General features: G+C 56.6%; 110 protein-coding genes and 3 pseudogenes (2 of these 113 cut by a window edge). 58 read left to right on the top strand and 55 right to left on the bottom strand.

Annotation, left to right across the window (positions count from 1 at the left end):
* Positions 1–470, bottom strand: the 5' portion of a protein-coding gene (locus ACMWLG_RS08235; protein WP_045399024.1) for a glutathione peroxidase. 13 nt of this gene lie to the left of the window's left edge; 470 of the gene's 483 nt are visible here — the first part of the coding sequence; the start codon lies at positions 468–470; its stop codon lies off the left edge, out of view.
* A 136-nt stretch (positions 471–606) separates the two neighbouring features.
* Between ACMWLG_RS08235 and ACMWLG_RS08240 the strand changes: the two genes are divergently transcribed.
* Positions 607–1839: a serine hydrolase domain-containing protein gene (locus ACMWLG_RS08240; protein WP_045399021.1), complete on the top strand. Its 1233-nt coding sequence runs from the start codon at positions 607–609 to the stop codon at positions 1837–1839.
* Between the two features lie 22 nt (positions 1840–1861).
* Here the strand turns inward: ACMWLG_RS08240 and ACMWLG_RS08245 are convergent, their stop codons facing one another.
* From ACMWLG_RS08245 to paaA, 14 genes are all read right to left on the bottom strand, one after another.
* A complete protein-coding gene (locus tag ACMWLG_RS08245; RefSeq protein WP_045399017.1) occupies positions 1862–2605 on the bottom strand; it encodes an SDR family oxidoreductase in 744 nt (247 codons plus the stop codon).
* 100 nt (positions 2606–2705) lie between these two features.
* Positions 2706–3302, bottom strand: coding sequence for a phenylacetic acid degradation protein PaaY (gene paaY / locus ACMWLG_RS08250; RefSeq protein WP_023335575.1), 597 nt, complete (start codon positions 3300–3302; stop codon positions 2706–2708).
* Between the two features lie 9 nt (positions 3303–3311).
* The gene (gene paaX, locus ACMWLG_RS08255; protein ID WP_045399014.1) at positions 3312–4247 is read right to left on the bottom strand and encodes a phenylacetic acid degradation operon negative regulatory protein PaaX; all 936 of its coding nucleotides are present in this window, start codon (positions 4245–4247) and stop codon (positions 3312–3314) included.
* A 133-nt stretch (positions 4248–4380) separates the two neighbouring features.
* Entirely contained in the window at positions 4381–5697 is a 1317-nt protein-coding gene (gene paaK / locus ACMWLG_RS08260) for a phenylacetate--CoA ligase PaaK (RefSeq protein WP_045399011.1), read from the bottom strand.
* A 27-nt stretch (positions 5698–5724) separates the two neighbouring features.
* Positions 5725–6930 (bottom strand): 3-oxoadipyl-CoA thiolase, encoded by a 1206-nt coding sequence (gene pcaF / locus ACMWLG_RS08265; protein WP_045399007.1) that lies wholly within the window; start codon positions 6928–6930, stop codon positions 5725–5727.
* Positions 6923–7351, bottom strand: a complete 429-nt coding sequence (gene paaI / locus ACMWLG_RS08270; protein WP_045399003.1) for a hydroxyphenylacetyl-CoA thioesterase PaaI — start codon at positions 7349–7351, stop codon at positions 6923–6925. Before paaI ends, pcaF begins: the two co-directional genes overlap by 8 nt.
* Positions 7341–8765: a 3-hydroxyacyl-CoA dehydrogenase PaaH gene (gene paaH, locus ACMWLG_RS08275; protein WP_045620223.1), complete on the bottom strand. Its 1425-nt coding sequence runs from the start codon at positions 8763–8765 to the stop codon at positions 7341–7343. The genes paaI and paaH overlap by 11 nt, the downstream gene beginning before the upstream one ends.
* 1 nt (position 8766) lies before the next feature.
* Positions 8767–9555: a 2-(1,2-epoxy-1,2-dihydrophenyl)acetyl-CoA isomerase PaaG gene (gene paaG, locus ACMWLG_RS08280; RefSeq protein ID WP_100245660.1), complete on the bottom strand. Its 789-nt coding sequence runs from the start codon at positions 9553–9555 to the stop codon at positions 8767–8769.
* The gene (paaF, locus tag ACMWLG_RS08285) at positions 9555–10322 is read right to left on the bottom strand and encodes a 2,3-dehydroadipyl-CoA hydratase PaaF (RefSeq protein WP_045398994.1); all 768 of its coding nucleotides are present in this window, start codon (positions 10320–10322) and stop codon (positions 9555–9557) included. Before paaF ends, paaG begins: the two co-directional genes overlap by 1 nt.
* The gene (gene paaE, locus ACMWLG_RS08290) at positions 10319–11389 is read right to left on the bottom strand and encodes a 1,2-phenylacetyl-CoA epoxidase subunit PaaE (protein ID WP_045398991.1); all 1071 of its coding nucleotides are present in this window, start codon (positions 11387–11389) and stop codon (positions 10319–10321) included. The genes paaF and paaE overlap by 4 nt, the downstream gene beginning before the upstream one ends.
* Before the next feature lie 7 nt (positions 11390–11396).
* A complete protein-coding gene (paaD, locus tag ACMWLG_RS08295; protein WP_045398988.1) occupies positions 11397–11894 on the bottom strand; it encodes a 1,2-phenylacetyl-CoA epoxidase subunit PaaD in 498 nt (165 codons plus the stop codon).
* 11 nt (positions 11895–11905) lie between these two features.
* Complete coding sequence (paaC, locus tag ACMWLG_RS08300; protein WP_045398985.1) at positions 11906–12652, bottom strand: 1,2-phenylacetyl-CoA epoxidase subunit PaaC; 747 nt, start codon at positions 12650–12652, stop codon at positions 11906–11908.
* Positions 12653–12660: 8 nt separating this feature from the next.
* Positions 12661–12948, bottom strand: coding sequence for a 1,2-phenylacetyl-CoA epoxidase subunit PaaB (paaB, locus tag ACMWLG_RS08305; protein ID WP_045398982.1), 288 nt, complete (start codon positions 12946–12948; stop codon positions 12661–12663).
* An 11-nt stretch (positions 12949–12959) separates the two neighbouring features.
* Positions 12960–13889 (bottom strand): 1,2-phenylacetyl-CoA epoxidase subunit PaaA, encoded by a 930-nt coding sequence (gene paaA, locus ACMWLG_RS08310; protein WP_045398979.1) that lies wholly within the window; start codon positions 13887–13889, stop codon positions 12960–12962.
* 284 nt (positions 13890–14173) lie between these two features.
* On the opposite strand from paaA, the gene paaZ reads away from it, so the two are divergent.
* The 6 genes from paaZ to ACMWLG_RS08340 all read left to right on the top strand — a co-directional run bounded on the left by paaZ (position 14174) and on the right by ACMWLG_RS08340 (position 21347).
* On the top strand, positions 14174–16219 hold the full coding sequence (paaZ, locus tag ACMWLG_RS08315) for a phenylacetic acid degradation bifunctional protein PaaZ (protein WP_045398976.1): 2046 nt from the start codon (positions 14174–14176) through the stop codon (positions 16217–16219).
* 200 nt (positions 16220–16419) lie between these two features.
* Entirely contained in the window at positions 16420–16902 is a 483-nt protein-coding gene (locus tag ACMWLG_RS08320) for an Hcp family type VI secretion system effector (RefSeq protein ID WP_045398973.1), read from the top strand.
* A 110-nt stretch (positions 16903–17012) separates the two neighbouring features.
* Complete coding sequence (locus tag ACMWLG_RS08325; RefSeq protein ID WP_223604042.1) at positions 17013–17309, top strand: polymorphic toxin type 44 domain-containing protein; 297 nt, start codon at positions 17013–17015, stop codon at positions 17307–17309.
* Positions 17287–17682 carry a hypothetical protein gene (locus tag ACMWLG_RS08330; protein ID WP_045398970.1) on the top strand — a complete coding sequence of 132 codons (396 nt, stop codon included), beginning with the start codon at positions 17287–17289 and terminating at the stop codon, positions 17680–17682. Before ACMWLG_RS08325 ends, ACMWLG_RS08330 begins: the two co-directional genes overlap by 23 nt.
* A gap of 161 nt (positions 17683–17843) precedes the next feature.
* Positions 17844–20120 (top strand): primary-amine oxidase, encoded by a 2277-nt coding sequence (gene tynA / locus ACMWLG_RS08335; protein WP_045398968.1) that lies wholly within the window; start codon positions 17844–17846, stop codon positions 20118–20120.
* A 120-nt stretch (positions 20121–20240) separates the two neighbouring features.
* A complete protein-coding gene (locus ACMWLG_RS08340; protein ID WP_414762973.1) occupies positions 20241–21347 on the top strand; it encodes a membrane-associated sensor domain-containing protein in 1107 nt (368 codons plus the stop codon).
* Between the two features lie 138 nt (positions 21348–21485).
* Here the strand turns inward: ACMWLG_RS08340 and ACMWLG_RS08345 are convergent, their stop codons facing one another.
* A complete protein-coding gene (locus ACMWLG_RS08345) occupies positions 21486–22985 on the bottom strand; it encodes an aldehyde dehydrogenase family protein (RefSeq protein WP_045401150.1) in 1500 nt (499 codons plus the stop codon).
* A 241-nt stretch (positions 22986–23226) separates the two neighbouring features.
* Here ACMWLG_RS08345 and feaR point away from each other — a divergent pair, with 241 nt between their 5' ends.
* Positions 23227–24135 carry a transcriptional regulator FeaR gene (gene feaR / locus ACMWLG_RS08350; protein WP_033145415.1) on the top strand — a complete coding sequence of 303 codons (909 nt, stop codon included), beginning with the start codon at positions 23227–23229 and terminating at the stop codon, positions 24133–24135.
* On the opposite strand, the gene ACMWLG_RS08355 is transcribed toward feaR, so the two are convergent.
* The 4 genes from ACMWLG_RS08355 to ACMWLG_RS08370 form a co-directional block, all read right to left on the bottom strand.
* Entirely contained in the window at positions 24136–24453 is a 318-nt protein-coding gene (locus tag ACMWLG_RS08355) for a YdbL family protein (RefSeq protein ID WP_045401153.1), read from the bottom strand. It lies immediately after the preceding gene.
* Between the two features lie 7 nt (positions 24454–24460).
* Complete coding sequence (locus ACMWLG_RS08360; protein ID WP_014169918.1) at positions 24461–24652, bottom strand: YnbE family lipoprotein; 192 nt, start codon at positions 24650–24652, stop codon at positions 24461–24463.
* Entirely contained in the window at positions 24649–27288 is a 2640-nt protein-coding gene (locus tag ACMWLG_RS08365) for a YdbH family protein (RefSeq protein WP_045401156.1), read from the bottom strand. The genes ACMWLG_RS08360 and ACMWLG_RS08365 overlap by 4 nt, the downstream gene beginning before the upstream one ends.
* 215 nt (positions 27289–27503) lie before the next feature.
* Entirely contained in the window at positions 27504–27827 is a 324-nt protein-coding gene (locus ACMWLG_RS08370) for a hypothetical protein (RefSeq protein WP_023311564.1), read from the bottom strand.
* A 326-nt stretch (positions 27828–28153) separates the two neighbouring features.
* Here ACMWLG_RS08370 and ACMWLG_RS08375 point away from each other — a divergent pair, with 326 nt between their 5' ends.
* On the top strand, positions 28154–29143 hold the full coding sequence (locus ACMWLG_RS08375) for a 2-hydroxyacid dehydrogenase (RefSeq protein WP_023311563.1): 990 nt from the start codon (positions 28154–28156) through the stop codon (positions 29141–29143).
* A gap of 19 nt (positions 29144–29162) precedes the next feature.
* Here the strand turns inward: ACMWLG_RS08375 and ACMWLG_RS08380 are convergent, their stop codons facing one another.
* Positions 29163–30371 carry an MFS transporter gene (locus ACMWLG_RS08380; protein ID WP_045401159.1) on the bottom strand — a complete coding sequence of 403 codons (1209 nt, stop codon included), beginning with the start codon at positions 30369–30371 and terminating at the stop codon, positions 29163–29165.
* A 458-nt stretch (positions 30372–30829) separates the two neighbouring features.
* Here ACMWLG_RS08380 and ACMWLG_RS08385 point away from each other — a divergent pair, with 458 nt between their 5' ends.
* Entirely contained in the window at positions 30830–31501 is a 672-nt protein-coding gene (locus ACMWLG_RS08385) for an MgtC family protein (protein ID WP_045401161.1), read from the top strand.
* A gap of 244 nt (positions 31502–31745) precedes the next feature.
* Positions 31746–32180 (top strand): universal stress protein UspF, encoded by a 435-nt coding sequence (uspF, locus tag ACMWLG_RS08390; protein ID WP_023311561.1) that lies wholly within the window; start codon positions 31746–31748, stop codon positions 32178–32180.
* A gap of 101 nt (positions 32181–32281) precedes the next feature.
* On the opposite strand, the gene ACMWLG_RS08395 is transcribed toward uspF, so the two are convergent.
* On the bottom strand, positions 32282–34864 hold the full coding sequence (locus tag ACMWLG_RS08395; protein ID WP_045619780.1) for an EAL domain-containing protein: 2583 nt from the start codon (positions 34862–34864) through the stop codon (positions 32282–32284).
* Positions 34865–35185: 321 nt separating this feature from the next.
* Positions 35186–37219: a peptidyl-dipeptidase Dcp gene (dcp, locus tag ACMWLG_RS08400; RefSeq protein ID WP_045401165.1), complete on the bottom strand. Its 2034-nt coding sequence runs from the start codon at positions 37217–37219 to the stop codon at positions 35186–35188.
* 142 nt (positions 37220–37361) lie between these two features.
* Between dcp and ydfG the strand changes: the two genes are divergently transcribed.
* Complete coding sequence (ydfG, locus tag ACMWLG_RS08405; RefSeq protein ID WP_414762974.1) at positions 37362–38108, top strand: bifunctional NADP-dependent 3-hydroxy acid dehydrogenase/3-hydroxypropionate dehydrogenase YdfG; 747 nt, start codon at positions 37362–37364, stop codon at positions 38106–38108.
* 91 nt (positions 38109–38199) lie between these two features.
* The gene (locus tag ACMWLG_RS08410; protein ID WP_045401168.1) at positions 38200–38886 is read left to right on the top strand and encodes a GntR family transcriptional regulator; all 687 of its coding nucleotides are present in this window, start codon (positions 38200–38202) and stop codon (positions 38884–38886) included.
* A 33-nt stretch (positions 38887–38919) separates the two neighbouring features.
* On the opposite strand, the gene ACMWLG_RS08415 is transcribed toward ACMWLG_RS08410, so the two are convergent.
* Positions 38920–39351 carry a universal stress protein gene (locus ACMWLG_RS08415; RefSeq protein ID WP_045401170.1) on the bottom strand — a complete coding sequence of 144 codons (432 nt, stop codon included), beginning with the start codon at positions 39349–39351 and terminating at the stop codon, positions 38920–38922.
* 287 nt (positions 39352–39638) lie between these two features.
* Here ACMWLG_RS08415 and ydfZ point away from each other — a divergent pair, with 287 nt between their 5' ends.
* On the top strand, positions 39639–39842 hold the full coding sequence (ydfZ, locus tag ACMWLG_RS08420) for a putative selenium delivery protein YdfZ (RefSeq protein ID WP_014883679.1): 204 nt from the start codon (positions 39639–39641) through the stop codon (positions 39840–39842).
* A 43-nt stretch (positions 39843–39885) separates the two neighbouring features.
* Here ydfZ and ACMWLG_RS08425 read toward each other — a convergent pair whose 3' ends face one another.
* The 5 genes from ACMWLG_RS08425 to ACMWLG_RS08445 form a co-directional block, all read right to left on the bottom strand.
* Positions 39886–41349 (bottom strand): mannitol dehydrogenase family protein, encoded by a 1464-nt coding sequence (locus ACMWLG_RS08425; RefSeq protein WP_045401174.1) that lies wholly within the window; start codon positions 41347–41349, stop codon positions 39886–39888.
* Between the two features lie 220 nt (positions 41350–41569).
* Entirely contained in the window at positions 41570–42937 is a 1368-nt protein-coding gene (locus ACMWLG_RS08430; RefSeq protein ID WP_045401182.1) for an MFS transporter, read from the bottom strand.
* Positions 42938–43010: 73 nt separating this feature from the next.
* Positions 43011–44030 (bottom strand): Zn-dependent oxidoreductase, encoded by a 1020-nt coding sequence (locus ACMWLG_RS08435; RefSeq protein ID WP_045401184.1) that lies wholly within the window; start codon positions 44028–44030, stop codon positions 43011–43013.
* A gap of 14 nt (positions 44031–44044) precedes the next feature.
* Entirely contained in the window at positions 44045–45259 is a 1215-nt protein-coding gene (gene manD / locus ACMWLG_RS08440; protein WP_045401187.1) for a D-mannonate dehydratase ManD, read from the bottom strand.
* Positions 45260–45369: 110 nt separating this feature from the next.
* On the bottom strand, positions 45370–45696 hold the full coding sequence (locus ACMWLG_RS08445) for a YnfA family protein (RefSeq protein ID WP_045401189.1): 327 nt from the start codon (positions 45694–45696) through the stop codon (positions 45370–45372).
* A 152-nt stretch (positions 45697–45848) separates the two neighbouring features.
* On the opposite strand from ACMWLG_RS08445, the gene ACMWLG_RS08450 reads away from it, so the two are divergent.
* Positions 45849–46187, top strand: coding sequence for a DUF1283 family protein (locus ACMWLG_RS08450; RefSeq protein WP_023311550.1), 339 nt, complete (start codon positions 45849–45851; stop codon positions 46185–46187).
* Positions 46187–46747 (top strand): spermidine N1-acetyltransferase, encoded by a 561-nt coding sequence (gene speG, locus ACMWLG_RS08455; protein WP_023311549.1) that lies wholly within the window; start codon positions 46187–46189, stop codon positions 46745–46747. Before ACMWLG_RS08450 ends, speG begins: the two co-directional genes overlap by 1 nt.
* Positions 46748–46764: 17 nt before the next feature.
* On the opposite strand, the gene ACMWLG_RS08460 is transcribed toward speG, so the two are convergent.
* The gene (locus ACMWLG_RS08460; RefSeq protein WP_045401195.1) at positions 46765–47475 is read right to left on the bottom strand and encodes a YnfC family lipoprotein; all 711 of its coding nucleotides are present in this window, start codon (positions 47473–47475) and stop codon (positions 46765–46767) included.
* Positions 47476–47579: 104 nt separating this feature from the next.
* On the opposite strand from ACMWLG_RS08460, the gene ACMWLG_RS08465 reads away from it, so the two are divergent.
* The 3 genes from ACMWLG_RS08465 (at position 47580) to dmsD (ending at position 51124) form a co-directional block, all read left to right on the top strand.
* Complete coding sequence (locus ACMWLG_RS08465) at positions 47580–47846, top strand: DUF1161 domain-containing protein (protein WP_023311546.1); 267 nt, start codon at positions 47580–47582, stop codon at positions 47844–47846.
* Between the two features lie 131 nt (positions 47847–47977).
* Positions 47978–50416: a selenate/tellurate reductase subunit YnfE gene (ynfE, locus tag ACMWLG_RS08470; protein ID WP_414762975.1), complete on the top strand. Its 2439-nt coding sequence runs from the start codon at positions 47978–47980 to the stop codon at positions 50414–50416.
* 93 nt (positions 50417–50509) lie between these two features.
* Positions 50510–51124, top strand: a complete 615-nt coding sequence (gene dmsD, locus ACMWLG_RS08475) for a Tat proofreading chaperone DmsD (RefSeq protein ID WP_045354790.1) — start codon at positions 50510–50512, stop codon at positions 51122–51124.
* Between the two features lie 40 nt (positions 51125–51164).
* On the opposite strand, the gene ACMWLG_RS08480 is transcribed toward dmsD, so the two are convergent.
* The gene (locus ACMWLG_RS08480; protein ID WP_045401201.1) at positions 51165–52880 is read right to left on the bottom strand and encodes a SulP family inorganic anion transporter; all 1716 of its coding nucleotides are present in this window, start codon (positions 52878–52880) and stop codon (positions 51165–51167) included.
* A 170-nt stretch (positions 52881–53050) separates the two neighbouring features.
* Entirely contained in the window at positions 53051–53476 is a 426-nt protein-coding gene (locus ACMWLG_RS08485) for a VOC family protein (protein ID WP_045401204.1), read from the bottom strand.
* A 254-nt stretch (positions 53477–53730) separates the two neighbouring features.
* On the opposite strand from ACMWLG_RS08485, the gene ACMWLG_RS08490 reads away from it, so the two are divergent.
* Positions 53731–54279, top strand: a complete 549-nt coding sequence (locus ACMWLG_RS08490) for a hypothetical protein (RefSeq protein WP_223604024.1) — start codon at positions 53731–53733, stop codon at positions 54277–54279.
* A gap of 122 nt (positions 54280–54401) precedes the next feature.
* Here ACMWLG_RS08490 and ACMWLG_RS08495 read toward each other — a convergent pair whose 3' ends face one another.
* On the bottom strand, positions 54402–55238 hold the full coding sequence (locus ACMWLG_RS08495) for a MipA/OmpV family protein (RefSeq protein ID WP_045401208.1): 837 nt from the start codon (positions 55236–55238) through the stop codon (positions 54402–54404).
* Between the two features lie 202 nt (positions 55239–55440).
* Here ACMWLG_RS08495 and ACMWLG_RS08500 point away from each other — a divergent pair, with 202 nt between their 5' ends.
* From ACMWLG_RS08500 to ACMWLG_RS08510, 3 genes and pseudogenes are all read left to right on the top strand, one after another.
* The gene (locus ACMWLG_RS08500) at positions 55441–56118 is read left to right on the top strand and encodes a response regulator transcription factor (RefSeq protein WP_045354785.1); all 678 of its coding nucleotides are present in this window, start codon (positions 55441–55443) and stop codon (positions 56116–56118) included.
* Positions 56118–56958 (top strand): annotated as a pseudogene (locus ACMWLG_RS08505) (sensor histidine kinase). The gene ACMWLG_RS08500 and the pseudogene ACMWLG_RS08505 overlap by 1 nt, the downstream one beginning before the upstream one ends.
* Before the next feature lie 137 nt (positions 56959–57095).
* Positions 57096–57575, top strand: coding sequence for an RrF2 family transcriptional regulator (locus ACMWLG_RS08510; protein ID WP_029739386.1), 480 nt, complete (start codon positions 57096–57098; stop codon positions 57573–57575).
* Positions 57576–57673: 98 nt separating this feature from the next.
* Here the strand turns inward: ACMWLG_RS08510 and oqxB are convergent, their stop codons facing one another.
* Entirely contained in the window at positions 57674–60829 is a 3156-nt protein-coding gene (oqxB, locus tag ACMWLG_RS08515; protein WP_023311530.1) for a multidrug efflux RND transporter permease subunit OqxB, read from the bottom strand.
* A gap of 24 nt (positions 60830–60853) precedes the next feature.
* Positions 60854–62029 carry an efflux RND transporter periplasmic adaptor subunit gene (locus ACMWLG_RS08520; RefSeq protein ID WP_023311529.1) on the bottom strand — a complete coding sequence of 392 codons (1176 nt, stop codon included), beginning with the start codon at positions 62027–62029 and terminating at the stop codon, positions 60854–60856.
* Between the two features lie 336 nt (positions 62030–62365).
* On the opposite strand from ACMWLG_RS08520, the gene ACMWLG_RS08525 reads away from it, so the two are divergent.
* On the top strand, positions 62366–62719 hold the full coding sequence (locus ACMWLG_RS08525) for a helix-turn-helix domain-containing protein (protein WP_023311528.1): 354 nt from the start codon (positions 62366–62368) through the stop codon (positions 62717–62719).
* Between the two features lie 70 nt (positions 62720–62789).
* A complete protein-coding gene (locus ACMWLG_RS08530) occupies positions 62790–63107 on the top strand; it encodes a YebG family protein (protein WP_045401210.1) in 318 nt (105 codons plus the stop codon).
* Positions 63108–63168: 61 nt separating this feature from the next.
* Here the strand turns inward: ACMWLG_RS08530 and ACMWLG_RS08535 are convergent, their stop codons facing one another.
* Entirely contained in the window at positions 63169–63690 is a 522-nt protein-coding gene (locus ACMWLG_RS08535) for a hypothetical protein (RefSeq protein WP_045401214.1), read from the bottom strand.
* A 395-nt stretch (positions 63691–64085) separates the two neighbouring features.
* On the opposite strand from ACMWLG_RS08535, the gene ACMWLG_RS08540 reads away from it, so the two are divergent.
* The gene (locus ACMWLG_RS08540; protein ID WP_045401217.1) at positions 64086–64496 is read left to right on the top strand and encodes a YybH family protein; all 411 of its coding nucleotides are present in this window, start codon (positions 64086–64088) and stop codon (positions 64494–64496) included.
* Between the two features lie 44 nt (positions 64497–64540).
* Here ACMWLG_RS08540 and ACMWLG_RS08545 read toward each other — a convergent pair whose 3' ends face one another.
* Positions 64541–64996: a hypothetical protein gene (locus tag ACMWLG_RS08545; protein WP_045619785.1), complete on the bottom strand. Its 456-nt coding sequence runs from the start codon at positions 64994–64996 to the stop codon at positions 64541–64543.
* A gap of 401 nt (positions 64997–65397) precedes the next feature.
* Positions 65398–65901, bottom strand: a complete 504-nt coding sequence (locus ACMWLG_RS08550) for a winged helix-turn-helix transcriptional regulator (RefSeq protein WP_023311523.1) — start codon at positions 65899–65901, stop codon at positions 65398–65400.
* A gap of 61 nt (positions 65902–65962) precedes the next feature.
* Here ACMWLG_RS08550 and ACMWLG_RS08555 point away from each other — a divergent pair, with 61 nt between their 5' ends.
* Entirely contained in the window at positions 65963–66199 is a 237-nt protein-coding gene (locus tag ACMWLG_RS08555) for a tautomerase family protein (RefSeq protein WP_045401224.1), read from the top strand.
* A 65-nt stretch (positions 66200–66264) separates the two neighbouring features.
* On the opposite strand, the gene ACMWLG_RS08560 is transcribed toward ACMWLG_RS08555, so the two are convergent.
* Positions 66265–67149 carry a LysR family transcriptional regulator gene (locus tag ACMWLG_RS08560; protein WP_045401592.1) on the bottom strand — a complete coding sequence of 295 codons (885 nt, stop codon included), beginning with the start codon at positions 67147–67149 and terminating at the stop codon, positions 66265–66267.
* A gap of 114 nt (positions 67150–67263) precedes the next feature.
* Between ACMWLG_RS08560 and ACMWLG_RS08565 the strand changes: the two genes are divergently transcribed.
* From ACMWLG_RS08565 to clcB, 9 genes are all read left to right on the top strand, one after another.
* On the top strand, positions 67264–68391 hold the full coding sequence (locus ACMWLG_RS08565; RefSeq protein WP_047064298.1) for an alpha/beta hydrolase: 1128 nt from the start codon (positions 67264–67266) through the stop codon (positions 68389–68391).
* Positions 68392–68440: 49 nt separating this feature from the next.
* Positions 68441–69625 (top strand): MFS transporter, encoded by a 1185-nt coding sequence (locus tag ACMWLG_RS08570; protein WP_045401229.1) that lies wholly within the window; start codon positions 68441–68443, stop codon positions 69623–69625.
* A gap of 83 nt (positions 69626–69708) precedes the next feature.
* Positions 69709–70332: a glutathione S-transferase family protein gene (locus ACMWLG_RS08575; protein WP_045401231.1), complete on the top strand. Its 624-nt coding sequence runs from the start codon at positions 69709–69711 to the stop codon at positions 70330–70332.
* Between the two features lie 153 nt (positions 70333–70485).
* Positions 70486–71223, top strand: coding sequence for a YoaK family protein (locus ACMWLG_RS08580; RefSeq protein WP_045401233.1), 738 nt, complete (start codon positions 70486–70488; stop codon positions 71221–71223).
* A gap of 276 nt (positions 71224–71499) precedes the next feature.
* Positions 71500–72210, top strand: coding sequence for an osmoprotectant ABC transporter permease OsmY (gene osmY / locus ACMWLG_RS08585; protein ID WP_045356906.1), 711 nt, complete (start codon positions 71500–71502; stop codon positions 72208–72210).
* Positions 72211–72228: 18 nt separating this feature from the next.
* On the top strand, positions 72229–73128 hold the full coding sequence (osmX, locus tag ACMWLG_RS08590; protein WP_023327329.1) for an osmoprotectant ABC transporter substrate-binding protein OsmX: 900 nt from the start codon (positions 72229–72231) through the stop codon (positions 73126–73128).
* A gap of 8 nt (positions 73129–73136) precedes the next feature.
* Entirely contained in the window at positions 73137–73784 is a 648-nt protein-coding gene (osmW, locus tag ACMWLG_RS08595) for an osmoprotectant ABC transporter permease OsmW (RefSeq protein ID WP_023311514.1), read from the top strand.
* Positions 73784–74932 carry an osmoprotectant ABC transporter ATP-binding protein OsmV gene (gene osmV, locus ACMWLG_RS08600; RefSeq protein WP_045401236.1) on the top strand — a complete coding sequence of 383 codons (1149 nt, stop codon included), beginning with the start codon at positions 73784–73786 and terminating at the stop codon, positions 74930–74932. Before osmW ends, osmV begins: the two co-directional genes overlap by 1 nt.
* A 102-nt stretch (positions 74933–75034) precedes the next feature.
* The gene (clcB, locus tag ACMWLG_RS08605; protein WP_045401238.1) at positions 75035–76345 is read left to right on the top strand and encodes a voltage-gated ClC-type chloride channel ClcB; all 1311 of its coding nucleotides are present in this window, start codon (positions 75035–75037) and stop codon (positions 76343–76345) included.
* On the opposite strand, the gene bioD is transcribed toward clcB, so the two are convergent.
* The 3 genes from bioD to ACMWLG_RS08620 form a co-directional block, all read right to left on the bottom strand.
* Positions 76280–76975 carry a dethiobiotin synthase gene (gene bioD, locus ACMWLG_RS08610; RefSeq protein ID WP_045401241.1) on the bottom strand — a complete coding sequence of 232 codons (696 nt, stop codon included), beginning with the start codon at positions 76973–76975 and terminating at the stop codon, positions 76280–76282. The genes clcB and bioD overlap by 66 nt on opposite strands.
* Positions 76976–77105: 130 nt before the next feature.
* Entirely contained in the window at positions 77106–78326 is a 1221-nt protein-coding gene (gene mlc / locus ACMWLG_RS08615; RefSeq protein WP_045401244.1) for a sugar metabolism global transcriptional regulator Mlc, read from the bottom strand.
* Positions 78327–78444: 118 nt separating this feature from the next.
* The gene (locus tag ACMWLG_RS08620; RefSeq protein ID WP_045401247.1) at positions 78445–79353 is read right to left on the bottom strand and encodes a LysR family transcriptional regulator; all 909 of its coding nucleotides are present in this window, start codon (positions 79351–79353) and stop codon (positions 78445–78447) included.
* Between the two features lie 121 nt (positions 79354–79474).
* Here ACMWLG_RS08620 and ACMWLG_RS08625 point away from each other — a divergent pair, with 121 nt between their 5' ends.
* The 5 genes from ACMWLG_RS08625 to ACMWLG_RS08645 all read left to right on the top strand — a co-directional run bounded on the left by ACMWLG_RS08625 (position 79475) and on the right by ACMWLG_RS08645 (position 84724).
* Complete coding sequence (locus ACMWLG_RS08625; RefSeq protein WP_045401250.1) at positions 79475–80728, top strand: MFS transporter; 1254 nt, start codon at positions 79475–79477, stop codon at positions 80726–80728.
* 74 nt (positions 80729–80802) lie between these two features.
* Entirely contained in the window at positions 80803–82287 is a 1485-nt protein-coding gene (locus tag ACMWLG_RS08630; protein WP_045401253.1) for a carboxypeptidase M32, read from the top strand.
* A 171-nt stretch (positions 82288–82458) separates the two neighbouring features.
* Complete coding sequence (locus tag ACMWLG_RS08635) at positions 82459–82983, top strand: thioredoxin fold domain-containing protein (protein ID WP_226855153.1); 525 nt, start codon at positions 82459–82461, stop codon at positions 82981–82983.
* Positions 82984–83157: 174 nt separating this feature from the next.
* Complete coding sequence (gene asr, locus ACMWLG_RS08640) at positions 83158–83622, top strand: acid resistance repetitive basic protein Asr (RefSeq protein WP_032657610.1); 465 nt, start codon at positions 83158–83160, stop codon at positions 83620–83622.
* A 280-nt stretch (positions 83623–83902) separates the two neighbouring features.
* Positions 83903–84724 (top strand): trypsin-like serine peptidase, encoded by an 822-nt coding sequence (locus ACMWLG_RS08645; RefSeq protein ID WP_045401259.1) that lies wholly within the window; start codon positions 83903–83905, stop codon positions 84722–84724.
* A gap of 38 nt (positions 84725–84762) precedes the next feature.
* Here ACMWLG_RS08645 and mdtI read toward each other — a convergent pair whose 3' ends face one another.
* Positions 84763–85092, bottom strand: coding sequence for a multidrug/spermidine efflux SMR transporter subunit MdtI (mdtI, locus tag ACMWLG_RS08650; RefSeq protein WP_024909144.1), 330 nt, complete (start codon positions 85090–85092; stop codon positions 84763–84765).
* On the bottom strand, positions 85079–85441 hold the full coding sequence (gene mdtJ / locus ACMWLG_RS08655) for a multidrug/spermidine efflux SMR transporter subunit MdtJ (protein WP_023311502.1): 363 nt from the start codon (positions 85439–85441) through the stop codon (positions 85079–85081). The genes mdtI and mdtJ overlap by 14 nt, the downstream gene beginning before the upstream one ends.
* 421 nt (positions 85442–85862) lie before the next feature.
* On the opposite strand from mdtJ, the gene ACMWLG_RS08660 reads away from it, so the two are divergent.
* Positions 85863–86897, top strand: a complete 1035-nt coding sequence (locus ACMWLG_RS08660; protein ID WP_023311501.1) for an AI-2E family transporter — start codon at positions 85863–85865, stop codon at positions 86895–86897.
* Positions 86898–86900: 3 nt separating this feature from the next.
* Here the strand turns inward: ACMWLG_RS08660 and ACMWLG_RS08665 are convergent, their stop codons facing one another.
* Positions 86901–87848, bottom strand: coding sequence for a zinc-dependent alcohol dehydrogenase family protein (locus ACMWLG_RS08665; RefSeq protein WP_045401262.1), 948 nt, complete (start codon positions 87846–87848; stop codon positions 86901–86903).
* A 28-nt stretch (positions 87849–87876) separates the two neighbouring features.
* Positions 87877–88902 carry an LLM class flavin-dependent oxidoreductase gene (locus ACMWLG_RS08670; RefSeq protein WP_023311499.1) on the bottom strand — a complete coding sequence of 342 codons (1026 nt, stop codon included), beginning with the start codon at positions 88900–88902 and terminating at the stop codon, positions 87877–87879.
* A gap of 178 nt (positions 88903–89080) precedes the next feature.
* Here ACMWLG_RS08670 and yajD point away from each other — a divergent pair, with 178 nt between their 5' ends.
* A complete protein-coding gene (gene yajD, locus ACMWLG_RS08675) occupies positions 89081–89428 on the top strand; it encodes an HNH nuclease YajD (protein ID WP_003857471.1) in 348 nt (115 codons plus the stop codon).
* 28 nt (positions 89429–89456) lie between these two features.
* Here the strand turns inward: yajD and ACMWLG_RS08680 are convergent, their stop codons facing one another.
* Complete coding sequence (locus ACMWLG_RS08680; RefSeq protein WP_045401265.1) at positions 89457–90242, bottom strand: MipA/OmpV family protein; 786 nt, start codon at positions 90240–90242, stop codon at positions 89457–89459.
* A 124-nt stretch (positions 90243–90366) separates the two neighbouring features.
* Here ACMWLG_RS08680 and ACMWLG_RS08685 point away from each other — a divergent pair, with 124 nt between their 5' ends.
* The 4 genes and pseudogenes from ACMWLG_RS08685 to ACMWLG_RS08700 form a co-directional block, all read left to right on the top strand.
* The gene (locus ACMWLG_RS08685; RefSeq protein ID WP_045401269.1) at positions 90367–91062 is read left to right on the top strand and encodes a response regulator; all 696 of its coding nucleotides are present in this window, start codon (positions 90367–90369) and stop codon (positions 91060–91062) included.
* Positions 91059–92255, top strand: coding sequence for a sensor histidine kinase (locus tag ACMWLG_RS08690; protein WP_045619788.1), 1197 nt, complete (start codon positions 91059–91061; stop codon positions 92253–92255). The genes ACMWLG_RS08685 and ACMWLG_RS08690 overlap by 4 nt, the downstream gene beginning before the upstream one ends.
* A 78-nt stretch (positions 92256–92333) precedes the next feature.
* On the top strand, positions 92334–93482 hold the full coding sequence (locus ACMWLG_RS08695) for an efflux RND transporter periplasmic adaptor subunit (RefSeq protein ID WP_045401275.1): 1149 nt from the start codon (positions 92334–92336) through the stop codon (positions 93480–93482).
* Positions 93479–94504: pseudogene (locus ACMWLG_RS08700) on the top strand (efflux RND transporter permease subunit); the annotation flags it as partial. The gene ACMWLG_RS08695 and the pseudogene ACMWLG_RS08700, both read left to right, overlap by 4 nt.
* Here the strand turns inward: ACMWLG_RS08700 and ACMWLG_RS08705 are convergent.
* Positions 94496–94936 (bottom strand): annotated as a pseudogene (locus ACMWLG_RS08705) (NAD-dependent epimerase/dehydratase family protein); the annotation flags it as partial. The pseudogenes ACMWLG_RS08700 and ACMWLG_RS08705 overlap by 9 nt on opposite strands.
* A gap of 97 nt (positions 94937–95033) precedes the next feature.
* Between ACMWLG_RS08705 and ACMWLG_RS08710 the strand changes: the two are divergent.
* Entirely contained in the window at positions 95034–95921 is an 888-nt protein-coding gene (locus ACMWLG_RS08710) for a LysR family transcriptional regulator (protein WP_414762976.1), read from the top strand.
* An 83-nt stretch (positions 95922–96004) separates the two neighbouring features.
* Positions 96005–96274 carry a hypothetical protein gene (locus ACMWLG_RS08715; protein ID WP_045401283.1) on the top strand — a complete coding sequence of 90 codons (270 nt, stop codon included), beginning with the start codon at positions 96005–96007 and terminating at the stop codon, positions 96272–96274.
* A gap of 12 nt (positions 96275–96286) precedes the next feature.
* Here the strand turns inward: ACMWLG_RS08715 and umuC are convergent, their stop codons facing one another.
* Positions 96287–97549 (bottom strand): translesion error-prone DNA polymerase V subunit UmuC, encoded by a 1263-nt coding sequence (gene umuC, locus ACMWLG_RS08720; RefSeq protein ID WP_045356949.1) that lies wholly within the window; start codon positions 97547–97549, stop codon positions 96287–96289.
* Positions 97533–97967 (bottom strand): translesion error-prone DNA polymerase V autoproteolytic subunit, encoded by a 435-nt coding sequence (gene umuD / locus ACMWLG_RS08725; protein WP_045401287.1) that lies wholly within the window; start codon positions 97965–97967, stop codon positions 97533–97535. Before umuD ends, umuC begins: the two co-directional genes overlap by 17 nt.
* A gap of 331 nt (positions 97968–98298) precedes the next feature.
* On the opposite strand from umuD, the gene ACMWLG_RS08730 reads away from it, so the two are divergent.
* On the top strand, positions 98299–98499 hold the full coding sequence (locus ACMWLG_RS08730; protein WP_023311485.1) for a hypothetical protein: 201 nt from the start codon (positions 98299–98301) through the stop codon (positions 98497–98499).
* 45 nt (positions 98500–98544) lie between these two features.
* Here the strand turns inward: ACMWLG_RS08730 and ACMWLG_RS08735 are convergent, their stop codons facing one another.
* Positions 98545–99411, bottom strand: coding sequence for an aldo/keto reductase family oxidoreductase (locus ACMWLG_RS08735; protein ID WP_045401290.1), 867 nt, complete (start codon positions 99409–99411; stop codon positions 98545–98547).
* Between the two features lie 144 nt (positions 99412–99555).
* Between ACMWLG_RS08735 and tcp the strand changes: the two genes are divergently transcribed.
* Positions 99556–101217, top strand: coding sequence for a methyl-accepting chemotaxis citrate transducer (tcp, locus tag ACMWLG_RS08740; protein ID WP_045401293.1), 1662 nt, complete (start codon positions 99556–99558; stop codon positions 101215–101217).
* 27 nt (positions 101218–101244) lie between these two features.
* Here tcp and smrA read toward each other — a convergent pair whose 3' ends face one another.
* Together smrA and ACMWLG_RS08750 are read right to left on the bottom strand one after the other, a co-directional pair.
* A complete protein-coding gene (gene smrA / locus ACMWLG_RS08745; RefSeq protein ID WP_045401296.1) occupies positions 101245–101808 on the bottom strand; it encodes a DNA endonuclease SmrA in 564 nt (187 codons plus the stop codon).
* 354 nt (positions 101809–102162) lie between these two features.
* Positions 102163–103074: a LysR family transcriptional regulator gene (locus tag ACMWLG_RS08750; RefSeq protein WP_045401298.1), complete on the bottom strand. Its 912-nt coding sequence runs from the start codon at positions 103072–103074 to the stop codon at positions 102163–102165.
* A gap of 175 nt (positions 103075–103249) precedes the next feature.
* Here ACMWLG_RS08750 and ACMWLG_RS08755 point away from each other — a divergent pair, with 175 nt between their 5' ends.
* From ACMWLG_RS08755 to uspE, 7 genes are all read left to right on the top strand, one after another.
* Positions 103250–104560, top strand: coding sequence for a M20 family metallo-hydrolase (locus ACMWLG_RS08755; protein WP_045401301.1), 1311 nt, complete (start codon positions 103250–103252; stop codon positions 104558–104560).
* A complete protein-coding gene (locus tag ACMWLG_RS08760; protein WP_045401305.1) occupies positions 104560–106005 on the top strand; it encodes a M20 family metallopeptidase in 1446 nt (481 codons plus the stop codon). The genes ACMWLG_RS08755 and ACMWLG_RS08760 overlap by 1 nt, the downstream gene beginning before the upstream one ends.
* 41 nt (positions 106006–106046) lie before the next feature.
* A complete protein-coding gene (gene abgT / locus ACMWLG_RS08765; RefSeq protein ID WP_045401308.1) occupies positions 106047–107573 on the top strand; it encodes a p-aminobenzoyl-glutamate transporter in 1527 nt (508 codons plus the stop codon).
* A gap of 10 nt (positions 107574–107583) precedes the next feature.
* Positions 107584–108099 (top strand): methylated-DNA--[protein]-cysteine S-methyltransferase, encoded by a 516-nt coding sequence (gene ogt / locus ACMWLG_RS08770; RefSeq protein ID WP_045401311.1) that lies wholly within the window; start codon positions 107584–107586, stop codon positions 108097–108099.
* 183 nt (positions 108100–108282) lie between these two features.
* The gene (gene fnr, locus ACMWLG_RS08775) at positions 108283–109035 is read left to right on the top strand and encodes a fumarate/nitrate reduction transcriptional regulator Fnr (protein WP_006174991.1); all 753 of its coding nucleotides are present in this window, start codon (positions 108283–108285) and stop codon (positions 109033–109035) included.
* A gap of 133 nt (positions 109036–109168) precedes the next feature.
* A complete protein-coding gene (locus tag ACMWLG_RS08780; protein ID WP_045401314.1) occupies positions 109169–109363 on the top strand; it encodes a hypothetical protein in 195 nt (64 codons plus the stop codon).
* Positions 109364–109472: 109 nt separating this feature from the next.
* Complete coding sequence (gene uspE / locus ACMWLG_RS08785) at positions 109473–110423, top strand: universal stress protein UspE (protein ID WP_023311476.1); 951 nt, start codon at positions 109473–109475, stop codon at positions 110421–110423.
* A 120-nt stretch (positions 110424–110543) separates the two neighbouring features.
* Here uspE and pntB read toward each other — a convergent pair whose 3' ends face one another.
* Positions 110544–111932, bottom strand: coding sequence for a Re/Si-specific NAD(P)(+) transhydrogenase subunit beta (gene pntB / locus ACMWLG_RS08790; RefSeq protein ID WP_032668239.1), 1389 nt, complete (start codon positions 111930–111932; stop codon positions 110544–110546).
* 10 nt (positions 111933–111942) lie between these two features.
* Positions 111943–112648, bottom strand: the end of a protein-coding gene (gene pntA / locus ACMWLG_RS08795; protein WP_023311474.1) for a Re/Si-specific NAD(P)(+) transhydrogenase subunit alpha. Its footprint extends 824 nt past the window's final position; the window shows 706 of its 1530 coding nt (coding positions 825–1530); its start codon lies beyond the right edge, outside the window; the stop codon is at positions 111943–111945.

Genomic DNA, 112648 nt, shown 5'->3' on the forward strand with positions numbered 1-112648 from the left:
GCCGCAAGAATTGCAGGATCCATTTTCTCTGGCGTGGTCATCGGAGCAAAACGCTTCAGTGGTTTGCCGTCGCGGCCAATCAGAAACTTAGTAAAGTTCCACTTAATACGCCCTCCCAGCACGCCGGGCAATTCATCTTTCAGATAACGAAACAGCGGGTGCGCTGCGCTACCGTTAACCTCCACCTTCTCAAACATCGGGAAGCTCACGCCGTAGTTGATGTAACATGTTTTCGAGATTTCGTCGGTGCCGCCGGGTTCCTGTTTGCCGAACTGGTTGCAGGGGAAGCCCAGCACCACTAATCCTCGATCGGCGTATTTCTTATATAGCGCTTCAAGGCCAGCATATTGCGGCGTAAAGCCACACTGGCTGGCGGTATTGACGACCAAAACCACCTTTCCCGCATAGTCGGCCATTGAGATAACACGGCCATCCAGGCTGGTGGCGGTAAGTTGATAAAAGCGAGTCATACTGAAATCCTCAAAGCAGGCCGTAAAGTCGCGGTGACCATCAACAGGGCCGCCGCCGTTTAGAAAGTTTACATTCAGGCAGGCTATTTGTGATACATTCCTGGCGCGCTAATGACCACCACACTCGCTATCAGGTATGCAGAACATAACAATAAAAATTCGCTGGCTTCTGCTTACTCTCCCACTCCTCAGCGGTTGTGGCACGCTCTCACAGATGTCCTCCCCGGAAGGTACTCAGGAACTTCTCACCCATGATTCGCTGGATGGCGACGTTGACAGCGTGGTGCGTCACTATATGGTGCAAAAATCCGTTCCCGGGATGACGGTCGCGGTGATCCATAATCACGGCTCGCCGCAGTTTTACACCTGGGGCGTAACCGATGCGGTCAATCGCTATCCGGTCAGGCCTGACACCCTGTTTGCGCTCGGCTCGCTCAGCAAAGGGATCACGGCGGAAGTGGTGGCTTGTCTGGTGAATGAAGGGCAACTGAACTGGAACGATAGCCTGGCAACACTGCTACCGCCGGGCACGCCGCTTAGCGCGGATGCACAAAAAATTACCCTGCTTGAACTGGTAACCCATACCTCCGGCCTGCCGCGTCAGAATATGGATGTTCCGATGCTTGGAAAATTCATCAGCTACTTAAGCACCGGCGATAATTTCTATAGCGAGCTGGACAGCGATAACGTGCTGCGCTACCTCGCCGACTGGCGGGCGCCAGAGAATAAAGTGCCGCAATACTCCAATACCGGCTACGCCCTGATCGGCTATATCCTGAAGCACAAAACCGGCGAAGATATCCAGAGTTTAGCCTCGCGCTATATTTTCCGTCCGCTGCAAATGGCTAACAGCAGCTTTATTCCCCAGCAGCTAAAAGGATACCCGGAGCGTGCGCTCGGCCACGCGGGCGATCAGCCGAAATTTATCCCGCGCGGGCAGCTCACCCCGGACTGGCATTTTTCCAACAACATGGTGGCGGCAGCGAGCTTGTACAGCAACGCCGAAGATCTGGCGACCTATGCCCGCTATCACGTATCGACGACGCATAATCCCTTGCTGGACAGCGTCTTTGCCGAAGTGAGAAATACCGATATTCAACGCCCCGACGGAGTACAGGGTATTGCCTGGACCACCGACTTTATCGGCCTGGAAAAAATCACCTATCAGGTCGGCTATATCGGCGGCTACTCCAGCTTTATCGGCTATGACAAAGAAAAAGGCAATGCGGTGGTGGTGCTGCAAAATACCTTTAACTGGAGTAATTACATTGGCATCGCGCTATTAATGGATATGGCGAAAAAAGACAGCCAGAGCCCTGGCAGCCGCTTTGCGATTAATGGGATCCCAAAACGCGTTTATCAGCAATAGTAGTGAACGCCCGCCGTCAGATTCAGGCCTGATGCGCAAGATCTTCGCGAGTCGGCCCCTGAAAGTAGATAGTACTAATATGGCAACTTCGAGGCTGAGTCAGTACAAAACGAATCGTTTCCCAGATTGACCATCCATTCACCAGACGCTCCCCCATTCTTGATTGATTATCGACATGCGCATCTAAACCGGTCAGTTCAAAATCAGGCGGATATAATCCGGTTACCCGAATGTTTTCTTTAGATAAGTGTTCTGACAGTTTCGTTGTAAAACCGCTGAGCCCGTGTTTGCTGGCAAAAAAAGCGGGATGGGCAATCGAATCTGTAAAGTTCGGAATACCGCACGCAGAGATAACCGCAATGATGTCTGCACTGTCTGAGCGTCTTAAACCCGGAAGCATTGCCTGGGTTAGCAGGATTGAACCTGTCAGGCCTGAACTGACGGTATTGAAGATTTCTGTGCTCGAATGTTCGTCTATTGTCCCTGACAACCACTGAGCAGCATTCAGAATTAAAATATCGATTGGCCTGTCTGAATGTAAGATCTGCGAAGAAAACTGAGAAATGGATTCCGGCAGGGCTAAATCACAGAGATACCCTTTCGCCTCACCACCTTCAGCCGCGATGAGGCTGCAGGTTTTTTGAATATCCACCGCCCGACGGGCGCTAAAATCCACTTCAACGCCCTCTCGGGCAAGCCAGACGCACAGCGCCTGACCAAATCCCCCGCCGCCACCCGTGATAACAGCTCTTTTACCCCTCAGCATAACTCTGCGTCCTCTGTCGTGATGAGTCTTTATTGAGGATTAATAGCATGATGAGGCGGGTAACATCTTCCCGTTAGTGCCGTGGCGCGAACTTCCCGTCCTACACCGCCGACTTCGGCCTTAAATTCTCATCAAACGCCAGCCGTTTCCGGTCAGGCTCAGCCTCGCGCAGCGGCTCCACCTGGTGCATAGTGAGCTTGCAGCGCTCCACCAGCACCTGATACTCCCGCGTGCCCTGCTGCTTCCACGCCAGCTCCTGCTCGCTGAGTTCGCGAATCGCTTTGGCCGGGCTGCCGATAATCAAATGGTTGGCGGGCATCTCCGCTTTCGCCTTCACGAACGCCGCCGCGCCGACGATGCTGTTTTCACCGATGACCGCGCCGTCCATCACCACCGCGTTCATGCCCACCAGCGCATTGCGGCGGATCACGCAGCCGTGGAGAATGGCGCTGTGGCCGATATGCCCGTCCTCTTCCACCACCGTGTCCTGCTCCGGGAAGCCGTGCATCACGCAGTTATCCTGAATGTTGGCACCGTCTTTCACCACGATACGGCCAAAATCACCGCGCAGGCTGGCGTTGGGACCGACGTAAACGCCTTTGCCCAGAATCACGTCCCCGATCAGCACCGCCGTCGGGTGAACATAGCTCTCGTCCGGCACGACCGGCGTCAGACCGTCAATTTGATAAACTGGCATCTTCGCTCCTTATGCGTTTGTAAGACCACCAAAGCGTTGATAGTAAAGCGTGCCGGGCACGGGCAGTTCGCCCACGGAGGTTTCGCCCTTCTCGCTGACAAACGCCAGCGCCCCCGGCGCGACACGCTGATAGATATTAATGCAGAGCTGTCGGGCGCTTTGCCCCGCCCAGTGAGCGGGCAGCAACTCTTCCGGCAGCAGCGGGTCTTTCAGCACCACGCGACGATAAAAGTGAATCAGCAGCAGCTGGATCTGGAAACAGCGTTCCGGCGTCAGCTCCTCGGGCGCGGCCTCTTTCAGCAGCGGCAGCAGCGGACGGAACGAATTGATAAAGGACTCGTACATCGCGTTTTGCTCGGTTAACTGCCAGCACTCTTCCACCCGCGAACGCAGCGCGGCGCGGGAGAGCGCCAGCGGCGAGTGGGCTTCAAAGAAGATCACGTTTTCCGCCACGCCGGCATCGTGAAGCAGGGACTGCACGTCCGCCAGATGCTGCGACGGCGAGGCCATCAGGCTCGGCGCCAGCGTGCCAAACCCCTGCCAGATCAGCTGTTTTTTGACGTCGGCAAGGGTGGCTTTATCGAGACCTTCGGAGAGCAGCAGCAGCCATTTGCCGTCCCAGGCGGGCAGTTCCGCGCGGTAAATCTTATTCTCCGCGCGACGCGTCAGGCGAAGCCCCTTGTCGCTCAGGCGGTAAAAGCTGCGCCGCCCGATGCGGGAAACGTCCAGCCAGCCCTCTTTGTTGAGGCGAAACAGCGCGGTGCGCACGAAGCGCTCGCCAAACCCCATGCCTTCCAGCAGGGCGGCCAGGCTACCGAGCCAAATCTCACCGCCGCGATGGGAAAGCGCGTCACCGTATAACGAGGAGATGAGAGAGGTCCCGCTGACGGGTACGGAGCTGACCGCGTGCTGGATAAAGGCGTCGAGTTTATTCATGTGATTCATTCTGTTGTAATTTTTGTCCTGGATGAATCATAGCACAGGATTCTGGGATAGCCCCTCACCCTAACCCTCTCCCAAAGGGAGAGGGAATGTAGTTCTCCCTCTCCCTGTGGGAGAGGGCTGGGGTGAGGGAAATTCAACCGTTGGCCGCAGCTTTACGCAAGTCAAACACCCGGCAGGCTTTGCCCTCCGAGCGCGGGATGCTGCCGCAGTTAACAATCATTACGTCGGTGGAAATTCCCACCATTGACTTAATGCGGTGGCGCAGCTGGTGGCACACCTGACAGCGCTGCTCGTGCGTCAGCGTGAGGCTACTCTCTTTCAGCTCCACCTTCACGGAAAGTGAATCAAGATGCCCGCGACGGTTCACCTCCAGCTGGTAGTGCGGAGAAAGGTGTTCGAACTTGACGATCTCCTCTTCCAGCTGCGACGGGAAGACGTTGACGCCGCGGATGATCAGCATGTCGTCACTGCGGCCGCTGATCCGGTCCATGCGGCGCATGCTGCGCGCGGTTGCCGGAAGCAGGCGCGTCAGGTCGCGGGTCCGGTAGCGGATCACCGGCAGCGCCTCTTTGGTCAGCGTGGTGAACAGCAGTTCGCCCTGCTGACCGTCATCCAGCGGCGTGCCGTCGTTCGGGTTGACGATCTCCGGGTAGAAGTGATCTTCCCAGATGGTCGGGCCGTCGACGGTTTCGATACACTCCATCGCCACGCCCGGCCCCATCACTTCGGAGAGGCCATAGATATCCAGCGCGGTAATGCCTAAGCGTTTTTCGATTTCGCGACGCATGGCCTGCGTCCACGGCTCGGCGCCGAAGACGCCCACGCGCAGGGAACAGCCGCTGGCATCGCCGCCCATCTGGCGCTCCAGCTCTTCAATCAGGTTGAGGCAGTAGGATGGCGTCACCATGATCATGTCCGGCTGGAAATCACGGATCAGCTGCGCCTGTTTCTCCGTCTGGCCGCCGGACATCGGGATCACCGTCGCGCCTAAACGCTCGGCCCCGTAGTGCGCCCCCAGCCCGCCGGTAAACAGGCCATAGCCATACGCCACGTGAATTTTGTCCTTCGCACTGCCGCCCGCGGCGCGCAGGGAGCGGGCCACCAGATTGGCCCAGTTGTCGATGTCGCCCTGCGTGTAGCCGACAACGGTCGGTTTGCCGGTGGTGCCGGATGACGCGTGAATGCGCACCACCTGCTCCATCGGCACGGCAAAGGTATCGAACGGATAGTTATCCCGCAGGTCCTGCTTGGTGGTGCACGGGAATTTGCGGATATCCGCCAGCTCTTTGAAATCGTCAGGGTGAACGCCCGCGGCGTCAAACTTGCGTTTGTACATCGGCACGTTGCTGTAGGCGTGATGCAGCGTCCATTTCAGACGCTCGGTCTGCAGCGCCTGTAACTCGTCAAGGGAGGCCGTTTCAATCGGATCAAGCTTTGTTGTATTTGTCATTGTAGGGTACTCACATTGTTTTTATGCTCAAACACGCTCAAGGATCATGGCAATGCCCTGACCCACACCGATGCACATCGTACACAGCGCGTAGCGCCCGCCGCGTCGGTGCAGTTCATTGCTCGCGGCCAGCGCCAGTCTGGCACCGCTCATGCCCAGCGGGTGGCCCAGCGCAATCGCGCCACCGTTCGGGTTGACGTGCGCGGCATCATCCGGCAGGCCCAGCTGACGCAGCACGCCCAGCGCCTGCGAGGCGAAAGCTTCGTTAAGCTCGATCACGTCCATATCGTTAATGCTGAGTCCGGCGCGCTCCAGCACCTTGCGAGTGGCCGGGACCGGGCCGAGCCCCATCAGACGTGGCTCCACGCCCGCCGTCGCCATCGCCACGATCCGCGTGCGCGGGACTAGCCCCTGCGCCAGCGCCATCTTCTCGCTGGCGACGATCAGCGCCGCCGCGCCGTCGTTGACGCCGGAGGCATTTCCCGCCGTGACCACCCCGTTCTTACGGAACGGCGTTTTGAGTCCAGCGAGCTGTTCGAGCGTGGTGTCCGCGCGCGGATGTTCATCCACGCAGAACTCCGTGACCGCCCCTTTTTTGCCAGGCACCGGTACTGGCACAATCTCCTGCGCCAGAATGCCGTTCTGCTGCGCCTGCGCGGTACGCTGCTGGCTGCGCAGCGCAAACGCGTCCTGATCGGCACGGCTGATATTTAACAATTCAGCTACATTCTCTGCCGTTTCCGGCATACTGTCAGTTCCGAATTGCTGATGCATGAGCGGATTCACAAATCGCCAGCCGATGGTGGTATCAAAGATTTCCGCCTGACGCTGAAACGCGGCGGTGGCTTTGCCCATCACAAACGGCGCGCGCGACATCGACTCCACGCCGCCCGCAATCAGCAGTTCGCCATCGCCCGCCTTAATGGCGCGGGCAGCAAAACCAATCGCGTCCAGCCCCGACCCGCACAGGCGGTTAATGGTAGTTCCGGACACCGTCTGCGGCAGCCCGGCCAGCAGGGACGACATGCGCGCTACGTTGCGGTTATCTTCCCCCGCCTGGTTGGCGCAGCCGAAGATCACGTCGTCAATCCGCTCGAGGTCGAGCTGGGGATAGCGGGCCAGCAGCGCGCGCAGCGGCACGGCACCGAGATCGTCGGTTCGGACTGCGGCAAGCGCGCCGCCGTAGCGCCCCACCGGGGTTCGAACGCCATCACAAATAAATGCGTCACGCATCTGCCTCTCCTGTCACGCTGCCGCCGATGCGGTGAGATTTCCCGCGAAAAAGGGCGACGGTTTTCTGTTGTTGGTTCTGGATTTCAATGTCGTACACGCCGGTCAGTTTGCCCTGGTGCATCACCCGCGCGGTGGCGGTGAGCGTGTCCCCGGCAAATCCCGGACGCAGAAAATCAATCGAGCAGCCCGAGGCTACCGCCGCCAGCCCCTGGCTGTTGCAGGCGTAGGCAAAGGCGGTGTCTGCCAGCGAAAACAGCTGGCCGCCGTGGCAGGTTTTATGGCCGTTAAGCATCTGCGGGGTGATGGTCATGGTCACCACCGCGTAGCCTTCATCCATGTCGACAATGTCCATCCCCATCGCCTGCGCGCAGGCGTCCCGTTCGTACATCGCGCGGGCGTTATGCCAGGCGTTATGACTCATAGCTACTCTCCAGAAGCGCGCGCTGGCGCAGCAGTGAACAGGGGCGATAGCGCTCCTCGCCGTAATGACGCTGCAGGTTCTCCAGCAGCGTCAGCAGGCGCTGCCAGCCCAGCCGTTCGCCCCAGGCGATCGGTCCGCTAGGGTAGTTCACGCCCAGGCGCATGGCGGTATCGATGTCCTTCTCGCTGGCGACCCCTTTTTGCAGGGCATCCAGCGCTTCGTTGGCAATCATCGCCAGCGTGCGCCAGACCAGCAGGCCGGGATAATCGGCAATTTGCACCACCCGGTTACCCTGCTGCTGCAGGTAGCGGATGGCCTTTTGCGTCGCGGTGTGCGGGTTGCTGGCGGCCGACGCAATCACCGCCACGTCGCGCTCAATGCGGTCCACCACCACCACCGGGCCGTTGAGCCGCAGCGCCAGCGCCTGAGCGGTTTCGCCCTGCGTTTCGATCAGGTACACATCATCAATTTCGGTGACACCGTCACGTCTTCTTTCCACGCGCATCGGGCTATAGCTGTCGTTCACGGCCGTCACCCACCGCACGGCGGGTTTGTCACCCTGCCAGTCGTAGACGCCCTTTCCGCTCTTTTTGCCCAGCCTTCCCGCCAGCACCAGCTCCTGCTGGACCAGCGAAGGCAGAAAACGACGCTCCTGCCAGAAGGCGTTAAATACCGAGCAGGTCACCGCGAAATTTACGTCCTGACCAATCATATCGGTCAGCTCCAGCGGCCCCATCGGGAAACCGCCGCCGTCGCGCAGGGCGGCATCAATCACCTCCGGCGGGGCGACCTGCTCTTCCAGCGCGCGCCAGGCCTCGGAATAAAACGGACGGGCGACGCGGTTGACGATGAATCCCGGCGTTGACTGGCAGCGAACGGGCTGTTTACCCCAGTTCAGCGCCAGCTCGCACAGCGCGTCGGCTACTTCCGGAGAGGTCGCCAGCCCGCTGACCACCTCCACCAGCTTCATCACCGGCGCCGGGTTAAAGAAGTGCAGCCCTGCGACCCGCTCCGGGTGGTGGACGTCCGCCGCAATCGCCGTGACGGAGATGGAAGAGGTATTGCTGGTCAGCACCGTCTGCGGCGGGCAGATCTCAGCCAGCTGAGCAAACAGCGCCTTTTTCACCTCCAGACGCTCGGAGGCCGCTTCTATGACCAGATCGGCCGCGGCGAGCGCCTCGATATCCGTGACCGGAAGCAGCCGGGCGAGGATCTGGCTCCCGGCATCGGCGGAGAGTTTTCCGCGCGTCACCCGGGAGGCCAGACGCTGGCGGATCCCGTCGATGGCCCGCGATATCGCGTCGCTGGAGATGTCGTAGATCAGCACCTGATGCCCATGGCTGGCGGCGACTTCGGCAATCCCTGCGCCCATCGTGCCGCTGCCGATCACGGCGACAGTACGTATGTTCAGCATCTTATTTCCCCGTAAAGTTCGGCGCGCGCTTCGCCAGGAAGGCGCTGACGCCCTCGCGGTAATCGTCGCTTCGCCCGGCCAGGCGCTGATAGTCGCGTTCCAGATCGAGCTGGGCGTCCAGGGTGTTGGTTTCCGCTGCATTGATTGCCTGCTTGATCAGCCCCAGCCCGAAGGTCGGCTGCGACGCAAAGTGCAGCGCCATCTGCTGCGCGGTGGTGGAGAGCTGTTCGTCATCCACCACCTGCCAGATCATCCCCCAGGCCTGCGCCTGTTCGGCGCTGAGCTTGTCGCCGAGCAGCGCCAGCCCCATGGCGCGGGCGCGTCCGGCCACGCGCGGCAGCAGCCAGGTGCCGCCGCAGTCCGGCACCAGGCCGAGCTTGCTGAAGGCCATCACGAAGCTGGCGGAACGAGCGGCAATGACCATGTCGCACCCCAGCGCCAGCGTGGCCCCCGCGCCTGCCGCCACGCCGTTAACGGCACAAATGACCGGTTTCGGCAGCTTTGCCAGGCGGCGCACCAGCGGGTTATAGAAGGTTTCAACGGACATCCCCAGATCCGGCGCCGGGCCGTTGGGGTCGACGTTGCGGTCGTTCAGATCCTGACCGGCGCAAAAGCCGCGTCCCGCTCCGGTGATCAGCAGGCAGCGAACGGTGTCATCACGCTCGGCCTGTTTCAGGCACTCGGCAAGCTGCTGGTGCATCACGTCGTTAAAGCTGTTCAGACGCTCCGGACGGTTCAGCGTAATGGTCATTACGCCCTGCTCAACATGACTGAGAATACATTCCACAATTAGCGTCCTTTAAAGTCGGGGGTGCGTTTTTGTAAGAAGGCGTCGATGCCTTCCCGGCGGTCTTCGGTGGCAGAAAGCAGCGTAAACAGCTGGCGCTCCTGGGCCAGACCGGCCTGGAGCGCCACCTCCTGAGACTGGCGCAGCGCCTGTTTCGCCGCCTGCAGCGCCAGCGGAGAGTGGCGCGCCATCAGCGCCGCCTGCTTCAGGGCATACTCTAGCGTCAGCGCTGGCGGGAAGACGTCGCTCACCAGCCCGGCGCTCAGCGCCTGCTGCGCGGAGATACTCTCTCCGGTCAGCACCATTTTGCTGGCGAGCGATTTACCGACGCTGCGGATAAGACGCTGGGTGCCGCCCGCGCCGGGCATAATGCCAAGCGTAATTTCCGGCAGGCCGAAACGGGCGTTATCGCCAGCAACGATCGCGTCGCACAGCAGCGCCAGCTCGCAGCCTGCGCCCAGCGCGAAGCCGTTCACGGCGGCAATCAGCGGTTTAGGAAAAGCGTTAATCCGCGCCCACAGCTGCGGGCGAATATCGTTCAGCGTGGCGGGCAGGTCTTTCTCAGCCATTTCGTTGAGATCGGCCCCGGCGGCAAAGCAGCGCTCGCTGCCGTAAATCACGCAGACGGAAATCTCGATGTCAGAAGCCGCGGCCTCCAGCTGTTCCGCAAGCTGCGTCAACAGCGCATTGTTGAGGGCGTTGCGCGCCGCCGGACGGTTTAGCGTCAGCTGCAGCACGCGGCCATGACGGGTAACAGTCAGTTCGCTCATGCCATCCCCTTCGCGTCGAAGTCGACAATCACGTCGGCGGTTAACGGCAGCGACTGGCAGCTCAGCACGTATCCGGCGGCCAGCTCGTCCGGCTCCAGGCTGTAGTTGGTCGCCATATCCACCTTCCCGCGCAGCACTTTGCATTTACAGGTGGCGCACACCCCGCCCTTACAGGCATACGGAAGATCCGCCCCCTGACGCAGGGCGGCATCCAGGATGCTTTCGTCGTCCGCCGTCAGGGTGATTTCACGATCGCGCCCGTCCTGGCGCACGGTCACTTTCTGTCCTTCCGCCTGGACGTGCACCGCGCGTTTAGCGGTGGTCCCCGGGGTGTTAAAGCGCTCAAGGTGAATGGATTTGTCCGGCATCCCCAGCGCCTTCAGCGTCGCTTCGGCGTCGTCCATCATCGCCGACGGGCCGCAGATAAACGCCTCGTCGTACTGGCGGAAGTTAATCAGGGTTTTCGCCAGCGCCTGCAGCTTTTCCCCGTCGATGCGGCCAAAGAGCAGATCGCTGTCCAGCCGCTCCTGGCTGAAGATGGAGACCAGCTGCAGCCGCTGCGTATACTTGTCCTTCAGGTCCGCCAGCGCCTGGCGGAACATCATGCTCTGGCTGCTGCGGTTGCCGTAGATCAGGGTGAACTGGCTGTTGGGTTCGGTCGCCAGCGTCGCGGAGATAATCGCCAGCATGGGAGTGATCCCGGAGCCTGCCGCAATCGCCAGATAGTGGCCTTCACGTTCAGCCCGCGGCTGGTAGCCAAACTGCCCCTGAGGAACCATCACCTCCAGGGCCATGCCCGCTTTGATCTCATCCCGCGCATAGCGGGAAAAGCGCCCGCCGTCGATGGCTTTGACCGCCACGCTGATTTCACCCGGGGCGGTACTCCGGCAGATGGAGTAGCAGCGGCGCAGCTCGTCCCCGTCAAGCTTCGTTTTTAACGTCAGGTGCTGGCCGGGACGGAAGCGGTAGGCCTCCTGCAGCGCCTGCGGCACCGCAAAGGTAATGGTCACCGCGTCGCGGGTTTCGGGTTCCACTTTTGCCACTGTTAATGAATGAAACGTTGTCATGGCAGCCTCAAATACATTTGAAATAGTCGAAGGGCTCGCGGCAGGTGTTGCAGCGGTAGAGCGCTTTGCAGGCCGTCGAGCCAAATTCACTGATAAGCGAGGTATCGGTGCTGGCGCAGCGCGGGCAGCTCACCTCCACAGGCGCGTGCGCGTGGCAGCTATGCCCCACGGGCGGGCTGATGCCGTACGCCCGCAGGCGCTCGCGCGCGTCGGTGGTCATCCAGTCGGTTGTCCAGGCGGGTTCAAGCTGGAGCACAATGTGCACCGGGGTGAAGCCGTTCGCGGTCATCGCGTCGCGGATCGCCCCCAGCAGGTGTTCCGTTGCCGGACAGCCCGAGTAGGTTGGCGTGAAGCCAATGACCCAGCCTTCCCCCTGCGCCTTCACGCTGCGCACCATGCCTAAATCGGTGATGGTTAATACCGGCACTTCCGGATCGGGGATCTGGCTTAGCAGCGACCAGATCTGCGGGATTTGCGCGGGCGCGATGTCGACGAGGCGTTGCATAGCGTTCTCCTTTACCACTGCTGACCGGGATACGCGCGCTGGAGATACTGCATTTCCGCCAGCATCGGGCCCAGATGTTCGGTATGCAGCCCCCTCTTGCCCCCGGTGCGGTACGCCACCTCTGCGGGAACCTGCAGGCAGGCTTCATTCAGACCGGCAAACACTTCGCTTTCCCACGGCTGGCGCAGGACGCGCGGGTCAACCGCCACGCCGGAGTCAATCAGCGCCAGCTCGACGTCATCGGCTTCGAACAGCTCCGCCGTAAAACGCCACAGATTGTCGATAGCCTGCTGCATTTTTTGCGCGGACGTTTCGGTCCCGTCGCCCAGACGCACCAGCCAGCCGCGGCAGAAGCGCAGGTGGTAGCGCGCCTCTTTAACCGCTTTGGCGGCGATGGCCGCAAGCTGACCGTCGCTGCTTTGGGTCAGCCGTTCGTACAGCGCCACGTTCCAGGCATCCATCAGATACTGGCGGGCAATGGTGTCGGCGAAGCTGCCGTTCGGCTGCTCCACCAGCAGGACGTTGCGGAACTGGCGCTCGTCGCGGCCAAACGCCAGCGTGTCTTCATCGCCCTGGCCTTCCCGCTCCGCGGCATAGGTCAGGAAATTGCGCGCCTGCCCCAGCAGGTCGAGGCCGATATTGGCGAGCGCGAGGTCAATTTCCAGCTCCGGCGCGTGGCCGCACCAGGCGCCGAGGCGCTGGGAAAGCACCAGACCGTTGTCGCCCAGACGCAGGGCATAGGCAGTCACTGAATTCATTCTTTGCCTCACATATGCTCGATGCCGTCGGGGATGGTGTAGAACGTCGGGTGGCGGTAAACCTTGCTTTCCGCCGGGTCGAAGAACTCACCGATCTCTTCCGGCTGGGAGGCGACAATCTCGCTCGCCTTTACCACCCAGATAGAACACCCTTCGCTGCGGCGGGTGTAGGCATCACGCGCATTTTCCAGCGCCATGCGATCGTCGGCGGCATGCAGACTGCCCACGTGACGGTGGGATAATCCTTGTTTGCTGCGTACGAACACTTCGTACAGCGGCCAGTAGACGTTGCTCATCGTGATTCCTCTTAAGCCACTTTGCGGGCGTGTTGTTTTTCCGCGTGCGCCAGTGCGGCTTCGCGCACCCACGCCCCCTCTTCCCAGGCTTTACGTTTCGCGGCCAGGCGCTCGTGGTTGCAGATGCCGCGCCCGTTAATGACCTCGTCAAACTCCTGCCAGTCAATCTCGCCGAAGCGATAATGACCGCTCTCTTCATCAAATCGCAGGTCGGGATCCGGCACCGTCATGCCCAGCATCTCCACCTGCGGCACCGTGTTGTCGACAAAGCGCTGGCGAAGCTCGTCATTGCCGAAGCGTTTGATTTTCCAGGCCAGGCTGCGGGCGCTGTTCGGCGAGTTGTCGTCGTTCGGCCCGAACATCATCAGCGCCGGCCACCAGAAGCGGTTGATGGCGTCCTGCAGCATCTGACGCTGGGCCTCGCTGCCCTGCGCCAGCGCCATGCAGGCCTCAAAGCCCTGGCGCTGGTGGAAGCTCTCTTCTTTACAGATTTTCACCATCGCGCGTGCATACGGACCGTAGGAGGTGCGGCACAGCGCCACCTGGTTGACGATGGCCGCGCCATCCACCAGCCAGCCAATCACGCCGATATCGGCCCAGCTCAGGGTCGGATAGTTGAAGATGGAGGAGTATTTCATCCTGCCGTCGAGCATCTTCTGGTAGATGTCTTCCCGCGCGCAGCCCAGCGTTTCCGCCGCGCTGTAGAGGTAGAGCCCGTGCCCGGCTTCGTCCTGCACTTTCGCCAGCAGGATCGCTTTTCGGCGTAGCGTCGGCGCGCGGGTAATCCAGTTCCCTTCCGGCAGCATGCCGACAATTTCGGAGTGCGCATGCTGACCAATCTGACGGATCAACGTCTTACGGTAGGCGTCAGGCATCCAGTCCTGAGGCTCAATCGCCGTCTCCTGCGCTATGCGCTGCTCAAACCGTTGTTCTTGCGTCACGTCGTCACCTTTATGATTCTTTAGTTTGCAAATTAAAGCGTAATGTTGAATCACTTTGTTTTTAAAAGTTACACAAAGGTTAAATATAACCCCAAGAATTGTTTCCTGGTTTTGTGATGCTGCTCTCAAGGCTTTTGTCTCAGGCCTTTCATAAAGCGCCTTTAAGCGGTGAGATTCATCCGGCCAGATCACAACGTTAACAATTCATTAAAAACTCAGCTTGATTTTTATGATTCATGATCAAACTATTAATGAGTAAATTACGTAACACTTGGAGATAAGCGATGCAGCAGTTAGCCAGCTTCGTGTCCGGTACCTGGCAGTCTGGCCGGGGCCGCGAACGCACTATTCATCACGCCATCAGTGGCGAAGCCCTGTGGAGCGTGACCAGCGAAGGGCTGGACATGGCGGCCGCCCGTCGCTATGCGATTGAGCGCGGCGGTGAAGCGCTTCACGAGATGAGCTTTATCGAACGTGCGGCCATGCTGAAGGCGGTGGCAAAGCACCTGCTTAGCGAGAAAGAGACGTTCTATGCCCTGTCAGCCCAGACGGGCGCGACGAAGGCGGACAGCTGGGTGGATATTGAAGGCGGCATTGGCACCCTCTTCACATACGCCAGCCTGGGCAGCCGCGAGCTGCCGGATGACACGCTGTGGCCGGAAGACGAGTTAATCCCGCTGTCGAAAGAAGGCGGCTTTGCGGCGCGCCATGTCCTCACCTCCAAAGCCGGCGTGGCGGTGCACATCAACGCCTTTAACTTCCCCTGCTGGGGGATGCTGGAAAAGCTGGCGCCGACCTGGCTTGCCGGCATGCCCGCCATCATCAAACCCGCTACCGCGACCGCGCAGGTGACGCAGGCGATGGTGAAATCCATCGTGGACAGCGGGCTGGTGCCGGACGGCGCCATCAGCCTGATCTGCGGCGGCGCGGGGGATCTGCTCGACCAGCTCGACAGCCAGGACGTGGTGACCTTTACCGGCTCCGCCAGTACAGGGCAAAGCCTGCGCGTGCACCCGAATATCGTGGCGAATTCGATTCCGTTCACCATGGAGGCCGACTCCCTGAACTGCTGCGTACTGGGGGAAGACGTCACGCCGGAACAGCCGGAGTTTGCGCTGTTCGTCCGGGAAGTGGTTCGCGAGATGACCGCTAAAGCCGGGCAAAAATGTACGGCCATTCGCCGCATTATCGTCTCGCAAAGCCAGATTGACGCCGTGACCAAGGCGCTGATTGCACGCCTGGAAAAAGTGGTGGTGGGCGACCCGGCGCAGGAAGGGGTAAAGATGGGGGCGCTGGTCAACGCCGAACAGCGTGCGGACGTGCAGGAGAAAGTGGAGCAACTGATCGCCGCAGGCTGCCAGATCCGTCTGGGTGGCAAAGCGGACCTGCAGGCCCCGGGGGCGTTCTTCCCACCGACCCTGCTGTTCTGCCCGCAGCCGGACGAAACCCCGGCGGTGCACTCAACCGAAGCCTTCGGCCCGGTTGCGACGCTGATGCCGTATAGCAACGCACGCCACGCGATGCAGCTTGCCCGCGCGGGCGGCGGCAGCCTGGCGGGTACGCTGGTCACCGCCGATTCGGCGATTGCCCGCCAGTTTATTGCCGGCGCGGCGCGCGCCCACGGGCGCATTCAGATCCTTAACGAGGAATCATCAAAAGAGTCTACCGGCCACGGCTCCCCGCTGCCTCAGCTGGTGCACGGCGGCCCGGGCCGCGCGGGCGGCGGCGAAGAGCTGGGCGGCCTGCGCGCGGTGAAGCACTACCTGCAGCGCACCGCGATTCAGGGCAGCCCGACGATGCTGGCCGCCATTGGCAAACAGTGGGTGCGTGGCGCAGCGGTGCAGGAAGATCGCGTGCATCCGTTCCGCAAATACTTCGAGGAGCTACAGCCGGGCGATAGCCTGCTGACGCCGCGCCGCACCCTCACGGAAGCGGACATTGTGAACTTTGCCTGCCTGAGCGGGGACCACTTCTACGCCCATATGGACAAGATCGCCGCGGCAGAGTCGATCTTCGGCGAGCGCGTGGTGCACGGCTACTTCCTGATCTCCGCCGCAGCGGGACTGTTTGTTGATGCGGGCGTCGGGCCGGTTATTGCTAACTACGGCATGGAGAACCTGCGCTTTATCGAGCCGGTTAAGCCGGGCGATACCATACAGGTGCGTCTGACCTGCAAACGTAAAACGCTGAAGAAACAGCGTACCGGGGAGGAAAAACCGACCGGCGTGGTGGAATGGGCGGTTGAGATCTTCAATCAGCACCAGCAGGCCGTGGCGCTCTACTCCATCCTGACGCTGGTGGCGCGCCAGCAGGGTGATATTTTATCTTGAGCCTTAACTCTTAATCCGCAGATGTGTTGCGTTAAGAGAAAATATAAACTGGATGGCATTGGGAGACCAAACCATCCAGCCAGCCTGGTCTGGATAAGTTACAACCAGAAACAGTAATCGAATTGACCATATTATTATCAAGGCTATTATTTTCTGACGTGAATATTTTCAAGTGCAATTACATGGAAGGTTAATTGAATATGGCAATACCCGTATATCTTTTCTTAACGGACGACGGCGGCGCAAAAATCACAGGCTCAGTGGATATTCGTGACCGCGAGGGAAGCATTGAAGTCACCGGCTTTACCCATAACCTCCGCCTGCCAACGGATCCTTTGACCGGTAAAATCACCAGCAAACGCAACCATGCGCCAATCGTTTTTCAAAAGGAAATTGATTCATCTTCTCCTTATCTGATGAAAGCCGTTGCTACTGGGCAAACCCTCAAAACAGCGGAATTCAGGTGGTATCGCATAAATGACGCTGGTCAAGAGGTAGAATATTACAATATGCATCTCGATAATGTTCGCGTCGTTTCCGTTACGCCATTGATGCATGACACTAAAGACCCGACGAAAGAAAAACACAATCATCTTGAAGTCGTTGAACTACGGTACGACAAAATAACCTGGACATATTGCGACGGTAATTTGCGATTCGCCGATAGCTGGGCAGAGCGTTAACTATGCGTGTGCCTTCATATTCTACTCCATACGATATTGCTTCATTTTCGCCCCCGGGCGTTGACGTTGTCAGCCATATGGTCATCGCTCGATTTCATGGCGGTCCCTCAATGATGACGTACATCTGGTTTTATCAAATGGTGAGAAATCATGGCCCATGGGACTATAAGCAAGGCCGTTCGCAATATGCTAACTTTGGAAATTTTCATTACGGTGCGGTTGGCGCGGCGGCGGGCATTCCTGATGGAGTGCTGCTACGCGGTGCAGGTACTGCGCAGATCCTTGCTGGCACAAGCGATCCGGTAGAATTTGCTAAATATCATGGTGCCAGTGCTTATGGAGATGACCCTGTTGATCAATTATGGATTAGGGCAGGAATAGATTATGCACGACGTTCGGGATTTTAACTGGCGAATCGTAGTGGCGGTTGTCATTTTTCTGGGGTTTATCTTATACCCTTTCCGCGATCTGTTTACCGTGTATGAAAAATTTCAGGAAAAAATTATCGTTAATGATCGTTTAGCTCTCTACATAACCCAGGTTGAAGCGAGTTCTTTATCCAGAGATACGTTTCACTTTTATCTCTATGATGCGAAAAAAAGCACTGAAGATTTTATGTCTCACGTATCAGATATCAAACCTGTCATGGTTACCAACGATGCTAAAGCCACAGCAACGGTAACAAACGGAGATATTTATCTCCGCGTTCGCGGAAATATTTACTCTTTCACTACAGTTGGGTTCGACGTGCGTATTTATCTGGATAGATCACCTTACTGATCCCATGAAGCCTCTATCTCGGGGATGTGACGTATCCCCGCTCTTTTTTTAACCTGGCAAGACTGGCAAATAACCTGGCAGATGCAGGCAAACGCTTTTCTCATAGGCCTGTCAGGATAAGGCTGTCACAACACAATAAACACAACAAGATGAGGTCTACGATGGGAAGCAATTCTTCTTTTTCTGCCCGTAGAACGGCGCTGGCCATGGCCGTTGCGCTGTGTTGCGCCTGGCAATCCCCTGTTTTCGCCCACGGCAGTGAGGCGCATATGATCCCGATGGACAAAACGCTGCAGGACTTTGGCGCGGACGTTCAGTGGGATGATTACGCACAGATGTTCACCATTGCGAAAGACGGTGCCTTTGTGAAGGTCAAACCGGGCGCTAAAACCGCCATCGTCAACGGTAAAACCCTCAGACTCGAGGTGCCGGTGGTGATGAAAGGCAAGAAAGCCTTTATTTCCGATACCTTCATCAACGATGTGTTCCAGTCCGGCCTTGACCAGACCTTCCAGGTAGAAAAACGCCCTCACCCGTTAAACGCGCTAACGGCGGACGAAATTAAGCAGGCCGTTGAGATTGTGAAAGCCTCGGCGGACTTTAAACCGAATACCCGCTTTACCCAGATCGCCCTGGCAGAGCCCGAGAAAGCCAAAGTGTGGGACTTTGTGCTTAACGGTACGGCAGTGGATGCCCCTCGCCAGGCGAAGATCGTCATGCTCGATGGCAAGCACGTTATCGAAAGCGTGGTGGACCTGAAGGATAAAAAAATCCTGCGCCGGGAGCCGGTAAAAGACGCGCACGGCATGGTGCTGCTGGATGATTTCACCGCGGTTCAGCAGATCATCAACGAAAGCACCGAGTTCGCCGAGGTGCTTAAAAAACACGGCATCACCGACCCGAAAAAAGTGATTACTACGCCGCTGACCGTCGGCTATTTCGACGGTAAAGACGGCCTGAAGCAGGAAGATCGCCTGCTGAAGGTGGTGAGCTATCTGGACGTGGGCGACGGCAACTACTGGGCGCACCCGATTGAGAACCTGGTGGCCGTGGTCGATCTTGAACAGAAAAAGATCCAGAAGATTGAAGAAGGCGCCGTTGTTCCGGTTCCCATGACCCCGCGTCCCTATGATGGCCGCGACCGCGTTGAGACGCCGAAAAAACCGCTCAACATCACTGAGCCGGAAGGTAAGAACTACACCATCACCGGGGATATGGTGCACTGGCAGAACTGGGATTTTCACCTTAGCCTGGACTCCCGCGTCGGTCCGATGATTTCAACCGTCACCTATAACGACAACGGCAAAAAGCGCCAGGTGATGTATCAGGGGTCGCTCGGCGGCATGATCGTCCCTTACGGCGATCCGGACGTGGGCTGGTACTTTAAAGCCTATCTCGACTCCGGCGACTACGGTATGGGCACCCTGACCTCACCGCTGGTGCGCGGTAAAGACGTACCGTCCAACGCCGTGATGCTCAATGAAACCATCCCGGATTACACCGGCGCGCCGATGGAGATCCCGCGCGCGATCGCCATTTTCGAACGCTACGCCGGGCCGGAATACAAACATCAGGAGATGGGTCAGCCAAACGTCAGCACCGAGCGCCGCGAGCTGGTGGTGCGCTGGGTGAGTACCGTGGGCAACTACGATTACATCTTTGACTGGGTGTTCCATGAAAATGGCACTATCGGCATTGACGCCGGCGCAACGGGTATCGAGGCGGTGAAAGGCGTTCAGGCGAAAACCATGCACGACGCCACAGCCAAAGACGACACCAAATACGGCACGCTGATCGACCATAACATCGTGGGCACCACGCACCAGCATATCTACAACTTCCGTCTTGATATGGACGTGGACGGCATCAACAACAAGCTGGTGGCGATGGATCCGGAAGTGAAGCCGAATACCGCCGGGGGCCCGCGCACCAGCACCATGCAGATCAATCAGTACGATATTAATACCGAGCAGCAGGCGGCGCAGAAGTTCGACCCGGGCACCATTCGGCTGCTGAGCAACACCAGTAAAGAGAACCGCATGGGCAACCCGGTCTCGTACCAGATTATCCCTTACGCGGGCGGTACGCACCCGGTGGCGACCGGCGCGAAATTTGCCCCGGACGAGTGGATTTACCATCGCCTGAGCTTTATGGACAAACAGCTGTGGGTGACTCGTTACCACCCGGATGAGCTCTACCCTGAAGGAAAATTCCCGAACCGCTCCGTACACGACACGGGCCTGGGGCAGTACAGCAAGGATAACGAGTCGCTTAACGATCAGGATGACGTGGTCTGGATGACCACCGGCACCACCCATGTCGCCCGCGCGGAGGAGTGGCCGATAATGCCGACGGAATGGGTGCATACCCTGCTTAAGCCGTGGAACTTCTTCGACGAGACGCCAACGCTCGGGAAGAAGAAAGACGAACAGAAATAAATAACGTACCGGGCGCAATGCCCGGTTTTTTTTGCCTCTGGATTTGAGGATCGTCCTGGCTTGCTTATAGTTACTGATATCTCACCTGCATGATTTATCCCCCGGTCGGGAAAGGGCTTTATGGAAAAAAGAAAAAAACCGACACTTGAACGGGCAACCTGGCCAACGCACCATGCTATGGTTATGCACGGGCTGGCGATGAACCTGCCGTGGCTGGCCTTCGTGAATATCAGCTTCGCGGTGATGATTCTGCTGCGACACATTTTGCTTAATACCAGCGATCCCCTTTATCCCCACTCGCCGCAGCTGGCGAGAATGGTCGATGCCTCCATGCTCGGCATTATCATTCTCTCTGCTGCGCTGATCCTCATGGCCTGGCGACGCATCGCCGGCATTAGCGTGGTACTGTTTATCTGCAGCGCCATCTGGTCGGTCTCCTGCTTTTGGTTTATCACCCAGCTGCTGCTCCCGCACGTCTGGCCGCTGTGCGTCAATTTATTACTCGCTGGCTTAACGGCGCTCTATTTTTATCCTGAAGGGCTACTCGCCTTTGTGCTCCCGCTCTGGATCACCTTGCCGGTAGCAAGCTGGATACGGAACGATGGCCTCAACCTTCACTTTTTTGTTATCTGGAGCGTCTTTACGCTGATCCTGATCTGCGGGCGTTTCATCCTGCTGAGCTGGTTTGACGAGGCCTGGCGACGTAACCAGCAAAATCAGCTGCTGATCTCCAGGCTGGATGCGCTGGCGCATCAGGATCCGTTAACCAAAACCGCCAATCGCCGGAAAATGGAAGTGGTGCTGGAGAACGCGGTTGAGCAGAAAAAAACCTTCTCGGTGATCATGCTGGATATCGACTATTTCAAACGCTACAACGACACCTACGGGCACCAGGCGGGTGACGACTGCCTGACGCGCGTGGCGCGGGTGCTTAAGCAGTCGGTGCGCACGCCTGATGATGTGGTGTCACGCTACGGCGGCGAGGAGTTTGTAGTGATCCTGTTTAACTGTCCGGAAAACATCGCAGAAAAGGTGGCCTTACGTATTCAGGACGGCCTGCGCACAGAAGCTATACCGCACAGCGCGTCAACCGTTAGCGATCGTGTCACCGTGAGCATGGGAATTGCAAGCATGGCGGAAGGGTTAGCGGGCACCGAGATCATCGCCCGCGCCGATGCGGCGCTGTACCGGGCGAAAGAGGCCGGTCGGGATCGGTGGTCGCTTTAATTAAAGCCGGGTGGCGGCTACGCCTTACACGGCCTGCAAAATTCGCCCGGTGCGGCTGGATGCCCTCACCCTGACCCTCTCCCATGGGAGAGGGAACAAACACTAAAAAGGCAACCTCCAGGTTGCCTTTTGCTTTTACTAGTAGCGCACGCAAACCGATTTGGTTTCACACCAGCCGTCCAGCCAGTCCGGACCGAAGTCGCGTCCGGTGCCGGACTGCTTCATGCCGCCGAACGGCAGGTTGGCGTCAATCAGCGTATGGCTGTTTACCCAGACGGTGCCCGCCTGCAGCCGGTCGGTGTACTCCAGCGCCTTGCTGATATTCTGCGTCCAGACGCTGGCAGTCAGGCCATATTCGGTGTCGTTTGCCAGCTGGAGCGCCTCTTCCCCGTCGGCGACGCGTACCAGGTTGACCACCGGGCCAAACACCTCTTCACGGGTCAGGCGCAGTGAGGCATCCGGGTTCACCACCAGCGTAGGCGAAACGTAATAGCCTTTGCCTTCCGGCCCCCGGTTACCGACGATCAGCTCCGCGCTGCGCGACTTCGCTTCGTCAAGGAAGGTCTGCACCTTGTCGCAGTGCGCGCGCGATACCAGCGGGTTGATAAACGCTCCCGGCGACATGCCCGGCCCGACGCTCAGGGATTTCACCGCCTGCTCAAACCCGCTGACCAGCGTGTCAAACAGCGGCGCTTCAATATAGATGCGCGAGCTCGCCGCGCACACCTGCCCCTGGTTCAGGAAGCTGCCGGTCATCAGGCCTTCGATTACCCACGCCGGGTCCGCGTCTTTTAGTACAATGGCCGGGTTTTTCCCGCCCAGTTCCAGAGTCACCCCGGTTAGCGTATCCGCCGCCGCGCGGGCGATTTGCTTACCCGTCGCCGTTGAGCCGGTGAAGCTCACCTTCGCGATATGCGGATGCGAGGTCAGCGCCGCGCCACACACCGCGCCGCTCCCGGTCACCACGTTGAACACCCCATCCGGGATGCCCGCTTCACTGGCCAGTTCCGCCACGCGCAGCATGGTCAGCGGCGTGGTTTCAGACGGCTTAATGACGATAGAGCAGCCAGCTGCCAGCGCTGGCATCACTTTCCACATGCCGATCATCAGCGGGAAGTTCCAGGGCACAATCCCGGCCACCACGCCAACCGGCTCTTTACGCGTCCACGCCTGATAGCGGGCGCCCTGCGGCAGCGGGATAGAAAGATCGAGAGTTTTACCCGAAATTTTGGTGGTCAACCCGGCGGTATAGCGCATCCAGTTCAGGGTGCAGCCGACTTCAAACATACGGGAAATGTTGATGGATTTGCCCTGCTCCAGCGTTTCAAGCTGGGCCAGCTCCTCGCTGTGCTGTTCCACCAGATCGGCGAAATGGAGCAGGATCCGCTCACGCTCCGCCGGGAGTTTTCCGGCCCAGGTGCGGGCCACAAAGGCGCGCCAGCCGGACATGACGGCACGATCAACGTCGTCGACGCTGGCATCGGCAGTCGAGGCAATGACCTCGCCCGTGGCCGGGTTGAAGACGTTCAGCCGCTTTTCACTGTCCGACGCGGCCTGACGCCCTTCAATCCACAGGCCATGCTGTCGGTCTAAAAATTGTTGTACGGCAGGCTGAATGGCCACCTGTGATTCAGACATAGGATACTCCTTCGTTATTCTTCGCAGGGTGTCCATCCAGTCTAAGTGGGGTTTTGCGTTCTCGCTTTTGTCTCTGTGACATTCGCTTTGCCACCTGTGACAGGCTCCGCAAATCGCGATAATTGCCGCTTATATCGCTGTTACCGGTGAGTGTTCTTTCCTATAGTCAGCCTCATAGCTCTGACAAAATGCAACACAAATGCAACAATGCGAAAACGTTGACGGTGCAGTGAGAGAAACGATGGCGTGTGCAAGCGAGCAGGAACAGTATCAGCAGTGGCTGGCGCAAATTAACCAGGTTTGCGGGCGTTTTAACGCGCAGCCCACCGGGGGGAAATTCTTCGGCGAGCTGGAGACCAGCTATGCGCGCAGCCTGAAGCTCAGCACCGTGACCGCAGGCGGCGTTAACCTGTTCCGCTCCCGTCAGGAGATCGCTCAGAGTAACGATGCCTGGTTCTATACCGTGTTCCAGCTCGAAGGCAGCGCGGAAATTGAGCAGGATGACCGTCGCGCGCTGCTCAGAACCGGTGATATCACGCTGATTGACGCGTCGCGTCCCTGCTCGATCAACTGGCGGGAAAAATCCCGCCAGATTTCGCTGCTGGTTCCCCGCCAGATTATTGAGCAGCAGTGTCGTTTCCAGGAGATAAGCTGCGCGACCGCGCTTTCCCGCACCTTGCCCACGGTACAGCTGAGCCATCGCCTGCTGATGGAGAGCATGAGCAATGCCGACCTGAGTGACCGTGAAAGCGAAGCGGCGCTCGAGGCGATGATCTGCCTGCTGCGCCCCGCTTTCCAGCAGCGTGAAATCATTCAGCCGCGCAAGGAGCGCCAGTTCCAGCATGTGGTGGCGCTGATTGACGACCATATTCAGTCTGAATCGCTGCGCCCGGAATGGATTGCAGCCGAGAGCGGCATGTCCGTGCGCAGCCTTTACCGCATGTTTGCCGAGAAGGGGCTGGTGGTAGCGCAGTACATCAAAAACCGTCGTCTGGATCTCTGCGCGCAGGCACTGCAATCTACCGGTGATGATGAAAAGCTGGCGGGTATTGGCTACAGCTGGGGGTTCACCGACCATAGCCATTTTTCTACGGCGTTTAAGCAGCGTTTTGGCGTCTCGCCGGGTGAATACCGCAGGCGCTACCGCTAACTACTTTTTGAGCCATTTTCCGTTAATGCCCTTCACGTATTCGCCCGGCTGCGCGCGGGCAACCAGTTTCTGACCGGCCATTTTAGCCACTTCATCGACCGGCAAATTATTGCTGTCAGCCAGCTTCTGGTAGTTTTCCGCGCGCGCCGCATTGATACGACTGACCAGCGCCAGCGTTTCCGCGTCCTGTTGAATCGGGGCAAGATAGCCGCTGAGGGTTTCCCCCACGCGCCCCTGTGCCCGGGCATCGTTTAAGGTCAGCGCAGCCGCCTGCACGTTCATCCCCAGCGCCAGTAAAATCAGAGCTAATCGTTTCATGGTATCCTCAGAACAGATCGCTGCGCGATTTCAGCAGGGTTTCGACGTCTTTATCGACCTTAATATGGATTTCATGTTCGATTTTGACATTCATATTGATGGTAATCGGCTCTTTTGGCGCAGCGACTTCAATGCGCGGCGTACAGCCGGTCAGTAGCGCGGCAACGGCAACGGTGAGCACACCAGCCATCTTTTTCATTGTTGTTCCTCACTTTCCTTGCCAGTCAAACTGCGGGGAGCAGGTATCGCCGCATGTTGCTCAAACCAGGTTTGCAGATTGTCCCCAAAGCGCAGGCTGCGCCAGAGGGTAAAGACATTCTCATCATGGGTATAGTTCAGGTTGACGGAGCTGCTTTTGCCATCCACCCGGCTGGTCCCCTTGAGGGTCGCCTGCATGGTTAATTCACCCAGATTATCTAAATTGATTCTCGTCCACGAACGCGAAATTTCCATATAGCGGAGCCAGTTAATCGCCGCGCCCGCCACCATATTATCTTTCACGATGGCGTCTGCCGTATCTTTGTCGATGCGCAGCGTCATTGGCCCCGGGTTGGTCAGCCAGCCATCTTTAATGATCCATTTTTCATTGTCCAGCCAGAACGGCAGCGCCCCGCTCACCGGCCCTGACATGGTAAACTGTTTCGGATTAACGGCGCTGATCAGCTCGCTGGAGGAGATATTGTCCACGCGCAGCAGGGCCGGATCGTGCTGAGGCATCCGCAGCTGCTGCATGGTGATCTTCCCGCCGAGGGTTTCCACCTTCACGTTGGTGAGGAGCAGCGGATTGTCCTCCGTCCAGGGATAGTCCCCCTGTAGATCGGCGGTAATGTTGCGCGCGGTCACCAGGTTTTCCACTTCGCCAATGCGCAAGGTGACCGGACCGCGCGTGCCGAGAGACCAGGTTCCCTCGCTGAATCGGAACGGCAGCACAAAATCGACGCCGTTAATCTGGTTATCCGGCATCCAGGCGCTGCCGGATTTCAGCACGCCGTGCCCACCGGCCTCAAAGCCCTGATCGGCCGCCGCCGAGAAGGCGACCTGCGCGTAAAGCTCCCCGTCGCGCAGCGTCATTTTCCAGTCCGGCGGGATCAGCGGCTGGAATACGGTGAGCGACTGTTTTGGCCACCAGGCCTGCCCGCGAAGGCGCACGCCATCCCAGCGTCCGTTCACCTGTACCGGGCCGATTTTGTCCGCATGGAGGTCGCCCTTAAACTGGAAAATGGTCGGGTCAGTGCCGTCAACGCTGAAGGTCAGGACCGAGGGCGGCAACGCGCTGCCGCCGGAGAAACGGGTTTGCCCGGCGTTGAGCGACAGCGCGCCGCTGAAGGCCGGTTTATCGGGGTCACGCAGCCAGCGCACCGGTTGATCCAGCACCAGGCGAGGCTTGCTGACCTCCATAGTGCCGTACTGGAGCTTGTCAAAACCGGTGGAGAGCGCCGTCAGCTCAATAAGATTGTCGCGCCACTCGCCTTTCCCGGCGACATCCCAGCGGGCATTCATCGGCGTAAAACCGCCTTTCCCCCAGTAGCGCCACTGCCACAGACCGTTATCAGGTAAGAAGTCGCTGGCCTGACCGTCCAGGTGGAGTTCAAAATCGCCCATCTCGTTTTCATGGGCGCGCAGAATAGCCTGCAGACGGCCGTCCACGCCCTTCTGGGTGAGCTTCACGCCCGCCAGCGGCCAGCGGATTTCATCGATATCAAGTGAGTCAATGATGCGCCCGCGCGAGCGGAGCAGCGCGCCCGGCTCAAAGGCCAGCTTCGGTTCATACAGGCTGCCGGTCAGCGTTGCGGGCAATTTAGCGTAAAGAATGAGATCGTTTTGCTTTGCCTCGCCGCTCAGGTGCAGAGGCATGTCGCTGTTTTCCATGCTGAGCCTGCCTGGCCCGATATTCAGTACCGCGTTCCCTTTCCCCGCATCACCGTGGGTAAGCACATTCAGCCGTCCGGTCAGGGTGGCTTTCTCCAGCCCCTGCTGCCAGTTGTCGGCGCGAAGAGACACCCGGCCGCTCAGCGGCATCCCCGAGAGATCCCAATTCCAGCGCCCGTCGCTGATGTTCAGCTGCTCCGCCGTGACCTGCCACGGCAGGTCGAGCAGCGGATCGGGATTGTCCCGCGCCATCACCACCAGCTGTCCCTGATTGTCTTCCCAGTCCAGTTCGGCATCGACCAGAGACGTTAACTGTGGCACGTTAAAGGTCGCGACCGCGTGGCCTTTCACCGGCACGCCATCCGGCACCAGCGGCAGGGTAAACTCGCCCACCAGCTTAATCGGCTGCGGCTGGTCCGGGAGCTGTACATCGAACTGGCTGACCGAGAGCGTCTGACCGCGCAGCGTGCCTTTAATGCTGACCTGCTCGCCTTTATAGGCAATCTCCTGAATGGACGGCGTCAGCGACGCATGCAGCTCGCCCTGCCACTGCTGCCAGGGCGACAGCGTCAGACGGTGAACCGTGATCCAGGTATTCGGTAATACCGCCTGCCATTGCGCCAGCGTTTTGGGGGCGACCGTTGAGGGTGCAGACTGGGGAATTTTGCTCAGACAGACGGAATTGAGATCCAGCGCGCCGACATCCAGCTTCCAGCGGCTTGGATGTGACAGCGTCACGTTATCGATGCGGGCAATTTCGCAGTCTTCAACCAGATAGCGAAGATCGGGGATCACCAGCGCGTGGCGAGTAAGTTTCGGACTCTCTTCGAAAGCGATGCGCGTCCCGACGGGCAGCCAGATCCCGGCGAGCGTCGGTACCCACTGAGCGAGCGTCATCAGCAGCGTCAGCGGCAACAGTATGAACAGCAGTAAAAGCGCAAGAGCGGCTTTGTATTTACCCTTCATGGGCAGTTAATATCCTGATTTAGCGAAAGAATTAAGCCGGCAGTGCCGATCATTGTCGCATGTTTAGCGGTTGAGTTGAAGTTAACGCCAAGATTAAGGATAGATGCTGTAAATAGTATGAGGTAACTTTTTTGCTATGCGTAACCTAAAGAACACAATTTAGATTCAGTGGGTTACGCATAATTTCAGGCAAAGAAGCCGGAATAACTGCGTAATTAATACCTGTTCCTGGGCACTGCCAGCAGGTAAAGCATTGCGAATATCAATGACCCCCAGTACACCGAGTCGTACCGCCAGGGATCAAAATCGATATGTAAAAAACCGCTAACAAACTCATAGCCGTTGGCAAAAACGTTAATCTGGATGGCTGCAATGGCTATCACAAACAGCATATAGGCAATGAACAGTGGGTGTTTTCTTAGCCGGGTAATCTTCTGTTTCCCGAAATATAAAAAGAAAAAAACTACTATAGATACAATGAAATAGTACAAAGCGGGCAGCATTGGCGGAGATAAGGACAACCCCAGTTGTTGCGACATGCATCATTCTCCCTCTTTATCAGAAACTCACCCGGTTCCTAATATCGTCCCATCACATCCAGAAGGATTGCAGTTTTCACACCCTCTTGCCATTCTTTAACGTAATTCAGACAGGCTTTTTTCGCATCCTCAACCCACTGCATTTTTCTCTACACGCCCTAACCAGATTCACGCCAAAGATTCCTCGTAGCAAGAATATCATGGAGTTAGGGTGCACATATGCTCTAGAATAATTGATAGAACTTATTGAATTCAATAATATTTTATAAATTGTAAGATAATTTTAATCATGCTAACGTGAATGCAAAATCACTGGAGAAAGTCTTATGAAACTCGCGGTATATAGCACAAAGCAGTACGACAAAAAGTATCTGCAACATGTTAACGAGGCTTACGGGTTTGAGCTTGAATTTTTCGACTTTCTGCTGTCCGAAAAAACAGCCAAAACGGCGCACGGCTGTGAAGGCGTCTGCATTTTTGTTAACGACGACGGCAGTCGTCCGGTGCTGGAAGAGTTGAAAAAACAGGGGGTGAAATATATCGCCCTGCGCTGCGCGGGCTTTAATAACGTGGACCTCGACGCGGCGAAAGAGCTGGGTCTGAGGGTGGTGCGCGTCCCGGCGTACTCCCCGGAAGCGGTCGCGGAACATGCGATTGGCATGATGATGTCGCTCAACCGTCGTATTCACCGCGCTTATCAGCGTACCCGTGATGCCAACTTCTCGCTGGAAGGGCTGACCGGCTTTACCATGTACGGCAAAACCGCGGGCGTGATCGGCACCGGTAAAATCGGCATCGCCGCCCTGCGCATTCTGAAAGGCTTCGGCATGCGTCTGCTGGCGTTCGATCCGTACCCGAGCGCCGCTGCGCTGGAGCTGGGCGTGGAATACGTCGACCTGCCGACCCTGTTCTCGCAGTCTGACGTGATCTCCCTGCACTGCCCGCTGACGCCGGAGAACTACCACCTGCTCAACCAGGCGGCGTTTGACCAGATGAAAGATGGCGTGATGATCATCAACACCAGCCGCGGCGGGCTGGTTGACTCTCAGGCCGCTATCGAAGCGCTGAAAACCCAGAAAATTGGCGCGCTGGGGATGGACGTGTACGAGAACGAACGCGATCTGTTCTTTGAAGACAAGTCGAATGATGTGATCCAGGACGACGTGTTCCGCCGCCTGTCTGCCTGTCATAACGTGCTGTTTACCGGACACCAGGCGTTTCTGACTGCCGAAGCGCTGATCAGCATTTCGGAAACCACGCTGGGTAACCTGCAGCAGCTGGAAAAGGGCGAAGCGTGCCCTAACGAACTGGCGTAAGCGTGACGCCGGGTGGCGTCTATGCCCCACCCGGCGTACTGTCTGTTTCCCAGGTCCGGTGCGCAAAGCACCACCATAGCAGTACGGCCACCAGCGCAATCGCGCTCAGGACGCTGAATGCCGTGGCAAATGAGTAATGACCCGCAATCGTGCCGGTTAACGCCGGGCTCATGGATGCCCCAACCCCCTGCATCAGCATCACCACGCTCTGCCCGGCATTGACGTGCCCGCTTCCGCGCAACAGCACCACGATAAACGACGGTACTGCGACGCCCAGAATCCCTGCGGCCAGCCCGTCGAGAATTTGTACCGGGATCATCATGAGCGGCGCGTCCGTAGACGCCGCCAGCGCGGCGCGAACCGGCATCACCAGCAGCGCCAGCATAATTAAGCGCCAGTAGCCGTATCGGTCTATTCGGTTGGCGACCCAGATGGCAACGGGAATCATCACCGCCTGAGAGATGATAACGGTGCCCGCCGCGTACAAACCGGGGTTGATCGAGGCGGGCGCCGCGGCCACCCTCATGCTCAGCATCGGCAGCAGCGCGGCGTTCGCCAGGTGAAACAGCAGCAGCGTCAGTCCGGTCACGAACAGCGCCCGGTTTTTTATCAGCACGGCAAATCCGGGAACCGGCAGGCTCGCTGAAGAAGAGAGTCCTCGTGCGGCGTCGTTGTCGATATCCCCGTTGCGAATGGCAAGCAGCGCGCAGAGCGTTAACAGCGTGGTACAGGTCATCAGCAGGAAAATCCCGCCGACGCCCCAGTACCACGCAATGCCGCCTGCAATCAGTGCGGTAACAAAGTTGCCGCCGTGATTGAACGCCTCATTTTTGCCCATCTGCGCGCTGAACCCGCCCTGACCGGTCAGCCCCAGGGTAATTCCGGCGATCAGCGGACCGACAAACGCCGCACAGATACCGGTGACGATTTGCGAAACGGCGACAATGCCGCTCTGCTGGCTAAACCAGAGCAGGAGCGTGCTAAGGGTGATGAGCAGGCACACCAGCGCCAGCACGGTCCGCTTGCTGCGCGAGGTGTCGGTGATGAATCCCGCCGGCAGCGTAGCGAGTAGTCCCGCCAGCCCACCGGCCGTCATCAGGATGCCGATATCATCGGGGGTCCAGTGGCGTTCGGTCAGAAAAATACCGAGAAAAGGACCGAGGCCATCGCGGACATCCGCAATGAAAAAACTTGTCAGGCACAATGCCCGCAGCGAACGAAGAGACATACTTCCTGCCTTTGTCTGTTATCGCCTGTAAAAAAGAAAATGTAGTATACCGGGTATTTTTGAAAATCAGATGACGTCTTAAAAAAACATGCTTTCCGAACTTAAACAATTCATAACGGAGTCTGTTTTTTCGCTTTACTCATTATCGCCCCTGACTATACTGGCAATAAATTTTCACAGGAGTCCTTCGTTGGAAAGTTATTTTATCGTCGATACGAAGGTAAGCTAGCGCGATTTTCTCGCTGCTTACCTGAAACGGTGGGCAGCAATCCTCTTTAAGCGATTGTATCCCGACACAGTAAGAACCACTCAATTTGTGGGGAATCGCATGTTCATGTTTACTCATTCACTCTTTCCGCCACCGTTGTCCTGACACGCTTAGCATTTAAACGGCGTTATGATGTGCTTAGCAAAGCACTGACGCTTATTATTTAATAACGTTAACAGGCGACAGGCTGATGTTCCCTTATATCTCTCATCTGCTCGCAGCAATGCTGCTGGGCGCAATTATTGGCGCGGAAAGACAGTGGCGCCAGCGTATGGCCGGGCTTCGTACCAATGCACTGGTTGCCACGGGTGCGGCAGTGTTCATTTTAAGTTCGGTATCGACTTCACCTGATAGCCCGGGGCGTATCGCAGCGCAGATCGTCTCCGGAATCGGCTTTCTTGGCGCTGGCGTCATTATGCGTGAAGGAATGAATATTCGTGGTTTGAATACCGCCGCAACGCTGTGGTGCTCGGCCGGAATTGGCGTACTGTGCGGATTAGGCCAGTTCTGGAATGCCGCTATGGCCAGCCTAATTATTCTCTGCGCTAACATATTGCTTCGCGAAGCCGCGCAGCGAATTAATCAACTGCCCGTGCTTCATGAAGGCGAAAAATGCTATGTCCTTAAAATCACCTGTAATGATGAGCATGAAGATGCGGTGCGGCAAAGCGTCGTAAACATGGCGAAAGAGTTGACGTTAAGTCTGAAAGCGATTTATTCCGCTACTGCGCAAGCAGAAGGTAAAACTGAAATTCGCGCGGAGGTGATGACCCGGGAGGAATACCGAAAATTACTCGATATGATTATGGGGAATATGGGCGGGAATAAAATTATCGCGTCCGTTAGCTGTCACGCAATATGAACAAGTTACCGGGCATTGCGCCCGGTTGAGGCTTTGGCGTTTTGCAGAAAACGGACCGTGACGCGGAGAGATTCATCCCCGAATGCCCCTGTTCGTTGTCACGCCACGTTAGCGAGATCAGGGCAGGTTCCACTGTACGCCTATCACATAACCGAAATTTGTACTCGTTATGACAGCTTGCTCTCTGTTTTCCTGAAATTAACGGTCTACCCTGAATTGTGTGAAAAACACTCAGGAGGGACAAATGTATAATTCAATTTTGGTTCCAATTGACATTTCGGAGGATAGCCTGACGCACATGGTTATCCCCTTCGTTCAGGCACATACAGCACTTAACACAGCTAAAGTTCACTTTCTTACCGTCATTCCATCGCTTCCGTATTATTCATCATTAGGCCTGGCCTATTCGGTAGAAATGCCGAAGCTGAAAGAGTTCCAGCACGCGGCCTTAGCGAAGCTGGATGAAATCGTTAAGCAATTCAAAATTCCTCCAGACAAGGTACAGACTCACGCCGTGACGGGATCTCCAAAGGATCAAATCCTTAAGCTCGCTGACACGATCGATGCCGACCTGATTATCATCGCTTCCCACAAACCTGACATATCGACGTATCTGTTGGGTTCGAACGCTGCGGCAGTGGTTCGGCATGCGAAATGCCCTGTCCTGGTCGTGAGATAGAAAGCGGCGTTTACGCTCGTGGATACGAACGGATAGCGGATAACAAAAACCGGGCGCGAAGCCCGGTTTTTCATTTACGCAGCCCTGATTGAAAGCGCGATTTAGAGATTTACTCTGTTAGCGTTTAAATTTAAGTCCGTAATGGCGGCCGGTTTTCCAAGTAAGTAGCCCTGAACTTCATCACATTTATTTTTTTTCAGAAAAGACAGCTGTTCGGCGGTCTCCACCCCTTCTGCGGTTACCGCCATGGAATAGGCTTTCCCCAGGTCGATAATTTTCTCCACGACTGACTGGTTCTGCGGCGAGTCCCCCAGGGTAAAAATAAAGCTCTTGTCGAGCTTAAGCCCGTCAAACTGAAACTTCCGCAGATAGCTCAGAGAGGCATAGCCGGTACCGAAATCGTCAATCAGAATGCGGACGCCCATTTTTTTGAGAGACTTCATGGTCTGCAAGGTTTTTTCAGGATCGGAAAGCGTGACGTTTTCAGTGACTTCAATTTCCAGCCGGTTGGGTTCAAGCCCCGTTTCGTGAAGGATCTCTTTTATCCTTTCGGCAAGATCGCTTGCCTGGAATTCGATAGCAGAAATATTGACGGAGACCGATAATCCCGGCAATTTGTCTTTCGTCTCCGTACTGGCTTTGCGTATGACCCAGTTGCTCAGGCTAATAATCAGCCCGGTTTCTTCTGCCAGCGGAATAAACTGATCGGGCATTATGGTCCCCCGAGCCGGGTGCTGCCAGCGTACCAGCGCTTCGACGGCCTCAATTTTAGAATACCGGAGGTTATAACGCGGCTGGTAAACCAGGTAGAGCTGTTCTTCGCGAATCGCGGTCTTGAGTTCTAATTCCAGTTTCCTGCGTTCAGTCAGCTTTTCCGACATATCAGGGCGATAATAGACCCATCGGTTTCTGCCGGATTGTTTCGCCTGATACAGCGCAATATCCGCGTAGCGGAGAAGATCGTTTGCGCTGCTGCTATCCCGGGGAGCCAGCGCAATGCCCATGCTTACGCCTATCGCCACATCATTGCCCTCAATGGCGAAAGGACGGTTAAGTTCTTGCACGATGCGACGACACACCTCCTCAATCTGCTCTTGCTGGCTGGTGTTGCCGAGGAGCAGCATAAATTCATCCCCTCCCTGCCGTGCGACAAAATCACCTCGACGAACGCAATCTTTAAGACGTGAAGCGACCTCGCCAAGCAGGGCATCGCCGGTGGAGTGCCCGAAAATATCATTGACGGGTTTAAACTTGTCTAAATCAAGGCAAATCATGGCAAAGGGATAGTGGTTAAGGTCTTCTTTCGCTAACTTGCCAGCCAGAAATTCCTTAATATGATACCGGTTTGGCAGACCGGTTAATTCATCATGGCGTGACAGGAACTCCACGCGTTTTGTTGCTTCAACTTCCTGAGAAACGTCGGTTGCCGCGCCTCGCAACACCACCGTTCCATCAGGCTGAGCAGAAAACTTTGCCAGAAGCGTGCAATATGAGGTGGATTGTTGCGCGTGAGTATAAGGACAGTTTTTAAATTCAAAGCGTTCGGTTAAGTCCCGCTGCCTGGCGCAGTCATGTGATAATCCGCTTGTCGACGGAAAGAGTTCATCCAACCTGCGGCCTATCCATTTGCTATTTTCATATCCCGTTATTGTAGAAAAACGACCCGAAAGCCACGTTATCCTTAACGATAAATCTGTTTCCCAGAACCAATCGCTGGTTGTTTCACTGACGTCCCGAAATCGTTTTTCACTCGTAATAAGATTCAACCGCGCCTGCTCGAGGAGAAACGTATTTTCGTCAAGCATTCTCGCCTTGTGCATAATATGGCGCATTAATATCACCGTCATCAATACCGTCAGAACGACTGAAAGAATGAGCAATGGCAAAAAATAAATTATTAACCCCTGGCCGGGATTTTCACCGTCCCAGATAATTTTCACATCCCCATTCTGGGTGCTTAAGGTAAATGCTGTCTGATTATTTATTTGAGAAGTGGCTGTAGCGGGAGAAGTACGAACGTTCTGGATACCGGCATCCTGCCCAATCGTGAGGAGTTTTTTAACCGTTAACTTGTCTATAAACACCATTGTCGACGGTTTTCCGGGCATGGTTTGCACGCTCGTATCATCGCCCGTCGTTATCCATTGCGCAGAAACAATGGCCGGCACGGAATCGATAAGCGCTAGCACAGAAACCGGCACTCCCTTTTTTATACTCAACTCATGGAGTAAACGGTCTTTGGTTGATTTGTCTAACCAGCGCTCCAGCTCCTGAAGCTTCAGCTTCCCGTCAACGACGCTGTATCGCGTGCTCCCTTCCGGCGAGAGAACAAACACCCCTTCGTAGCCAAAGTTGTCATACAGGGATTTGCCCAGGTTCTGCTTATCCCATGCCCAGTGAACGTCATTGTTCAGATGAAGATGTTTGTAGGCATCTCCCCACTCGGCATTATCTTTCAAATGACTTCGCATGCTCTCCTGGCGGGTCTCCAGGGCTTTCCTTAACAAAAATTCATCGTGCTTGTCGCTGATTTCATTCACATTATCTTTTATTATTAGCAGGGAAATTATTGCCGCAATAAAAATACTTATCAACAACGTTACAATATAGGTAAAGGTTTTATTTATCAGGCCTTTAGAAGGCTCGGTGTCGGTGAAGCCCGGATTGTTCAGAGGTAGGGTCATCTTTCGCCTTCTTAACTGCTAGTACGTCGATTTGTATGCCACTTTCATTTATCGGCACAAAATAACAAAAATTTATAGCTAAAAATCTGAGATTAAAGAATATTTGATTTCTCTAACCCAGATCAAATTATTAATCATTAACTCTTTTACTACCTAAACTCGGTAAATTAAATATACTGTTCGAAGTAAGTTTTAATCTCACCTGTTTTATTTATAAAGAACGCATATTAAAACTATTTTTGCAGAAGACGTTACAAGCACGTTGGAGCCTATAAAAAAACCGGGCGTAAAGCCCGGTTCTTTTTTCAGACGAGACTGGCTCTATTCGCTCAACCCGCGATTTTCCAGCATCGGTTCAATCTTCGGATCGTGCCCGCGCCACTGCCGATAAAGTTCAGCCAGATCCGTGCTGTTACCACGGGACAAAATCGCCTCGCGGAATTTTTGCCCGTTTTCACGAGTCAGGCCGCCCTGTTCAACAAACCACTGATAGCCGTCGTCCGCCAGCATTTGCGTCCACAGGTAGGCGTAATATCCCGCCGCGTAGCCGCCGCCGAAAATATGGGCAAAATAGCTGCTGCGATAGCGCGGCGGTACGGCGGGCAGATCCAGCCCCTCTTTTTGCAGTGCTGCCGCTTCAAACGCGTCAACGCTCGAAACGGCTTCGCTGATCCCGTGCCAGTTCATGTCCAGCAGCGCGGCAGCCAGCAGCTCCGTCATGTCATAACCCTTGTTGAAATGGGTCGCGTTGAGCATGCTTTCACGCAGCGCCTCCGGCATCGGCTCACCGGTTTCGTAATGGCGCGCATAATGGGTAAACACCTGTGGATGGCTGGCCCAGTGCTCGTTGATCTGCGACGGGAATTCAACGAAATCACGCGGCGTATTGGTCCCGGAGAGCGTGGCGAAACGCTGGCTGGCAAAGAGACCGTGCAGCGTATGACCAAACTCGTGGAACAGGGTTATCACGTCATCCCAGGAGAGAAGCGCGACGCCGCCGTTAGCCGGTTTTTGGTAGTTACAGACGTTGTAGATCACCGGACGGGCAGCAAGCTCGAAGGATTGCTCGGCGAAATTCCCCATCCAGGCCCCGCCCTGCTTGGAATCGCGGGCAAAGAAGTCGCCGTAAAACAGCGCCATGCCCTCACCGGTGTGGTCGAAAATTTCCCAGACGCGGACGTCCGGGTGATACACCGGAATATCGAAGCGCTCCACAAAGCGGATGCCAAACAGCTGGCTTGCGGCCCAGAATACGCCATCGTGCAATACGGTATTGAGCGCAAAATAGGGTTTGATTTGCGATTCATCGAGGGCATATTTTGCCTGACGCACGCGCTCGGCATAAAAGGCCCAGTCCCAGGCCTGCACGGTGAAACCGCCCTGTTCGTCATCAATCACTTTCTGAATATCGGCCTGCTCGCGCTCAGCACGGGCACGGGCGGCAGGCACAATGCCGCGCATAAAGGTCAGCGCGGCGTCCGGAGTTTTCGCCATCTGGTCGGCGATACTCCAGCTGGCGTAATCCTCAAAGCCCAGCAGGCGGGCCTGCCTCGCACGCAGCGCCGTAAGGCGGAGGATCAGATCGCGAGTGTCGTTTTCATCCCCTTTCTGGGTGCGCGTCCAGCCAGCGTTGAACAGGTTTTCGCGGGTCTGACGATTGCGCAGCGCGGAAAGCGCGGGCTGCTGGGTCGTGTTCAGAAGCGGGATTAGCCAGCGATCGTTTAGCCCTCGCTCCGCGGCAGCCTGCGCCGCGTCGGCAATCTCGCTGGCGATGAGTCCATCAAGCTGGTGCGCGTAATCCACCACCAGCCCGCCCGTCTTATCGGCAGCCAGCAGACGCTGGTTGAACTGGCTGGTCATGGTCGCCGCCTCGGTATTCAGCGCCTTCAGCTCGGCTTTTTCCGTTTCATTGAGACGCGCGCCGGCCAGAATAAACCGCTGATACGTCTCCTCGACCAGCCGGCGGGATTCGGCGGCCAGCGCGGCACGATCCTGCCAGACGCTCTCCACGCGGGCGAAAAGCACGTCATTCAGCCAGATGTCGTTCGCCAGCGCGGCAAGCTCGGTGGAGAACTCTTCCTCAAGCTCCTGCAGGTACGTATTGGTATTCGCGGAGGTCATGGCGAAGAACACGCTGCTGACGCGCGAGAGCATGGCACCGCTTTTCTCCAGCGCCAGCACGGTGTTGGCGAAGTCCGGCGCAGCGGTTTGGGACACAATGGCGTCTACGTCCGCCCGCTTCTGGCGAAGCGCTTCATCGAAGGCCGGGCGATAGTGGCTATCGTTGATTTCATCAAAATGGGGAGCCTGATAGGGCAGCAGGCTGATGTCAAAAAAAGGATTCGTGGCCGTCATCTTTCGCTCCTGAGTACGGGTATCCTCCCAGAGTAGGCCAGGCCGCCATCCCCTGCAACGCCGTCATACAAATGTTGCCTTAACGCACCCTCTGCGGCCGTGCTATGTTAGTACAACACAAAAAGCGTTGAGGAACAGTGAGATGATTATTTTAGTTACCGGGGCAACGGCAGGTTTTGGTGAAAGCATCACGCGTCGCTTCGTCGCCAACGGGCACAAGGTTATTGCCACGGGCCGTCGTCAGGAGCGCCTGCAGGAGCTGAAGGACGAATTAGGCGACAGCATCCTGACCGCGCAGCTGGACGTGCGTAACCGCGCGGCCATTGAAGAGATGATTGCCAACCTGCCCGCCGAGTGGCGCGCCATCGACGTGCTGGTCAACAATGCCGGTCTGGCGCTGGGCATGGAGCCAGCCCACAAAGCCAGCGTTGAAGACTGGGAAAACATGATCGACACCAACAACAAAGGGCTGGTCTATATGACCCGCGCGGTGCTGCCGGGCATGGTCGAGCGCAACCGCGGCCACATTATCAACATTGGCTCCACCGCCGGAAGCTGGCCTTACGTAGGCGGCAACGTCTATGGCGCGACGAAAGCGTTTGTGCGCCAGTTCAGCCTTAACCTGCGTACCGACCTGCACGGCACCGCCATTCGCGTCACAGATATCGAGCCGGGTCTGGTGGGCGGCACCGAGTTTTCCAACGTGCGTTTCAAAGGCGATGACGCGAAAGCGGGCAAAACCTACGAAAATGCTAACGCGCTGACGCCGGAAGATGTGACCGAAACGGTCTGGTGGGTGGCGACGCTGCCAAAACACGTCAACATCAATACCGTGGAAATGATGCCAGTCAGCCAGAGTTTTGCAGGACTTAGCGTCCATCGTGGCTAAATCCGCCCTTCCCGGCCTGCGGGCCGGGTCTGTTTCGGGTTATAAAAGAATGGTAGTATGTTCAGGCTAACTATCTGAGAAATGACAACTCATGGCCGCTGAATCGCAACTCAATCCCACCCAGCCCGTTAACCAGCAAATCTATCGCATTTTGCGACGTGATATTGTCCATTGCCTGATCCCACCGGGAACGCCGCTTTCTGAAAAAGAGGTCTCCGTGCGTTTTGACGTTTCCCGTCAGCCGGTACGTGAAGCGTTTATTAAGCTTGCTGAAAACGGACTGATTCAGATCCGCCCGCAGCGCGGCAGCTACGTGAACAAAATTTCACTCTCTCAGGTACGCAACGGCTGTTTCGTTCGCCAGGCCATTGAATGCGCGGTGGCGCGCCGCGCCGCAACGCTTATCAACGACAAACAGTGTTACCAGCTTGAGCAGAACCTGCACCAGCAGCGTATTGCAATTGACCGCAAGCAGCTCAATGATTTCTTCCAGCTTGATGATGAATTCCACCAGAAGCTGGCGCAGATCGCGGATTGTCAGCTGGCCTGGGACACCATCGAGAACATCAAGGCCACCATCGACCGCGTGCGCTATATGAGCCTCGATCACGTCTCCCCGCCGGAAATGCTGCTCCGACAGCATCATGATATTTTCAGCGCACTGGAAAAACGCGACCCGGACGGTGTGGAAAAAGCGATGACGCTGCATCTGCAGGAAATTAGCGAATCCGTGCAGCTTATTCGTCAGGAAAATAGCGAGTGGTTTAGCGAAGAGTAATATTCGCCGCCCCTTTCGGGTGCGGCGGCGTGATTAGCGAACGACTAACACCGGGATCGTGGCGTAGCGCAGAATAGATTCCGCATTTGAACCCAGCAGATGAGTGGTGATGCTCGGGTTTTTCGACCCGATGACAATCGCATCATATTCCCCCTCCTTGCTCAGCCTGATAATTTCATCCCGGACGTTGCCAAAACGCACCATGCTATGAATATTCTCTGGGGCGATATCGAACAGTCTTTTTAACTCGTTCATTTTCTTACCGGATTCTGCGGTCATATACTCTTCAAACTTTTTAATATCGGCGTTGAACCCGCGCAGCAGAGACCGGCTGCTGGCAGGCAGAATGTTGACCAGGGTAATCGACGCGCCCTCTGCCTTCGCAAGGTTTGCCGCGTGGCGAACCGCTTTGTCGCTCAAATCCATTTCAAACACGTCTACAGGCATCAAAATGCTCTTATACATAAGCCTGACTCCTTATTCCGATGAAGGGTTATTTCCTGCACACAGGATGACATCGGGAATATAAACCAACCCTCAACGCTTCCCTGTCGAAACTATCAATTAATGAAAATAATGGTCCACTTTGTAAATTACCGTCCTGAACCGTCAGCGCCCGACGAAATAAAGAAAAAAGTGTGAGTTTGATCAAAAACAAAAACATGAAGCGCGGACAGGCGTATTTATATGCCCCGTGAACGGCATAACCCGAAATAGCGCCGTATCGAACAGGTTAGAGAGGAGAAAATACCATGATGACATACGACCGTAACCGCAATGCAATCACCACCGGCAGCCGCGTCATGATTAGCGGCACGGGCAAAACCGGCGTGATTAAAGCAATCCACAGCGACGGGCTGGATGCCGCGCAGGTGCGCCGCAGCAAAACGGTTGAAGTGGAAGGATGCGAAGGTAAGTTCGAGCCGATTGAGCTGATTCGCCTTGGGATGCACTAAGCTGTGCGCAGCCATGCCGCCGCGCACGGCGGCATGTGCTGAATTACCGTTGAGACGCGTACTGCGCGACGGTCGCTTTCGCGCCTTTTTGCAGCAGCGCCCGGTACGCGGTCATCACTGCAGCAACGAAGCGCGGCTCCTGCGGTAACTCTTTACCAAAGATGGCCTCAATGCCGAGCAGCGCGTTAACCCGACTTTCCCCTTCCGCACTTCCCTTCACCGCCGCCTGAATCACCGCCAGCTGCGGATCGCTCACGTCGATGGCGTTACCCTGCTCGTCCACGCCGCCAACATAACGCATCCACCCTGCCACGCCCAGCGCCAGCAGTGGGAAAGGCTTCTGATGCACCAGGTGCCAGCGCACGGAGTCCAGCATACGCTGCGGGAGCTTCTGGCTGCCGTCCATCGCGATTTGCCATGTCCGATGGCGCAGGGCCGGGTTGCTGTAGCGGGCAATCAGGAGATCGGCATAGCGACCTAAATCAACGCCCTTCACTTTCAGCGTGGGCGCCTGCTCGTTAAGCATCAGCGTATGTGCGGCGAGGCGGTAGTTCTCATCTTCCATACAGTCGTTGATATGCGGGTAACCGGCCAGATAGCCCAGGTACGCCAGGAAGGAGTGGCTGCCGTTGAGCATGCGCAGCTTCATCTCTTCAAACGGGATCACGTCTGACACCAGCTCGGCACCGGCTTTTTCCCACTCTGGACGTCCTGCCACAAAGTTATCCTCGATCACCCACTGGCGGAACGGTTCACAGGCGACCGCCGCCGGGTCACGCACGCCGGTCAGCTGCTCAATTTTATCCAGCGTATCGGGAGTGACCGCCGGCACGATGCGATCCACCATGGTTGACGGGAAGGTGACGTTAGCCTCGATCCAGTCCGCCAGCTCGCCGTCTACCGCTCGGGCGTAAGCGCAGGTCACATTGCGCATCACGTGGCCGTTCTCCGGCATGTTGTCGCAGGACATCACACTAAACGCGGGCAGACCCGCCGCTTTGCGACGCGCCAGCGCTTCCACCACCACGCCCGGCGCGGATTTCGGCTGGTGCGGGTTTTGCAGGTCGGCGACGATAAACGGGTGATCGAGCATCAGTTGTCCGGTCGCCGGTGAGTGGCAGTACCCTTTCTCGGTGATGGTCAGCGAGACAATTGCCACCTGCGGTTCGCACATCGCCGCCAGCACGCACTCCAGCCCGTCGACCTGTGCATGCAGCGCTTTTTTAACCACGCCAACCACGCGGGATGTCCATGCGTCAGCAGACATCTCCGCCACGGTGTACAGGTTATCCTGCGCGTTCAGATCGGCAATCTGCTGCTCGCCGCCAATCAGGTTAACCTCACAGTAGCCCCAGTCGCTGCCGTGCTCAGCGGCGAGGATGTCGGCGTATACCGCCTGGTGCGCCCGGTGAAAGGCGCCAAAACCCAGATGAACAATGCGTGGTTGAAGGCTGTCGCGATCGTACTGAGGCAGCGTCGCGTTGGCCTGTAATAAGGTGTTTTTCATGATTAAGACTCGTTAATTAGAAAGCCGTGGACCGCTGCCGCGCCTTCAGAAGCGGCAGCGCCTGCTGACTATACCAACTAGAATGGCAGCTGGGGTAAAAAAGTAACTGCCATCAACCATACTGATACTGCCGTTTGAGATTTTGATTTATATTAACTTTTGCTCATGTGGTGTGACATAAAGCTAAAGTTGTGTGACAGGTCACGTAAGTTATAAACCACTAGCGCCGCGAGGAGACCGCGCCGTAACCCACACTCTCTTCTGGTGCGGACTCCGCTGCGTCGTGCGCCGCGCTCAAATCACGGTCGCGCACTTCCGGCATCAGGATCGCCGAGACCAGCCCAATCGCGGAATAGGCCACCAGCATGGCGACAATCGGCCACCAGGAGCCGGTCATATTGCAGAAGATCCCCGCCAGCACCGGACCAAAGCCCACCGCCACCAGACCGCCCGCCTCTTTCGAGATAGCCATACGGGTAAAGCGATTTCGCGAGCCAAACATCTCCGCCATGGTGATATTTTCCAGCGCAAACAGCCCCAGCACGGCGAAGTTATGGATAACGATGATCGAGAGCATGATTGTCCCCGGCGCATAGCTCTTATCGACGATGATCGACAGCATCGGATACGCGAGAAGAATGGCGGAGATATTGAGGATAATGTACGGCAGACGGCGCCCTACTTTATCGGAAAGCCAGCCCAGCAGCGGAATGGAGATAAACCCGAGAATGGAGCTGATCATCAGCGCGTCGGTCGGGATGGCTTTATCGAACAGCAGCGTCTGGACCAGATATCCCGCCAGGAACGTCTGGATCAGACCCGAGTTGCCCGCCTGGCCAAACCGCAGGCCGGTCGCCAGCCAGAAGGATTTACTTTTCACCATTGAACCCAGCGAAGTGTCCGGCTGCACGCTTTGCGCATCGTTCACTTTCTCAAACACCGGGCTCTCTTTCAGGTTCATTCGCAGCCAGATGGCGAAAATCATCACCACGACGCTGGCGAGGAACGGCACGCGCCAGCCCCAGGCAATCAGCTCTTCACGGTCGAGGGCAAAGAACATTACCGCCCAGATCGCCGTTGCGCTCAGCGTCCCGCAGTTTGTGCCCATCGCCACCAGCGAGGAGATAATGCCGCGTTTGCCTTTCGGCGCGTACTCCGCCAGCATGGTCCCGGCCCCGGAAATCTCCGCCCCGGCTCCCAGGCCCTGGATGATACGCAGCGTCACCAGCAGAACGGGAGCAAAAATCCCAATCTGCGCGTAGGTCGGCAGGACGCCAATCAGCGTGGTGCAGATCCCCATCATGGTGATGGTGATAAACAGCACCTTCTTACGACCAATGCTGTCGCCCATTCTGCCGAATATAAAGGCGCCGACAATGCGTGCTATGTAGCCTGCGCCGTATGTCCCCATCGCGAGGATCAGCGCCATCGCGGCTGACTGTTCTGGGAAGAAGATCTCGTGAAAGACCAGGGCAGCCCCCAGCGAGTAAAGCTGAAAGTCCATAAACTCCAGGGCGGTGCCCAGCCAGCCGGAAACGGCGGCTTTCACCAGATCGGAGGTGGTTCTTTGAGGTTGTGCTTGCGTCATAATGGCTATCTCTGAAGGGTAAGATGCGTACCACATAGAGCCTGTCTGCGCAGGCTCTTAACCGCGTAAATAATTATTGCCCGAACGTGAGCAAGACTTTGCAGCACTGCCGCTGGTCTTTCTCAAACAGCTCAATGGCGTCTGTTACATGGTGATAGTCAAAGGCATGAGTGATCAGTTTTTCCGGGTCGATCAGCCCTTTTTTCAGCCAGTCGATGACGACCGGGAATTTATTGGCATTGAGGCGAGAGGAGAAGATCGCCAGCTCTTTGCCGGTGATGCTCTGCTGGATAATCTGGCTCGGCTCGCTGGAGAAGCCCATCAGCACGATGCGCGCCGCCGGAGAGGCCAGGGTAATCGCCTCCTGCAAAATCGCCGGATGACAGGCTGCATCAATGATTAACGTCGGTTTGATGCCCCGTTCGTCCAGCGCGGCCTGCAGCGACTGCTCGCCGTTATTCAACACCCAGTCCGCGCCGCTGCGCTGGGCCATTTTCAGGCGTTCGTCGATGCGATCAACCACGATAACCTGCTTCACCTTATAGACGCCCTTCAGCGCCTGCACGGTGACCAGCCCCATCGGCCCTGCGCCGTAAATCAGCGCGACGTCCTGCCCGGTGGGGCAGGCCTGTCCCGTCACGTTGGCGGCGATGGTGAAGGGCTCCACCATGACGGCGTGTCTATCCGGAATGTCATCGGGGATAGGCCAGGCATTTTTAGCGGGTACCGCCGCGTATTCGCTGAAGCCCCCGTCGCGATGTACGCCCAGCACCACCAGCGAGGTGCAGACGTTCGGCTTTCCGACGGAACACGGATAGCAGTGTCCGCAACTGATCACCGGATCGACCGAGACGCGCTGGCCCAGACGGGCGCTGTCGACACCCTCGCCTACGGCGTCAATCACGCCAAAAAACTCGTGGCCGATCGTGCGTGGATATTTCGCAAACGGGTTATGGCCGCGATAGATGTGGCTGTCCGAACCGCAGATCCCCGCCAGCGTGATTTTGACGCGAACTTCACCCGGGCCTGGCTGCGGAAGTGGCCGCTCTTCAATCACCAGTTCGTTCGGCTGTTGAATCACTACGCTTTTCATCGTTCGCTCCTCGTTTACCAGTTCCACAGCGTGCCGTCTTCAAGACGGGCCACCGGCAGATAGGCCGGATCGTAGGGGTATTTCGCCGCCAGTTTTTCATCAAACTCAATGCCCAGCCCCGGCTTGTCGCCCGGATGCATGTAGCCGTTATCAAAGCGCCAGCTGTGCGGGAAGACTTCCAGCATCTGTTCGGAATAGCCCATATATTCCTGGACGCCAAAGTTTGGCACCCACAGGTCGAAATGCAGCGCGGCGGCGTGGCATACAGGCGAGAGATCCGACGGACCGTGCGAGCCGGTTCGCACCTGGTAGAGCGAGGCGAAGTCCGCGATGCGACGCATTCCGGTGATCCCGCCCGCGTGGGTAATGGTGGTGCGGATATAGTCGATGAGCAGCTCTTCGATGAGCTGCTTGCAGTCCCAGATGCTGTTAAACACTTCGCCCACGGCAATTGGCGTGACGGTGTGCTGGCGAATGAGGCGGAAGCAGGCCTGGTTTTCCGCAGGCGTTGGATCTTCCATCCAGAACATGCGGAATTCTTCAATGCTCTTGCCGAAGCGCGCCGCTTCGATTGGCGTCAGGCGGTGGTGCATGTCATGCAGAAGATGTTCATTGAAGCCGAATTTACTGCGCACCGCGTCGAACAGCTTCGGTGTGAAATCGAGGTATTTTTCGGTGGACCAGAGCTGCTCTTCCGGCCAGTCGCCTTTGGTCGCAGGCTCGTAGGCCAGCCCCTTCCCTTTGGCCATGCCGTAGGTGGTTTTCATGCCCGGCACGCCGCACTGCACGCGGATCGCCTTAAAGCCCATCTCTTTATGGCGGGCGTAATCTTCCAGCACGTCGTCAATGGTGTGACCGGTCGTGTGGCAGTAAACCATCACGCCTTCGCGGGATGCGCCGCCCAGCAGCTGGTAGAGCGGCATGTTGGCCGCTTTGGCTTTGATGTCCCACAGCGCCATGTCCACGGCGGAGATGGCCGACATGGTGACCGGACCGCGACGCCAGTAGGCGCCTTTATAGAAGAACTGCCAGACATCTTCGATGCGGTGCGCATCGCGGCCAATCAGCTGCGGGCAGAGGTGGTCCTTAAGGTAGGAAGCAACGGAGAGTTCACGCCCGTTCAGCGTAGCGTCACCGAGGCCGACAATCCCCTCGTCGGTGGTGATTTTAAGGGTGACAAAGTTCCGCCCCGGGCAAGTAACAAACACGTCAGCCGCGACAATCTTCATAATTCCTTTCCTTACATCATTCGTTGTGATGCTGGAAACTTACTCACCAACCAGACTACCATACAAGTATAATGATCATAAAATCGGCTAACGATCACAAAACCGGGGGATCAGGCCCGTCCCCATCCCGCCACAATAATCAGCATTCCGCACAGGGCAATCAGCGCGCCGGCCCAGTCGTACGCGCTGAGCCTGACGCCGTCCACCACGCGTAGCCACAGCAGCGCGGTACAGACATAGACGCCGCCGTAAGCGGCGTAGACGCGGCCGCTCGCGGCAGGATGCAGCGTTAACAGCCAGACAAACAGAGCCAGCGCGACGCTTGCCGGGATGAGCAGCAATACGGATCCCCCCTTCTTCAGCCAGAGCCAGGGCAGGAAGCAGCCGATGATTTCGCATAGCGCGGTGGCAAAAAAAAGCAGCGTCGTTTTGAGCATATTTCACGTCAGGTGAGGATTTATTTAGACATCATACCTGATGATATCCTTTACTTTTCCATACCTGCTCCGCGGGTATGCCGTCTTTTCGCTTTGGTGTAGAATCTGTTCGGGATAACTTGATTATCTGCACCCGTTTAAAAGGAAACGCTATGACCACATTAAGCAAACGCCTTTGTCTGACAGCCCTGCTGGCGCTGTCATCGTTCGCCTTTGCCGCCTCTGCGACAGCGGAAACCAGCAAGCTCATTATTGAGTCTGGTGACAGCGCGCAAAGCCGCCAGAACGCCGCCATGGACAAAGAACAATGGAATGACACCCGCAGCCTTCGCCACAAGGTCAACAAACGTGCTGAGAAAGAGTGGGATAAAGAAGATGTCGCTTTTGACGCGCGCGATAAGTGCCAGCAAAGTGCAAACGTCAACGCCTACTGGGAGCCAAACACCCTGCGCTGCCTGGATCGCCGCACTGGCCGCACGGTAGCCCCGTAATGTCGGCGCCCTGCGACGTTAAGCTTCGCCCGCTGGAGCGTGAAGACCTGCGCTTCGTCCACCAGCTCGACAATAACGCCAGCGTAATGCGCTACTGGTTCGAAGAGCCGTACGAGGCTTTTGTTGAGCTGTCCGATCTCTACGATAAGCACATTCACGATCAGAGTGAACGTCGTTTTGTGGTGGAGTGTGAAGGCGAAAAAGCCGGACTTGTGGAGCTGGTTGAAATCAACCATGTTCACCGTCGGGCGGAGTTTCAGATCATCATCTCCCCTGAACATCAGGGAAAAGGCCTTGCCTCACGGGCAGCGAAGCTGGCGATGGATTATGGATTCAACGTTCTGAATCTCTACAAGCTTTACCTGATTGTGGATAAAGAGAACGAGAAAGCGATCCATATCTACCGCAAGCTGGGCTTTATGGTGGAAGGCGAGCTGATTCACGAGTTCTTTATCAACGGCGAATACCGCAATACCATTCGCATGTGCATCTTCCAGCATCAGCACCTGGCCGGACACAAGCCGTCAGGCGCCAGCCTGCTGAAACCGACCGCGCAGTAACCTGCGCGGTTTTATTCTCAGTAGTATTCAATCGTGTTTTTGATGGTGTATTTGCGCTCAACGGCAGGTTTGACGCTATCGTCCGTGATCGTCAGGTCGCAGCTCACCGGATTATTGTGTCGATCGTAATCGCAGCTCTGCTTCACGTTGCCCAGCGGCTTATCATTCAACATGCTCACCGCCGAGTAATCCATTCTTTTGCGAACGTCTTTAGACGGCGTCGACTGGACGGACAGGTGCTGATCCCCGGAGACGGTGGTTTTGCCCAGCGGGTAGCCGTCCGCATCGTAGCGATACTTCACTTCCATCTCTTTGCCGTGCGCCGCCACCACAAAACCATTGTCGTCGGTATCCCACGTTATCCCGGCTGACGGCAGTTCGGCCAGCTGGCATTTCCCCTGCAGCATCACTTTGCGCTGCTGGGTTTCTGCATCAAGGTAGTAATTGGCATCCAGCACCAGCGCCACGCCGGTATTGGCCTCCAGGTCGTGCAGCTCAAGGGTATCGAAACACCCTTCCGTAGACACGGTGCCGGTGACCCGTTTGGACACTTCGCCCTTCTCGTTGAACAGCGTCTGGGTAAAGTCTTTCACCGGGCCGCGCAGCGGATCAAAATCAAATTCGTTCGAGAAACTCGCCATTTCGGGCGTAAACGACAGCGGCGCGGAGCTGTTGTCGCACCCCACCAGTGTTGCTGCCAGTAGCGTTATCGCTGCGTATTTCTTCACATTTATTACCGTGCAGGGAGATTATTCCCAATCATATTAGCAAATACAGTTGTTTACACGAAGCCTGCTAAAATTAATCTCTACACAGAGAAAAGGAGCTACAGATGAAACGGTTACCCTGGATTACCGCCCTGCTGTTAATGAGTGCCTCAACGGCCGCGCTGGCGGCACCGGATTCCTGCGAGCGCGTGAAAAGCGACATTCAGCAGAAAATTATCAACAACGGTGTGCCTGAATCAGGTTTTACGCTGAGCATTGTGCCGAACGATCAGGCCGACCAGGCGGGCACGCAGGTGGTAGGCCACTGCGCCAACGACACCTTTAAAATTTTGTACACCCGTTCAGGCAACGGGGCTGCTGAAGCGCAGTAATTTACCCTCAATCCCCTTTGATTTGATAAGGATTAAGATTTAATACCCCCAAATCAGTAACACTCACCCCATCATTAGCCCGGTTATCATTTCGGGAAAAATAATACGTAATTATAATGATGGGGTGAGCCATGTCCGATACTGAACATCACGGCGGGATTAGCCGTCGAACTCTCGTGAAATCTACGGCAATAGGGTCTCTGGCGCTGGCCGCCGGTGGGATCTCGCTTCCTTTTGGTTTAAAAAGCGCCGCCGCGGCGGTGAAGAACGCCGTCCAGCCTGTTGAAGATAAAGTGGTGTGGGGCGCCTGCTCGGTCAACTGCGGCAGCCGCTGCGCGCTGCGTCTGCACGTCCGCGACGACGAAGTGTACTGGGTCGAAACGGATAACACAGGTGAAGATATTTACGGTAACCATCAGGTGCGCGCCTGCCTGCGCGGGCGTTCTATTCGCCGTCGGATCAATCACCCTGACCGTCTCAACTACCCGATGAAACGCGTGGGCAAACGCGGTGAAGGCAAGTTCGAGCGCATCACATGGGATGAAGCGCTGGACGCCATCACCGCCAGCCTTAAAAACGTGGTCAGCAAATACGGCAACGAAGCGGTGTATATTAACTACTCCTCCGGGATTGTCGGCGGCAATATCACCCGCTCCTCCCCTTACGCTTCGCTGGTGGCGCGCCTGATGAACTGCTACGGCGGTTTCCTGAGCCACTACGGCACCTACAGCACGGCGCAAATCGCCTGCGCCATGCCCTACACCTACGGCAGCAACGACGGGAACAGCACCTCGGATATTGAAAACAGCAAACTGGTGGTGATGTTCGGCAATAATCCGGCGGAAACGCGCATGAGCGGCGGCGGGATTACCTATTATCTGGAGCAGGCCCGCGAGCGCTCAAACGCGCGAATGATCGTTATCGACCCGCGCTATACCGATACGGCAGCCGGACGCGAAGATGAATGGATCCCGATCCGTCCGGGTACCGATGCCGCACTGGTGGCGGGGATCGCGTGGGTAATGATCGACGAAAACCTGGTCGACCAGCCTTTTCTCGACAAATACTGTGTTGGCTACGACGAAAAAACGCTGCCGGAAGGCGCGCCCGCTAACGGCCACTACAAAGCGTACATTCTCGGCCAGGGCGATGACCGCACGGCGAAAACGCCGGAGTGGGCCTCACGCATCACCGGCATTCCGGCGGATCGCATCATCAAGCTGGCCCGGGAAATCGGCTCCGCGAAACCGGCCTATATCTGCCAGGGCTGGGGACCACAGCGCCAGGCGAACGGCGAGCTGACGTCGCGCGCCATCGCCATGCTGCCTATTCTGACTGGAAACGTGGGGATTAGCGGCGGCAACAGCGGCGCGCGTGAGTCGACATACACCATTACCATCGAACGTATGCCGATACCGGATAATCCGGTCAAAACGCAAATATCCTGCTTCAGCTGGACGGACGCCATCGCCCGCGGACCGGAGATGACCGCCCTGCGCGACGGCGTGCGTGGGAAAGATAAGCTGGACGTGCCGATTAAGTTCATCTGGAACTACGCGGGCAATACCATCATCAACCAGCACTCCGATATCAATAAAACCCACGATATCCTGCAGGATGAAAGCAAGTGCGAAATGATTGTCGTCATCGACAATTTCATGACCTCGTCAGCGAAGTATGCCGATATCGTGCTGCCGGACCTGATGACCGTCGAGCAGGAAGATATCATTCCTAACGATTATGCGGGAAATATGGGCTACCTGATTTTCCTCCAGCCCGTGACCGCGCCGAAGTTCGAGCGTAAGCCGATCTACTGGATCATGAGCGAAGTGGCGAAACGCCTCGGGCCGGATATCCATCAGAAATTCACCGAAGGACGCACGCAGGAACAGTGGCTGCAGTTTCTGTATGCCAAAATGCTCGCGAAAGATCCTCAGCTTCCGTCATATGACGAGCTGAAAAAAATGGGCATCTATAAGCGCAAAGATCCGAACGGACACTTCGTGGCCTATAAAAAATTCCGCGAGAACCCTGAAGCCAATCCGCTGAAAACGCCATCGGGCAAGATTGAAATTTACTCCAGCAAGCTGGCAGAGATTGCGGCCACCTGGGAGCTGGCAAAAGATGAGACCATCAGCCCTCTGCCCGTCTACGCATCGACCTTTGACGGCTGGGACGCACCCGAGCGCGCGCAGTTCCCGCTGCAGCTTTTCGGGTTCCACTTCAAAGCCCGTACCCACTCGAGCTACGGTAACGTCGACGTGCTGAAAGCGGCCTGCCGCCAGGAGGTGTGGCTTAATCCTGTCTATGCCGAAAAACGCGGCATTAAGAACGGCGATACGGTGCGCGTCTTTAATAGCCGCGGCGAGGTGCGAATTGAAGCGAAAGTGACGCCGCGCATCATGCCCGGCGTGAGCGCCATGGGCCAGGGCGCCTGGCACGATGCCAATATGAGTGGCGATCGTATCGACCACGGCTCCTGCATCAACACGCTGACGACCCATCGTCCTTCTCCGCTGGCAAAAGCCAACCCGCAGCACACCAATCTTGTGCAGATTGAGAAAGTGTAGAGGGTGAAACACGAGACCCTGGTTTATTCTGTGGTCAGTATTATCGTTTAACACAGTCGCGCGGACGTCATCCGCGCGAGCAAGGAAGGTTTAATGAAAGACGTCTCACATAGTGAATCGTTCGCGTTCAGCGCCCGGGTGCTGGGCGCGCTGTTTTATTTCGCTCCGGACAGCGAGCAGGCCGCGCCGCTGGTGAAAGCGCTCACCGCTGGCGAATGGGTTCAGGACTGGCCTCTGCCTGCAGAAACGCTGCAGCCCGTTGCCGATACGTTTGCCTCATCTTCCGATGAGCCGCTGGCGGACGCCTGGCAACGGCTGTTTATTGGTCCGTATGCCCTGCCCGCTCCGCCGTGGGGTTCCGTCTGGCTGGACCGTGAGTCCGTATTGTTTGGCGACTCGACCCTCGCGCTGCGCCAGTGGATGCGTGAGAACAATATCGCGTTTGAGATGCAGCAGAATGAGCCGGAAGATCATTTTGGTACTTTGCTGCTGCTGGCGGCGTGGCTGGCCGAGAATGGCCGCGAAGCAGAGTGCGCTCAGCTTCTGGCGTGGCACCTGCTGCCGTGGAGCACCCGCTTCCTGTCGGTGTTTGTGGAAAACGCCGGGCATCCCTTTTATACCGCGCTGGGCAGGCTTGCTCAGCTGACGCTCGCGGACTGGCGAGCCGGGCTGCTTATTCCGGTTGCGGAAAAAACGCTGTATCGTTAAGGGATGCGGCTTGCTCGCGGTTGGCGGGCAAGCCTTTAGCTTATACCTCGCTACCTGATTCACTCGCACTCTCTTTGCTTTGAATGAACCGAAGTGCCAGATAGAGGTCTGGCGCCAGAATCATGTCATCATCATTCATTGTTGGCCGGCTATCTTTAAACCAGCGCGTTAATTCCGTTTTTCTGCCCGCAAGGATTAACGTAATCTGTCGACCTTTCAGATCGCGCTTTAACTCATTTATGGTTGCCAGAACGCTGATGTCTGAATAGGTGAAGCAAGCAACGGCATCAATGACCACCCATTTAGGCTGTACTGCTGCACCATCAACCAGGTTCAATACCCGACGTTTAAAATAAGCCACGTTAAAATAGGTCAACGGTGAGTTAAATCGATACATCAGCACCCCCGGGACCATTTTAATATCGGTTGTATTACCTAATGAGTGAATCATGCCATCGTCGTCAGTTCCCAGTAAGTGCTCAGAGGGACGAAACACCGTACGCAGGAACTGTAACAGGCCAAGCAACACCGCAAGGCCGATCCCCTGGATAACGCCGATAATTAACACACAGCCAAACGTGAAGAAGGCCAGGCGAAATGCCTGTTTATTTCTACGCCTCAGGTTCCATAACCCGCGCAGATCAATTAATGACCAGGATGCGTACATCAAAACAATACCTAATGCAGATACCGGAATAAATTGTAATGGCTGAGTGAAAAACACCACTACGATACCGATGAGTAAGGCTGCGACGATGGAAACCAGCTGGCTTTTCCCACCCACTGAATCATTAACCGCGGTCCGGGAATCGGCTCCACTGATAGCAAACCCCTGAGATAATCCCGACATGAGGTTCGCAATCCCCAGCGCCCGGAACTCTGCATCAGCATTAATTTCATAGCCATTTTTCGCGGCGAAACTGCGGGCGGTCAGCATCAGGCTGACAAAACTGACCAACGCCAGGTTCAGCGCCGGGATCACTAAATCACGCATCGGACCGGGCTGGAACGCGGCCCAGTTAACGACGGGTAAACCAGGCTGGAAGCCTTCTCCCCCAATAGTGGCAATACCATACTGTTGTGCAGATGTCGCCCATACCAGTAACGTTGTCATCACAATGGCAATCAACGGTGCTGGCCAGTGGCTGCGATACGTTTTGATCGCCATTAAAATAATTAACGTTAAAAGCGATATGCCAACGGTTAATAAATGGCTTTCTGAAAGACGGCCTGGCAAGGCCATTATTTTCTCAATAACCTGCGCTTCGTCGAGTTTTATCCCCAACACCTTGCCTAATTGCCCGACAATAATCGTCACGGCAACGCCATTAAGCAAACCCGTAAGGATGGGATGAGAAAGCAGATCGGCAAGTGCGCCCAGGCGGAATTTACTGGCAAGCAGGCACCACCCACCCATCATCAACGTCATGATAATGGTCAGCTGCCAGTGCAGTTCGGGATTACCTGCAGAAAGAGGAAACACGACGGCCGCAATCACCGCGCAGGTCGTGGCATCAGGGCCCACAATAAGCTGACGTGAAGAACCAAAGAGTGCATACGCTATCATCGGTAAAACGCAGGAATAGAGCCCCACTATTGCCCCAACACCCGCCAACTCAGCATAAGCAATAGCCACCGGAAGCGCGACAGCCGCAACGGATAAGCCAGCTTTAACATCATTTTTTAGCCAGCTTTTATCGTAGGCTAACAAAGTTTGTAAACCTGGCATGTAGTTTAACAATTGTTTTCCGAACACGTTGTTCTCCGGATAGGAATATTAGCCACGTCATGCTGGCACACTTCTCAGTGAGGTTCTGGCTTTCAAATGCTCCGGATTAAGGCCGCCACTATTCAGAATCTAATAACAGTTCAACTATTTATTATCCTGACTGGTGTTAAACATAGTTCAAAAACGACCGCTTGTGACTATTCTTCGCATGGGAACGTATCGGCTTCAGGAGAATAATGCTGACAAACGCATGCCAGCTTATGCCCGTCAGGATCGCGCAGATAGGCAACATAAAAATCGGGGCCGTACGCGGTTCGTGTCCCTGGCATGCCTTCACTCTTTCCTCCCGCAAGAAGGCCTGCTGCATGGAAACGTCTGACAAGCTCCGCGTTAGCTGCACGGAATGCGAACATGGTCCCGTTTCCCGCCGTTGCGGGTTGTCGGTCAAAGGGAGGACAAATACAGAAGCTAAACCCCTCATCTGGATTATTTTCATCTCCCCACATTGCCCAGTCCTTGGTCCAGGCAGGCAAACGTGAATAGCCAAGCACTTTAAAAATCGCGTCATAAAACGCCGCGGCGCGCTGAAGATCATTTGTACCTATAGTGATATAAGTCAGCATCTTGTCACATCCTCTTTGCCTTTTTCTGAACAGCGATTATACCTCAGAGGCTATGATTTTAGCGGCGGCAAAAAGGCTGATTTTCACTCGTGTAAGCGCTTGGGGTAAGGGTTCGCAGAACATGTTCTATCGTAATTTCAGCCCCCAATCCGTGACGTGAATATCTCAAGTTTTGGTATGTATGCTAAAATTTATCCAGCCGAAGACCGAAAATAGTCCTTATAATTTCAGTTCGTTAGCCAAAGTGAGCGAATATGGATAATATTCCACATAAGCAGACAGATCGGAAAAGATGGCCCACATGGCTGTGGTGCGGAAGTTTTTATCTTTTTACGTTGCATTGCTCTGCAGATGAAATAAATCTGTATTCAATAAATACCGGCTCATACGTTTATCATCTGACGCATAATCGAGGACAATACACGGAGAACTTTGAAAATAAGTTCATATCCGTTGAGAGGAAATTCTCGGATACGTCGAAATACAGTCTTGTGCTAGGGACAATGAAAAACAGCTTTAATGACAGATGCCTGGCTGCCGGCGTAAGAAGAGACTGGGCTGGATGGGATAACGGTTGGGTTTTTAAAGGAATCTATGGCTATGTAGGTGAATTTTTCTTTGATACTTTCGATGATTGTGGTGACCATGGTTCATACCATGATTTTAAAAAAGCAACGGGGATAGGATTTTCGCCCTATATATATCATGGGTTCCAGTATAATTTTACGTCTTATTTTGGAATGGATGTGGGTATTATCATACCTTCCGTGTTTGTCATTACGGCACAATGGAGCTTTAGATAAATCCGTCAACCACGTGTGCAGTGCTGTAACTGTCTGCAAAGGGAACCGCCCCGCCATCTCAACCGGAGCGGCATTAATTACCGCAAGTGCGTGCTCAAAACGTTAAGCCACCGCAGCCAACATCAAAAACTGTACGTCACCTTCAAACTCCCCGTGGGCGATGTTTTGCGTTGCACAATGGGGCTATCACCCGCATCCCCCGTCAGCTGCGTAACGCCCGCTGAGGCAAGGACGCTCCAGCGCGAGGTGAGCCTGTGGGTCCAGTCCAGATTCATCGAGTAGCTATAAATCCCGGCCCCGACGTCATGTCGGGCAAAGCCCGATGCGCTCGACTGGGCGGCGCTGACCCCATAGTAGGTCTGCATATACTTGCCTGATCCCCAGTTGCCGGTCAGCGCCAGCGTCACCTCATTTTTTGGTGAGGTGTAGAACGGGCTGGAAATGCCGAAATGAACCGCTTCACCGTTGTCTCTTTCTGAAACCGGTACCTCTACCTGCATCTGCAGGTGAAGCCAGTCGGTCACCCTGTACTCCAGCCCGGGCACAATGATTGCCGAGCCTTTTATCTCGCCCATTCCTCGCAGCTCGTCGCTGCCGGAGCTGATGGAATCGCTGCTCACGTCTTTATCTTTACGCCCAACTCGATAGCTCAGCGCGGCGCTGTAGTCCAGGTTGCCAATGTTGTTGCCGTAACCGATCCCTCTCGTGGTGCCGATAAAAAAGCCGTTTGCCATGGCGTAATCCACCACCTGAGCCGCACTGACGCGGGTTTTATCGGAACCCGAGCAGCGCGGCGCGACGTCCACGCCGCCTCCCAGCGTTAAGACGTTACCCTGACTCTGTTCTGCCGCCAGCGCAGGCATGGTCAGTAACGCCAGAACGAAGCCCGGCACGAGGTTTTTCAGGCTTCGGCCCGGAAGTAAATGAGGGAACGTATGACGAAGTTCGATGTTTCTCATTAAAGAAGCCCCTTGGATTCAAATGATGACGATGCATGCGGTTAACCGCCAGAACGCCCATTTTGAATACCGACCCTAAGGTTCTTATGAGCCGAACATGAAGAAACACTGAAGCGCGAGCAGGCGCTGTAGACCAGGCAGGTTTCCTGATACCGTTTTTTTCTTAAGATGTTCTTCATTCACGGTTGATACAGTTGCCAGTGTGAAAATTTTACTAATCGAAGACGACCTGGATCTCGGCAACGGCGTACGTATCGCCCTCTCGGATCAAGGATTTGACGTCATATGGGTACGCCGCAAAGAGGATGCGCTGCATCAGCTGGACGTCTGCGTGCCGGAACTTATTTTGCTCGACCTGGGGCTGCCCGACGGCGACGGCATGAGCCTGATGGCGCGTTTGCGTCAGCAGCTCAAGGGGATCCCGGTCATCATCCTGACGGCGCGAGGCACGCTGCAGGACCGGCTTTGCGGGCTGGATGCCGGTGCGGACGACTATCTCGTCAAGCCTTTTATTCTCGCCGAACTGCTGGCGCGAGTCAGAGCCCTGGCGCGGCGCAGCTACGGCTTCGAGAATGAAGCGATAGAAATTCGAGGCTTATCGCTTCATGTTCCGACGCGCCGCGTGACGGTGAGCGCGCGCCACGTAGACCTGACGGCGAGTGAATATGCGCTGCTGGAAACGCTGATGCTGCGCGCTGACCGCGTGATTACGCGGCGGTTTCTGGAAGAACGGATATTCGGCAACAAAGAGAACCTCAGCAATGCGCTCGATGTGCATATGGGAAACTTGCGGAGAAAAATCGGCGACGGCTATGTGCGGACGGTGCGGGGCGTCGGGTACGTCATTGATACCGTCTCCATTCAAAAGGTGACCGGTTAATGCAAAACGTCTGGTATCACCTGAGGCGCCCGACGCTGGTGCGCCGAATTATCATCGCCCAGATGCTGCTGACCCTGCTGTGGTGTCTTTTTCTAACCTTCATTCTGTGGGAGGACCTGCGCAGCCCTCCCATCCTCACGGGCAGTAAAACATACGAAACCGTTTAGCGCGGAAAGGGAACGGGTTTTCATTGCAGATGCCGCGCACGAGCTGCGTACCCCCCTCGCGGCGATGCGCATCAACGTGGAAGCGCTGCAGTCCTGGGTCATCAGCGAGAGCCAGCAGGAGCTGCTTGCGGGGGTGATTCGCAGCAACAGCCGGGCAGCGCGTCTCGTCAACCAGCTGCTTCTGATGATGCACAGCGAAGCGCGCATTGATACGGAAATGGAGACCGTGCCGCTGACGACGCTCATCCAGGAGCGAATGGCCGAGCTGGAACCGCTGGCCTCTGCGCGCAGGATAGAACTGGAATTCTTCGCCGAGGATGGCATCTGGATCCCCGGCGTCAGGGAACGCCTGGTGTCGCTTATTGATAACCTCATTGAGAACGCCGTGAAGTACAGTCCCGAGGGCGGGCGGATTCAGGTCGATGTCTGCATAGCAGATGGCTTCGCGCGGCTTCGCGTTTCAGATGCAGGGCCCGGTATTTCGGTTGAACTGCGCGAGCGCGTGTTCGACCGGTTTTTCCGCGACCCCAATCAGGTGCAAAGCGGGAGCGGGCTGGGGCTTGCCATCGTCAAGGCGGTGGCGCAGCAACACAACAGCAGCGTAAACCTGAGTACTTCCGCTGAAGGTGGCCTGATGGTGACGGTTGACTTCCCGAACCGCACGTTTTGCTAAATCAGAACGGGGGGTTCGATCGCAAATGCCGCAGATTGCTTCAAAATAATTACCGTATTTGTTATATTGTTGTTTATTGCTTATTCACCTCTGCGGTGCCAAAAAGAACAAGATTCACCGCAACCCAGGACAGAGAAATGTTAGATTACCGCTTCCCGACAGCTTTGCAGATGGTTCTCAGCGTAGCGATGGCGGAGCAATTGGGTGAACGTTCTACGAGTGCGATTCTGGCCTACGGCCTGGAAGCGAACCCGAGCTTCATCCGCAAATTGATGGTTCCGCTGACGCGTGACGGCATTATCGTCTCAACGCTTGGCCGTAACGGCTCAATTCATCTTGGTCGCCCGCCGGAAGAGATCACCCTGCGCGACATCTACCTTTCGGTAATCGAAGATAAAAAGCTGTGGGCGTCGCGCCCTGACGTGCCGGCCCGCTGCGTGGTCAGCGCTAACGCCTGCTGGTATTTCAAATCGATATCCGAAGAAGCCGAGGAGGCTTCGTTAGCGGTACTGGCCCGCCATACCGTGGCAAGCGCCCTCGAAGCGGTCAAAAACGCCGATAGCAGCGGATGGGATCCGCTCCCCGACCTTATTGCCCAGTATCAAAAAACGTCTTAACGATCTTGCCGGCTGGCGCTGCGCTTACCCGGCCCATATTCAGATGTAAAAAAAACCGCCTTCACAGTGAAGGCGGTTTTTTATTATCTGCAGCATTCCTACGCGGGCAGAACGTCCCTTTCCTCTTTTTTCCCGCGCGTCACGAACTTACGCAGCGTCACGTAAAACACCGGCGTCAGGAACAGACCAAACAGCGTCACGCCCAGCATCCCGGAGAAGACCGTGATCCCGGTGACGCCGCGCACTTCTGCGCCCGCGCCGTGGCCGAGGATCAGCGGAATAGTCCCGGCAATAAAGGCGATGGAGGTCATCACAATCGGACGTAAACGCAGGCGGCACGCCTCCAGCGCGGCTTCCATAATGCCTTTGCCCTGAATTTCCAGCTCGCGGGCAAACTCCACGATAAGAATCGCGTTTTTACACGCCAGCCCCATCAGCACCACCAGCCCCACCTGCACGAAGACGTTGTTATCGCCACCGGTCAGCCAGACGCCAAACAGCGCGGAGAGCATGGTCATCGGCACGATGAGGATCACCGCCAGCGGCAGCGTCCAGCTTTCATACAGCGCCGCCAGGACCAGGAACGCCAGCAGCACCGCGACCGGGAAGACGATCAGCGCCGTGTTGCCCTGCGTCGCCTGCTGGAAGCTCAGGTCCGTCCATTCAATGTTCATCCCGTTTGGCAGGATCTGCTTAGACATGGCGTCCAGCTGCGTCATCGCCTGCGCAGACGAAAGCACGCGCGGGTCGGCATCGCCAATCAGATCTGCCGCCGGGTAGCCGTTGTAGCGGATCACCGGATCCGGGCCGTAGGTGGTCGTGATTTTCACCATGCTGCCAATCGGCACCATTTCGCCCTGGCTATTACGGGTGCGCAGATTCGCAATATCTTCCACGCTGTCGCGGAACTGTCCGTCGGCCTGCGCCATCACGCGCCAGGTACGGCCGAACTGGTTAAAGTCGTTCACGTACGACGAGCCAAGATAGGTTTGCAGCGTACCGAAAAGATCGGTCAGCAATACGCCCTGCGCTTTCGCCTTATCACGGTCTACCTGCACGTCCAGCTGCGGAACGTTAGCCTGGTAGGTTGAGATCGGGAAGTGCATTCCCGGCGTCTGCATAATCGCACCGGACATGGTGTTCACCGCGTTTTGCAGCGCCCCATACCCCAGACCGCCGCGATCCTGAATGTACAGAGAATAGCCCGACCCCTGACCCAGCCCTAAAATCGGCGGTGGCAGAATGGAGAAGCCAAAACCTTCCTGAATTTGCGCGATTTTCGCGTTGATCTCAGCGTTAATTTCCGCCGCAGTATGTTTGCGCTGATCGAACGGCTTCAGGCCAAAGAAGACCGTCCCGGTATTCGGCGTGTTGGTGAACTGCAGCGCGTTCAGCCCCGGGAACGCAACCGCGTAGTCCACGCCTTCGGTATTCATCCCGATTTCGCTCATTTTGCGGATCACCGCGTCGGTGCGCGCCAGCGAAGAACCTTCCGGCATTTTCACGCCGCCAATCAGGTACAGCTTATCCTGCGTCGGAATAAACCCGCCGGGAACCGCTTTAAACATGACGCCAGCGGCACAGAGCAGCAGCAGATACACCACAAATACCGAGCCGCGTCGTCCCAGCGTTTTGCCCACCAGCCCCTGATAGCCGTTCGAGCTGCGGTGGAAAAAGCGGTTAAACGGACGGAAAATCCAGCCGAACAGACGATCGATAAGCCGGGTCGGGAAATCCTTCGGCGCGCCGTGCGGTTTTAACAGCAGTGCCGCCAACGCCGGAGAGAGCGTCAGCGAGTTAATCGCTGAAATCACCGTAGATATCGCGATCGTCACCGCAAACTGCTTGTAGAACTGACCGGTAACGCCCGAGAGAAACGCCATCGGCACAAACACCGCGCACAGCACCAGCGCAATCGCGATAATCGGCCCGGACACTTCGCGCATCGCCTGATGCGCCGCCGCAAGCGGAGCAAGCCCCTCTTCTATGTTTCGCTCGACGTTTTCCACCACCACGATGGCATCGTCCACCACGATACCGATGGCCAGCACCAGCCCGAACAAGCTCAGGGTGTTCAGCGAGAAGCCGAGCAGGTAGAGAATGCTGAAGGTACCCACCACCGAAACCGGCACCGCGATCAGCGGAATGATCGACGCGCGCCAGGTTTGCAGGAACAGGATCACCACCAGCACTACCAGCACCACCGCTTCCAGCAGCGTTTGCACGACCGCACGGATGGAGTCGCGCACGAAAACGGTTGGATCGTAAGGTGCCGCCCATTTCATATCTGCCGGGAAGCGCGTGGACAGTTCGTCCATTTTCGCGCGCACCGCGTTAGACAAATCAATGGCGTTCGCCCCCGGCGACTGGAAGATACCAATCCCGACCGCGTCTTTATTGTTCAACTGGGAGCGCAGCGCATAGCTGCCGGACCCCATTTCGATACGCGCCACGTCGCGCAGGCGGACGACCGTACCGTCCTGCGTCGTTTTCAGGACAATATTGCCGAACTCTTCTTCGGTATGCAGACGCCCTTGGGCGTTAATGGAGATCAGGAAATCGCTCTCTTTCGGCAGCGGCTCGGCGCCAAGCTGCCCGGCGGATACCTGAACGTTCTGCTCCTGCATCGCCGTGACCACGTCCGACGCGGTCAGCCCGCGGGCCGCCACCTTGTTGGGATCCAGCCAGACGCGCATCGCGTACTCGCCCGAGCCGAAAATCTGGATCTGGCCGACGCCGGGCAGACGCGCCAGCTCGTCCTTCACCTTCAGCGTGGCGTAGTTACGCATATACAGGGAGTCGTACTTACCGTTGGGCGAAAACAGATGCACCACCAGCGTCAGCGTCGGGGACTGTTTCTGGGTGGTAATGCCCAGGCGCCGCACGTCTTCCGGCAGACGCGCTTCGGCCTGCGCGACGCGGTTTTGCACCTGCACCTGCGCCTGATCCGGGTCGGTTCCCGGACGGAAGGTGACAGTGGTGACCAGCACGCCGTCGGAGCCCGCGACGGACTTCATGTACATCATGTTCTCAACGCCGTTGATCGCCTCTTCCAACGGCGTCGCCACGGTCTCGGCAATCACTTTCGGGTTGGCGCCCGGGTACTCCGCGCGCACCTGCACGCTTGGCGGCACGACGTCAGGATATTCGCTCACCGGCAGCAGCGGGATGGCGATTAACCCTGTGATAAAAATCAGAATCGACAGCACCGCGGCAAAAATCGGCCTGTCGATGAAAAAGCGGGAAAAGTCCATGGGTAGGATTCTCAGGTCAAGGGATCAGTTGAGGGCGCTGGTGGCGGTCATGGCAACGGTTTTGGCGTTAACCGGCATACCCGGCATAAACACTTTTTGTAAACCCTCGACGATGACTTTATCGCCAGGGTTCAGCCCCTGCCGCACGATGCGTAAACCGTCTGCCAGACGGCCCGGCGTGATGTCGCGGCGCTGCGCTTTCCCCTCTTTATCGACGATATAAACGTACTTACGATCCTGATCGGTCAGCACCGCTTTGTCGTCGATAAGCGTGGCTTTGAACTCCGCGCTGCCCGGCAGGCGTACGCGGGCAAAAAGTCCCGGCGTGAACTGACGCTGCGCGTTATCCAGCAGCGCGCGCATACGGATGGTGCCGGTACTCGGCGTCAGCTGGTTATCCAGGAAGTCCACTTTACCCTGGTGGGGATATCCCTCCTCGCCCGTCAGGCCAATCTCAACCGGAAGCGCCGTATGGTTGCTGGAAGCCCCCTGCCCGCTGCGGGCCAGATTCTGGTAGTGAAGATAGGTCGACTCGTCCACGTCAAAGTAGACGTAAACCGTTTTCTGCGAGACCAGCGTGGTAAGAACGCTGGCGGTGTCACCCGCCGTCACCAGGTTTCCGCTGGTGATCAGCGCCCGGCTGGCGCGACCGTCGATAGGCGCGGTGACTTTGGTGAAGTCCAGGTTGAGCTGCGCGGCGTCAACTGCTGCCTGCGCGGCACGAATATCGGCCTGCGCCTGAGTGGCGGCCGAACGACGCTGCTCCCACTCTTCGCGGGAGACAACGTTGGTATTGACCAGCTTATCGGTACGATTAGCCTCACTTTGCGCCAGGCTGGCCTGCGTTTTAGCTCTCGCCAGGTTCGCCTGCGCCTGTTCCAGCGCCGCGCGATAGGTTCGGTCATCAATCGTGAATAGCACCTCGCCCTTCTTCACTTCCTGGCCGTCGGTGTAATTCACTTTATCAATGTAGCCGGAAACGCGCGGACGGAGCTGAACGCTCTCCACCGCTTCAATCCGGCCGTTAAAGCTATCCCACTGGCTAATGGATTTCACCACCACGTCAGCAGCGCTGACGGCGGGCGCAGGCGGCGCGGCGTTTTGCGCGACGCTGTTGTCGCATCCGACGAGCAGCACGGAGAGCAACATGGCCCCCAGCGCGTTCAGATGAAAGTTACCCCAGGTTTTTTGCAGGCTCATTATTTTTATTCCGGTAATTGTCGCCGCCGGGCAAGACGCAGCAGGAGGCACTGCGCCACTTCCTTTGTCCGGTGGCTATCTCAAGGCCATTTGTGTCGTTCATCGCCACAAAACTGTAACAGTTGCGAATACACTATCGCGGCGATTGTAGGAAGGCGCTTAACTAAGTGCAAGAATAATTGTTGCACTTTATGTGCTATTTGAGCGGATGTGAAAAGACCCGTTTCGGTCAGGGATTTAAATGCAACAATAAAACTTGCAATTAATACAAAAACGCGCCACCTTTTAATGCAACAGACAAAGATACTTTTTGACAGGCAGCGTGGGAGTAACCAGATGAACACTGGCGCATTTATGCATGATTTACTCGACTGGATCGACAACAACCTGGATAGCCGTCTGGACATTGAGTCCGTCGCCAGGCGGTCCGGCTACTCAAAATGGCACCTCCAGCGCCTCTTCAAAGAGCATACGGGCTATCCCCTCGCCGGGTATATTCGCGCGCAAAAGCTGCAAAAATCGGTTGAGCGCTTAACCCGCAGCGATGAGCCTATTCTAAACGTGGCGATCGCGCTGGGCTTCGACTCCCAGCAGTCCTTCAACCGCAGCTTTAAGCGTCAGTATGGTCAGGCGCCTGGGGCATGGCGGCGGAGTATGGGTGGCCCGGAAACACAGCAGCTTCGCCAGTAATGCATATTTTGCTGCAACGTCCATCTGTTGCTGCTACACTGTATATAAATACAGTATAGCGAGGTGCACGATGGCTGTTGAAACAAAATATGTTGTCATAAGAAAAGGTGAAGAGAAAATGACATTTGCCAGTAAGAAAGAGGCTGACGCTCACGACAAGCTGCTCGATATGGCAGATGCGTTCACCGACTGGCTGTTGCAAAGCGGAATGCAGATGGATGAAACGCAGGCTGAAAATCTTGGCCTGTATCTCGCCGAGCAGAAAGAGACCGTGCAGCATATTCTGCGTACTAGCAAGCTTCCCGATCTCAATGCCCCAGCTGCAGCGGATAAAACTGAATCCGATGCGGCTGACACGAAAAAAATCAGGGCGGTGAAAGCGGCCTGATTTATTCTGCCAGAAAGAAAAAAGCCTCCCAACGGAGGCTTGTAGAGTAATACTTCACGGGCTATTTCAGCCTCTCTCTCAATTCGATATAGACTTCATTCAATTTCGTTATATTGGCTTCATCCATCGAGAGCACTGAGAAGTCTACAAACCAGTTACCATTACCGTGCTTCCTTATGATAAATAGTTTTTTGCCGTTCATAAATTGATACTCAACATCGTAGCTTTTATGAGTCCACGAGAGATTATCCGGAATATTGAATTTCGTCGTCTGTGCTGGTTTTGTCGGATCCCATTTTAAAAAGTTAGTGTACAAAGTTATCCAATGTTCGAGGCTGGCCTTGGTGACGTAACCAAAATGACCAGACAAATCCCCACCGTAGTAAACGGTCATTACTGCGTATTCACCTTTATCGTCGAGGCGGAGAATTCCATCAAAACCATCTTTATACTGGGGTTCATTAACCAGCATCACTTCAACACCAGTTTTATATTGTGTCCAGGTATAATAGAACGCCGGCTTCCCTGGCGTTGAACACCCGGCAGTAAGCATTACGAATATAAACCCTAAGATTTTAATCATCACTACCCCTAATTAAATAAATTTTATTTATAGCAACTAAAAAAATATAATTAACTACAAGATGCTACACTTTATTTGACCACAATATCTGTTGACCAAAGTTCTCATTAACTGAACGGCTATTCCGCGAAAAACTTTAGAGAAATTTTCCAGCTTAAACTAAATCCTCCGGTAAACTCTGCCATTAGTGCTGGTCTATTTTTAGGCAACTGAACAATTATCGCCGTGATATCTGCGGAATGTGTTAGCTATGTTTGCGTCCCACTCATTGCAAACGTAACGTTACTTAGCGCCTCCACTTCAAACCCACAGCACCATCCATAAGACCTGGTAGCTATACAAACACGCCAGACTGTTACGTTAATACCTGTTTAGCCCTTAACAAGGAAACTCGCATGACCCCACATCCGCTACGCCAGATCATCGAATCCTGCGATCGCGCCATCACGACCAAAAACTATGACGCCCTGATGGAGTACTACGCCGACGACGCGGCTCTGGTGGTCAAGCCCGGCATGACGGTTAACGGAAAAGAAAATATTCGCAGCGCGTTTATTGCCATTTCTGATTATTTCCAGGACCAATTGATTGTGGAACAAGGAGAGATGCAGGTGATCGAAGGCGGTGACAATGCCCTCGTTATCATGGAAACCGTTCTGCGTTTTCCTGATGGTCAGGGTGGGATAACGGAAATGTCCCGCCGCGCAACCTATGTTTTTCGACAGGAAAGCGACGGTCGCTGGCTTTGTACCATCGACAACTCCCACGGAACGTCGCTTCTGGATACGGGGAACGCATCACGTTAATCACGCTTTCAAAGGGGCGCTACCGCCCCTCCACGTCAGCGTACTTAATGCGCAGTAATGCGCGGCTCCTTCACAAACTCAGCCAGCAGCCACACCATATCGTGCAGCAAGCCCGTAAGCTCTTTCGCTACGTGAGCGGGCAGCGTTCCACCCATAACCGCTTGCGTCAGCGCCAGTGCATAGTCCACCTGAGTAACGGTGTCCTGCCAGCAGTCCGGCACGCAGGAGTTCATTTTCTCCCCCATGATCAACTGCGCGATCAGGTCCGGCGGAAGATCGACATCGCAGAGTTCGCGCAGCTTGCGCAAAGACTGAAGGAGACGCTCGCAAAGCACGGTAAACAGCTTCGCATCCTCGATTTCGACCAGCACGCTCACCAGCGCGGCGCAGCTGTCAGCGACGTCAAAAAGATCGGCATCAGCCGGAAGCGGCCGGGAGATAAGGTGCTGAATAACGCTTTCGTCAGACGGAAAATAAGTGAGGGTTGGGATAGTAGCCATACAAGGCTTCCTTCTATATGCAGTTCATTAAGCCACCCAGTAAGTTCCTACGCTCGGGGGGTAGCGCTGACAGAGGTAGGAATACCGCCCATATAGAAAAACGGCCAGCCTTACGGCTGCTCCGCCAGCGCCACCGCAATTGTAACGGGATCGGTGCTGCCGCGACATACGAAATGTCACTATATGGTAGATACGGGTTCCTACGCCCGATTGCGGATATGCCGCAACGCAGGCACTTTACGACTCCGTAGAAATGAATAAAAGACATAACCCTTGGTTACAGAGGGTTACTTTGCGGTTTGCGAGGCGCCTTCCAGAATGACAACGCTGCCCTAAATTTTAAGGGTATCAATCACCGCTCTCGCTGGGCTTTGACTCCCGGCAGTCCTTCAACCGCAGCTTTAAGCGTCAGTATGGTCAGGCGCCTGGGGCATGGCGGCTAAGTATTGGCTGTCGTGAAACGTTAACCGAACGTTTTTAGGGTCAACGAACTTACCGTCGGCGGTAACATAGGCGCTATTAACCACTTCTCCACTTTCTTTGTCTGTTAACGCAATATGCGGTGCGTCGTGCAGTATGTTTTTATGACCCCACTCCATCAAAGAGAAAAGAATCGGCGCAAGGCTGCGGCTTTTGGCGGTGAGAACATACTCATACCGTTCACGCGCCCCTTCTTCCTGATAAGGGATTTTGCAAAGCAGGCCGAGTTCAGTCATTTTTTTTAACCGGTTCGCCAGCGTCTGCCTGGTGATTTTTGTATGATCCCGTATCGTTTCAAAGCGTGTTACCCCATAAAACGCCTCTCTCAGAATCAACAAAACCCATTGATCGCCAAGAAGCTCAGCGGCCGCCGCTAACCCACAAAGCTCAGGTAATAAGTACGGTAATGATTTATTTTTTGACATCTCTTCGTTTGCCTCGTAACCTGAGTATGATTTAAAGACTCAGTTATTTAAGGAGAATACAATGCCCTTCGTAAATGTGCAAACCATTAATGGAATTATGAATTCGGAGCAAAAAAAAGAACTGCTACGTCGTATGACTGACCTTATTGTTGAAATTGAGGGAAACGGCGACCCTGAATTCCGGCGTTCAGTATTGATCCGTATTGACGAGCATGAACCGGAACAGTGGAGTCTTGGGGGAATACAGCCCACATCTGAAATGATTGCTGCAAAACTTGCTTCACCACAGCGGTCCTGATTTATTTTTAGGCTTAGCTCACCGGCGGGCAATTTGAATGTCCGCTCTCGTGATGTTATGCCGCCCTAAATTTTCAGCGTATCGATCACAGCCCTCAGGGCAGGCGACACGTTGCGGTGCGGATAATAGAGATACAACCCGTCCATGCGCAGGCTATAGCGCTGCAACACCCGGATAAGCGTTCCGCGCTCCAGATCGTCAGCCACCAGCTCCACCGGGACATAGGCCAGCCCAAGCCCCAGCCGGGCGGCCTCGGCTTCCATGTAGCTGTCAGACAGCGCCCATTGCCCCTCTGGCCGATGGGTGATTTTTTTCCCGTCCTGCACCAGTTCCCACTGATAGTCACTACCGTCGGCAAACTGGTAAGCAATGCAGGGATGAGCCACTAAATCGGCTGGTGTCTGCGGAAAACCGTAGCGTCTGAAGTGTTCCGGGGCAGCCACCGCGGCCATTTCCATATCAGGCGTGATACGCACTGCAATCATTCCCTGCCCCACTTCCGGCCCCAGTCTGACACCCACATCGAACCGCTCGGCGATAATGTCGACGAAGCGGCTTTCATTCATCAGTTCCAGCCTGATGTCCGGGTAACGCTGTTTAAAAATGGCGAGCTTTGGCAGCAGACACTTATCGATAGCGTGCTGGCTGGCATTAATACGCACCGTGCCGGACGGCGTCTGACGATAGTGTGCCAGGGTCGCCAGACCCGTATCGAGCGTATCGAATGCAGACTCGGCGGTCTGATAAAGCTGTTCCCCGGCATGGGTGAGCGAGAGCTTGCGCGTGGTGCGGACCAGAAGTTGAACGCCCAATCGCTCTTCCAGCTCGCGAACCGAGCGGCTGATCCCGGATTGCGCCAGCCCAAGCCGAAGCGCGGCCGCCGTGAAGCTCCCCTCCCGTACCACCTGCATGAACAGGTACAGCTCATTATAGTTTTCCCGTTTCGCCATCATCCCCACCCATTTATAACAATATGATATGAATCCTAGCAGCTTTCGCCCTCTAATCAGCACTATTTCTGCTAACTATAATGACCGCAACACAACAACCCAGGGTTCATTTCTATGAAAACATTTACCCAAAAACTGTCCGTTGCGATGCTGCTATGTGCATCATTAAGTGGAGTGACAACAATGAGTTATGCAGAAACCACCAACCCAAACGCGCCTGTTTCGATGGTGAGCACATGGGATAAAACCTTCGCCGAAAGTGACAAAGTCGATCACCGTAAGGTGTCCTTCCAGAACCGATACGGGATCACTTTGGTAGGCGATCTGTATCTTCCCAAAAACCGCGGCGACCGCAAGCTGGCGGCGATTGCGGTCAGCGGGCCATTTGGCGCGGTCAAAGAGCAGTCCAGCGGCCTGTATGCGCAAACCCTGGCAGAAAATGGGTTTGTGACCCTGGCGTTCGATCCGTCCTATACGGGCGAAAGCGGTGGCCAGCCGCGCAACGTAGCGTCTCCGGATATCAACACCGAAGACTTTAGCGCGGCGGTGGACTTCCTTGGGTTGCAGAAAGAGGTTGATCGTAACCGCATTGGTATTCTCGGCATCTGCGGCTGGGGCGGTATGGCGCTCAACGCAGCATCCATGGACACCCGCGTGAAGGCGGTCGCCACCAGCGTGATGTATGACATGAGCCGGGCGATGGGCCACGGCGTGGGCGACGGGAAAGATCGCTATTCAACGTCTGACCGCCGTGCCGTTCTGCAGTATCTGAACGCACAGCGCTGGAAAGATGCTGAGAACGGTACCTTCGCGCACGGCGGCCATGACATTTATGTCGATGAGAACGGTAAGGTGACGGCAGCTGAACGTATTCTGCCGGAGACGTTACCTGACAACCCGAATCTGGTACTCAAAGAGTTCTTTGACTACTACCGTATGCCGCGCGGCTTCCATGCGCGCTCCGTCAACTCCACCGGCGCGTGGACCGCGACCACGCCATTATCATTTATGAATATGCCGCTGCTGAGCTACGCCGGGGAAATTACTATTCCAACGCTTATCGTAACCGGTGAAAAGGCACACTCCCGCTACTTTGCTGAAGATGCGTTTAAAGCGGTCGGCAGCAAGCAGAAGGAACTGGTGATTGTTCCGGGCGCAAACCATGTCGATCTCTACGATAATGCTGCCGGGAAGATCCCCTTCGGCCAGTTTGAGCAGTTCTTCAAAACCAACCTGAAATAAATCTCTACGCCACTCGCCCTATACGGGTGGCTCTTTGTGAAATCTGACTATGTCTACACTGAGCCGCACCACATCACAGAACACAGAGCATGCACACTGGAGTGGCGTTTTTGCCATGACCCTGTGCGTATTTATCTTGATTGCCTCGGAATTTATGCCCGTCAGCCTGCTTACCCCCCTTGCCAGAGATTTGGGCGTTACGGAGGGTCTCGCTGGCCAGGGGATCGCGATTTCCGGCGCGCTGGCGGTGCTGACCAGCCTCTTCCTTTCCCGGCTTGCCGGGAATATAAACCGCAAACACCTTCTTCTGGGCATGACGCTCCTGATGGCGCTCTCGGGGATGATTATCGCTTTCGCCCCAAACTATCTGGTTTACATGACAGGCCGCGCGCTGATCGGTATCGCTATAGGCGGGTTCTGGTCCATGTCTGCCGCAACGGCCATTCGCCTTGTTCCGCCGCATAAGGTTGCGCGCGCGCTGGCCATTTTCAACGGCGGTAACGCGCTGGCAACGGTGGTGGCCGCCCCGCTTGGCAGCTATCTTGGGGGCATTATTGGCTGGCGCGGCGCATTTCTTTGTCTGGTGCCCGTGGCGATAGTCGCGTTCATCTGGCAGTGTTTAAGCCTGCCTGACATGAGCGCGCGTAAAAACGGTAAATCACGAGGAAGTGTTTTTCGGTTATTCCGCCAGCCTGCCGTTTCCGTTGGTCTGCTGGCCTGCGGCCTGTTCTTTATGGGGCAGTTTGCGCTGTTTACCTATCTGCGCCCGTTCCTTGAAACCGTCACCCGGGTGAGCGGAGCCGGGCTGTCGCTGATTTTGCTCACCATAGGCGTTGCGGGTTTTGTGGGCACCCTTTTCGTTGCCCTGGTGCTTAATGCCGCGTTTTACATAACGCTGATCGCGATCCCTCTACTGATGGCGGCCATCGCAGTCGCGTTGATTCTCGCCGGGCATAACGTGTGGATTGTGGCCCTGCTGTCAGGCCTATGGGGGATGCTGGCAACATCAGCACCGACGGGGTGGTGGACGTGGATTGCGCGAACGCTGCCGAAGGATGCTGAAGCCGGCGGTGGACTGATGGTTGCGGTGATCCAGCTCGCCATTGCGCTCGGCTCAACGGCGGGCGGTATAGCGTTCGATCGTTATAGATGGCAGAGCACGTTTGCATTGAGTGGCATAGTGCTCCTCTTTGCGGCAGCGCTAACGTTTCTGCTTTCGCGTCTTCACAAATAACGCGCCGGATGATTTTTGACGCTTTTCTTCACCGTTCGTGTATTGTTTTTAAACAATAACATCCATTAAAGGACACCTGCGCAATGATCACCATCCTCGGCAAAACCACCTCCATCAACGTTCGTAAAGTGCTCTGGACCTGCGAAGAAGCGGGCATAACCTATCAGCAGGAAGATTACGGCAGCGGTTTCGCCTCGACGGAAACGGACGCCTTCCGCGCCCTGAACCCCAACGCCATGGTGCCGGTGCTGATTGATGGCGATTTCGTGCTGTGGGAGTCCAATTCCATCTGCCGCTATCTGGCGCGCAAGCCCGAACGTCACGATCTGCTGCCCGCAGAACCGCAAGCCTGCGCTAACGTTGAGCGCTGGATGGACTGGCAGGCCACTGAATTTAACAACGCCTGGCGCTATGTCTTCCCGGCGCTGGGGCGTAAAAACCCGGACTTTAACGACCCTGAGCGCATTGCGGCGGGAATAAAAGAGTGGAACCACTGCATCACCATTCTGGAAAACCAGCTGCAGCGCACCGGCGCATTTGCGGCGGGCGAGACGTTTACCCTAGCGGACGTGGTGCTTGGGCTGTCGGTGAATCGCTGGAAAATGACGCCGTTTGATAAACCTGACGTGCCGGCGATTGAGGCCTGGTTTGAACGTCTTAACCAGCGACCGGCGTTTTTGCGTCACGGCAATAACGGCATGATTTGAAATTTACGCCCCCATGTTGAGCAAGACTATTTTATTTAATTACGAAACCCTGAAAGTCGTCAGAGGGAATAATAATTAAGCCATATCCTGGACAGCCCGTTGCACTGCTTTGCTAGCCTGAATAGTCAGGCAACGCTCAACCTGGAGGTATTCTTGCTGATTAGACTCAAGAAAGAACGAACGCATAAGGAAGATCGCCGGCTTGCTCTCTGGCTGGCGACCTCGGCAGGTTTACTAAACGCCATCGCCCTCGGGGCATTTGGTTTTTTCCCCTCACACATGACCGGCAACACCTCACAGTTATCCAGCGAAGTCTCCTCCACCGATCTCAGCGATATTATTTTCTTCGGCTCGATTATTCTCTCTTTTGTGGCCGGCGCCATTATTGCGCGCGCGATCGTGATATGGGGGATTATCCATAACGTCAGGCTGGTTTTTTGCCAGATCCTGTTTGTCGAGGGGATATTACTGACCGGCGTCTCTTTCTACGAAATGTATTTTCATGCCCTCACCAGCAACCGCGAGATAATTCTTTTTCTCTGCTTTCTGATGGGCATTCATAATTCTACCTCCACGCAGCTTTCCGGCGGACGGGTAAGATCGACGCACATTACCGGCACGCTGACGGACGCGGGGATCTCCCTGGCCTCGGTACTGGTGGCGATGCTGCGCAGGGATTACTCCAAAGATACGGCGGCGCAAAAAAGCCAGCTGAAAACCCACTTAACCACCCTTTTCTCGTTTATTACGGGCGGTATCACGGGGCTGCTGCTGTTCAGGTGGATCGGGTTTAACGCCATGCTGGCGCTCGGGTTGATGCTCGCCGTGGTCGCTATCGTTTCAATTATCACCGTCTCGACGCGGGTTCGACGGGTTCGTGCCTCTCTGTGAAGTTAATGACCGATATCCGGCGTATGAGCCCTTTAGATGTGACACCGTCACATCTAAAGATTCGCTTTAGGACTATTCTGCCTGACCCTCAATCAGCCCTTATGCCATCAGGCCTAACACAAGGTTGTCACTGTTTTCATAGGGTTACTGATTTTACCCCTTCGCTGGAACCCTTCCCAAACGCTTGCTATAGGTGAAATACCCCTGCCGAAACATGGCATAACAACAGGCAACCGATGGTTGCTATAACGCATGCGCACAGGGAGACACACCGCAATGCATCCATTACTCAAACGTTCGCTGCTGTTTGTCGGCGCCATTATCGTGGTTCTCGCCCTCCTCGTCTGGGGCATTGGGCTGGAAACGATCAGGGCGCGCCAGGTTGACCTGGTTTATCTCGGGCAACAGCACATGATTCTGGTTTTCTCATCGATGTTTTTTGCCCTGCTGGTGGGTATTCCAGCCGGTATTCTGCTGAGCCGCCCGGCCGCGCGGGGTATCGCCGAATATGTGATGCAAATCTTCAACGTCGGCAATACGCTGCCACCGCTGGCCGTTCTGGCGCTGGCGATGGTGGTGATTGGCATTGGCGATACGCCCGCCATCATCGCCCTGTTCCTCGCCTCGCTGCTGCCGATCGTGCGCAATACCTACGCCGGGCTGTGCTCGGTCCCGCCGTCGCTGCTGGAAGCGGCAAACGGCATCGGGATGACCAAATGGCAGCGTCTGCGCCAGGTAGAGCTGCCTGCCGCCTGGCCGGTCATGCTCTCGGGGATCCGCATCGCCACCGCCATTAACGTCGGTACCGCACCGCTGGCGTTCCTGATTGGCGCCAGCAGCTACGGCGAGCTGATTTTCCCCGGCATTTACCTGAACGATTTCCCGACCCTGATCCTCGGCGCGGCGGCTACCGCCCTGTTCGCACTGATCCTCGATACCCTGCTGGCGGCGCTGGGTCGCGCGATGAGTCCCCATCTCGCTCGATAACAATAACAAGGAGCTTTTATGAGACTGTTTTCCGGCCTGACGGCGCTATGTGCCGCGGCGCTGTTCACCAGCCAGGCGATGGCGGCCCCGCTGATTCTGGCGACCAAGAGCTTTACCGAGCAGCACATTCTCTCGGCGATGACCGTGCAGTACCTGCAGAAAAAAGGTTTCCAGGTCCAGCCGCAAACCAATATCGCCACGGTGATTTCCCGCAACGCGATGATCAACAAGCAGATTGACATGACCTGGGAGTACACCGGCACGTCATTAATCATCTTTAACCACATCAACAAGCGCATGTCGCCGCAGGAGTCTTACGAGACGGTGAAACGTCTGGACGCGAAGCACGGTCTGGTCTGGCTCAAGCCCGCCGACATGAACAACACCTATGCGTTCGCCATGCAGCGCAAGCGCGCCGAGGCGGAACATATCAACACCATGTCGGAGATGGTGGCGAAGATTGAGCAGATCCGTAAAACCAACCCGGACAAAAACTGGCTGCTGGGCTTAGACCTGGAGTTTGCCGGGCGCAGCGACGGCATGAAGCCGCTTCAGGCCGCCTATAAGATGGACCTGGACCGCCCGCAGATCCGTCAGATGGACCCCGGTCTGGTCTATAACGCGGTGCGCGACGGCTTCGTCGACGCCGGTCTGATTTACACCACCGACGGGCGCGTGAAAGGCTTCGACCTCAAGGTGCTGGAAGACGATAAAGGCTTCTTCCCGAGCTACGCGGTGACGCCGGTGGTGCGTAAGGACACGCTGGAGGCCAACCCCGGGCTGGAAGAGGCGCTCAACACCCTCTCGGCGCAGCTCAACAACGACGTTATCACCGAGCTGAACAAGAAGGTGGATATCGACCATCAGTCACCGCAGCAGGTCGCCCGCGATTTCCTGCGTAGCAAACAGCTGCTGTAGGAGGCGCTATGGAGACGATTCACTACATTCTGGACAACTGGGATTACCTCTTAACCCTCACCCTTCAGCACCTGTGGCTGGTGGCGCTGGCCGTAGGTTTAGCCATCATCATCGGCGTACCGCTGGGCATTCTGATTGTCCGCCACAGGTGGCTGGCGACGCCGGTGCTGGGGATAGCCACTATCGTGCTGACCATTCCGTCCATCGCCCTGTTTGGGCTGATGATCCCCCTGTTTTCGCTGATCGGTCAGGGAATTGGCGCCCTGCCCGCGATTACGGCGGTGTTTCTCTACTCGCTGCTGCCGATTGTGCGTAACACCCATACGGCGCTCGACAGCCTGCCGCCGGGCCTGCGTGAAGCCGGACGCGGTATCGGCATGACCTTCTGGCAGCGGCTGCGCTGGGTTGAGATCCCGATGGCGCTGCCGGTGATTTTCGGCGGCATCCGCACAGCCGTGGTGATGAATATCGGCGTGATGGCGATTGCCGCCGTGATCGGCGCGGGCGGACTGGGCCTGCTGCTGCTCAACGGCATTGGCGGAAGCGATATTCGCATGTTGATTGCGGGCGCGCTGATGATTTGTCTTTTAGCGATTGTGCTCGACTGGCTGCTGCATCGTCTGCAGGTGGTTCTGACTCCAAAGGGGATTCGATAATGATAAAACTGGAAAACCTCACCAAACAATTTTCACAGAAGCACGGACAGACCTTTAAGGCCGTCGACAACGTTAATCTGACCGTGCCCGAAGGGGAAATGTGCGTCCTGCTCGGCCCGTCCGGCTGCGGAAAGACCACCACCCTGAAGATGATTAACCGCCTCATTACCCCAAGCAGCGGGACGATCCTGATCAACGGTGAAGACACCAGCGGGATGGACACCGTCACCCTGCGCCGCAACATCGGCTACGTGATCCAGCAGATTGGCCTGTTTCCGAATATGACAATCGAAGAGAACATCACCGTCGTGCCGCGCATGCTGGGCTGGGATAAAGCGCGCTGCAAAACCCGCGCCGAAGAGCTGATGGATATGGTGGCGATGGACCCGCATAAGTTTCTCAACCGCTACCCGCGCGAGATGTCGGGCGGCCAGCAGCAGCGTATCGGCGTGATCCGCGCCCTGGCTGCTGATCCTCCGGTGCTGCTGATGGATGAACCCTTCGGCGCGGTGGACCCGATCAACCGCGAGGTGATCCAGAACCAGTTCCTGGAGATGCAGCGCAAGCTGAAAAAAACCGTCATGCTGGTGAGCCACGATATCGACGAAGCCCTGAAGCTCGGCGACCGTATTGCGGTGTTCCGTCAGGGGAAAATCGTGCAGTGCGCCAGCCCGGATGAACTGCTGGCGAAACCGGCGAATGAGTTTGTCGGCTCGTTTGTCGGCCAGGACCGGACGCTGAAGCGTCTGCTGCTGGTATCGGCGGGCGACGTCACCGACCAGCAGCCGACCATTACGGTGCGGGGCTCTACTCCGCTTCCCGAAGCCTTTGCGACCATGGATGATAACGACATTCGTGCCGTGACGGTGGTCGACGAGCACGGCAAACCCCTGGGCTTTGTGAAGCGTCGCGAAGCGCGTAACGCGAGCGGTACCTGCGCCGACATCCTGCATCCGTTCCGCATGACCGGCAAAGCGGAAGACAACCTGCGCGTGGTGCTTTCACGTCTGTATGAGAGTAATACCAGCTGGATGCCGATCGTGGATGAGGACGGTCGTTACAACGGCGAGATTTCGCAGGACTATATTGCCGAGTACCTGAGCTCCGGACGCACGCGCCGGGCGCTGAATATTCATAGCGACACCTAACCCTTCTGGCCGGGCATCGCCCGGCCTTTTCGCACGCAGACCTTTTGCTAACCCTGCGATTTCCCGCCACAATATCGTATCGTCCCCGTAAAAACGCACCCCATGCAACGTCTTCATACCTACCCCGACATCCGCGCGATGTTTCGCCGACTGCTGATTGCCACCGTCACCGGCGTGCTGGCCGCGCTGGCCGTTGCGGTATTCCGCCACAGCATGTACCTGCTGGAGTGGCTGCTTCTCAGCAACGACAGCGGCAGCCTGGTGAATGCCGCCGCGTCGCTCTCGCCCTGGCGGCGCGCATTGACGCCAGCGCTGGGCGGGCTGGCCGCCGGACTGCTGCTATGGGGATGGCAGCGTCTGACCGCGCAGCGGCCTCATGCCCCTACCGATTACATGGAGGCGCTGGAGACCGGAGACGGCCAGTTTGACTACGGCGCCAGCCTTGTGAAATCCCTTGCCTCGCTGCTGGTCGTTGCCAGCGGAAGCGCCATCGGGCGTGAAGGGGCGATGATCCTGCTTGCCGCCCTCGCCGCCTCCCTATTCGCCCGGCGCTTTACGCCCAAATCCGAGTGGAAATTATGGATTGCCTGCGGCGCCGCCGCCGGGATGGCCAGCGCCTATCACGCCCCCCTTGCCGGAAGCCTGTTCATCGCGGAAATTCTGTTTGGCACGCTGATGCTGGCCTCGCTCGGCCCCGTGGTGATTGCGGCGGTGGTGGCGCTGCTTACGACGCAGCTCCTGGCTCCGGGCGCGGGTACGCTCTACGCGGTCCATCTGAGCGGCATCCTTACCGCGGCCGATTATGCTCTTCTCGTCGCGATGGGGCTGGTGGCGGGCCTCTGCGGACCGCTGCTGATGTGGCTGATGGACTTCAGCCACGGGCTTTTCCTGCGCCTCAAGCTTTCGCCGCCGTGGCAGCTGGCGCTGGGCGGTGCGATCGTCGGGCTGCTGTCTCTCCTCACGCCGAAGGTGTGGGGGAATGGCTACAGCGTGGTTCAGGCTTTTCTGCTCGCTCCGCCGCTGCTGACGGTCATTGCCGGGGTGTTCATCTGTAAGCTGCTGGCAGTGCTGGCGAGCAGCGGATCGGGCGCGCCCGGAGGGGTGTTTACACCTACGCTGTTTGTCGGGATGGCAACAGGGATGCTGTTTGCGCAGCTGTTCGCGCTGTGGCTACCGGGTTCTGAGACGGCGATTCTGCTGGGGCTGGCGGGGATGGCAACTCTACTTGCCGCGACCACGCATGCGCCCATTATGTCGGCGCTGATGGTCTGTGAAATGACCGGGCAATATCTTTTACTGCCCGGCCTGCTGGTCGCCTGCGTGGTCGCGTCCGTGCTGTCGCGGACGTTACGCCACGACTCGGTCTACGGTCAACACGCCACCGAGGGCAGAGAGATCGATGTACTGCGCTAGCTCGCGCTGCTCGGCGCGCGGCAGATAAGGCAGTTCACCCACCAGCGGTCCGGGCAGTTTTTTGCTCAGCACGTCGATAATCTCCGCGTAGTGCGCCAGGCCCGGGTTGATGCGGTTTGCCACCCAGCCAATCAGCGGCAGGCCGTCATTGGCAATCGCCTGGGCCGTCAGCAGCGCGTGGTTGATGCACCCTTCCTGGATACCCACCACCATCACCACCGGAAGCTGCTCCTGCACGACCCATTCAGAAAGCGGGCGCAGGTCGTTCATCAGGCTGCGCCAGCCGCCCGTCCCTTCCACCACCACGTGATCAACCTTCTCGCTCAGGTTCGCCAGTCCGTCGGACAACAGGGGATAATTAATCAGACCGCTGTGCGCTACGCTGCTCTCCTCTTCGCTTAAGGCAATGGGATTGACCGCGTGATAAGGCAGTTCCAGCGACGAGACGCTTTGCAGCACCAGGGCGTCTTTATTACGCAATCCCTCTGGCGTCTCTTTACTGCCTTTTGCGACCGGTTTGTACCCTGCCACGCTTTTACCGCTTGCTGCCAGCGCCTGCAGCAATGCGCGGGATACGACGGTCTTGCCGACAGAGGTATCTGTACCAGTAACAAAGAAACGCTTAAGCATGACTCACTCCACCTCTTGGGTATGCTTCGAAAATATAAACCAGGTAAATAATTCAGTGGAGGAAGTCTACGGGATGCATGCGCTACCCGGCTTGAGATAGCGCAATTTTTCTTACATCAGCGGAAAAGAGTTAACCCTGTAACAGGCGGATCAACAGCGAGCCGTTATACATGGCATCTTTGACCAGCGCCGCGCCGGCCATGGTTCCCTGGTTGGAAAACTGGGTACTTTCTACCGCGATATTTTTGCTGTACGCGGGAAGCGACTGCTGCTGAATACAGGCCGTAATCGCCGGAAAAAGGATCTCCGCCGCCTGGCTGAGCGGCGAGCCAATCAGGATTTTTTGCGGGTTGAAGAGGTTCACCATAATGGCCAGAATGCGGCCAACGTTATTCCCCACCCCGGTAATAATGTCCTTCGCCAGCAGATCGCCCTGGCGCGCGGCGGCGCAGAGCGAATCCACCGTTAGGGGTTGTCCGTGCAGCGAGGAGCTCATGGACTGGCTAAGCCGAACCTGCGCCAGCTCCAGCACGCTTTCCACGCTGGCAATGGTCTCCAGACAGCCGTGGTTTCCGCAGTAGCAGCGCTTGCCGTACGGGTCGACCTGGGTATGACCGATTTCCACCAGACTGCTGCTTCCGGCGTGGAGAAGACGACCGTCGGTAATCACGCCCGCCCCGACGTTATGGTCGATAACCACCTGAATCACGTCCCGCGCACCGCGCGACGCGCCAAACAGCGCCTCCGCCATCGTCCAGGCGCTGATGTCATGCTGAATATAGACCGGTACGCCGGTATGATTTTTCAGCACCTCACCCAGCGGCATCTCTTTGACATCGTCGTAAAACGGCATGCGGTGGACGATGCCGTTTTCGGTATCAATAATGCCCGGCATGGTGATGGCAATCGCCGTTAAGCGTTCAAGCCGCTGCTGATGGCGGATAAAGAAGCGATCGATGTGCGAGACAATCGCGTCGAGGAGCGGTTCCTCCGCGTTGAGCGGCAGTTCAAGCCGGTCCTCTACCACCAGCTTGCTGCTGAGGTCGCGCAGCGCAAGGAAGATCTCGCCGCGGCTGATGCGCAGCGACAGGTAGTGCCAGGCTTCCGTCTCCACCACCAGCCCGACTGCCGGGCGGCCACGGCTGCCCGGCTCCTGAATTTCCGTCTCCTGAACCAGGTGCGCTTCCAGCATCTCGCGGACAATCTTGGTGATACTGGCAGGTGCCAGTTGTGCCAGGCGCGAAAGATCGATACGCGAAACCGGACCAAGCTGATCAATCAGGCGATACACCGCGCCAGCGTTGGTCTGCTTAATCTGATCGATATGCCCTGGCTGACTATCAGCAACCACCTCGTACTCCCTTATTTTCGAGCTTCGAAATAAACTGTTGGCTATGGTGAAGCACTTGTATGGCTGCCGTCAAATATTTACTTAGCCATGTGATTTACCGCACATTTTTTCCCTATTTTCACTGAAAATGCCGCCCGGAAGAGGCGCTCATTAGCTGCTGTTTGAAGCGCTGTGCGGCATGGCTCTGTTCACGATGTTTTGACCAGACCAGCCACATTTCGGAAACGGCATCCTCTTCGGCGATGGTCACCCAGCGCATTTCGCGCAGTTGTACCCGTTTAAAGGAGGCCGGAAGAATAGACACGCCCAGCCCGGCCGCGACCAGGCCGATAATGGTCATCGCTTCCCCTACCTCCTGAGTGATGACCGGGGCAAGATCGTAGCGGCGCATCAGCCCCAGGATATCGTCATACAGGCCCGTCCCGACCTGCGGGTCAAAAAAGACAAACGGCTCTTTTGCCAGCTCTGCCAGCGAGACCGCCGGACGCGACGCCAGCGGGTGATCGTGCGGGATCATGGCCATCAGCGGCTCGCGCAGGATCACCTCCCACGCCAGCGTGTCCGGCAGCTGGGTGTTACGCATCAGCCCCAGATCCAGCGAACCCTCATTCAGCGGCGCAATCTGCTCGCGGGTATTGATCTCGCGCGTTTGGATGTGAACATCCGGGAAATGGCGGCGGAATGACGACAGGGTTTCCGAGACGGCGCTGATAAACGGCGCGGACGAGGTAAACCCGATGCGCAACTCTCCGGCTTCCCCGAGATAGAGCCGTTCTGCCCGAGCGGCGGCGTCATCGACCATGCTCAGAATTTGTCGGCTGTCGTTCAGAAACTGCTTACCCGCCGCCGTCAGGCTCACGCTGCGGTTGGTGCGGGCCAGAAGGCGCGCCCCGACCTGCTGCTCCAGGATCTGAATCTGCTGGCTTAACGGTGGCTGAGAGATATTCAGCCGTGCCGCCGCGCGGCCAAAATGCAGCTCCTCGGCAACGGCGACAAAGTAGCGAAGATGACGCAGCTCGATATTCATATTTTTAAAGTATCATTTGAGATTATTAATATATTAGACAGAATATTTACATTTTCCTACCCTGAACAGGTGGTCATACCCGTCACCAGAAATCACGGGGATGTTTAAGCAAGGAAACAGTGTGAGCCGTACAACGACTATTGATATCGATCCGGCAAGAGATATCAATGATTTACCCGTAGCACCGCAGCCGGTCCAGTTCATTAAACGTGGTAGCCCCCAATTTATGCGCGTCACGCTGGCGCTCTTTTCCGCCGGTCTGGCGACCTTCGCCCTGCTCTATTGCGTTCAGCCGATCCTGCCCGTTCTCTCTCATGAGTTTGGCGTATCGCCTGCCAGCAGCAGCGTTTCACTCTCTATTTCTACCGGCATGCTGGCGATTGGGCTGCTCTTTACCGGGCCGCTGTCCGACGCCATTGGCCGTAAACCGGTGATGGTGACCGCGCTGATGCTGGCGTCGGTCTGTACGTTACTCTCGACCATGATGACCAGCTGGCACGGCATTCTGGTAATGCGCGCGCTGATTGGGCTCTCGCTCAGCGGCGTGGCGGCGGTCGGGATGACCTACCTCAGCGAGGAGATCCACCCGAGCTTTGTTGCTTTCTCTATGGGGCTTTACATCAGCGGGAACTCGATTGGCGGAATGAGCGGCCGCCTGCTGAGCGGGGTGTTTACGGACTTCTTTAACTGGCGTATTGCGCTGGCGGTAATCGGATGTTTTGCGCTGGCATCGGCCCTGATGTTCTGGAAAATTCTGCCGGAATCGCGTCATTTCCGGCCGACATCGCTACGCCCGAAAACGCTGTTTATCAACTTCCGCCTGCACTGGCGCGACAAAGGTTTGCCGCGCCTGTTTCTGATGGGATTCCTGCTGATGGGCGCCTTCGTCACGCTGTTTAACTATATTGGCTACCGCCTGATGCTCTCGCCGTGGCATCTGAATCAGGCCGTTGTCGGTTTGCTTTCTGTGGCCTATCTCACCGGCACCTGGAGCTCGCCAAAAGCCGGGGCGATGACCGCACGCTATGGACGCGGGCCGGTACTGCTGGTATTCACGGGCGTGATGTTACTCGGCCTGCTGCTGACGCTATTATCCTCGCTGTGGTTCATCTTTGCCGGGATGCTGCTCTTCTCCGCCGGGTTCTTCGCCGCCCACTCGGTCGCCAGCAGCTGGATTGGCCCGCGCGCGCGTCGCGCCAAAGGACAGGCATCATCGCTGTATCTGTTTAGCTATTACCTGGGTTCCAGCATCGCCGGGACCCTCGGCGGCGTGTTCTGGCATTACTACGGCTGGAACGGCGTGGGCGGGTTTATCGCGCTGATGCTGTGCGCGGCGCTGCTGGTGGGCACCAGTTTGCATAAACGTCTGCATTAACATTCCAGCGCCTTCGTGTTTAAATCAAGCCGATGCTAATTTTTGTCATCGGCTGATTCAGACACGAGGACTTCATGAAAAACAATAACTACCAACAACTCACCCGCACCTTCCAGCGTCTCTCCCGCTTCTCTCACCTCTCCTCCATCGCCAGCTGGGACATGTTCACCATGATGCCGCCGGGCGGCAGCGCCGCGCGCGGCGAGGCGCTGGCGGAGATGAGCGTCCTGCAACATCAGATCCTGACCGATAAAAAAGTCGGCGACCTGTTAGCGGCGGCGGCAGGTGACGATCTGAATGATGTCGAACAGGCCAACCTGCGCGAAATGACGCGCCACTACCAGCAGGCCACTCTGCTGCCGGAATCGCTGGTGGAAGCCAAATCCCTGGCGGGCAGCAAGTGTGAACACGCCTGGCGTACCCAGCGTCCCGCTAACGACTGGCAGGGTTTTTCCGCCAACCTGAAAGAGGTGGTAAAACTCAGCCGCGAAGAGGCTCGCCTGCGGTCTGAAGCCAAAGGCTGTACGCCTTACGACGCGCTGCTGGACATTTTTGAACCCGACATGACCAGCGCGCGTCTGGACGTTCTGTTCGGCGATATGAAGTCCTGGCTACCGGACCTGCTGGCAAACGTGGTGGAAAAACAGGCTCAACGGTCGTTTATTCCCCCGCAGGGCCCCTTCCCGACGGCCACACAGCGTGAGCTGGGCCTGGAAGCCATGAAGATGCTTGGCTTCGATTTTAACGGCGGTCGCCTGGACGTGAGCGCGCACCCGTTCTGCGGTGGCGTCCCGGAAGACGTGCGCATCACCACGCGCTATGACGAAGATGAGCTGCTCAGCGCGCTGTTTGGCGTGATCCACGAAACCGGACACGCCCGCTACGAACAAAACCTGCCGCGCGCGTGGGCAGGACAGCCGATTGCCCTGGCGCGCTCAACCGCGATCCATGAGTCACAGAGCCTGTTCTTTGAAATGCAGCTGGGGCGCAGTGAAGCCTTCCTCAGGCATCTCCTCCCTGCGGTACACGCCCGCTTTGGCAGCCAGGCGGCGTTTAGCGAAGAGAATTTTATTGCCTGGAACCAGCGCGTCAAACCTGGCTATATCCGCGTCGATGCGGACGAAGTGAGCTACCCGGCACACGTGGTGTTGCGCTATGAGATTGAGCGCGCGCTGATCAACGGCGAGATAGAGGTGGACGATATTCCCGCCCTGTGGGATGAGAAAATGCAGGCCTGGCTCGGATTATCCACCAAAGACAACTACCGCAACGGCTGTATGCAGGATATCCACTGGACCGACGGCGGTTTTGGTTACTTCCCGTCATACACGCTTGGCGCTATGTACGCCGCGCAGCTGTTCCATGCCGCCAGAACCGCACTGCCGGGTCTGCAGGCCTCCATCGCCGAAGGTGATTTTTCCGCACTCTTTGAGTGGCTGCGTCAGAACATCTGGCAGCACGGCAGCCGCTTCAGCACGTCGCAATTAATCACCCAGGCGACGGGCGAAGATCTGAATATCCGTTACTTCCGGGAACATCTGACCTCCCGTTATCTTTAATCCCTCTGCCGGAGCCTGCTCCGGCACTCTTCTCACCCTTTTCAATAAGAATATGATTTAGCACATGTTGTCATGATTGCGTTGGGTGTATGAATGCGTGTCCTTCCGACACAATTAGACTGCCATCAGGTCAGGATTAAAAAAATAAAGGGATGAATGATGAAAGGCATAATGAAAACGATGTTAGCCATTCTGTGTGCGACCAGTTTAAGTACTTTCGCAGCCACGGATAATACCCCGCAAGACGCGTTTAACGATATTACCCGCTCTCTTGCAGACCTCCAGCCCATCACGTTTCAGGCTCCTGCTGAAAAATATAAGCTGCTGGTGTTTATTGATAACCAGTGCATTTACTGCAGCAACGTAGTGAAAAACGTTAAGCAATATACGGATGCCGGTTTGACGATGTCGTTTCTGACCGTTGCGCCCAACGCCATTCGCGACTCGGTAATTGAAGATATGGGGCGCGTCTGGTGTTCAACCGATAAGGTCAAAAGCCTGCAACAAGCGATGGCGGGATTTTTACCGGATAACGACACCACCACAGCCTGCTCCGATCTGATCGCGCGGCAATCTGCCCTGGCAGAACGTTTGGGCATTAGCATCACCCCGGTAATGGTGGTGATCGAGCCTGAATCACGGACGATTATAGGCAGTCAGTCTCCGGCGGCTATTCTGGCCACACTGAACAAATAACAGAGGCCCGTACGAGCAGCGGCGTTTGGCCTGTTCGTACACTTTCCTCCCCTCTGTACATTCCGTTACACGCCGATACCAATCACTCACGGAAACCTCGAATTTACAGGGATATAGTTATTTCAACGGCCCCGCAGTGGGGTTAAATGAAAAACCAAATTCGAGGGTATGAGAATGAATAAAGTATTAGCTCTGGTTGTTGCCGCTGCTATGGGTCTGTCTTCTGCTGCATTTGCTGCTGACACTACCGCAACTGCTGCACCGGCTGCCGCGCCTGCTGCAACCACCACCGCTGCGCCAGCAAAAGCGGTTCACCATAAGAAACATCACAAAGCTGCAGCGAAAAAAGAAGCCGCTGCACCAGCAACCGCAGCACCAACCGAGCAGAAAGCTCAGGCTGCCAAAAAGCACCACAAAAAAGCCGCTAAACCGGCTGTAGAGCAGAAAGCTCAGGCTGCTAAAAAGCACCATAAAAAAGCGACCAAACCGGCTGTAGAACAGAAAGCGCAGGCCGCTAAGAAGCACCACAAAAAAGCAACCAAACCAGCTGTAGAACAGAAAGCTCAGGCTGCTAAAAAGCATCACAAAAAAGCAGTAAAACACGAAGCTGCTAAACCAGCTGCACAGCCAGCTGCGTAAGAGTACAAGCTTAACCGTGCCCTTCGGGGCACGTTGGTAAACCGGCGCTGAACCGGAACAGGTTCCGCGCCGTTTTTTTATTTCCGGAGGGCGTATGCTGCGACGCTATCGGTTTGAGCTGATTCTGATCCTGCTTATTTTATGCGCGCTCATCGCCAGCCATTTTTATCTTTCCTGATTGTAGCACGCTGATTTTACTCCCACTTTAGCGCTGTCCCGTCTATAGTATTTTCATAGGGTTCACTTTTAATAATCATAATTACCCCCACCAGAGTGTGATATGCGTAAATCTGTTGTGTTGTTACTGGGAACGTTTGGTCTTTTTTCTGGATTCTCACATGCGGATGATGGCGGTGATGACACCATTAGCGCGAAAGAGCTAAAGACGCTTTTTTTCGGTCATGACGATCGTACGCGCGTCGCCGATCCCACCCAGGCACCCTGGGATGCTATAGGCCAGCTGGAAACCGCCAGCGGTAACTTATGTACTGCGACGCTGATCACCCCGCAGCTTGCCCTGACGGCAGGCCACTGCCTGTTAACGCCGCCAAACGGCAAGCCGGATAAAGCCGTTGCCTTGCGGTTTGTGTCGCAAAAAGGGACCTGGCGCTATGAAATCCACGGCATTGAGGGAAGGGTTGATCCTTCTCTCGGCAAACGCCTGAAGCCAGATGGCGACGGCTGGATAGTGCCACCTGCGGCCGCCTCGTGGGATTATGGCCTGATCGTTTTACGCTACCCACCTTCGGGCATTACGCCGCTGCCGTTATTTGACGGCGACAAGGCCGCCCTCACCGCCGCGCTGAAAGCCGCCGACCGAAAGGTGACGCAGTCAGGCTATCCTGTCGATCACCTGGATACGCTTTATACGCACACCGACTGTATTGTGACGGGCTGGGCGCAAACCAGTGTACTCTCGCATCAGTGCGATACGTTGCCGGGTGACAGTGGTTCACCGCTGATGCTGAAAACCGACAAGGGCTGGCAGTTGATTGGTGTCCAGAGCTCTGCCCCGGCGGCAAAAGACCGGTGGCGCGCCGACAACCGCGCCTTGTCCGTTACCGGTTTCCGCGACCAGCTGGAGGCGCTGGCTACACAGTAAGCCAGCGCGGAGGCCTGAAACTAAGGATCGCAACGTTATCAGGCGAGTTTTATCATGATCATGCCGGCAAGCAGCAAGATGAGCCCCATCCAGCCCTTGTTGTTTAAACGCTGGCCGAAGAGCACCCAGCCTGCGGCCAGCGTGGCGGCGATACCAAAACCGCCCCACAGCGCATAGGCCACCGACAGATCGATCCCTTTTACCGCCTGGGACAGGGCGCTGAATGCCCCCAGAACCGCGGCAATCGACATCAGGCCGTACAGTTTACGGCGAAAACCATCCGAGAATTTCAGCAGAACGTTCGCCAGGATTTCCAGCACGATGGCGAGCCCCAGCCAGGCCGCATGAACCCACTCAAACTGTTGCATGGTTCTGCTCCTTCTGCTGTTTGCCAGGCTTACGGGTACCCGATTTAATCAGCACAATACCCGCGACCAGCGTCGTTAATCCGGCGACCTTCATTGTTGTTAATGTTTCGTCAAATATCAGCACGCTGAACAGCGTAATCAACAAAATACCGATCCCTTCCCACAGTGCATACGCGACGCCCAGCGCAATTTTTTTCACCGCAAACGAGAGGAAAATATAAGAAAGCGAAATCATCACCAGCATCAAAATAAAACCGGTGTTGCCATCGCTGACGCTTGCCCATTTCATAGACAGCGTGCCGGTAATTTCAGCGACGATAGCCAGCGCTAATAGGATCCAGTAAAACATGTTTTTCTCCTGCTTGAGAATATAATCCATTGTGGCCCGCTGCGTGCAGCAAACCAAAAAAAACGAATTGAAATCAGTTAGCTAAGCGCTTAGCGCCAGCTCAGGCAGAAGAAATGACTATAGTGCGGTGCGCCAGTGTTGCTCACCAGAAAGCAGGCAGAAGGAGGTGGAGTAGACAGCGGTATTGTTTGAAGAGTACGTCCTGAACATATTGTCCATAAAATTACAATTATCCGCGTTGTTGCTTCTCGTCTTTGCGGATGAAAATTGTCCTCGGTAGTTAAACACACCAGATTTGTACCATAAGCCAGGATTTTACTCAAAGTCTTTGCAATTCTTTACCCATACCGTTTGATTTTGGTTAGTTTATTGCAACGCCTTTCACCTTTATTATAAATATAAAGAAAAATTCGGAGTCACCATGGCTAAACCCATTATTACCCTGAACGGGTTAAAAATTGTCATCATGCTGGGCATGCTGGTGATCATACTGACAGGCGTTCGTTTTGCCGCCGACATTATTGTGCCCTTTATTCTGGCCCTGTTTATCGCGGTGATCCTTAACCCGCTGGTGCAGCGCATGACGCGCCTGCGCATCCCGCGCGTGCTGGCGATCACGCTGCTTATCAGCATCATCATTGTGGCGATGGTCTTGCTGGTGGCGTATCTGGGGACCTCGCTCAATGAGCTGGCGCGAACGCTGCCGAAGTACCGTTCTTCGCTGGCTATCCCCCTGCTGCAGCTAGAACCCTGGCTGCAGCGGGCGGGTATCGAAGTCTCGGTGGAAGAACTGCTGAAATATATCGACCCCAACGCGGCGATGACGATCGTCACCAGCCTGCTGGCGCAGCTTTCCAATGCCATGACCTCCATTTTCCTGCTGTTTTTAACGGTGGTGTTCATGCTGCTGGAGGTGCCGCAGCTGCCGGCAAAGCTGCAGCAGATGATGGTCCGTCCGGTTGAAGGCATGGGGGCGATTCAACGCGCGCTGGACAGCGTCTCCCGCTATCTGGTGCTGAAAACGGCGATTAGCCTGGTCACGGGCGGTGTCGTCTGGGCGATGCTTCTGGCGCTGGACGTTCGCTTTGCCTTTGTCTGGGGGTTACTGGCGTTTGCGCTTAACTACATTCCCAACATCGGCTCCGTGCTGGCGGCGATCCCCCCTATCCTTCAGGTGCTGGTTTTCAGCGGGTTTTATGACGCGCTGATCCTGCTGGCCGGCTATCTGGTCATCAACCTGGTGTTCGGTAACATTCTTGAGCCACGCATGATGGGGCGAGGGCTGGGACTCTCCACGCTGGTGGTCTTTTTGTCCCTGATTTTCTGGGGCTGGCTGCTCGGGCCCGTTGGAATGCTGCTCTCCGTCCCGCTGACCATTATCGTCAAGATTGGCCTGGAACAGACGGCGGGCGGGCAAACCATCGCCGTGCTGCTGAGCGATATGAGCCATAAATAGCGGTCAGTCCGCCATCGACAGGAGGGGCTTGCGGGTCCTTCCCCCTTCGCGATACGTACCGATCGCCCTCCGCCATTCCGCCAGCGGATACACCGTGACGTCGCTGTACCCGCTGGCGGGCAAATTAAGCCAGATGCGGTCAAACTCCGCGCGCCACGCCTCAGCGCTGAGCGCATCCAGACCGTTTCGGATATGGAACCACGCCACGCGCGGCGCGGGCCGTTGCTGTCTGAACGTTTGCCCGGAGAGCAGCCCGTAGCAGACAAACATGCCCTGCTCGGGCATCGCGCTGAGGATCGCTTCCGCCAGCGGCCCGCCGGTTGCATCGTAGACGACGTCAGCACGCGCGGCGACGGTGCCAATCCGCTGCGCGTCATGCTGCGCGACGGGAATGATACCCATCGCCTCCAGCCGTTCAGCGTGAACGGGGGAACGGTGGATCCCGTACACGGCTTCCGCTCCTGCCTGACGTGCCCACTGCCCCAGCAGAATGGCGCAATCCGACCCGGCAGCCGTCAGCAGCACCCGCTTTCCTTCAGGCGGATAGCGGGTAAGCATCATCTGCGCTGCCAGCGGGTTGATATAGGCCCGTGCGGCCAGATGTGCGTCAACAGCGTCCGGAACGGGGATAGCATACTCTGCCGGGCAATCAACATAGCGCTGCCAGGTGCCTTGACCGCGCAGCGGCAGGACGCGTTTACCCAGCAGATGCGCAAAGGACGCGGGCACGTCGGTGACAATGCTGACACCTTCATACCCCGCTACCGCCGGTAACGGGGTTCTGTGGCGGTAGGCGCCGGTAATGGGAATAAGATCGGACGCGTTCACGGGAGAAAACAGCATTCGCACGCGCAGATGACCCGGCGCAAGCGCCCCCAGCGGCGCGGTTTCAGAGTGCAGAACGGTTTCTGGCTCGCCAAAACGGCGATACCAGAGGGCCAGATTTTCCATTACGATCTCACGGCTGATAGCGGAACGACTACTCGCGCCAGCCCATTGCCGGTGCGACGTGTTTGAGAATAGATTCAATCACGTGCGCATTGTAATCCACACCGAGCTGGTTCGGCACGGTCAGCAATAACGTATCGGCTTCAGCAATCGCGTCGTCCTTTTTCAGCTGTTCAATCAGCTTGTCCGGCTCCGCCGCATAGCTGCGCCCGAAGATCGCGCGCGTTTTCTCATCAAGATAGCCCACGCTATCGCTGTCGTTGCGGCTGGCACCGAAATACATCCGGTCGCGGTCGTCCATCAGCGCAAAAATGCTGCGGCTGACCGACACCCGCGGCTGTCGAGAATGCCCTGCCTCTTTCCAGGCCTGACGGTACGCGCGGATCTGTTTTGCCTGCTGAATATGGAACGGCTCGCCGGTTTCATCGTCCTTCAGGGTTGAACTTTGCAGGTTCATTCCCAGCTTTGCGGCCCATACGGCCGTCGCATTGGAACCGGCGCCCCACCAGATACGCTCGCGCAGCCCTTCAGAATACGGCTCCAGGCGCAGCAGCCCCGGCGGATTCGGAAACATAGGCTGTGGATTGGGTTTGGCAAACCCTTCACCGCGCAGCACCTCAAGCAGCACCTCGGTATGACGGCGCGCCATATCCGATTCGTCTTCCCCTTCCTGCGGGACATAGCCGAAATGGCGCCAGCCATCAATGACCTGCTCCGGCGAGCCGCGGCTGATGCCAAGCTGCAAACGACCGCCGGAAATCAGATCCGCCGCGCCCGCATCTTCAGCCATGTACATCGGATTTTCATAGCGCATATCAATCACGCCGGTACCGATTTCGATGGTTTTCGTTTTTGCGCCTATTGCCGCCAGCAGAGGGAACGGCGAGCTAAGCTGTCGGGCAAAGTGGTGCACGCGGAAATACGCGCCGTCTGCCCCCAGCTCTTCAGCCGCCACGGCTAAATCGATGGACTGCAGCAGCGTGTCTGCCGCCGAGCGCGTGCCGGACTGCGGAGAAGGCGTCCAGTGACCAAAGGATAAAAATCCGATCTTTTTCATAACCATTTTTCCTGATAATACGTTGCGTTCTGTCCACTTTACGCATTACCCGATAAGAATAAATGCCGTTTATTTAACGGAAAGCATCAAATAAATTGACAGAATAGCGTGGTTCTTCATTCCGCCCCATAATGGGATATAATCTTCCCCACTCTTTTCATGGCAGGTAAAACCGGCAATGGCTTTGATCCCCAAAAACTACGCGCGGCTGGAAAGCGGCTATCGCGAAAAAGCATTAAAAATCTATCCCTGGGTCTGCGGACGCTGCTCGCGCGAGTTTGTCTATTCCAATCTGCGTGAACTCACGGTGCACCATATCGATCACGACCATACCAACAACCCGGAAGATGGCAGCAACTGGGAGCTGTTGTGCCTGTTTTGCCACGATCACGAACATTCGAAATACACCGAAGCGGATCAGTACGGCACCACCGTGGTGGCCGGGGAAGACGCGCAAAAAGACGTGGGCGTCGCCACGTTTAACCCGTTTGCCGATTTAAAAGCGATGATGGATAAGAAGAAATAATCCTCTCGCCCCCTCGTGCTCCTCGAATTTAAAATGTCCAGGTGATAGCGGCGGTTGCAGCCCCCTCATTGCGCCGCATCACGATCGGGCTGTTATTCGCACGATCGCCCAGCCAGGTATAGTCCGCACTCAGCACCGTCCCCCAGTGGGCATCGAACTGATGGCTCCAGGTCAGGCTGGTGTCGACGCCATAGAATCCACCCGGCGCAGCATAGCGGCGATATCCGGTGCGGCGGCTCTGCCGCTCGCTGACCCCATACCAGGTATTCAGATAACGGCTGTCGCCAAAAAGGGCCGCTGACTGAAAGGCAACCGTGTCCTGATTATTTTGTAAGGGGATTAGCGTCACGGAGGCCTGATAGCTTGCCCCCTGGCTGTCCGTTAACGGCAGCGTCGCTTTGCCTTCCATACTCAGCCATGGCGCGGCCTGCCAGCCCACGGCAAGGCCGGTATTCAGGGTGGCATCAATGTCCCCCATCCCTTTCAGATTGTTTGCGCCCTCACGCCAGCCAGAATTTTTCTCAGCCCTTCCGAAATCGTAGCCCAGCGTGTGTTCGAAATACCAGCCGCTGTCGTTTTGCAGGTCATATCCCACCCCTTTTTGCGCATCAATAAAGAAAGCGCCTTTGCGTCCCTGCAGCACCGGAACCACCTGCCACACCTGCTTGTCTGAGCCTGAGTAACGCGGGGCATACTGCCCCCCAAGCCCGACGGTTAAGGAATCGGACGCGGCGCCATCCTCCGCCTGCGCGCCGGAAACCACGGCCATCAGAAGCGGGACGGACATATACAGGACTTTTTTTATCGCTATCATACTGCTCTCCATACGGACGCTAGCGCCTCCTGATACGGGGGCGGCCACACAACGTTGGCGCAGTATGATTTGGCTGAATCAATGAATCGTCGGGATAGTGTTAAGAAATGGTCAAGGTGAACGGATGTTGTCCAGAAGAGTGCTGATTATTGAAGATGACGCCGATGCGGCTGGCGTGCTCGAGGCCTATTTACGGCGGGAAAATTACGACGTGACCATTACCGGAGACGGTCATTCCGGGCTGGATATGGCGCAGCGGTGGAAGCCCGACCTCATTCTGCTGGACGTGATGCTGCCGGGGCTTAACGGCACCGAGGTGCTGGCTGGCCTGCGTCGTAAAAGCGATGTGCCGGTGATCATGGTCACGGCCATGGGGGATACCCCTGACCGCATTGGCGCCCTGCGATACGGTGCCGATGATTACGTTGTGAAGCCTTATCATCCGGGCGAAGTGGTGGCTCGGGTGCAGGCGGTGCTGCGGCGCAGCAGTAAAAAAGAGACGGACGGGGCGATCCTTCGCTGGCAAACGCTGGAGGTGGACGTGGCCGCCATTGTGGCGAGCGTGGATAACGGCGGCGACGCGCCCGTGATGCTCGATCTTACGCCAACGGAATTCTCGCTTCTGGCAACGCTGCTGCGTTCTCCGGCGCACCCGTTCTCCCGCCAGTATTTACTGGAGCACTGTTTGCCGGAAAGCGAGGCGCTGGAGCGCGTGGTGGACACCCATATTTATAACCTGCGTAAAAAACTCGAAGCGGCGGGGATCTCCGGCGTGCTGATCAACGTTCGCGGCGTGGGTTACAGGTTCAGACAGCCATGATTAAAAATCAGCACTCCTCTCTGTGGCGCTGGATTTGCGCGCGCATCCTGGCGCTGGCTATCGGCAGCGTGATCGTCATTGCCACCTGCATGTGGCTGCGCTATGCGGTTCAGAACTACTGGATAATGGGCAAAATGCCAGCGGCGGTGCGCCAGGAGTTTCTGACGCTCAGCCAGAACCCGCAGGCCAATCCGGCCCGCTTCCACTCGATTGTGGACACCTGGTGGGGCCTGAGCTATTCCACGCCGTCTATCGCCTCAGCCGACTGGGCCACGGTGGCCCTGCTGGTGCTGGTGATGATCCCGTTTATCGTGGTGATGGGGCTCAAACACGCCCGGCCGCTGGCGCTGCAGTTCAGCCGCCTTCGCGATGCGGCAAAGGATGTCGCCGACGGGCAGTTTGGCCGTCAGGCGGAACTGATCGAGGATGCGCCGGCGGAAATGATCAGCTTTGCGACCGACTTTAACTCCATGACGGGACAGCTCGCCCGCTATGAAAAAGAGCTCCGCGCCTCGCACGTCGCGATGGCGCACGAGCTGCGCTCGCCCCTGACGGCCGCCATCGGGCGTCTGCAGGGCATGTTAGACGGCGTGTTTGATGCCAGCCCGGCACAGCTCGGCATGGTGATGAAACAGCTTCAGCACCTCAACCGCCTCACCGATGAGCTTCACCTTCTGTCGCTCGCCGACGCGGGTAACCTCGTGCTGGAGGACCAGCCGTTTTGCCTCGATGAGCTGATTCAGGAGCGGGCTGCCTGGATCATGCCCGAGGCTGACGCGCATCATTTTCGGATAACGCTTCGCAACCCGCGCACCAGCCCCTTCAGAGGCGATGCGTTCCGTCTTGGACAGGTCGTTACCATCCTCATGGAAAATGCGCTACGTTACGGACGCGAGGGCGGCCACCTCGAGGTGGCGCTGCACTACGCCAGCGGTCATTACATCCTCGAATTTACCGATGACGGGCCGGGCGTGTCGCCCCAGTTCTTACCGGAAATGTTTAAACGCTTTAGCCGCGAGGAGCAGTCCCGCGCGCGGCATTCCGGCGGCAGCGGCCTCGGTTTGTCCATCGCCCGGGCGATTTGCGAGGCGCATGGGGGTGAGATTAGCGCGTCATTGCCGGAAACCGGCGGCCTCGCCGTGCGCATTTTTTTGCCCTGGCACCCGTCCGGTAATGAAAATATCCACTCTTGATAAAGCCTTGACAGAACGTCGAATCTTTCTCGACGTAGCGCACATTTAATAACGCCATTCCCTTTATGGAGCGGCGTTATGTCAGACGAATTTTTTCTCTCCCTCCGCCACTGCCTGCATCATTTGTACGGCGTGGCGCGCACCCTTTCCTGGCTGCATTTTCTTCCCCTGGCCCTGCTTGCGCTGGCGATTTTTCCGCTGACCGGCTGCGGTGATAAACACGAAAATAAGCCCGACCCTGCGCGAGCGGTACGCTACGTCGTCATCGGGGCCGCCCAGACCCTTCCCGCGCTGGAAAGAACCGGTGAGATCCATGCCCACGATGAAACGACCCTGAGCTTTCGGACCGGGGGCCGAATACTGACGCGCAGCGTTGATATTGGCGACCGGGTCACTGCCGGACAGCTGCTGGCCACGCTTGACGATACAACCGGGAAAAACCAGCTCGACGGCGCTGAGGCCGACTATGAAGGTGCCAAAGCCTCGGCGCAGGTCGCCGCGCTTAACGTCAGTCGAATGCAAAAGCTCATACCAACGGGTGCTATCGCCCGCACGCAGCTCGACAGCGCCCGTGCCGACTGGCTTGTCGCCCGCGCGCGCTTAAAAAGCAGCGAGGCCGCGTGGCGAAATGCCCGCGAAAGCCTCGGCTGGACGCGCCTGATCGCGCCGCAGGCGGGCGTCATCACCGCCGTGAACGCCTCTGCCGGACAGGTTGTCAGCGACGGTCAGTCCGTACTGACGCTGGCAACGGGTGAAGCCCGCGACGTGGCGTTTGATATTGCCACTCCGGATGCGATCCCGCCTCTGGATAAGGCGGTTTTGCGGGTTTCACTCCTCAGCGACCCGTCGGTACAGGCGTCTGCCGCGCTGCGGGATATTACCCCGCAGGCCGATCCTCAGACCCGCACCTGGCGCGTCAGAGCCACCCTGCAAAACCCGCCGGCGGCCATGGCGCTGGGCGCCAGCGTTACCGTCACGTTGCCATCGTCTGCCCCGCGCGGCTACACCCTCCCCGCGTCGGCACTGACCCGCGTCGGCGACAAACCGGCCGTATTTGTGATTACCCCGCAGTCGCGGGCGCAGCTGCGCGCGGTGGTGCCCGCGAGCTATACGGCCACCTCCGTCATGATTGCCTCCGGCCTTGAGCCGGGCGACAGGGTGATTACGGCGGGCGTGAGCACATTGCGGTCCGGCGAGCCGGTGGTTGCCGGAGAGGTTCAGCCATGAACACGGGATCGGAAGCGAAATTTAACCTCTCCGCCTGGGCGCTGAAGAACCAGCAGATGGTCAGCTTTTTGATGTTGCTGGTGATTGCGATGGGCGTGTTTTGCTATGAGAAGCTGCCGCGTAATGAAGATCCGGCTTTTACCATTAAAACGGCCGTCGTCTCCGCGCAGTGGCCGGGAGCCTCCGTGGCGGATACCACCCGCCTGCTGACCGATACGCTTGAAAAAAAGCTGCAGGAAACGCCCTGGCTGGACTATCTCGAAAGTGAAACCCGGGCCGGACGCACCGTTATCCACGTCAACCTTCGTGACGATACGCCCCCGCAACGCGTGCAGGATATCTGGTATCAGGTTCGCAAAAAAATGCAGGACATCGCGCCGTCCCTGCCTGAAGGCGTGCAGGACCCTGCCGTGGACGACGAGTTTGACGACACGTTCGGCACAATTTACGCCTTTATTCCCGAGGGCTTCACCCTGCGGGAGGTGCGGGATCGCGCAGAGACAATTCGTCGCGAGCTGATGTCCCTGCCGGATATAGGCAAAACCACCCTGCTGGGCGAACAGCAGGAGCAGTGGGTTCTCGCCTTTTCTCCGGCGCGCCTGGCCGGGATGGGGCTTGATATTCAGGAGGTTGCCGACGCCCTCCGGACGCAAAATGCGGTTGTCCCGGCAGGAACGATGCGTACCGAAAAAGAGAACATGGCGATCAAGGTCAGCGGGGCGCTCATGACCGAAGAGAGCTTACGCGCCGTCACGCTGCACGTGAACAATCGCTATATTCCGCTGACCGACATTGCCACCGTCACCCGGGAAATCGCCGAGCCACCGGCCCCGGCCTACCGGGTAAACGGCAAGCCGGCTATCGGGCTGGCGGTGTCGATGGCACCAACGGGCAACATGCTGCGTTTCGGCGCTGCGCTGAATGCCAGAATGGCGGCCCTCAGCGCCGGGCTGCCGCACGGTATCGAGATGGTGAAAGTTGCCGATCAGTCAGCGGTGGTCAGTGACGCGGTAAGCGGGTTTAAATTCGGCACCCGGCACGCCGGGATCGCTTTCCCGCGCCGGGGTTTTAAACGGCCCCAGATGCGCACCATAGACTTTGTATCCCTGCATCAGGCTTACCGTCTGCAAAGGCGCCGTTTTTTCGAGGGTGCTGACCAGATTACGCAGCATGGTGACGTTCGGCTCAACCATGTCCGTCCAGTTCGCCGCGTTCGCCCAGGCGCTGTAAAAGATGTGGGTGACACCGTTCAGGGCGTGCAGCGCCCGTGCGGTATCCTGCGCATCCAGTAAATCGACGTTCACCATGGGAATGCCGTCCGGATGGGTTACCTCGCGGCGACTGAGGCCAATCACCTCCCACTGATGGTGCAGGAGCGTGTTGACCAGCTGTCTGCCGACAATGCCGCTGGCGCCCGCGACCAGGGCGACGTTGTGTTGCTGCCTCTTACTCATGGTGTTTCTCCGGAAAGGGTGACAGCCACAGTGTGATATATTATTTTTTCTGCAAATACTCCCTGAAATCGATGACACTTATAAGCAGAATCATTAAATGAATAACAAGCTCACCGCCATTTCTACCTTTCTACGCGTCGCTGAAGCGGGCTCGTTCTCAGCGGCCGCCCGTCAGACCGGGATTAAGCAGTCCGCCGTCAGTCAACAGATCGCGGCGCTTGAGGAAGCGCTTGGTGTGGTATTGCTGCATCGAACGACGCGTACGATGAAGCTGACCGAACAGGGTGAACGTTACCGGCGTGATATGCAGCTTGTGCTGGACGCTATGGGGGAAGCGGAGAGGCGTTTGCATCCTGTTGACCATAGCATTCAGGGACGCGTCCATGTCCAGCTACCGAGCGGCCTGGGGCAGATCATTTTGCCGCATCTGCTGGCGCTACAGCGCCTGCATCCCGAACTGCAGCTGATGATTTCCCTGGATGACCGCCTTGCCGATCTGGTGACGGAGGGCGTGGATGTCGCGATACGGCTGAGCAGTGAGCCTCCGCAGGCGCACGCGGCTCGCGTGCTGGGGCGGATTGAAGCCGCGCTGTTTGCCGCTCCCGGTTTTCAGGCGGTACACGCCGTCAGCGAGATGACGTCGCTGCCACACGTACGGTTCAGCGGTATTCCGCTGGATGCCCCCCTGCGCCTGATTTCTGACGAGGAAACGGTCGAGGTCAACGTGAATACCGTTTTCCGTGCCAACACCAGCGACGCGCTGCTGCAGGCGCTGGAGTCAGGCATCGGTATCGGCGGCATGCAGCGACCGCTCGTGGCCAGGGCGCTGCAGGCGGGCACGCTGGTACCGGTGCTGCCCGACTGGCGGTTACCCGATCGCTTCCTCTATGCCGTCTATCCTGACGCCCGCTTTATTCCGCAGCGCGTCAGAAAGGTCGTCAGCGTGATTGAGCAGTTGCTGCCTGAAATACTGAAGAAAAACTGATTGTTTCCGCCGTAAATCACGTGCATTTTTTAACCGCCAGGAATAGAGTGTTTTTACCGTATCCTCCTCTTTCTGGAGCACTTATGCCGGATTACCGTTTTTTCCAAAAAGGCCCGAACCTCATTACGATCGAGAGCGCAAACACCGATGCGGCCGCTCAGCTCATCGCTCAGGGGTTTGAAAAACAGTTTGAGGAGATTGGCGCAGCGGATGAAAAAGAGGCGCTTACCCGCCTTGCCGATATCCGTAAAAATAACGAGATCGATCGCTATAACTTCCTGGCCGGAGCGGGCGAAATGCCGCTGATCGGCGCGCTGGCGGCTGCGGCAACCTGGTTGGTGCAAAAGAAATAACGCAACCATCTTCTACTTCGCCACCGGCAAATCGGCGTACCGCGTCGTATAGGCCGGTGACAGCATCTCACGCTTCATCGCCCAGGATTTCTCAATACCCTGCCCGGCGAACCATATCTTCCCTTTACCGGAATGATTTACGCTGTCCATCATCTCCATCAGCGCCGCGCTGTTGGCGCGCAGACGATTATCGTCAAACAAATTAAGCTGGGCGACGCCGCTGCTGAAAAAGTCCGCCAGCATGACCCCGGCTTTCATATAGCGATAGCCGTCGAGCCATATGCGCCCCAGCGCCTCCGTGGCGGCGCGGATGATATCACGCGAGTCATTGGTGGGCGTCATCAGGGTGACAGAAGCCTGATTGCCGTAATAAATTTCGTTGTCCGCATGCGGGCTGGTGCGAACAAATACGCTGATAAAACGACAGTATTGATGCTCGCCGCGCAGTTTTTCCGCAGCGCGTTCCGCGTAGGCGCAAATGGCCTGGTGCATCTCCTCGTACTGCGTAATACGGTGTCCAAACGAACGGCTACAGATGATTTGCTGCTTCGTGGGGGTGAACTCCTCCAGATCAAGACAGGGCTCACCGCGCAGCTCGCGGGCCGTACGTTCCAGTACCACGTTGAAATGTTTGCGGATGACCCAGGACGACGCTTCCGCCAGCTCCAGCGCCGTGGTGATCCCCATAGCGTTGAGCTTTTTCGTGATGCGCCGCCCTACCCCCCACACCTCCTCTACCGGAACCTTTTCCAGCAGCTTACGCTGCCGCTCTCGGCCTGAGAGATCGACCACGCCGCCAGTGCCGGACCATCGTTTCGCCGCATAGTTGGCCAGCTTCGCCAGCGTTTTGGTCGGGGCAATACCGACGCCAACGGTTAGGCCCGTATTTTTTAAGACCTCTGTGCGCATCTGGTGACCGAACGCTTCCAGCGACAGGCAGTGGCTGACCCCTGAAACGTTCACGAACGCCTCATCGATGGAGTAAATCTCTATTGCCGGGGCGAGATCGGTCAGCGTCTGCATGACCCGACTGCTGAGATCGGCATACAGCGCATAGTTCGAGCTAAAGACGTAAACTTTTGACGGGTATAGCTTTTCTTTGAATTTAAAATACGGCTCCCCCATTTTTATGCCGAACTGCTTTGCCTCCCGCGACAGCGAAATAATGCAGCCGTCGTTATTGGACACCACCACGATGGGTTTCCCCTCCAGATCGGGGCGGAATACCTTCTCGCAGGAGGCGTAAAAGCTATTCACATCAACCAGCGCGAACATGTTTATGCGTTTTGAGAGTGTGGGTGACGACGCCGAAGATCTGCAGCTCCTCTTCGGACTGAAAGGTAATCGGCTGATAGCGGGCATTATGCGGCAGAAGTCTCAGAACCGGGCGGGTCTGTAGCTCTTTCACCGTAAACTCACCGGCGACCGACGCCACGACGATATCCCCGTGTTCGGCATTTAACGAACGATCGACCACCAGCAGATCGCCGTCGCCGATCCCCGCCCCAATCATGGAGTCTCCACTCACCTTGATAAAATAGGTCGCACTGGGGTGTCTGACTGCCAGCCGGTTAAGATCGAGACGATCCTCCACATAATCCTGCGCCGGGCTGGGAAAACCACAGGCCACGCGTTCTAAAAACAAAGGTAATTCAATGTCTTGATTTGAGTGATAAGAAAAGAGAGTGTCCATAATGCCTTTCTCGCCGAATACTGTATATAAATACAGTATTACGAATTATGGACAAGGATCAAGGTCATTTCCAAAGGTGAACCCAAACGCGTTGAAGTTTGAGCGGTTTTAATTTAGCAACGTTGCCCGCCGATACCCCTCCCCATGGTTCTCCCCAGAGTGCGATAAGAGACGCGCCAACAAAAGTCATGAAAAAGTCACAAATCAAAATACTTCATAATGACTTATATAAAAACACAATCACTATTAAATCACTGAATATTGACTTTTAAGTCAGATAAAAGCATATTTTACCGAGCGAATTAATAAGACTTACTGGAGAATATTTTCAATGCCAGCCCGTGACTATCCAGACAAGCGTGTTGCACGCGGTCTGGCAAAGGAGGCCGATCTCAGGATGTTGAGCGCCCGCATCGATCCCGATCTGATGGAGTACATCAGAACCACCGCCTTTGAGACGCGTAAGAGCAAGCAGGAGATTGTGGCGGAAGCGTTGGCGCTGCACAGGCAGAAAAGTCAGACAGGAGCCTAAGCGCGCAAAGCCGGAAGCATCCTTCAGGCTTTGCGCGTGTCACCTTTAATCCCTCAGCGAATTCAGCGTTTCCAGTGCTTCAGGCGGCAAACGCAGCTCCCCCGCCGCGAGGTTTTGCCGTAAATGCGCTACGGAAGAGGTGCCCGGGATCAGCAGAATATTCGGGGAACGTTGCAGCAGCCATGCCAGCGCAACCTGCATTGGCGTGGCGCCCAGTGAATCCGCGACGGTCTTCAGCCCGGAAGATTGCAGTGGCGTAAAGCCTCCCAATGGGAAGAACGGCACATACGCGATCCCCTGCTGCGCCAGCAGATCCACCAGCGCGTCGTCACCCCGGTTTACAATGTTGTACATGTTCTGCACGCACACCACCGGGACCATCTTCTGGGCTTCCGCAACCTGAGTGGCCGTGACGTTGCTCAGGCCAATATGACGCACCAGACCCTGCTGCTGTAATTCGGCCAGGGTGGAGAGCGGTTCCGCAATCGACCCTTCCGCCGGCCCGTGTGCGCTAAACATGATCCGCAGATTCACCACGTCCAGCACGTCCAGCTGTAGATTACGCAGGTTGTCATGCACCGCCTGAGTCAGTTCCTGCGCGGAAAAGGCCGGCAGCCAGGCACCTTTGTCGTTGCGGCGGGCACCAATCTTGGTGACGAGCGTCAGATCGTCCCGGTATGGGTGAAGCGCCTCGCAGATCAGCTGGTTAGTGACATGGGGACCATAAAAATCACTGGTATCAATGTGGTTCACCCCCGCCGCCACCGCTTCGCGCAGCACGTCCAGCGCGGCCTGCTTATCCTTCGGTGGGCCAAAGACGCCCGGCCCGGCGAGCTGCATCGCACCGTAGCCCAGTCGTTTTACCGTCCGCGTCCCGAGCGCGTACGTCCCGCTTTTATCAATGCTGCTCATGTTAACCTTCCTCATAAAAATGATCCGGATTTACAACAGGTTCCTCACCGGAGCCCTTAGTTAAGCGCGAGTTAAATTAAAGTTTAAATTCTATACGACGATAGTATTGGTGTACCTCTGCATCCTTTCTAACGGACGACCGCTATGCTGAAAAATTTGCACGTGATTACCGGTATTATCTTTGCCCTCACCATATTCTGTCTGCTGCAAGTTGTGACGGGAGGGTTGTTCTACTCTGCCGTCAGCAACGATCGCCATAACTTCCAGAATTCCGGCGTGCTCAATGCCCAGCAGGAAAGCCTGAGCGACAGCGTGAACACGCTGGTGAAAACGCGCGTCACCGTCACCCGCGTGGCGATCCGCTACCTGAAAAACCAGCGTGACCCGGCTTCACTTGCGGCGATCAATAAACTGCTTGGCACCGCAGCCGACTCGCTGGCAAAAGCCGAAGCCTATAACAAAGAGTGGCAGAAGCTGCCGCAGGTTAACGGCCAGGAGGCGGTATTAACCGACGAGATGCAGAAGTCCTGGAACCAGATGCACGAAGTGATGCGCTTATCGATTGAGTATCTGCGTGCCGACAACTACCAGGCCTATGGCGATCTGGACGCGCAGCAGGCGCAGGACGAGATGGAAGCGGTCTATAACCGCTGGCGCGCCGAAAACAACACCCTGCTGAAGGCCGCAACCGAAGAGAACCAGAGCAGCTTCACGCAGATGCAGTGGACGCTGGCGGCTATTCTGCTGGCCGTTATCGCGGTTCTGGTGGTCATCTGGCAGGGTTTACAGCACCTGCTGTTAAAACCCCTCCACTCCATTATGAACCATATTCGCGCCATTGCAGGGGGTGACCTGACGCAGGAGATCGCTATCTCCGGTCGCAATGAGATGGGCCAGCTGGCCGCGGGCCTGCATGAGATGCAGCAGTCGCTGGTGACCACCGTCAGCGCCGTACGTGGAAGTACAGATTCCATCTACACCGGCGCAGGCGAAATTGCCGCAGGGAGCAACGATCTTTCCGCCCGCACCGAGCAGCAGGCCGCCTCGCTCGAAGAGACCGCCGCCAGCATGGAAGAGCTGACCGCGACGGTTAAACAGAACTCCGATAACGCCCGTCAGGCCACGCTGCTGGCGAAAAACGCCTCTGAAACGGCCGCGCGCGGCGGTCACGTCGTGGATAACGTGGTTCGCACCATGAACGAAATCGCCGACAGTTCGCAGCAAATTGCGCATATTACCGGCGTGATCGACAGCATCGCGTTCCAGACCAACATTCTGGCGCTTAACGCAGCGGTGGAAGCGGCACGCGCCGGGGAACAGGGCCGTGGTTTTGCGGTTGTTGCAGGTGAAGTCCGTACGCTGGCGAGCCGCAGCGCGCAGGCGGCGAAAGAGATCAAAGGGCTTATTGAGAACTCCGTCAGCCGGGTGAATACCGGTTCTGAGCAGGTCAGCGAGGCTGGCACCACCATGAAGGAAATTGTCGCCGCCGTGACCCGCGTGACCGATATTATGGGTGAGATTTCATCTGCCTCTGACGAGCAGAGCCGCGGTATTGAGCAGGTGAGCCTGGCCGTTTCGCAGATGGACAGCGTGACGCAGCAAAACGCCGCGCTGGTGCAGGAGTCCGCCACGGCGGCTGCGGCACTGGAAGATCAGTCCGAGCAGCTGCGCCAGGCGGTAGCCGCGTTTCGTCTGAACGGCAAAGAAAAAACGGTAGCCCCGCGCCCGGCCAGCGTGAAAACGCCCCAGCTGTTGCACCCGGCAACCGCAAACGCCTCCACCGACAGCAACTGGGAAACCTTTTGAGTTTCGGGCGGGCGAGAATATCGCCCGCTAGCGACTGCGCTTGGCGTGCCGCTCCCAGTTCTCCTGTTTTGCTTCACCGGATTTACGCAGTGAAACGTAACATGCCCCGCTGCCGCCGTGATGCGGCAGCGCCACGCAGAAGGCCTGCACTTCCTCAAATTCGGTTAACCAGCGCGCAAGATAGCTGCGCACCACATTGGGATGCGAGTTCTGCTCGCGCCCTTTCCCGTGAATGATAATCAGATTGCGTAACCCGTCTCGTCCGGCCTGGCGAATAAAAGAATAGAGCATCTGACGGCAGCGTTCGGCGGGCTGACGCAGGAGGTTTAAGCTGGCCTGACGGGCGTATTTACCCGTGCGCAGCTTATCAATAACGCCCTGCTGTACCCCTTCGCGCTGGAACGCCAGCGGTTCTTCCAGGGGAAGCACGTCAAGAAAATCCAGCGTCAGGAAGTTATCCAGCTGTTCGCTATCCACCTCCTCGCGCGTCCGCGTATTGCGGCTGGGCTGCCAGTGAATATCCGCGCAGCGCTTCAGGGGCTGGACATCTTCCATGGCGTCAAGAAAAAAGGATTTGTCGTCAGGGTTCATGGACATCCTCCGGCTACATCTGAGGACTGTACTATACCTGCGCCAGAGACCGGTCTCAATCACCGTTACAGGGCGATGCGTGGCAATAATATTAACCTGATGAATATATATAGTAATTATTAAATAAACTTAAATCAGACTTAACTAAAATTTCAGCAAAGGTAAAATACGTGATTTATGTTAAAATTTCGTGAAATCAATCACTCGCCCGCCTTTCATTTTTCGGGAAAGGTGTTATACCTAAATATACCTGCCCCATGGAAATAATACCCAGGATTGGCGAAAGGACGCACTGCTGTGTGTACTATAGGGTCTGTCTGATGTCGGGCAGATCCTGTTTTTTTAATAGGCATTTCACGCTCCGATTAATTTTCTCGCTTCCCTTCTGAATTGCGTAATTAATGATTCAGCAAGGGGCGTCTGACGTGAATCACGGCGTTGAATTAAATAATATGCTGCTTTGGGAAGCGATTCGACAACCGGTAACATGACCAGACGGTGTGCCAGCAGTGGGTCACAGCCTAACTCCTGCGGCAAAATGCTTAAGAAATCACTTTGCGCGACCAGGCTAATACAGGAAGAAAATGTTTCGCAGACCACACCAATTCGCGGTATTTGCGAGCGATAGCTAAATACCTCCTCTAATTGCTTATAATAACTTCCCCGCGGCGTCGGCATTGTCCAGTTATAATGCAGAAGTTCATTAATCGACGTTGCCCCCGTTGCCGGATGCCCTTCGCGACAAAATACCGCAAACGGCTTCTCGAAGAGTTTTTCAAACGTAAATTCCTGGTCGTAAGGTCCCTGATAATAGGTGTTAATGGTGAAGTCCAGCTCGCCCTGGCGTAATTCATTGATCATCGACACCAGCTGCCCTTCCATTATCCGCACCTTGACCTGCGGATGCTGCGCATGGAAGCGGGTGATAACGGCGGGCATCAGCGTGCGCGAAACGCTGGCCCCCATTCCGATGTTGATCTGCCCGGCCAGCTCACCCTGCCGCTGACGGATGTCATCCTGCGCGGCACGCAGCTCTTCCAGAATCAACCGGGCGCGCTGGTAAAAGCCCTCACCGCATTCGGTCAACGCGACGCCCTTACTCCTGCGCACGAAAAGCTGCGCCGCCATGCCCTCCTCCAGCTCTTTGATGGATTTGGTCAGCGCCGGTTGCGAAAGATTCAGCGTCCTGCTGGCACCGCGAATGCTGCCCTGACGCGCAACCTCAACAAACGCCCGGATTTGATGAAATTTAATCTGGAATGTCATAGCCCGACCGATAACCGTTGTTTATCAGAGTAAAGAAACTGTCATCTACTTTAATGGAAAGGGATGTGCGAGGGTAATTCCTGAACGGTTGAAACTGTGAAAAATCGGTTAGTGATAAGTAAAAACTATCACAGCGTGAAGCAGTTCACATATTTTAATGATGACAGGAACAGATATGGACACACTGGCGCAGTACATCCAGACGTTAACGCCGCAGCTGAGCGCGTGGCGTCGCGATTTTCACCATTTTGCGGAATCCGGCTGGGTAGAGTTTCGTACCGCCGCGAAAGTCGCGGAAATACTGGACTCGCTGGGTTACGCACTGGCGATGGGCCGCGACGTGGTCGATGCCGAAAGCCGGATGGGGTTACCCGATGACACAACCCTGGCGCGAGAGTTTGCCCGCGCGCGGGCGCAGGGCGCGCCTGAGAAATGGCTGGCGCCGTTTGAAGGCGGGTTCACCGGCATTGTCGCCACCCTGAATACCGGCCGCCCGGGCCCAACCCTGGCGTTTCGCGTCGACATGGACGCCCTTGATTTAAGCGAAGCGCTTGACGACAGCCATCGCCCGTTCCGCGACGGGTTTGCCTCCTGCAATCCGGGCATGATGCACGCCTGCGCGCACGACGGCCACACCGCTATTGGTCTGGGACTGGCCCAGGTGCTTAAGCAGAATGACGCGCAGCTCAACGGCACCATCAAGCTGATCTTCCAGCCTGCCGAAGAAGGTACCCGCGGCGCGCGCGCCATGGTTGCCGCCGGGGCGCTGGACGACGTGGACTATTACACGGCCATCCATATTGGTACCGGCGTCCCTGCCGGAACGGTGATTTGCGGCAGCGATAACTTTATGGCCACCACCAAGTTTGACGTGAACTTTACCGGCGTTGCCGCACACGCGGGCGGTAAACCGGAGGACGGACGTAACGCCCTGCTCGCCGCCGCGCAGGCCGCCCTCGCCCTGCACAGCATCGCCCCGCACAGCGACGGCGCCTCTCGGGTGAACGTCGGAGTGATGCAGGCGGGCAGCGGACGCAACGTGGTGCCCGCGAATGCCCTGATAAAGGTTGAAACGCGCGGCGAAAGCGAAGCGATTAATCAGTATGTCTTTGAACGCGCGCAGGCGGTTATTACCGGCGCAGCGGCGCTCTACGGCGTGAGCGCCGAGATGCGCCTGATGGGCGCCGCAACCTCCAGCGCGCCGACACCGGCGTGGGTTGATTACCTGCGCGAACAGGCGAGCCGGGTTTCCGGGATTATTCACGCCATCGATAAGGTGAAGGCGCCAGCGGGTTCCGAAGACGCCACGCTGATGATGGCCCGCGTGCAGGAGAACGGCGGCATGGCGTCCTATATGGTGTTCGGCACGGATTTGAGCGCCGGACATCACAACGAAAAATTCGACTTCGATGAACAGGTCATGGCGATTGCCATTGAAACGCTGGCGCGAACTGCGCTCAATTTCCCGTGGACGCGAGGTGTGTAATGCAGGAGAACTACGCTTTTATTGCCGATGCGATCGACACGCGATGTCGGACGTTAACCGATATTGCCGACGCGATCTGGGATCGTCCTGAAACCCGCTTCGAAGAGTTCTGGTCCGCCGAACGGCTGGCCAGCGAGCTGGAGGCCGAGGGCTTCACGCTGACGCGCGAGGCCGGCGGTATTCCAAATGCCTTTATCGCCAGCTTCGGCAGCGGGAAACCGGTCATTGCCCTGCTGGGCGAATACGACGCGCTGGCCGGGCTAAGCCAGCAGGCGCACTGCGCGACGGCGCAATCCGCCACGCCGGGGGCCAACGGCCATGGCTGCGGGCATAACCTCTTAGGCACCGCGGCGCTTGCGGGCGCGGTGGCGGTGAAAAGCTGGCTGGAGCAGCACGGCGGCAGCGGAACGGTGCGTTTTTATGGCTGTCCCGGCGAGGAAGGTGGCTCCGGGAAAACCTTTATGGTGCGCGAAGGTCTGTTTGATGACGTCGATGCCGCCGTCACCTGGCACCCGGAAGCCTTCGCCGGGATGTTTAACGTCAGCACGCTGGCGAATATTCAGGCAGCCTGGCGTTTTCACGGCGTGGCGGCACACGCGGCCAACTCCCCTCATCTGGGGCGCAGCGCGCTGGACGCCGTGACGCTGATGACTACCGGCACCAACTTCCTCAACGAACACATCATTGAGAAAGCGCGCGTCCATTACGCCATCACCGATACCGGCGGGATTTCGCCCAACGTGGTGCAGGCGCAGGCCGAGGTGCTGTATCTGATCCGCGCCCCGGAGATGGCCGATGCGCAGCAGATCTACGAACGCATCGAAAAAATCGCTCAGGGCGCGGCGATGATGACCGAAACCACCGTCGAGTGCCGCTTTGATAAAGCCTGCTCCAGCTACCTGCCGAACCGCACGCTCGAGGCGGCGATGTATCGCGCGTTGCAGCACTACGGCACGCCGCTCTGGACGGAGGAAGAACGCACCTTCGCCCGCGAGATCCGCGCCACCCTGACGCCCAACGATCTGCAAAACAGCCTGAAAAATATTGCTGCAACGGGCGGTGATGCGGGTAAAGCCTTTGCCCGGCGTCATCAGGAGACGCTGCTGGTGGATGAAGTCGCGCCCTATGCCATCACCGACAACGTGCTGGCGGGTTCAACCGACGTGGGCGACGTAAGCTGGAAAATGCCGGTCGCCCAGTGCTTCAGCCCCTGCTTTACCGTCGGCACGCCGCTGCACACCTGGCAGCTGGTGGCGCAGGGACGTACCTCCATTGCCCACAAAGGCATGCTGCTGGCCGGAAAAGTGATGGGCGCAACCGCGCTTAACCTGCTGCAGGACGCGGCGCTACTGAAAAAATGCCGTGAAGAGTTCGAACAACAAATACAAGAAAAACCGTACGTGTGTCCGATCCCACAGGGCGTGACACCGTCACCTTTAAAATAAAAAAACACAACACAACAACACAACACTCTCGAGGAACGCCCATGAGTATGTCTTCCATACCTTCGCATTCCCCATCCGGTAAGCTCTATGGCTGGGTTGAAAGGATCGGCAATAAAGTGCCGCACCCTTTCCTGCTGTTTATCTATCTGATTGTGATTTTAATGGTCGCCACCGCCGTGCTCTCCGCCTTTGACGTGAGCGTGCGCAGCCCGGCTGACAACAGCCTGGTGGCGGTAAAAAACCTGCTCAGCGTTGAGGGGCTGCACTGGTTTTTACCCAACGTGATTAAAAACTTCAGCGGCTTCGCCCCGCTGGGCGCCATTCTGGCGCTGGTGCTGGGTGCCGGACTGGCCGAACGCGTGGGCCTGCTGCCCGCATTGATGGTAAAGATGGCTTCTCACGTCAGCGCGCGGTACGCCAGCTACATGGTGCTGTTTATCGCCTTCTTTAGCCATATCTCCTCCGACGCCGCGCTGGTGATCATGCCGCCGATGGGGGCGCTGATCTTCCTCGCCGTCGGGCGCCACCCCGTGGCGGGCCTGCTGTCGGCGATTGCGGGCGTGGGCTGCGGATTTACCGCCAACCTGCTGATCGTAACCACCGACGTGCTGCTCTCTGGCATCAGCACGGAGGCGGCAAAGACCATCAATGCGGCAATGCACGTCAGCGTGATCGACAACTGGTACTTTATGGCAAGCTCGGTGATTGTCCTGACGATTGTTGGCGGGCTGATTACCGATAAGATCGTCGAGCCGCGCCTGGGCAAATGGGAAGGCCGCAGTGATGAAAAGCTGGAGACGCTGAGCGAAACGCAGCGCTTTGGCCTGCGCGTGGCGGGCGTGGTCTCGCTGGCCTTTATCGCGCTGGTGGCGCTGATGGTGGTGCCGGAAAACGGCATATTGCGCGATCCGGTTAAACATACCGTCCTGCCTTCGCCGTTTATTCAGGGCATCGTGCCGCTGATTATCCTCTTTTTCTTTGTCGTCTCGCTCGCCTACGGTATCGCCACCGGTAAAATCCGCCGCCAGGGCGATCTGCCGCAGCTGATGATCGAGCCGATGAAGGAGATGGCGGGTTTTATCGTGATGGTGTTCCCGCTGGCCCAGTTTGTGGCGATGTTTAACTGGAGCAACATGGGCAAGTTTATGGCCGTGGGCCTGACCGACGCGCTGGAGGCTGCCGGGCTAAGCGGCGTACCGGCGTTTGTCGGCCTGGCGCTGCTGTCATCCCTGCTGTGCATGTTTATCGCCAGCGGCTCCGCCATCTGGTCGATTCTGGCCCCGATCTTCGTGCCGATGTTTATGATGCTGGGTTTTCACCCGGCGTTTGCCCAGATCCTGTTCCGTATCGCGGACTCCTCGGTGATACCGCTGGCGCCGGTCTCGCCGTTTGTTCCGCTGTTTTTAGGCTTCCTCCAGCGCTATAAACCCGAGGCCAAACTGGGTACCTACTATTCGCTGGTTTTACCCTACCCGCTTATCTTTTTAGGGGTATGGCTGGTGATGCTGGTGGCATGGTATCTTGTCGGCCTGCCGATTGGGCCGGGAATATACCCGAGGCTGAACTGAAGGAATGAGGATGCTGAGATTACTCGAAGATAAGATTGCGACGCCGCTTGGACCGCTGTGGGTTATCGCGGATGAGACGTTCAATCTGCGCGCCGTTGAGTGGGAAGAGCACAGCGACCGCATGGAAGAGCTGCTCAATATTCATTACCGCTTGCAGGGTTATGAACGTATCAGCGCAACCAACCCGGGCGGGCTGAGCGACAAGCTTGCGGCGTACTTCGAAGGCGATCTCAGCATCATCGATACTCTGCCGACCGCCACGGCTGGCACGCCTTTTCAGCGCGAAGTGTGGCAGGCGCTGCGGTCGATTCCGTGCGGGCAGGTCATGCATTACGGCCAGCTCGCGGAACAGCTAGGCCGCGCGGGCGCCGCACGCGCGGTGGGTGCCGCTAACGGCTCTAACCCGGTCAGCATCGTGGTGCCCTGCCATCGCGTCATTGGCCGCAACGGCACCATGACAGGCTATGCCGGCGGCGTGCAGCGAAAAGAGTGGCTGCTGCGTCACGAAGGGTATCTCCTGCTCTAGCTTCCAGGCTTTTTGTGCTTAATTTTCTACCGGTTAGGCTAAAAATCCATAATCAAGCTGTGGAATTTCAAGAAGATGGCGACACGTTGCCGTCTCTTGTCCTTATTGAGGGTTTGTCAGGCTTACGTACTTACCAAAAAGATGTTAAAATTGACCAATATCAATTAAGGCTTGAGCAAACCTATGATCCCGGAAAAGCGAATTATACGACGCATTCAGTCTGGCGGTTGTGCTATCCATTGCCAGGATTGCAGCATCAGCCAGCTCTGTATCCCGTTTACCCTGAATGAGCATGAACTCGATCAGCTTGATAATATCATTGAGCGCAAAAAGCCTATTCAGAAAGGGCAGACGCTGTTTAAAGCGGGAGACGAACTGAAATCGCTCTATGCTATCCGTTCTGGCACCATCAAAAGCTACACCATCACCGAACAGGGTGATGAGCAGATCACCGGCTTCCATCTGGCGGGCGACCTGGTGGGCTTTGATGCCATCGGCACGGGCCATCACCCGAGCTTTGCTCAGGCGCTCGAAACCTCAATGGTTTGCGAAATCCCGTTTGAAACCCTGGACGATCTGTCCGGCAAGATGCCTAACCTGCGTCAGCAGATGATGCGTCTGATGAGCGGTGAGATCAAAGGCGATCAGGACATGATTCTGCTGCTTTCTAAAAAGAACGCAGAAGAGCGCCTGGCCGCATTTATCTACAACCTCTCCCGCCGCTTCGCCGAGCGTGGCTTCTCGCCGCGTGAGTTCCGTCTGACGATGACGCGTGGCGATATCGGTAACTACCTGGGCCTGACCGTGGAAACCATCAGCCGTCTGCTGGGCCGTTTCCAGAAAAGCGGGATGCTGGCCGTTAAAGGTAAATACATCACTATCGAAAACGGTGAGGCGCTGGCCGTTCTTGCCGGGCACGCCCGCAACGTGGCGTAACTCTCCGCATATCAATCACCAGACCAATAAATCTTGTGATTTATTGGTCTGGTATAATCACTCCCGTTTCAGAACATTTTCACCGTAGCACGTCCCCACACAGCGCCCAAAAGGTTCTCGTTGAGGTTATGAATTGAGAGAAAGTTTGTTTTTCGTTTCAGTCGTGATTGCCTCTGTGACCTTTCTCTTCATCTGGATCATGCTTGTCGGCCCAATGAAGGGGGAGGAAAAAACCTACGTTCAGGACTCCACGACCTTTGCGATAGCGGTGATGGTGCTGCTGTTTATTGCGTTTATCGCGGTGACGACTATGGTGCTTTTCCTCTGATAAATTTTCATGAATTATTGATCTGGCAAAACCTCCCCTCTGTTTCATTCAGGATATATAGGTTACTCTTTTAATTACAGACTGTGGTGACAGTAGTAAGGAGACCTGTATGGCCAAGTATCAAAACATGCTGGTAGCTATCGATCCGAATCAGGACGATCAGCCGGCATTACGACGTGCTGTGTATTTACATCAACGGATTGGTGGCAAAATCAAAGCGTTTTTGCCCATCTATGACTTCTCGTATGAGATGACCACCCTTCTGTCGCCTGACGAGCGCACCGCTATGCGTCAGGGCGTCATCAGCCAGCGTACCGCGTGGATCCGTGAACAGGCGAAGTATTATCTGGAAGCGGGCGTGCCCATTGATATTAAAGTGGTCTGGCATAACCGACCTTTCGAAGCCATCATCCAGGAAATTGTCGCCGGCGGGCACGACCTGCTGCTGAAGATGGCGCACCAGCACGACAAGCTGGAATCCGTGATCTTCACCCCGACCGACTGGCACCTGCTGCGCAAATGTCCTTGCCCGGTCTGGATGGTGAAAGACCAGCCGTGGCCTGAAGGCGGGAAAGCCGTTGTGGCGGTAAACCTCGCGAGCGAAGAGGATTACCACAACTCGCTGAACGAGAAGCTGGTGAAGGAGACCATCCAGCTTGCCGACCAGGTGAATCATACCGAAGTGCATCTGGTTGGCGCCTATCCGGTCACGCCGATCAATATCGCCATTGAGCTGCCTGAATTTGACCCGAGCGTGTACAACGACGCGATCCGGGGTCAGCATCTGCTGGCCATGAAAACGCTGCGTCAGAAATTCAGCATCGATGAGAAAATGACCCACGTGGAAAAAGGGCTGCCTGAAGAGGTGATCCCGGATCTGGCGGAACACCTGCAGGCGGGGATTGTGGTGCTGGGTACCATCGGCCGGACCGGTATTTCTGCCGCCTTCCTCGGCAACACCGCCGAACAGGTGATCGACCATCTGCGCTGCGACCTGCTGGTCATTAAGCCGGATGATTACCAGACGCCGGTTGAGCTGGACGATCCGGAAGACGATTAACGCCTGACGCCCGGCGGCACAGGCTTGCCGGGCCTACAAACCCGTAGGCCGGGTACGCGTCAGCGCCACCCGGCAATAAAAAAACCGCCGAATTCGGCGGTTTTTTCGTTTCAGCGCAACTTACAGCGCTTTCAGAATCGCATCCACGCTGGCTTTAGCATCGCCGAACAGCATGTGGGTGTTCTCTTTGAAGAACAGCGGGTTCTGAACCCCGGCATAGCCGGTATTCATGGAGCGTTTAAACACAATCACGTTCTGCGCCTTCCATACTTCCAGAACAGGCATACCGGCGATTGGGCTACCCGGGTCGTCCTGTGCCGCAGGGTTAACGGTATCGTTGGCGCCAATGACCAGCACGGTGTCGGTGTCGGCGAAATCATCGTTGATCTCATCCATTTCCAGCACGATGTCGTAAGGCACTTTCGCTTCCGCCAGCAGCACGTTCATATGGCCTGGCAGACGCCCTGCCACCGGGTGGATACCAAAGCGAACCTTGATGCCGCGCGCGCGCAGCTTCTCGGTGATTTCCGCAACCGGATACTGCGCCTGCGCCACCGCCATGCCGTAGCCTGGAGTGATGATCACGGAGTGCGAATTTTTCAGCATGTCTGCGGTATCTTCCGCAGAAATTTCACGGTGCTCACCCACTTCTTCATCCGCACTGGAAGAAGACCCATCGGTCCCGAAACCACCGGCGATAACGCTGATGAACGAGCGGTTCATCGCCTTACACATAATGTAAGACAGGATCGCACCGGAAGAACCCACCAGCGCACCGGTGACGATCAGCAGGTCGTTGCTCAGCATAAAGCCTGCCGCCGCTGCCGCCCAACCGGAGTAGGAGTTCAGCATCGAGACAACCACCGGCATATCCGCACCGCCGATGGACGCCACCAGGTGCCAGCCAAACGCCAGCGCGATGATGGTCATCACCAGCAACGCCAGTACCTGCAGGCCCACGCTTTCGGTACGCACGAAGACCACCAGCAGAACAAACGACACCACCAGCGCCGCGAGGTTCAGCTTATGACGGTTTGGCAGCATCAGCGGTTTAGAGGAGATCTTCCCGCGCAGCTTGCCGAACGCGACAATGGAACCGGTGAAGGTCACCGCACCGATGAAGATACCGAGGAACACTTCCGTCAGGTGGATATTCACCAGAATCGGTTCCAGGCCCGGTTCGTGATACAGGTAGCTGTTGAAGCCCACCAGCACCGCCGCCAGACCCACGAAGCTGTGCAGAATGGCAACCAGCTCCGGCATCTCGGTCATTTCAACGCGTTTTGCCAGGCGAATACCAATCGCGCCGCCGATGATCATCGCCACCAGGATCCACGCCACGTTGCCGGTATCCGGCCCGAAGATGGTGGCAATCAGCGCAATCGCCATCCCGGCGATACCAAAGTTATTACCCTGCTGAGACGTTTCGTGTTTGGAAAGCCCCGCCAGACTGAAAATAAACAGGATTGCAGCAACAATGTATGCGGCTGTCACTAATCCTCCAGACATATGCTACCCCTTAGCCTTTACGAAACATTTTCAGCATGCGCTGAGTCACGGTGAAACCACCGAAAATATTGATACTGGCGATCAGCACCGCGATAAAGCTCAGGAAGCTGATCCAGCCGCCGTGACCAATCTGCAGTAACGCCCCCACCACGATGATCCCCGAGATGGCGTTGGTTACCGACATCAGCGGCGTATGCAGCGCATGGGAGACGTTCCACACCACGTAGTAGCCCACGACGCAGGAGAGCGCGAAGACGGTAAAGTGGCCGAGGAACTCTTTTGGTGCGACGTCAGCCAGCCAGCCGAACAGAATAATCACCAGCGCCATGATCGCGTATTTGCGCCACGGAGAAGCCGGTTTGGCGGGTTCTTTTGGCTCAGGTGCCGCTTTCGTTGCCGCCTGAGGCTGAGCAGAAACCTGAATAGGCGGCGCAGGCCAGGTAATTTCACCTTCACGAACCACCGTGACGCCGCGCACAACAACATCGTCGAAATCAACGGTGACGTTGCCGTCTTTCTCTTTGCAAAGCAGCTTCAGCAGGTTGACGAGGTTGGTGCCATAGAGCTGAGAAGACTGCGTAGGCAGGCGGCCCGGCAGATCGGTATAGCCGATCACTTTTACGCCGTTAGCGGTCGTGGTTACCTGATTTGGAACGGTATATTCACAGTTACCGCCGTTTTGGGCGGCCAGGTCGACAATCACGCTGCCCGGCTTC

The sequence above is a fragment of the Enterobacter sp. 01-M-02-SI-ECC genome (genome assembly GCF_047530595.1).
Lineage (GTDB): Bacteria > Pseudomonadota > Gammaproteobacteria > Enterobacterales > Enterobacteriaceae > Enterobacter > Enterobacter cloacae_M.

What these genes read in the sequence shown, in the direction of transcription:
- dmsD (WP_045354790.1), top strand. Translation starts at nt 50,510, where the DNA reads ATGAAAGACGTCTCACATAGTGAATCGTTCGCGTTCAGCGCCCGGGTG.
- ACMWLG_RS08715 (WP_045401283.1), top strand. Translation starts at nt 96,005, where the DNA reads ATGCCGGATTACCGTTTTTTCCAAAAAGGCCCGAACCTCATTACGATC.
- ydfZ (WP_014883679.1), top strand. Translation starts at nt 39,639, where the DNA reads ATGATGACATACGACCGTAACCGCAATGCAATCACCACCGGCAGCCGC.
- ACMWLG_RS08750 (WP_045401298.1), bottom strand. Translation starts at nt 103,074, where the DNA reads ATGACATTCCAGATTAAATTTCATCAAATCCGGGCGTTTGTTGAGGTT.
- osmX (WP_023327329.1), top strand. Translation starts at nt 72,229, where the DNA reads ATGAGACTGTTTTCCGGCCTGACGGCGCTATGTGCCGCGGCGCTGTTC.
- ACMWLG_RS08525 (WP_023311528.1), top strand. Translation starts at nt 62,366, where the DNA reads ATGAACACTGGCGCATTTATGCATGATTTACTCGACTGGATCGACAAC.
- ACMWLG_RS08565 (WP_047064298.1), top strand. Translation starts at nt 67,264, where the DNA reads ATGAAAACATTTACCCAAAAACTGTCCGTTGCGATGCTGCTATGTGCA.
- ACMWLG_RS08540 (WP_045401217.1), top strand. Translation starts at nt 64,086, where the DNA reads ATGACCCCACATCCGCTACGCCAGATCATCGAATCCTGCGATCGCGCC.
- paaE (WP_045398991.1), bottom strand. Translation starts at nt 11,389, where the DNA reads ATGACAACGTTTCATTCATTAACAGTGGCAAAAGTGGAACCCGAAACC.
- dcp (WP_045401165.1), bottom strand. Translation starts at nt 37,219, where the DNA reads ATGACGGCCACGAATCCTTTTTTTGACATCAGCCTGCTGCCCTATCAG.
- paaK (WP_045399011.1), bottom strand. Translation starts at nt 5,697, where the DNA reads ATGACAAATACAACAAAGCTTGATCCGATTGAAACGGCCTCCCTTGAC.
- mdtI (WP_024909144.1), bottom strand. Translation starts at nt 85,092, where the DNA reads ATGCAACAGTTTGAGTGGGTTCATGCGGCCTGGCTGGGGCTCGCCATC.
- ACMWLG_RS08550 (WP_023311523.1), bottom strand. Translation starts at nt 65,901, where the DNA reads ATGTCAAAAAATAAATCATTACCGTACTTATTACCTGAGCTTTGTGGG.
- ACMWLG_RS08450 (WP_023311550.1), top strand. Translation starts at nt 45,849, where the DNA reads ATGACCACATTAAGCAAACGCCTTTGTCTGACAGCCCTGCTGGCGCTG.
- abgT (WP_045401308.1), top strand. Translation starts at nt 106,047, where the DNA reads ATGAGTATGTCTTCCATACCTTCGCATTCCCCATCCGGTAAGCTCTAT.
- ACMWLG_RS08630 (WP_045401253.1), top strand. Translation starts at nt 80,803, where the DNA reads ATGAAAAACAATAACTACCAACAACTCACCCGCACCTTCCAGCGTCTC.
- ACMWLG_RS08415 (WP_045401170.1), bottom strand. Translation starts at nt 39,351, where the DNA reads ATGTATAAGAGCATTTTGATGCCTGTAGACGTGTTTGAAATGGATTTG.
- ACMWLG_RS08730 (WP_023311485.1), top strand. Translation starts at nt 98,299, where the DNA reads ATGCCAGCCCGTGACTATCCAGACAAGCGTGTTGCACGCGGTCTGGCA.
- ACMWLG_RS08385 (WP_045401161.1), top strand. Translation starts at nt 30,830, where the DNA reads ATGTTCCCTTATATCTCTCATCTGCTCGCAGCAATGCTGCTGGGCGCA.
- ACMWLG_RS08330 (WP_045398970.1), top strand. Translation starts at nt 17,287, where the DNA reads ATGCACGACGTTCGGGATTTTAACTGGCGAATCGTAGTGGCGGTTGTC.
- ACMWLG_RS08375 (WP_023311563.1), top strand. Translation starts at nt 28,154, where the DNA reads ATGAAACTCGCGGTATATAGCACAAAGCAGTACGACAAAAAGTATCTG.
- uspE (WP_023311476.1), top strand. Translation starts at nt 109,473, where the DNA reads ATGGCCAAGTATCAAAACATGCTGGTAGCTATCGATCCGAATCAGGAC.
- ACMWLG_RS08465 (WP_023311546.1), top strand. Translation starts at nt 47,580, where the DNA reads ATGAAACGGTTACCCTGGATTACCGCCCTGCTGTTAATGAGTGCCTCA.
- paaZ (WP_045398976.1), top strand. Translation starts at nt 14,174, where the DNA reads ATGCAGCAGTTAGCCAGCTTCGTGTCCGGTACCTGGCAGTCTGGCCGG.
- umuC (WP_045356949.1), bottom strand. Translation starts at nt 97,549, where the DNA reads ATGTTCGCGCTGGTTGATGTGAATAGCTTTTACGCCTCCTGCGAGAAG.
- osmV (WP_045401236.1), top strand. Translation starts at nt 73,784, where the DNA reads ATGATAAAACTGGAAAACCTCACCAAACAATTTTCACAGAAGCACGGA.
- smrA (WP_045401296.1), bottom strand. Translation starts at nt 101,808, where the DNA reads ATGAACCCTGACGACAAATCCTTTTTTCTTGACGCCATGGAAGATGTC.
- speG (WP_023311549.1), top strand. Translation starts at nt 46,187, where the DNA reads ATGTCGGCGCCCTGCGACGTTAAGCTTCGCCCGCTGGAGCGTGAAGAC.
- ACMWLG_RS08355 (WP_045401153.1), bottom strand. Translation starts at nt 24,453, where the DNA reads ATGAAACGATTAGCTCTGATTTTACTGGCGCTGGGGATGAACGTGCAG.
- osmY (WP_045356906.1), top strand. Translation starts at nt 71,500, where the DNA reads ATGCATCCATTACTCAAACGTTCGCTGCTGTTTGTCGGCGCCATTATC.
- ACMWLG_RS08435 (WP_045401184.1), bottom strand. Translation starts at nt 44,030, where the DNA reads ATGAAAAGCGTAGTGATTCAACAGCCGAACGAACTGGTGATTGAAGAG.
- feaR (WP_033145415.1), top strand. Translation starts at nt 23,227, where the DNA reads ATGGCGTGTGCAAGCGAGCAGGAACAGTATCAGCAGTGGCTGGCGCAA.
- ACMWLG_RS08560 (WP_045401592.1), bottom strand. Translation starts at nt 67,149, where the DNA reads ATGGCGAAACGGGAAAACTATAATGAGCTGTACCTGTTCATGCAGGTG.
- ACMWLG_RS08690 (WP_045619788.1), top strand. Translation starts at nt 91,059, where the DNA reads ATGATTAAAAATCAGCACTCCTCTCTGTGGCGCTGGATTTGCGCGCGC.
- ACMWLG_RS08395 (WP_045619780.1), bottom strand. Translation starts at nt 34,864, where the DNA reads ATGACCCTACCTCTGAACAATCCGGGCTTCACCGACACCGAGCCTTCT.
- ACMWLG_RS08360 (WP_014169918.1), bottom strand. Translation starts at nt 24,652, where the DNA reads ATGAAAAAGATGGCTGGTGTGCTCACCGTTGCCGTTGCCGCGCTACTG.
- tynA (WP_045398968.1), top strand. Translation starts at nt 17,844, where the DNA reads ATGGGAAGCAATTCTTCTTTTTCTGCCCGTAGAACGGCGCTGGCCATG.
- ynfE (WP_414762975.1), top strand. Translation starts at nt 47,978, where the DNA reads ATGTCCGATACTGAACATCACGGCGGGATTAGCCGTCGAACTCTCGTG.
- ogt (WP_045401311.1), top strand. Translation starts at nt 107,584, where the DNA reads ATGCTGAGATTACTCGAAGATAAGATTGCGACGCCGCTTGGACCGCTG.
- ACMWLG_RS08680 (WP_045401265.1), bottom strand. Translation starts at nt 90,242, where the DNA reads ATGATAGCGATAAAAAAAGTCCTGTATATGTCCGTCCCGCTTCTGATG.
- paaB (WP_045398982.1), bottom strand. Translation starts at nt 12,948, where the DNA reads ATGAGCAACGTCTACTGGCCGCTGTACGAAGTGTTCGTACGCAGCAAA.
- bioD (WP_045401241.1), bottom strand. Translation starts at nt 76,975, where the DNA reads ATGCTTAAGCGTTTCTTTGTTACTGGTACAGATACCTCTGTCGGCAAG.
- ACMWLG_RS08445 (WP_045401189.1), bottom strand. Translation starts at nt 45,696, where the DNA reads ATGCTCAAAACGACGCTGCTTTTTTTTGCCACCGCGCTATGCGAAATC.
- ACMWLG_RS08670 (WP_023311499.1), bottom strand. Translation starts at nt 88,902, where the DNA reads ATGAAAAAGATCGGATTTTTATCCTTTGGTCACTGGACGCCTTCTCCG.
- ACMWLG_RS08520 (WP_023311529.1), bottom strand. Translation starts at nt 62,029, where the DNA reads ATGAGCCTGCAAAAAACCTGGGGTAACTTTCATCTGAACGCGCTGGGG.
- ACMWLG_RS08380 (WP_045401159.1), bottom strand. Translation starts at nt 30,371, where the DNA reads ATGTCTCTTCGTTCGCTGCGGGCATTGTGCCTGACAAGTTTTTTCATT.
- ACMWLG_RS08245 (WP_045399017.1), bottom strand. Translation starts at nt 2,605, where the DNA reads ATGCTGAGGGGTAAAAGAGCTGTTATCACGGGTGGCGGCGGGGGATTT.
- pcaF (WP_045399007.1), bottom strand. Translation starts at nt 6,930, where the DNA reads ATGCGTGACGCATTTATTTGTGATGGCGTTCGAACCCCGGTGGGGCGC.
- ACMWLG_RS08430 (WP_045401182.1), bottom strand. Translation starts at nt 42,937, where the DNA reads ATGACGCAAGCACAACCTCAAAGAACCACCTCCGATCTGGTGAAAGCC.
- osmW (WP_023311514.1), top strand. Translation starts at nt 73,137, where the DNA reads ATGGAGACGATTCACTACATTCTGGACAACTGGGATTACCTCTTAACC.
- ACMWLG_RS08490 (WP_223604024.1), top strand. Translation starts at nt 53,731, where the DNA reads ATGGATAATATTCCACATAAGCAGACAGATCGGAAAAGATGGCCCACA.
- ACMWLG_RS08495 (WP_045401208.1), bottom strand. Translation starts at nt 55,238, where the DNA reads ATGAGAAACATCGAACTTCGTCATACGTTCCCTCATTTACTTCCGGGC.
- ACMWLG_RS08620 (WP_045401247.1), bottom strand. Translation starts at nt 79,353, where the DNA reads ATGAATATCGAGCTGCGTCATCTTCGCTACTTTGTCGCCGTTGCCGAG.
- ydfG (WP_414762974.1), top strand. Translation starts at nt 37,362, where the DNA reads ATGATTATTTTAGTTACCGGGGCAACGGCAGGTTTTGGTGAAAGCATC.
- umuD (WP_045401287.1), bottom strand. Translation starts at nt 97,967, where the DNA reads ATGGACACTCTCTTTTCTTATCACTCAAATCAAGACATTGAATTACCT.
- paaC (WP_045398985.1), bottom strand. Translation starts at nt 12,652, where the DNA reads ATGAATTCAGTGACTGCCTATGCCCTGCGTCTGGGCGACAACGGTCTG.
- ACMWLG_RS08410 (WP_045401168.1), top strand. Translation starts at nt 38,200, where the DNA reads ATGGCCGCTGAATCGCAACTCAATCCCACCCAGCCCGTTAACCAGCAA.
- ACMWLG_RS08485 (WP_045401204.1), bottom strand. Translation starts at nt 53,476, where the DNA reads ATGCTGACTTATATCACTATAGGTACAAATGATCTTCAGCGCGCCGCG.
- ACMWLG_RS08545 (WP_045619785.1), bottom strand. Translation starts at nt 64,996, where the DNA reads ATGGCTACTATCCCAACCCTCACTTATTTTCCGTCTGACGAAAGCGTT.
- ACMWLG_RS08575 (WP_045401231.1), top strand. Translation starts at nt 69,709, where the DNA reads ATGATCACCATCCTCGGCAAAACCACCTCCATCAACGTTCGTAAAGTG.
- ACMWLG_RS08755 (WP_045401301.1), top strand. Translation starts at nt 103,250, where the DNA reads ATGGACACACTGGCGCAGTACATCCAGACGTTAACGCCGCAGCTGAGC.
- ACMWLG_RS08710 (WP_414762976.1), top strand. Translation starts at nt 95,034, where the DNA reads ATGAATAACAAGCTCACCGCCATTTCTACCTTTCTACGCGTCGCTGAA.
- mdtJ (WP_023311502.1), bottom strand. Translation starts at nt 85,441, where the DNA reads ATGTTTTACTGGATCCTATTAGCGCTGGCTATCGTCGCTGAAATTACC.
- pntB (WP_032668239.1), bottom strand. Translation starts at nt 111,932, where the DNA reads ATGTCTGGAGGATTAGTGACAGCCGCATACATTGTTGCTGCAATCCTG.
- paaY (WP_023335575.1), bottom strand. Translation starts at nt 3,302, where the DNA reads ATGCCAGTTTATCAAATTGACGGTCTGACGCCGGTCGTGCCGGACGAG.
- asr (WP_032657610.1), top strand. Translation starts at nt 83,158, where the DNA reads ATGAATAAAGTATTAGCTCTGGTTGTTGCCGCTGCTATGGGTCTGTCT.
- paaH (WP_045620223.1), bottom strand. Translation starts at nt 8,765, where the DNA reads ATGCTGAACATACGTACTGTCGCCGTGATCGGCAGCGGCACGATGGGC.
- paaD (WP_045398988.1), bottom strand. Translation starts at nt 11,894, where the DNA reads ATGCAACGCCTCGTCGACATCGCGCCCGCGCAAATCCCGCAGATCTGG.
- oqxB (WP_023311530.1), bottom strand. Translation starts at nt 60,829, where the DNA reads ATGGACTTTTCCCGCTTTTTCATCGACAGGCCGATTTTTGCCGCGGTG.
- manD (WP_045401187.1), bottom strand. Translation starts at nt 45,259, where the DNA reads ATGAAGATTGTCGCGGCTGACGTGTTTGTTACTTGCCCGGGGCGGAAC.
- ACMWLG_RS08570 (WP_045401229.1), top strand. Translation starts at nt 68,441, where the DNA reads ATGTCTACACTGAGCCGCACCACATCACAGAACACAGAGCATGCACAC.
- ACMWLG_RS08240 (WP_045399021.1), top strand. Translation starts at nt 607, where the DNA reads ATGCAGAACATAACAATAAAAATTCGCTGGCTTCTGCTTACTCTCCCA.
- ACMWLG_RS08685 (WP_045401269.1), top strand. Translation starts at nt 90,367, where the DNA reads ATGTTGTCCAGAAGAGTGCTGATTATTGAAGATGACGCCGATGCGGCT.
- paaI (WP_045399003.1), bottom strand. Translation starts at nt 7,351, where the DNA reads ATGAGTCATAACGCCTGGCATAACGCCCGCGCGATGTACGAACGGGAC.
- tcp (WP_045401293.1), top strand. Translation starts at nt 99,556, where the DNA reads ATGCTGAAAAATTTGCACGTGATTACCGGTATTATCTTTGCCCTCACC.
- ACMWLG_RS08555 (WP_045401224.1), top strand. Translation starts at nt 65,963, where the DNA reads ATGCCCTTCGTAAATGTGCAAACCATTAATGGAATTATGAATTCGGAG.
- ACMWLG_RS08535 (WP_045401214.1), bottom strand. Translation starts at nt 63,690, where the DNA reads ATGATTAAAATCTTAGGGTTTATATTCGTAATGCTTACTGCCGGGTGT.
- ACMWLG_RS08510 (WP_029739386.1), top strand. Translation starts at nt 57,096, where the DNA reads ATGTTAGATTACCGCTTCCCGACAGCTTTGCAGATGGTTCTCAGCGTA.
- paaF (WP_045398994.1), bottom strand. Translation starts at nt 10,322, where the DNA reads ATGAGCGAACTGACTGTTACCCGTCATGGCCGCGTGCTGCAGCTGACG.
- clcB (WP_045401238.1), top strand. Translation starts at nt 75,035, where the DNA reads ATGCAACGTCTTCATACCTACCCCGACATCCGCGCGATGTTTCGCCGA.
- ACMWLG_RS08760 (WP_045401305.1), top strand. Translation starts at nt 104,560, where the DNA reads ATGCAGGAGAACTACGCTTTTATTGCCGATGCGATCGACACGCGATGT.
- ACMWLG_RS08735 (WP_045401290.1), bottom strand. Translation starts at nt 99,411, where the DNA reads ATGAGCAGCATTGATAAAAGCGGGACGTACGCGCTCGGGACGCGGACG.
- ACMWLG_RS08425 (WP_045401174.1), bottom strand. Translation starts at nt 41,349, where the DNA reads ATGAAAAACACCTTATTACAGGCCAACGCGACGCTGCCTCAGTACGAT.
- ACMWLG_RS08340 (WP_414762973.1), top strand. Translation starts at nt 20,241, where the DNA reads ATGGAAAAAAGAAAAAAACCGACACTTGAACGGGCAACCTGGCCAACG.
- uspF (WP_023311561.1), top strand. Translation starts at nt 31,746, where the DNA reads ATGTATAATTCAATTTTGGTTCCAATTGACATTTCGGAGGATAGCCTG.
- ACMWLG_RS08365 (WP_045401156.1), bottom strand. Translation starts at nt 27,288, where the DNA reads ATGAAGGGTAAATACAAAGCCGCTCTTGCGCTTTTACTGCTGTTCATA.
- ACMWLG_RS08320 (WP_045398973.1), top strand. Translation starts at nt 16,420, where the DNA reads ATGGCAATACCCGTATATCTTTTCTTAACGGACGACGGCGGCGCAAAA.
- yajD (WP_003857471.1), top strand. Translation starts at nt 89,081, where the DNA reads ATGGCTTTGATCCCCAAAAACTACGCGCGGCTGGAAAGCGGCTATCGC.
- fnr (WP_006174991.1), top strand. Translation starts at nt 108,283, where the DNA reads ATGATCCCGGAAAAGCGAATTATACGACGCATTCAGTCTGGCGGTTGT.
- ACMWLG_RS08325 (WP_223604042.1), top strand. Translation starts at nt 17,013, where the DNA reads ATGATGACGTACATCTGGTTTTATCAAATGGTGAGAAATCATGGCCCA.
- ACMWLG_RS08370 (WP_023311564.1), bottom strand. Translation starts at nt 27,827, where the DNA reads ATGTCGCAACAACTGGGGTTGTCCTTATCTCCGCCAATGCTGCCCGCT.
- ACMWLG_RS08695 (WP_045401275.1), top strand. Translation starts at nt 92,334, where the DNA reads ATGTCAGACGAATTTTTTCTCTCCCTCCGCCACTGCCTGCATCATTTG.
- ACMWLG_RS08635 (WP_226855153.1), top strand. Translation starts at nt 82,459, where the DNA reads ATGAAAACGATGTTAGCCATTCTGTGTGCGACCAGTTTAAGTACTTTC.
- ACMWLG_RS08660 (WP_023311501.1), top strand. Translation starts at nt 85,863, where the DNA reads ATGGCTAAACCCATTATTACCCTGAACGGGTTAAAAATTGTCATCATG.
- paaX (WP_045399014.1), bottom strand. Translation starts at nt 4,247, where the DNA reads ATGAATCACATGAATAAACTCGACGCCTTTATCCAGCACGCGGTCAGC.
- ACMWLG_RS08665 (WP_045401262.1), bottom strand. Translation starts at nt 87,848, where the DNA reads ATGGAAAATCTGGCCCTCTGGTATCGCCGTTTTGGCGAGCCAGAAACC.
- ACMWLG_RS08345 (WP_045401150.1), bottom strand. Translation starts at nt 22,985, where the DNA reads ATGTCTGAATCACAGGTGGCCATTCAGCCTGCCGTACAACAATTTTTA.
- ACMWLG_RS08645 (WP_045401259.1), top strand. Translation starts at nt 83,903, where the DNA reads ATGCGTAAATCTGTTGTGTTGTTACTGGGAACGTTTGGTCTTTTTTCT.
- ACMWLG_RS08530 (WP_045401210.1), top strand. Translation starts at nt 62,790, where the DNA reads ATGGCTGTTGAAACAAAATATGTTGTCATAAGAAAAGGTGAAGAGAAA.